The organism is Chitinophaga sp. 180180018-3 (assembly GCF_037893185.1).
Classification (GTDB): Bacteria; Bacteroidota; Bacteroidia; order Chitinophagales; family Chitinophagaceae; genus Chitinophaga.
The window spans coordinates 6750001-6865343 of record NZ_CP140772.1; the positions used below are offsets into that span (position 1 = coordinate 6750001).

The 115343-nt window shown below is 46.3% G+C and carries 97 protein-coding genes and 4 tRNA genes (2 of these 101 only partly in view); 49 read left to right on the forward strand and 52 right to left on the reverse strand.

What is annotated here, in order from left to right; translation table 11 throughout:
- The 3 genes from truA to UNH61_RS26460 form a co-directional block, all read right to left on the reverse strand.
- Positions 1-586, reverse strand: partial view of a tRNA pseudouridine(38-40) synthase TruA gene (gene truA / locus UNH61_RS26450; protein WP_326995008.1) — the 5' portion only. The gene continues 179 nt to the left of window position 1, outside the view; only the first 586 of its 765 coding nucleotides appear in the window; the start codon lies at positions 584-586; its stop codon lies beyond the left edge, outside the window.
- 65 nt (positions 587-651) lie between these two features.
- Positions 652-2181 carry a DUF4476 domain-containing protein gene (locus UNH61_RS26455; protein WP_326995009.1) on the reverse strand — a complete coding sequence of 510 codons (1530 nt, stop codon included), beginning with the start codon at positions 2179-2181 and terminating at the stop codon, positions 652-654.
- 37 nt (positions 2182-2218) lie between these two features.
- Positions 2219-2716 carry an acetyl-CoA carboxylase biotin carboxyl carrier protein subunit gene (locus UNH61_RS26460; protein WP_326995010.1) on the reverse strand — a complete coding sequence of 166 codons (498 nt, stop codon included), beginning with the start codon at positions 2714-2716 and terminating at the stop codon, positions 2219-2221.
- A gap of 133 nt (positions 2717-2849) precedes the next feature.
- Here UNH61_RS26460 and UNH61_RS26465 point away from each other — a divergent pair, with 133 nt between their 5' ends.
- On the forward strand, positions 2850-5399 hold the full coding sequence (locus tag UNH61_RS26465; RefSeq protein WP_326995011.1) for a M1 family metallopeptidase: 2550 nt from the start codon (positions 2850-2852) through the stop codon (positions 5397-5399).
- A gap of 196 nt (positions 5400-5595) precedes the next feature.
- Here UNH61_RS26465 and UNH61_RS26470 read toward each other — a convergent pair whose 3' ends face one another.
- The 5 genes from UNH61_RS26470 to UNH61_RS26490 form a co-directional block, all read right to left on the reverse strand.
- Positions 5596-6813 (reverse strand): IS4 family transposase, encoded by a 1218-nt coding sequence (locus UNH61_RS26470; protein WP_326992991.1) that lies wholly within the window; start codon positions 6811-6813, stop codon positions 5596-5598.
- Positions 6814-6916: 103 nt separating this feature from the next.
- The gene (locus UNH61_RS26475) at positions 6917-7843 is read right to left on the reverse strand and encodes a hypothetical protein (protein ID WP_326995012.1); all 927 of its coding nucleotides are present in this window, start codon (positions 7841-7843) and stop codon (positions 6917-6919) included.
- A gap of 22 nt (positions 7844-7865) precedes the next feature.
- On the reverse strand, positions 7866-8645 hold the full coding sequence (locus UNH61_RS26480) for a TPM domain-containing protein (protein WP_326995013.1): 780 nt from the start codon (positions 8643-8645) through the stop codon (positions 7866-7868).
- Between the two features lie 35 nt (positions 8646-8680).
- Entirely contained in the window at positions 8681-9136 is a 456-nt protein-coding gene (locus UNH61_RS26485) for a TPM domain-containing protein (RefSeq protein WP_326995014.1), read from the reverse strand.
- Positions 9137-9214: 78 nt separating this feature from the next.
- A complete protein-coding gene (locus UNH61_RS26490; protein WP_326995015.1) occupies positions 9215-9793 on the reverse strand; it encodes a LemA family protein in 579 nt (192 codons plus the stop codon).
- A gap of 389 nt (positions 9794-10182) precedes the next feature.
- Between UNH61_RS26490 and UNH61_RS26495 the strand changes: the two genes are divergently transcribed.
- From UNH61_RS26495 to UNH61_RS26515, 5 genes are all read left to right on the forward strand, one after another.
- Positions 10183-10647, forward strand: coding sequence for a response regulator (locus UNH61_RS26495; protein WP_326995016.1), 465 nt, complete (start codon positions 10183-10185; stop codon positions 10645-10647).
- A gap of 168 nt (positions 10648-10815) precedes the next feature.
- A complete protein-coding gene (locus UNH61_RS26500; protein ID WP_326995017.1) occupies positions 10816-12186 on the forward strand; it encodes a dipeptidase in 1371 nt (456 codons plus the stop codon).
- Positions 12187-12269: 83 nt separating this feature from the next.
- The gene (locus tag UNH61_RS26505; protein ID WP_326995018.1) at positions 12270-12668 is read left to right on the forward strand and encodes an RNA-binding S4 domain-containing protein; all 399 of its coding nucleotides are present in this window, start codon (positions 12270-12272) and stop codon (positions 12666-12668) included.
- A gap of 99 nt (positions 12669-12767) precedes the next feature.
- Entirely contained in the window at positions 12768-13994 is a 1227-nt protein-coding gene (lysA, locus tag UNH61_RS26510) for a diaminopimelate decarboxylase (RefSeq protein ID WP_326995019.1), read from the forward strand.
- 233 nt (positions 13995-14227) lie between these two features.
- Entirely contained in the window at positions 14228-16552 is a 2325-nt protein-coding gene (locus tag UNH61_RS26515) for a hypothetical protein (RefSeq protein ID WP_326995020.1), read from the forward strand.
- Between the two features lie 83 nt (positions 16553-16635).
- On the opposite strand, the gene UNH61_RS26520 is transcribed toward UNH61_RS26515, so the two are convergent.
- Positions 16636-20289, reverse strand: a complete 3654-nt coding sequence (locus UNH61_RS26520; RefSeq protein ID WP_326995021.1) for a BamA/TamA family outer membrane protein — start codon at positions 20287-20289, stop codon at positions 16636-16638.
- Complete coding sequence (locus UNH61_RS26525; RefSeq protein ID WP_326995022.1) at positions 20286-21137, reverse strand: hypothetical protein; 852 nt, start codon at positions 21135-21137, stop codon at positions 20286-20288. Before UNH61_RS26525 ends, UNH61_RS26520 begins: the two co-directional genes overlap by 4 nt.
- A 168-nt stretch (positions 21138-21305) precedes the next feature.
- Here UNH61_RS26525 and UNH61_RS26530 point away from each other — a divergent pair, with 168 nt between their 5' ends.
- From UNH61_RS26530 to UNH61_RS26550, 5 genes are read left to right on the forward strand one after another with little or no spacing between them, the layout of a single operon-like run.
- A complete protein-coding gene (locus tag UNH61_RS26530; RefSeq protein ID WP_326995023.1) occupies positions 21306-22544 on the forward strand; it encodes a Pycsar system effector family protein in 1239 nt (412 codons plus the stop codon).
- A 6-nt stretch (positions 22545-22550) separates the two neighbouring features.
- Positions 22551-24542, forward strand: coding sequence for a polyphosphate kinase 1 (gene ppk1, locus UNH61_RS26535; protein ID WP_326995024.1), 1992 nt, complete (start codon positions 22551-22553; stop codon positions 24540-24542).
- A gap of 29 nt (positions 24543-24571) precedes the next feature.
- The gene (locus tag UNH61_RS26540) at positions 24572-25075 is read left to right on the forward strand and encodes a thioredoxin family protein (protein WP_326995025.1); all 504 of its coding nucleotides are present in this window, start codon (positions 24572-24574) and stop codon (positions 25073-25075) included.
- A gap of 7 nt (positions 25076-25082) precedes the next feature.
- Complete coding sequence (locus UNH61_RS26545; RefSeq protein WP_326995026.1) at positions 25083-25592, forward strand: DUF4442 domain-containing protein; 510 nt, start codon at positions 25083-25085, stop codon at positions 25590-25592.
- A gap of 33 nt (positions 25593-25625) precedes the next feature.
- A complete protein-coding gene (locus tag UNH61_RS26550; protein ID WP_326995027.1) occupies positions 25626-27029 on the forward strand; it encodes an MBL fold metallo-hydrolase in 1404 nt (467 codons plus the stop codon).
- A 6-nt stretch (positions 27030-27035) separates the two neighbouring features.
- Here the strand turns inward: UNH61_RS26550 and UNH61_RS26555 are convergent, their stop codons facing one another.
- Together UNH61_RS26555 and UNH61_RS26560 are read right to left on the reverse strand one after the other, a co-directional pair.
- The gene (locus tag UNH61_RS26555) at positions 27036-30242 is read right to left on the reverse strand and encodes a two-component regulator propeller domain-containing protein (protein ID WP_326995028.1); all 3207 of its coding nucleotides are present in this window, start codon (positions 30240-30242) and stop codon (positions 27036-27038) included.
- 143 nt (positions 30243-30385) lie between these two features.
- A complete protein-coding gene (locus UNH61_RS26560) occupies positions 30386-30745 on the reverse strand; it encodes a MerR family transcriptional regulator (protein ID WP_326995029.1) in 360 nt (119 codons plus the stop codon).
- A 102-nt stretch (positions 30746-30847) separates the two neighbouring features.
- Here UNH61_RS26560 and UNH61_RS26565 point away from each other — a divergent pair, with 102 nt between their 5' ends.
- On the forward strand, positions 30848-31723 hold the full coding sequence (locus UNH61_RS26565) for an alpha/beta hydrolase (protein WP_326995030.1): 876 nt from the start codon (positions 30848-30850) through the stop codon (positions 31721-31723).
- A gap of 88 nt (positions 31724-31811) precedes the next feature.
- Here UNH61_RS26565 and UNH61_RS26570 read toward each other — a convergent pair.
- Positions 31812-31883: transfer RNA gene (locus UNH61_RS26570), tRNA-Glu, on the reverse strand.
- An 85-nt stretch (positions 31884-31968) separates the two neighbouring features.
- On the reverse strand, positions 31969-32652 hold the full coding sequence (locus UNH61_RS26575; protein ID WP_326995031.1) for a DUF1345 domain-containing protein: 684 nt from the start codon (positions 32650-32652) through the stop codon (positions 31969-31971).
- A 291-nt stretch (positions 32653-32943) separates the two neighbouring features.
- Here UNH61_RS26575 and UNH61_RS26580 point away from each other — a divergent pair, with 291 nt between their 5' ends.
- Positions 32944-35721 (forward strand): TonB-dependent receptor, encoded by a 2778-nt coding sequence (locus UNH61_RS26580; protein ID WP_326995032.1) that lies wholly within the window; start codon positions 32944-32946, stop codon positions 35719-35721.
- A 72-nt stretch (positions 35722-35793) separates the two neighbouring features.
- On the opposite strand, the gene UNH61_RS26585 is transcribed toward UNH61_RS26580, so the two are convergent.
- Genes UNH61_RS26585 through UNH61_RS26600 form a run of 4 tightly spaced genes read right to left on the reverse strand, consistent with a single transcriptional unit; the run spans position 35794 to position 40018 of the window.
- A complete protein-coding gene (locus tag UNH61_RS26585) occupies positions 35794-36777 on the reverse strand; it encodes a type IX secretion system membrane protein PorP/SprF (RefSeq protein ID WP_326995033.1) in 984 nt (327 codons plus the stop codon).
- Positions 36778-36795: 18 nt separating this feature from the next.
- The gene (locus tag UNH61_RS26590) at positions 36796-37731 is read right to left on the reverse strand and encodes a gliding motility-associated C-terminal domain-containing protein (protein ID WP_326995034.1); all 936 of its coding nucleotides are present in this window, start codon (positions 37729-37731) and stop codon (positions 36796-36798) included.
- A gap of 7 nt (positions 37732-37738) precedes the next feature.
- Positions 37739-38653: a hypothetical protein gene (locus UNH61_RS26595; RefSeq protein ID WP_326995035.1), complete on the reverse strand. Its 915-nt coding sequence runs from the start codon at positions 38651-38653 to the stop codon at positions 37739-37741.
- Between the two features lie 3 nt (positions 38654-38656).
- Complete coding sequence (locus tag UNH61_RS26600; RefSeq protein WP_326995036.1) at positions 38657-40018, reverse strand: hypothetical protein; 1362 nt, start codon at positions 40016-40018, stop codon at positions 38657-38659.
- A 469-nt stretch (positions 40019-40487) separates the two neighbouring features.
- Here UNH61_RS26600 and UNH61_RS26605 point away from each other — a divergent pair, with 469 nt between their 5' ends.
- Complete coding sequence (locus UNH61_RS26605) at positions 40488-41315, forward strand: class I SAM-dependent methyltransferase (RefSeq protein WP_326995037.1); 828 nt, start codon at positions 40488-40490, stop codon at positions 41313-41315.
- A gap of 125 nt (positions 41316-41440) precedes the next feature.
- Here UNH61_RS26605 and UNH61_RS26610 read toward each other — a convergent pair whose 3' ends face one another.
- Entirely contained in the window at positions 41441-42010 is a 570-nt protein-coding gene (locus UNH61_RS26610) for a dihydrofolate reductase family protein (protein WP_326995038.1), read from the reverse strand.
- A gap of 164 nt (positions 42011-42174) precedes the next feature.
- Between UNH61_RS26610 and UNH61_RS26615 the strand changes: the two genes are divergently transcribed.
- Positions 42175-42321, forward strand: a complete 147-nt coding sequence (locus tag UNH61_RS26615; RefSeq protein ID WP_326995039.1) for a YdeI/OmpD-associated family protein — start codon at positions 42175-42177, stop codon at positions 42319-42321.
- A 186-nt stretch (positions 42322-42507) separates the two neighbouring features.
- Here the strand turns inward: UNH61_RS26615 and UNH61_RS26620 are convergent.
- Positions 42508-42579 (reverse strand) — tRNA-Glu (locus tag UNH61_RS26620).
- A gap of 141 nt (positions 42580-42720) precedes the next feature.
- Here UNH61_RS26620 and gap point away from each other — a divergent pair.
- The 3 genes from gap (at position 42721) to UNH61_RS26635 (ending at position 46643) form a co-directional block, all read left to right on the forward strand.
- Positions 42721-43737, forward strand: coding sequence for a type I glyceraldehyde-3-phosphate dehydrogenase (gene gap, locus UNH61_RS26625; protein WP_326995040.1), 1017 nt, complete (start codon positions 42721-42723; stop codon positions 43735-43737).
- A gap of 167 nt (positions 43738-43904) precedes the next feature.
- A complete protein-coding gene (locus UNH61_RS26630) occupies positions 43905-45098 on the forward strand; it encodes a phosphoglycerate kinase (RefSeq protein ID WP_326995041.1) in 1194 nt (397 codons plus the stop codon).
- A 132-nt stretch (positions 45099-45230) separates the two neighbouring features.
- Complete coding sequence (locus tag UNH61_RS26635) at positions 45231-46643, forward strand: cation:proton antiporter (protein WP_326995042.1); 1413 nt, start codon at positions 45231-45233, stop codon at positions 46641-46643.
- Positions 46644-46735: 92 nt separating this feature from the next.
- Here the strand turns inward: UNH61_RS26635 and UNH61_RS26640 are convergent, their stop codons facing one another.
- From UNH61_RS26640 to UNH61_RS26680, 9 genes are all read right to left on the reverse strand, one after another.
- Complete coding sequence (locus UNH61_RS26640; RefSeq protein ID WP_326995043.1) at positions 46736-48022, reverse strand: transglycosylase SLT domain-containing protein; 1287 nt, start codon at positions 48020-48022, stop codon at positions 46736-46738.
- Between the two features lie 10 nt (positions 48023-48032).
- Positions 48033-49478 carry an Asp-tRNA(Asn)/Glu-tRNA(Gln) amidotransferase subunit GatA gene (gatA, locus tag UNH61_RS26645; RefSeq protein WP_326995044.1) on the reverse strand — a complete coding sequence of 482 codons (1446 nt, stop codon included), beginning with the start codon at positions 49476-49478 and terminating at the stop codon, positions 48033-48035.
- A gap of 62 nt (positions 49479-49540) precedes the next feature.
- The gene (tatA, locus tag UNH61_RS26650; protein ID WP_326995045.1) at positions 49541-49813 is read right to left on the reverse strand and encodes a twin-arginine translocase TatA/TatE family subunit; all 273 of its coding nucleotides are present in this window, start codon (positions 49811-49813) and stop codon (positions 49541-49543) included.
- 162 nt (positions 49814-49975) lie between these two features.
- Positions 49976-50323, reverse strand: a complete 348-nt coding sequence (gene rplS, locus UNH61_RS26655) for a 50S ribosomal protein L19 (protein ID WP_326995046.1) — start codon at positions 50321-50323, stop codon at positions 49976-49978.
- Between the two features lie 120 nt (positions 50324-50443).
- On the reverse strand, positions 50444-51115 hold the full coding sequence (gene trmD / locus UNH61_RS26660) for a tRNA (guanosine(37)-N1)-methyltransferase TrmD (protein ID WP_326995047.1): 672 nt from the start codon (positions 51113-51115) through the stop codon (positions 50444-50446).
- A 17-nt stretch (positions 51116-51132) separates the two neighbouring features.
- Positions 51133-51651: a ribosome maturation factor RimM gene (gene rimM / locus UNH61_RS26665; protein ID WP_326995048.1), complete on the reverse strand. Its 519-nt coding sequence runs from the start codon at positions 51649-51651 to the stop codon at positions 51133-51135.
- A gap of 109 nt (positions 51652-51760) precedes the next feature.
- The gene (rpsP, locus tag UNH61_RS26670; protein ID WP_326995049.1) at positions 51761-52222 is read right to left on the reverse strand and encodes a 30S ribosomal protein S16; all 462 of its coding nucleotides are present in this window, start codon (positions 52220-52222) and stop codon (positions 51761-51763) included.
- 110 nt (positions 52223-52332) lie between these two features.
- Positions 52333-53658, reverse strand: a complete 1326-nt coding sequence (gene ffh, locus UNH61_RS26675; protein WP_326995050.1) for a signal recognition particle protein — start codon at positions 53656-53658, stop codon at positions 52333-52335.
- Positions 53659-53848: 190 nt separating this feature from the next.
- On the reverse strand, positions 53849-54715 hold the full coding sequence (locus UNH61_RS26680) for an RNA polymerase sigma factor RpoD/SigA (protein WP_079473598.1): 867 nt from the start codon (positions 54713-54715) through the stop codon (positions 53849-53851).
- 364 nt (positions 54716-55079) lie between these two features.
- On the opposite strand from UNH61_RS26680, the gene UNH61_RS26685 reads away from it, so the two are divergent.
- Entirely contained in the window at positions 55080-55460 is a 381-nt protein-coding gene (locus UNH61_RS26685) for an START-like domain-containing protein (RefSeq protein ID WP_326995051.1), read from the forward strand.
- On the opposite strand, the gene UNH61_RS26690 is transcribed toward UNH61_RS26685, so the two are convergent.
- Complete coding sequence (locus UNH61_RS26690) at positions 55457-56074, reverse strand: hypothetical protein (RefSeq protein ID WP_326995052.1); 618 nt, start codon at positions 56072-56074, stop codon at positions 55457-55459. The genes UNH61_RS26685 and UNH61_RS26690 overlap by 4 nt on opposite strands.
- Positions 56075-56202: 128 nt before the next feature.
- Between UNH61_RS26690 and UNH61_RS26695 the strand changes: the two genes are divergently transcribed.
- Both UNH61_RS26695 and UNH61_RS26700 read left to right on the forward strand, forming a co-directional pair.
- Positions 56203-57672 carry an LptF/LptG family permease gene (locus UNH61_RS26695; RefSeq protein WP_326995053.1) on the forward strand — a complete coding sequence of 490 codons (1470 nt, stop codon included), beginning with the start codon at positions 56203-56205 and terminating at the stop codon, positions 57670-57672.
- 12 nt (positions 57673-57684) lie between these two features.
- On the forward strand, positions 57685-58359 hold the full coding sequence (locus UNH61_RS26700) for a phosphatase PAP2 family protein (RefSeq protein ID WP_326995054.1): 675 nt from the start codon (positions 57685-57687) through the stop codon (positions 58357-58359).
- A gap of 85 nt (positions 58360-58444) precedes the next feature.
- Here the strand turns inward: UNH61_RS26700 and UNH61_RS26705 are convergent, their stop codons facing one another.
- A complete protein-coding gene (locus UNH61_RS26705; RefSeq protein ID WP_326995055.1) occupies positions 58445-59167 on the reverse strand; it encodes a superoxide dismutase in 723 nt (240 codons plus the stop codon).
- A gap of 422 nt (positions 59168-59589) precedes the next feature.
- Between UNH61_RS26705 and UNH61_RS26710 the strand changes: the two genes are divergently transcribed.
- The 6 genes from UNH61_RS26710 to UNH61_RS26735 all read left to right on the forward strand — a co-directional run bounded on the left by UNH61_RS26710 (position 59590) and on the right by UNH61_RS26735 (position 65333).
- Positions 59590-60687 carry a ThiF family adenylyltransferase gene (locus UNH61_RS26710; protein ID WP_326995056.1) on the forward strand — a complete coding sequence of 366 codons (1098 nt, stop codon included), beginning with the start codon at positions 59590-59592 and terminating at the stop codon, positions 60685-60687.
- Between the two features lie 38 nt (positions 60688-60725).
- Positions 60726-61427: a hypothetical protein gene (locus UNH61_RS26715; protein ID WP_326995057.1), complete on the forward strand. Its 702-nt coding sequence runs from the start codon at positions 60726-60728 to the stop codon at positions 61425-61427.
- An 85-nt stretch (positions 61428-61512) separates the two neighbouring features.
- Positions 61513-63672: a 7TM diverse intracellular signaling domain-containing protein gene (locus UNH61_RS26720; RefSeq protein ID WP_339071581.1), complete on the forward strand. Its 2160-nt coding sequence runs from the start codon at positions 61513-61515 to the stop codon at positions 63670-63672.
- A gap of 19 nt (positions 63673-63691) precedes the next feature.
- Positions 63692-64789: a hybrid sensor histidine kinase/response regulator gene (locus UNH61_RS26725; protein ID WP_326995059.1), complete on the forward strand. Its 1098-nt coding sequence runs from the start codon at positions 63692-63694 to the stop codon at positions 64787-64789.
- Positions 64773-65192 (forward strand): response regulator, encoded by a 420-nt coding sequence (locus UNH61_RS26730; RefSeq protein ID WP_326995060.1) that lies wholly within the window; start codon positions 64773-64775, stop codon positions 65190-65192. Before UNH61_RS26725 ends, UNH61_RS26730 begins: the two co-directional genes overlap by 17 nt.
- Positions 65193-65260: 68 nt before the next feature.
- Positions 65261-65333: transfer RNA gene (locus tag UNH61_RS26735), tRNA-Ala, on the forward strand.
- 68 nt (positions 65334-65401) lie between these two features.
- Here UNH61_RS26735 and UNH61_RS26740 read toward each other — a convergent pair.
- The 5 genes from UNH61_RS26740 to UNH61_RS26760 are packed head-to-tail and all read right to left on the reverse strand — an operon-like array spanning position 65402 to position 72523.
- The gene (locus tag UNH61_RS26740; protein ID WP_326995061.1) at positions 65402-66667 is read right to left on the reverse strand and encodes a response regulator; all 1266 of its coding nucleotides are present in this window, start codon (positions 66665-66667) and stop codon (positions 65402-65404) included.
- Positions 66668-66691: 24 nt separating this feature from the next.
- Complete coding sequence (locus UNH61_RS26745; protein ID WP_326995062.1) at positions 66692-67282, reverse strand: chemotaxis protein CheB; 591 nt, start codon at positions 67280-67282, stop codon at positions 66692-66694.
- Positions 67283-67300: 18 nt separating this feature from the next.
- Complete coding sequence (locus UNH61_RS26750; RefSeq protein ID WP_326995063.1) at positions 67301-68128, reverse strand: protein-glutamate O-methyltransferase CheR; 828 nt, start codon at positions 68126-68128, stop codon at positions 67301-67303.
- The gene (locus tag UNH61_RS26755; protein WP_326995064.1) at positions 68125-68505 is read right to left on the reverse strand and encodes a response regulator; all 381 of its coding nucleotides are present in this window, start codon (positions 68503-68505) and stop codon (positions 68125-68127) included. Before UNH61_RS26755 ends, UNH61_RS26750 begins: the two co-directional genes overlap by 4 nt.
- A 4-nt stretch (positions 68506-68509) precedes the next feature.
- Complete coding sequence (locus UNH61_RS26760; RefSeq protein WP_326995065.1) at positions 68510-72523, reverse strand: response regulator; 4014 nt, start codon at positions 72521-72523, stop codon at positions 68510-68512.
- A gap of 85 nt (positions 72524-72608) precedes the next feature.
- On the opposite strand from UNH61_RS26760, the gene UNH61_RS26765 reads away from it, so the two are divergent.
- Positions 72609-73031 (forward strand): response regulator, encoded by a 423-nt coding sequence (locus tag UNH61_RS26765; protein ID WP_326995066.1) that lies wholly within the window; start codon positions 72609-72611, stop codon positions 73029-73031.
- A 151-nt stretch (positions 73032-73182) separates the two neighbouring features.
- Here the strand turns inward: UNH61_RS26765 and UNH61_RS26770 are convergent, their stop codons facing one another.
- The gene (locus UNH61_RS26770; protein ID WP_326995067.1) at positions 73183-74559 is read right to left on the reverse strand and encodes a S41 family peptidase; all 1377 of its coding nucleotides are present in this window, start codon (positions 74557-74559) and stop codon (positions 73183-73185) included.
- Positions 74560-74685: 126 nt separating this feature from the next.
- Here UNH61_RS26770 and UNH61_RS26775 point away from each other — a divergent pair, with 126 nt between their 5' ends.
- Entirely contained in the window at positions 74686-76977 is a 2292-nt protein-coding gene (locus UNH61_RS26775; protein ID WP_326995068.1) for a hypothetical protein, read from the forward strand.
- 102 nt (positions 76978-77079) lie between these two features.
- On the opposite strand, the gene UNH61_RS26780 is transcribed toward UNH61_RS26775, so the two are convergent.
- Together UNH61_RS26780 and UNH61_RS26785 are read right to left on the reverse strand one after the other, a co-directional pair.
- The gene (locus UNH61_RS26780; protein ID WP_326995069.1) at positions 77080-77502 is read right to left on the reverse strand and encodes a VOC family protein; all 423 of its coding nucleotides are present in this window, start codon (positions 77500-77502) and stop codon (positions 77080-77082) included.
- 58 nt (positions 77503-77560) lie between these two features.
- Positions 77561-78784 (reverse strand): ROK family transcriptional regulator, encoded by a 1224-nt coding sequence (locus UNH61_RS26785; protein ID WP_326995070.1) that lies wholly within the window; start codon positions 78782-78784, stop codon positions 77561-77563.
- A 240-nt stretch (positions 78785-79024) separates the two neighbouring features.
- Between UNH61_RS26785 and UNH61_RS26790 the strand changes: the two genes are divergently transcribed.
- The 5 genes from UNH61_RS26790 (at position 79025) to UNH61_RS26810 (ending at position 83148) form a co-directional block, all read left to right on the forward strand.
- Positions 79025-79106, forward strand: a tRNA-Leu gene (locus UNH61_RS26790).
- Positions 79107-79325: 219 nt separating this feature from the next.
- A complete protein-coding gene (locus UNH61_RS26795) occupies positions 79326-80705 on the forward strand; it encodes a trigger factor (RefSeq protein ID WP_326995071.1) in 1380 nt (459 codons plus the stop codon).
- Positions 80695-81399, forward strand: coding sequence for an ATP-dependent Clp endopeptidase proteolytic subunit ClpP (clpP, locus tag UNH61_RS26800; protein ID WP_326995072.1), 705 nt, complete (start codon positions 80695-80697; stop codon positions 81397-81399). The genes UNH61_RS26795 and clpP overlap by 11 nt, the downstream gene beginning before the upstream one ends.
- A 172-nt stretch (positions 81400-81571) precedes the next feature.
- Positions 81572-82813: an ATP-dependent Clp protease ATP-binding subunit ClpX gene (clpX, locus tag UNH61_RS26805; RefSeq protein ID WP_326995073.1), complete on the forward strand. Its 1242-nt coding sequence runs from the start codon at positions 81572-81574 to the stop codon at positions 82811-82813.
- Positions 82814-82854: 41 nt separating this feature from the next.
- The gene (locus UNH61_RS26810) at positions 82855-83148 is read left to right on the forward strand and encodes a hypothetical protein (protein WP_326995074.1); all 294 of its coding nucleotides are present in this window, start codon (positions 82855-82857) and stop codon (positions 83146-83148) included.
- A 955-nt stretch (positions 83149-84103) separates the two neighbouring features.
- Here UNH61_RS26810 and UNH61_RS26815 read toward each other — a convergent pair.
- From UNH61_RS26815 to UNH61_RS26835, 5 genes are all read right to left on the reverse strand, one after another.
- Positions 84104-85243: an acyl-CoA dehydrogenase gene (locus UNH61_RS26815; RefSeq protein ID WP_326995075.1), complete on the reverse strand. Its 1140-nt coding sequence runs from the start codon at positions 85241-85243 to the stop codon at positions 84104-84106.
- A gap of 12 nt (positions 85244-85255) precedes the next feature.
- On the reverse strand, positions 85256-86353 hold the full coding sequence (locus tag UNH61_RS26820) for a helix-hairpin-helix domain-containing protein (RefSeq protein WP_326995076.1): 1098 nt from the start codon (positions 86351-86353) through the stop codon (positions 85256-85258).
- A 69-nt stretch (positions 86354-86422) separates the two neighbouring features.
- On the reverse strand, positions 86423-87184 hold the full coding sequence (locus UNH61_RS26825) for an MBL fold metallo-hydrolase (RefSeq protein WP_326995077.1): 762 nt from the start codon (positions 87182-87184) through the stop codon (positions 86423-86425).
- Positions 87185-87228: 44 nt separating this feature from the next.
- The gene (locus tag UNH61_RS26830) at positions 87229-87546 is read right to left on the reverse strand and encodes a hypothetical protein (RefSeq protein ID WP_326995078.1); all 318 of its coding nucleotides are present in this window, start codon (positions 87544-87546) and stop codon (positions 87229-87231) included.
- Between the two features lie 90 nt (positions 87547-87636).
- Positions 87637-89199 (reverse strand): response regulator, encoded by a 1563-nt coding sequence (locus UNH61_RS26835; RefSeq protein ID WP_326995079.1) that lies wholly within the window; start codon positions 89197-89199, stop codon positions 87637-87639.
- 388 nt (positions 89200-89587) lie between these two features.
- On the opposite strand from UNH61_RS26835, the gene UNH61_RS26840 reads away from it, so the two are divergent.
- The 10 genes from UNH61_RS26840 to UNH61_RS26885 all read left to right on the forward strand — a co-directional run bounded on the left by UNH61_RS26840 (position 89588) and on the right by UNH61_RS26885 (position 100403).
- Entirely contained in the window at positions 89588-90832 is a 1245-nt protein-coding gene (locus UNH61_RS26840) for an HD domain-containing protein (protein WP_326995080.1), read from the forward strand.
- Positions 90833-90900: 68 nt separating this feature from the next.
- Positions 90901-91950, forward strand: coding sequence for a UDP-3-O-(3-hydroxymyristoyl)glucosamine N-acyltransferase (gene lpxD / locus UNH61_RS26845; protein WP_326995081.1), 1050 nt, complete (start codon positions 90901-90903; stop codon positions 91948-91950).
- A gap of 40 nt (positions 91951-91990) precedes the next feature.
- Positions 91991-93406 (forward strand): bifunctional UDP-3-O-[3-hydroxymyristoyl] N-acetylglucosamine deacetylase/3-hydroxyacyl-ACP dehydratase, encoded by a 1416-nt coding sequence (locus tag UNH61_RS26850; RefSeq protein ID WP_326995082.1) that lies wholly within the window; start codon positions 91991-91993, stop codon positions 93404-93406.
- Between the two features lie 5 nt (positions 93407-93411).
- Positions 93412-94212: an acyl-ACP--UDP-N-acetylglucosamine O-acyltransferase gene (lpxA, locus tag UNH61_RS26855; protein ID WP_326995083.1), complete on the forward strand. Its 801-nt coding sequence runs from the start codon at positions 93412-93414 to the stop codon at positions 94210-94212.
- Positions 94196-94816 carry an ATP-binding cassette domain-containing protein gene (locus UNH61_RS26860; protein ID WP_326995084.1) on the forward strand — a complete coding sequence of 207 codons (621 nt, stop codon included), beginning with the start codon at positions 94196-94198 and terminating at the stop codon, positions 94814-94816. The genes lpxA and UNH61_RS26860 overlap by 17 nt, the downstream gene beginning before the upstream one ends.
- Before the next feature lie 51 nt (positions 94817-94867).
- Complete coding sequence (locus UNH61_RS26865; protein WP_326995085.1) at positions 94868-96154, forward strand: MFS transporter; 1287 nt, start codon at positions 94868-94870, stop codon at positions 96152-96154.
- 57 nt (positions 96155-96211) lie between these two features.
- Positions 96212-97051, forward strand: coding sequence for an MBL fold metallo-hydrolase (locus tag UNH61_RS26870; protein ID WP_326995086.1), 840 nt, complete (start codon positions 96212-96214; stop codon positions 97049-97051).
- Positions 97052-97108: 57 nt separating this feature from the next.
- Positions 97109-97489: a co-chaperone GroES family protein gene (locus UNH61_RS26875; protein ID WP_339070416.1), complete on the forward strand. Its 381-nt coding sequence runs from the start codon at positions 97109-97111 to the stop codon at positions 97487-97489.
- Between the two features lie 219 nt (positions 97490-97708).
- Complete coding sequence (locus tag UNH61_RS26880; RefSeq protein ID WP_326995088.1) at positions 97709-99265, forward strand: helicase HerA-like domain-containing protein; 1557 nt, start codon at positions 97709-97711, stop codon at positions 99263-99265.
- A gap of 88 nt (positions 99266-99353) precedes the next feature.
- Positions 99354-100403, forward strand: coding sequence for a Gfo/Idh/MocA family oxidoreductase (locus tag UNH61_RS26885; protein WP_326995089.1), 1050 nt, complete (start codon positions 99354-99356; stop codon positions 100401-100403).
- A gap of 102 nt (positions 100404-100505) precedes the next feature.
- Here UNH61_RS26885 and UNH61_RS26890 read toward each other — a convergent pair whose 3' ends face one another.
- Together UNH61_RS26890 and UNH61_RS26895 are read right to left on the reverse strand one after the other, a co-directional pair.
- Positions 100506-102419 (reverse strand): ATP-dependent DNA helicase RecQ, encoded by a 1914-nt coding sequence (locus UNH61_RS26890; protein WP_326995090.1) that lies wholly within the window; start codon positions 102417-102419, stop codon positions 100506-100508.
- A 45-nt stretch (positions 102420-102464) separates the two neighbouring features.
- Positions 102465-104567, reverse strand: a complete 2103-nt coding sequence (locus UNH61_RS26895) for a cation-translocating P-type ATPase (RefSeq protein WP_326995091.1) — start codon at positions 104565-104567, stop codon at positions 102465-102467.
- 119 nt (positions 104568-104686) lie between these two features.
- Between UNH61_RS26895 and tsaE the strand changes: the two genes are divergently transcribed.
- Positions 104687-105124 (forward strand): tRNA (adenosine(37)-N6)-threonylcarbamoyltransferase complex ATPase subunit type 1 TsaE, encoded by a 438-nt coding sequence (tsaE, locus tag UNH61_RS26900; protein ID WP_326995092.1) that lies wholly within the window; start codon positions 104687-104689, stop codon positions 105122-105124.
- A 42-nt stretch (positions 105125-105166) separates the two neighbouring features.
- On the forward strand, positions 105167-106384 hold the full coding sequence (locus tag UNH61_RS26905) for an alanine dehydrogenase (protein WP_326995093.1): 1218 nt from the start codon (positions 105167-105169) through the stop codon (positions 106382-106384).
- A 2-nt stretch (positions 106385-106386) separates the two neighbouring features.
- Here the strand turns inward: UNH61_RS26905 and UNH61_RS26910 are convergent, their stop codons facing one another.
- From UNH61_RS26910 to UNH61_RS26920, 3 genes are all read right to left on the reverse strand, one after another.
- Positions 106387-107181, reverse strand: a complete 795-nt coding sequence (locus UNH61_RS26910) for an undecaprenyl-diphosphate phosphatase (RefSeq protein ID WP_326995094.1) — start codon at positions 107179-107181, stop codon at positions 106387-106389.
- 76 nt (positions 107182-107257) lie between these two features.
- A complete protein-coding gene (locus UNH61_RS26915; protein WP_326995095.1) occupies positions 107258-107554 on the reverse strand; it encodes a DUF3098 domain-containing protein in 297 nt (98 codons plus the stop codon).
- Between the two features lie 41 nt (positions 107555-107595).
- A complete protein-coding gene (locus tag UNH61_RS26920) occupies positions 107596-108468 on the reverse strand; it encodes a permease-like cell division protein FtsX (protein WP_326995096.1) in 873 nt (290 codons plus the stop codon).
- A gap of 260 nt (positions 108469-108728) precedes the next feature.
- Between UNH61_RS26920 and leuS the strand changes: the two genes are divergently transcribed.
- The gene (gene leuS / locus UNH61_RS26925; protein WP_326995097.1) at positions 108729-111494 is read left to right on the forward strand and encodes a leucine--tRNA ligase; all 2766 of its coding nucleotides are present in this window, start codon (positions 108729-108731) and stop codon (positions 111492-111494) included.
- A gap of 61 nt (positions 111495-111555) precedes the next feature.
- Here leuS and UNH61_RS26930 read toward each other — a convergent pair whose 3' ends face one another.
- From UNH61_RS26930 to UNH61_RS26940, 3 genes are read right to left on the reverse strand one after another with little or no spacing between them, the layout of a single operon-like run.
- Positions 111556-111819: a hypothetical protein gene (locus UNH61_RS26930; RefSeq protein WP_326995098.1), complete on the reverse strand. Its 264-nt coding sequence runs from the start codon at positions 111817-111819 to the stop codon at positions 111556-111558.
- Entirely contained in the window at positions 111816-113225 is a 1410-nt protein-coding gene (locus UNH61_RS26935) for a radical SAM protein (protein WP_326995099.1), read from the reverse strand. Before UNH61_RS26935 ends, UNH61_RS26930 begins: the two co-directional genes overlap by 4 nt.
- A complete protein-coding gene (locus UNH61_RS26940) occupies positions 113218-113976 on the reverse strand; it encodes a prolipoprotein diacylglyceryl transferase family protein (protein ID WP_326995100.1) in 759 nt (252 codons plus the stop codon). Before UNH61_RS26940 ends, UNH61_RS26935 begins: the two co-directional genes overlap by 8 nt.
- A gap of 66 nt (positions 113977-114042) precedes the next feature.
- Between UNH61_RS26940 and UNH61_RS26945 the strand changes: the two genes are divergently transcribed.
- Positions 114043-114729: a peptidoglycan DD-metalloendopeptidase family protein gene (locus UNH61_RS26945; RefSeq protein WP_326995101.1), complete on the forward strand. Its 687-nt coding sequence runs from the start codon at positions 114043-114045 to the stop codon at positions 114727-114729.
- A 106-nt stretch (positions 114730-114835) separates the two neighbouring features.
- Positions 114836-115343, forward strand: the 5' portion of a protein-coding gene (locus UNH61_RS26950; RefSeq protein ID WP_326995102.1) for an endonuclease/exonuclease/phosphatase family protein. 347 nt of this gene lie beyond the right edge of the window; the window shows 508 of its 855 coding nt (coding positions 1-508); its start codon is at positions 114836-114838; its stop codon lies beyond the right edge, outside the window.

Genomic DNA, 115343 nt, shown 5'->3' on the forward strand with positions numbered 1-115343 from the left:
GGCCCCTCACCATCCCCCGCAAAAAACGATTGGCGGTAACGTTATAGGATATACGCTCTTCCCCGATTGTCCAGTAAGAAGTAGTTATATTACAGATATAGGTCTTTACCTGTGTATTTCTCTTCGAAAAGGTAGTAAAATCACGATACTCCATAATGACAGCAGCAGCCTCCTGCAGCGCATCATGGTCCAGTTTATAAGGAAAGAAATATCCGCGGTCTTTCATAAACGGATCCTTATGCCGGTATAACGTATATTCATAAGAACGGCCCAGCGCGGCAAAGCGGCTGTTGGCATCCGGCGGCACCAGGTAGACACCTTTCAGCACCACATCTTCCGGTAAAATTGCATTGATCTTATATAAAAACTGAGGGTGTAAGGGCAATTCCGTGTCAAAGTGCAGGAAGTTCTGTAATGCATTCACCCCCGCATCGGTACGGCTGGAACCAGTGCTCACAATAGTTTCCCTGAGTAATAAACTCAACGCACGATCTATCTCTGCCTGCACGGTATGTGCATTTTCCTGTATCTGGAAACCACTGTACTGCGCTCCTTTGTATGCTACTTCTATAAAGTACCTGTTCATATCGGGAGCGAAAATAAAGAATTGCAGCTATTAAAAAGAAAAGGGGGCTAAAGCCCCCTTTCAAATTACTTATGCAGCATCGCCTTAAAGCGTCCCTTGTAGTAGTCATCTATCAACAGCGACTCCAGCGAACTATATTTCTCCGAATCGTAGGTCTTGGAGTAAGCCGCATCCAGCAGGCGATACCGGGTATCATCGCCGGTCAGCAACTGCACCAGTGTTTTTACCTGCGATGTTTCCAGACAATAATTACGGGTCTGTTTCTGGAATACATCTATCATACTGTTATCTGTACGGGCAGCTACAAACTTGCGCAATACCTTACGGAAAGTACCTTCATCCATGATATTGCTGCAATCGGAGTTAACCAGGCGAGTGTCTGTTTTCTTCCGGGAAACGGCGGGCGCCTCTGCTGCTACTTCTGCGCCTACCGGTGCTCCTGCTGCATCCAGCGTAGTTTCATCACCGCCGTGTTTCTTTTTCTTCTTTGATGTTTTCACCGGTTCATCTGCTCCATATGCAGCAATACCATAACCGCTGGAATCGGTGATCACATTGGCAAAGCCCTTCTCTTCGCTATTTCTGTGTTTCTTCTTACGCGAACGGCCGGATGTTTCCTCTGTTGCAGGCAGATCAGGTATTACAGGTGCTGTAGCCGTCACCTGCGGAGCAGTGGCAGCAGCAGCCGGCGTTTTATCGTCCTGGAATTCTATAAAATCAGGCTCTCCTTCACGGGCCTTATGTTTTTTATGCTTTTTCACCGGTTGTTCTTCTGCCAGCGCTGGCGGAGTCACCTCTGTAGCAGCTGCTTCGCTGGCTGCAGTCTTACTTTCATCTGCCATCACCTGTGTCAACAAGGCCTGCTCTTCTTCCGTCAGTGGCTCTCTTTCGTTCCTACGCTTCTTGCGGGCGGGCTTACTGGGCTCTTCCACTCCGGCTCCTGCATCCACAGCCGCTACTGGTGTTTTCACAACCGGAGCAGGTGCAGGCACGGGTTCCGGCTCATTCCTGTCGTCGGCCGATACTACCACTTTATCAAGGGCAGATGAAAACGAATTTCCCTGTTTATTAGCCGAATTGGTTTTAGCGGGGCCGGTTACAATTGCCTTATCAGCAAATGTTGTTTCCAGTTCTTTCTGGAGATTGGTCATCATCTCTTTCTTGGCAGTATCCAGTTCTGCCTGCGGAGGCACATCTGCCGCGGGTGTTGCCGGAGCGGCGTCTGCTACGGCAGGGGCATCTGAATTCGCCTTCAGCTCCCGGAAGGTCTGCAGATTATAAAGCGAATATCCGTCGCCCGCTTTTTTCAGCAGGAAACCCTGATCATTCTTTGCTATTCTAACGCTGAATTGTGCTTCCGGGGAAGCATTTTTAGGGAATCCTACAGTGATGGGAGCGGTTCCGGTCTCCAGCTGCGGGATGATAATATATCCCCGCTCTGTGGAGCTTAGTACCTTACCGTTGTACTTTACATAGAATGGTTGCCCCTTCTCACTCTGGATATAAACATAATGACGTTGTCCCTGCGCCATCCCACGGCTGAAAAGGAACATACACGCCAATACAGATATGGCTGTCCTGATTTTGCGATGCATACTATAAACTTGGTATAAAACTGTCCTTATGCAAATATTATTCCAGCACTACCAGCACTTCACCTTTTTCTACGGCGGTGCGTTCGGCAATCCTGATTTCCTTCACTACGGCATCCGATGCCGCCTTGAACACATTTTCCATTTTCATGGCTTCCAGTATCAACACCGGATCACCTTTGCGGATGGCCTGCCCCGGACTTACCAATACTTTCAGTACCAGTCCTGGCATAGGCGCTTTTATGTCGTTCACTTTCCGGGCCATGGCATCTTTAATACCCATAGAGGCCAATAGCTGATCAATAGGCTCTTCCAACGCCACTTCAAAGTGCTGCAGCCCGATTTGCAAGGTTACTGTTTTAGTGTCTCTGTCGATCCGTAAAACCTGGGCCTGGTAGCTATGACCATTCATGATAATACTGTAATCTCCTGTCGGTAACTGTACTGCCGACCAGTTTACTTCCTGATCGTTGCAGGTTAGTTTTTTATCATTATTAACGGCAAATACAGATTTACCGTTTACTGTTGCTTTGATCATATGCTATTTTATTGGCCTGTAACTGTAACAAAAATAGCATTTTTAACCACTTAGCTCGTTTTTAGCCCATTTGTTTAAATTTGATGCGTTTAAGTCGGCCAAGCCGATACATTTGTTTTAAATCGTTTTTTCCATGAATCAACATCTGAAGCAATCCCTGAAAGGAATGCTGGTCGGAGGAATGGCTATAATGGGGTTGAGTGCTTCGTTGCTTGCCCAATCAGACAAGTCTAACCTGGAAGACCCCGCATTAAACATCTACAGAGCAGCTGCCACCAAAGTAAATGACCTGGTACATACGAAACTGGATGTACGTTTCGATTACGCCAAAAGATACCTTTATGGTAAGGCCTGGATCACCCTCAAACCCCATTTCTATGCTACCGACTCCCTGACCCTCGATGCCAAAGGTATGGATATTAAGGAAGTAGCGCTGGTAAAAGGCAACAGGAATATTCCGTTGAAATACAGCTACGATAATATGCAGCTGCACATTGCACTCGACAAATCCTACAACGCTACCGAATCATACATTATACATATTAATTATACCTCCAAGCCCGATGAGCTGAAAGTCAAGGGCAGTGCGGCGATCACGGAGGCCAAAGGATTATACTTCATCAACCCCGACGGTAAAGATCCTAAAAAGCCTATCCAGATATGGACGCAGGGTGAAACAGAAAGTGCCTCAGCATGGTTTCCGACTATCGATAAAACCAACCAGAAATGTACTGAAGAGATCAGTATGACGGTAGAAAAGAAATACGTTACACTGTCGAACGGTAAACTGGTTAGCCAGAAGAATAACGCAGATGGTACCCGTACTGATACCTGGAAGATGGATCTGCCCCATTCCCCTTATCTCTTCATGATGGCGGTGGGTGAATATGCTATTGTAAAAGACAGCTGGCGTGGTAAGGAGGTAAATTATTATGTGGAAAAACCTTTCGAGAAATATGCGCGCAATATTTTCGGCAATACTCCGGAAATGCTCACCTTTTATTCTAAACTGCTGGGCTATGATTATCCCTGGGTAAAATACTCCCAGATCACCGGCCGCGACTATGTTTCAGGCGCAATGGAAAATACTACGGCCACATTGCACGGAGAGTTTCTTCAGAAAACAGACAGGGAACTGCTCGACAACAATAACTACAACGAATCTGTGATTGCGCACGAATTGTTTCACCACTGGTTCGGAGACCTGGCCACTGCTGAATCCTGGAGTAATCTCACGATGAACGAATCTTTCGCAGACTACAGTGAATACCTCTGGCTGGAGTACAAATATGGAAGGGATGCCGCTGATGAGCATAGCCTGGAAGCCACCCAATCGTATATGTCGATGGTACAATATTCTGGTGATAAAGACCTGGTACGCTTTCACTATCGTGACCGGGAAGACATGTTTGACCAGGTGACTTATCAGAAAGGCGGCCGTATTCTGAATATGCTGCGTTATGCAGTAGGTGATTCTGCTTTCTTCAAATCACTGAACCTCTATCTGAAAACCTATGCATTTAAAGCCACAGAAGCGCATCAGCTCCGCCTTGCTTTTGAAGAAGTGACTGGCCGTGATATGAACTGGTTCTTCAACGAATGGTACTTTGGTAAAGGCTTCCCACAACTGGATATCAGCTACAAATATGATGAAGCGGCGAAAAAAGTGACGGTTGTTATCCAGCAGATCCAGAAGGAGGATAAAATATGGCAGATCCCGATGGCAATAGATGTATATGAGGGTAGTAAGGCAACCCGGCATAATATATTTATGACCAACCGGGTAGATTCCTTTACGTTCTCCTATCATAACAAACCCGACCTGGTGAACGTGGATGCCGACAAGGTAGTATTGGCTAAAGTCGACGATCATCGTCCGTTCAGCACCTATGCTTTCCAATACCAGCATGCGCCTACGTACATGGATCGTCGTATAGCCATCGACGAGGCTGCTGAAGCGCAGGGCAGTAACCCGGAGGCAGCCCGGATACTCCAGCTTGCACTGAAAGACAAATACCACGGTTTGAGAACATATGCTCTTGGCAAACTGAATATGAGTAACAGCACCATCAAGGCGGCGGCATTGCCGGTGATACTGGAGCTGGCTCAGAAAGATCCCAGTTCGCTGGTACGGGCGGCAGCGCTGCAACAGCTGGTTGAGCTGAAAGATCCGCAATATGCTGCGATGTTTGAAACAGCTACAAAAGATCCGTCGTACGGAGTAGAAGCTGCCGGCCTCGAAGGCCTCTCAGCACTGGACCAGGAAAAAGCTTATGCAGTGGCGCAGAAAATGTCGGCCGATGCGAAAGGTAAACTGGTAACGGCTATTGCCGGCATTTTTGCCAAGCAGGGCAATGCTGCTGATGTAGATTACGTAGCTGCTAAATTCGATGAAACCAGCGGCCAGGACAAGCTAAATGCTGCATTCGACTACCTGGGTTTCCTGGCGAAGATTAACAATACCACCGCTGTACTGAAAGGCATCGACCAGGTAAAAGCCATGACAGCGCAGTTTAACAACTCACAGGTAAGCACTTACATCAGCAATTGGATGCAGGAAATCGCCGAGAAGAAAAGCCGGGATACTACTACTGTAAGCGGCACCAATCGCGATGAATTGCAGAAACAATCGGATTATTTCCGCAAGACAGCAGCGGAGATAAAGAAGACGATTAAGGATTAATTACGAATTACGAAATAAAGCGAAGACCTAAGCAGATAATAATCTAAATGAAAATATTATCTGCTTAGGTCTTCGCTTTATTTCGTAATTCGTAATTCCTAATTACTGGTGTCCGGTAAAACTTAGGCTTGATCAAAAAGCCTAGGTTTTACGGGCATAAAAGGTTCAAAAAAGGGATATTTAAAGTTCCAGGCCCCTATGTGGCAAATAGCAAAAGCGGAGAATCTTTAGCTTTATACTGATTGAACCTGTCTAAAAGGCTTTTTTCGGCCGCCGTGATAAAGGCTTTAAGGTTCATATAAGTCATCATATGTAGCCTGACCATACTAACCAGATTAGAAAAGGACCATTTGCATTTGTAGTTAGAGCTGATTACTTTAAGAATAAGATCAGCAATCATTACACACCAGATTTGTATTTTAATAGCATTGGGGCTATCTCCCAGAAAGTATCTAAGGGGATAATTTTGCTTTAGCCGCTTAAATAATAATTCAATCTGCCACCTTTTATGATAACAATCAGCTATAGTAGCAGGTTTGAGATGAAAATCATTAGTTATAAATTCAAAGATATGGCCGCTTTTTTTGTCCTTATAAGTAATAAGTCGGGCCTTTACCTTAGCATTTTTTTTATTATGATTATGTCCTAACTCAATTTCCCGGTCAGCTAAAACCCCCTTGTTTACCTGCGACTCACTGATGGGACGATCTTCGATAATTGTATGAATGGAACTATCGATGTTACGGGTTATCCATGTAATGGCTCCTTCATCCAAAGTGTTATAAGCACTATAGTCTCTGTATCCTTTATCAAATACCAGGATTGACCCGGCAGGTAACACCACTTTTTTAAGAAAGGAAACATCAGCTTTGGCAGCAGCGCTGAATCTAACCATACAGGGTACATCCTGATCGCTTCTCATTAAAGTGTGTACTTTAATACCGCCTTTGCGTCTTCCATCCATATCAGATTTACCTGCCCCTTTTAATATCTGCTGAAACAGGCTGATAGTGGTAGAATCAAACAGATAAAGTTTTGATGCCAGTTTTGCCGGCCGGCTGTCCGGTAAAAATTGTCCATACCGCTTTAATAGTTCCAGGTAGATGGCTTCAAAAACTTTTGTACCTCTACGTATACTGGCATCAGAAATAGTACTCCTTCTGGGCGGATGGGTGATGCCCAGATGGGCTAGTCGGTGCTCCCAGGCCAGCATGCCTGTAGTAACCTCCCGCAAGGAGCTACACTGATTAATTATACTGTAAAGTAGCGTCACCAGATGATCATAGGTCTTGAATCGCTTACAGCAACGATCTGCCTGATAGTGAATGGCTAATTTGTTCACCAGCGGTCTGGGAATAAAAGAAAGTAACTGACTAAATATCGGCTGTCCGGTAAAATATATACCTTTACTCATGGTACTTTTTTTAAGTGTGGTAACTTGAAAATACCAAAAAACGGGGACGATTGTCCCCGTTTTTATTCATTGACTTCTTTTTTTCCCCGGACACCAATGATTCCTAATTCCTAATTTCCACCAGCCCTTTCTCTTCCTCATCCCATCTCCACGGGGTATTAGAAAGGCGTACCCCGCCCAGCCAGCGGTGTTCCTGTGATATATAATCGAGGTAGTTTTCTTCTTCCTCAAGGATTTCCCGTCCAAGGCTGGTTATTTTCAGCATCTGATCTTCTTCGGTAACGACACCTGCATGCACCATCTTGCGCACCAGCAGATCGAGTTGAAAATCACCGAAGCCATAAATTTCCAATTCGTTCCAGAAGAGCCGGTACAACTCGTACCAGCGGTAGCTGCCTAATACCAGGTGTAACAGGAAGTAATTTTCTATGATACTCAACCCGGTATTAACATCGGGGAATCTTTTCAGATGGGCGTTAATGGCAGCGGGCATGTATTTTAGTCTGCCCGTGCCGGATGGCAGCTTACTGATAACTTCCAGTGGTTGTGGCGTTTTCATACACCAGGCTTCCCATATCTCCGCGGCCCAACCCAGGTCTTTCTCATCCAGCCGGACGCGCTCTTCAAAAGCTGTTACCAGGTCGGCCGGAAGTGGCTTGTGTGTCAGATCTGCTATACTTATGGGAGGCAGATCTGATAATCTGTTGCTGAGGTAATAAAGCACAAATAACAGGTTCACCTGGCAGAAAAGGTCGTATTCAAACCAAAGGATGATCTCATCCGCAACAGCGCCGGAGGTATATAATTTCTCCAGTTCCTGCACAACGTTTGTATAGTAAGATTGCTTATCGATCCCGTAGTGAAACTCCAGGTGCTTTGCCCTGCTTTCAAAAAATTCTGGCAGGTGTGTCGTATATTTTGCTTTGCCTTCGCACATCATTTCCCGGCATATGACAACTTCTCCCGGTATGCCGCTTTCGCGGAATACGGTCAGTACTGCATCTCCGTTCAACACATTCAGATACGACATAAAATAACTTTATGCGAGAAAATTACCAGCTGCCACTGGCTCCACCACCGCCACCGGATCCACCGCCAAAACCACCGAAGCCGCCGCCTCCACCGCCGCCGGACCAGCCACCACCGCTACTTCCACTGCCCCAGCCGCTCATGCCTCCGATCACCGGCCATATCCAGCCACCACGTCTGTTATAAGTGGTACCGCCACCACCACCGCCGCCGCCACCGCGACTAATAATGGAAACAATAATCACAATGACCATAATCACCAGGAAGATAACTCCCGGGCTTATTCCAGGCTCACTCTGTTTGGGGTCTGCTTTGTATTCACCGGCAGCTGCTTTTTCAATAGCGTCCACCGCCCCGTTCAGGCCTTCATAATAACGGCCTTCGCGGAAAGCAGGCTTAATAATCTGGTTAATGATATCGTTGGCAATGGCATCAGGCACCGCCCCTTCCATACCATATCCCGTCTCGATCCTGATCTTCCTGTCTTCAACTGAAACAAGAATTAGTATCCCATTGTTCTTGCCTTTGCTACCTATCCCCCAATCCCGCAGTATTTTTAATGATACCTGGGAAATGTCGTAATCGCCGACCGACTTCAGGGTAACAATGGCAATCTGGGTGGACGTGCTGTCGTTGTATGCCACCACCTTCTGTTCCAATGCCTCATCTTCATTCTTCAGCAAAATACCTGCGAAATCATTTACCAGGGAAGGAGGATTAGGACGGGGCGGAATATTCTGGGCCTTAACCAGTAATCCGGCCATCAATAACAATCCCGGTAAAAACCAGCGTAATATTCTCATTGTATCAACCTATAATCGTTTAAAAAGAGTGGCGGTCATCTGCCGAAAACGATATCGTCTGGCAGCTCATTTTCATCGCCGGCTTCATGCGGGAAGTAAGTACGGAGGGAGGTGCCGATTTCTTCAATACAGGCCTCTATGCCTCCGATAATGTCGTTACCCTGAAAATGACGGATCAGCAACTCCGCTTCCTTTGCCCAGAAATCGTCACCCACTTTATCGTGGATGCCCTGGTCGCCCAAAATGGCAAATTGCCGGTCTTTGATCGCCACGTATACCAGCACGCCATTGCGCAACCTGGTTTTTCCCATGTCCAGTGATACGAATGCTTCCTTCGCCCTGTCCATGGGATTCACATAACTGCAATGACTTTCCACAAACAACCTGATCTCTCCGGATGTGAGCCGCTCAGCCACCCGGATAGCCTGCACTATTCTGTTCTTTTCCGATTCTGAAAAAATCTCTTTTCGCTTAAAGGGGAAAATGCGCATGCTCTAATTTTTATAAAAGTCGCTCATGCCTGAATCCATTGCTGATATCCAGGCATGAGTACCTAAGTAGGGGTTGTTTTAGAACTTCACTTCCGGAGCTTTGTCTGATCCGGCAGCAGCTTCGAAATAACCTTTCTGTTTGAACCCTGTAATACCAGCCACGATGTTAGTCGGGAAAGTACGCATGGAGCTGTTATATTCGTTCACCGCATTGTTGAAATCGTTGCGGGATACATTGATCCTGTTTTCTGTTCCTTCCAGCTGCGCCTGCAGATTCTGGAAGTTGGCATTCGCTTTCAGGTCCGGATAATTCTCGGTTACCATCAGCAGCCGGCCTAAAGCGGAACTTAATTGTCCCTGAGCAGCCTGGTATTGCTGAATTTTTTCAGGACTGAGATCATTGGCGTCCACCTTGATCTGGGTAGCGCTGGCACGTGCCTGTACAACTTTTTCCAGGGTTCCTTGTTCAAAATTAGCGGCACCTTTTACAGTAGCCACGAGGTTAGGGATCAAATCAGCGCGGCGTTGATAGGCACTTTGTACCTGGCCCCACTTATTTTTTACATTCTCTTCCTTGCTCACAAGGCCGTTGTATTTGCCACAACCAAACATCACAAGCAGTGCAAGTACTACAATAACAATAATTCCTGTTCTCATCAGATTAAATATTTAAGAGTTAATGCCGGCCAATACGCAAAACCTGTTCCTGTTTTGGGGCGCTGCCGGCGTAAGCAGTTTTTTTGTAGGTAAAAGTTATGAAAAAAACGGTGAATCTATATTTTTCACAGCAACACGAAAATAGATAAACTCAGCCACTAAAATTGCTATCGGATAAGGAAACCGCAAATTTTCAAAAAAGTTCAGCCTCCCTTGAAATATTCGTCTTAAAACAGTATGTTTATATGTACCTTTGCAATATGTAAAACGTTGAATGTTTTACCAAACAATCTGAGGGAATGCGGGGCAGGATGGACAGAAAACAGAATCAAAAATCTCATTGTTTTATAACTCATTTATTATCAATAACTTGGAATAAGTCTGCTTAAATGAGTGCACCACACATCCATATACTCTATATTGATGATGAGATACATAATCTGAATGCCTTCAAGGCTTCGTTCAGGAGAATGTATACTGTAGTAACAGCCTCGTCTGCAGAAGAAGCAGAAAAACTGCTGGCAGAACAGGAGTTTCACATCATTATCTCTGATCAGCGGATGCCCAAAACAACAGGGATAGAGTTTTTTGAGTCAATACTCGAAAAGTATCCGGATCCGATTCGTATGCTGCTGACAGGCTATGCCGATATTAACGCAGTAGTAGATGCCATTAATAAAGGGCAGGTCTACAAATACTTCTCTAAACCGTGGAATGAAGAGGAGTTGAAACACAACATTGATAAGGCTTACGAGGTATATGCCCTTCGTAAGGAAAACAAAGAACTTACTGCCAAACTGCTGGATGTAAACCAGAAGCTGGAGTTTCTGGTACGGCAAAAGCTGATTTCCTGATCATTTAGTTCCGGTGCCGACAGTGAGTATAGCCCTGCCAAACGGGGCCGATATTTCTTTTGCCTGATATTTCCGCCAAGGCCATTTATCAAAAAGCCGTTCCCTTCAACTGCTGAATATTGATTTTCCGTTAACTTGCACGACATTGTGAACCTAATTTCATGAATCATGCAAGTTTGGAAAGATTACCAGGCAAAGAATAAAGATCGTTTCCTGGATGAATTACTGGCATTGTTGCGCATTCCTTCTGTGAGTGCGGATTCCCGGTTTAATGAAGATACCCGGAAATGTGCTGAAGCAGTAAAAAAACACCTGGAAGAAGCTGGTGCTGAAAAGGTAGAAGTTTGTCAGACAGCGGGGCACCCGATCGTTTATGGAGAAAAAATCATAGATCCATCCTTACCTACTGTACTCGTATACGGCCACTACGATGTGCAACCCGCAGATCCGCTGGAACTGTGGCACAGCGGGCCATTTGAACCAGTAATCAAAGATGGCAATATATATGCGCGCGGTAGTGCCGACGATAAAGGGCAGTTTTACATGCATGTAAAAGCCTTTGAAACCATGCACCAAACGAACACCCTTCCCTGCAATATCAAGTTTATGATAGAAGGAGAAGAAGAAGTGGGTTCTGCCAACCTCGGCATTTTCCTGAAAGAAAACAAAGAGCGGCTGAAAGCTGATGTAGTGCTGATTTCAGATACTTCTATGATCAGCCTGGAAAATCCTTCTATTGATACGGGCTTACGTGGACTGGCCTATATGGAAGTAGAGGTAACCGGCCCTAACCGCGACCTTCACAGTGGCGTTTATGGCGGTGCGGTTGCAAACCCGGCCACCATCCTTGCAAAGATGATTGCATCACTCCATGATGAAAACAATCATATCACCATCCCTGGTTTCTATGATAAAGTACAGGAGCTGAATGCAGAAGAAAGAGCTGCACTTAACGCCGCTCCTTTCGATGAAGAGGAATACAAGAAAGACTTAGGTATAAGTGATGTATGGGGAGAGAAAGGATATACTACCATTGAAAGAACCGGCATCCGCCCAACACTGGAGGTAAACGGTATCTGGGGTGGTTATACCGGCGAAGGTTCCAAGACCGTGTTACCATCGAAAGCATTTGCCAAGATATCTATGCGGCTGGTGCCTAACCAGGACTGGCATGAGATCTCCGACCTCTTCACCAAACACTTTGAGGCGATTGCCCCTAAGAGCGTGAAAGTAAAGGTAACCAAACACCATGGTGGTAGTCCGTACGTAACGCCTACCGATTCGGTAGCATTCCAGGCAGCTCATAAAGCTATCCATACTACCTTTGGAAAGGCGCCTATTCCGGTTCGTGGAGGTGGAAGCATTCCCATTGTAGCGTTATTCGAAAAAGAACTGGGATTGAAAACAGTGTTGATGGGCTTCGGGCTGGACAGCGATAACCTCCATTCACCGAATGAGAAATACGGTTTGGATAACTATTACAAAGGCATAGAGACCATACCTTATTTCCATAAATTCTTTGCAGAGTTAAGCCGGTAGGAGTTTTTAGTCTTTAGCGGTTAGTTAGCTGGTCAGCAGCAAACTAACCGCTAAAGGCTAAACGCCGGCTAAAAGCTATTTTTATGTCTAACGAAAAAGTACGTGTCGATAAATATCTCTGGGCCATCAGAGTGTTCAAAACCCGTAGCCAGGCAGCCACAGCCTGCGACAGTGGCAAGGTGAAAATGAACGGTTCTTCCGTAAAAGCCGCCAAACCTGTATCTGTAGGCGATAAATTTGATATCCGTGGCGAAGCCCGCAAATGGGTGATCGAGGTAGTAAGTGTGATTTCCAACCGGGTGGCCTACAGCGAGGCCATCAAGCATTATATTGACAGCACCCCTGATGAAGATAAACTGGCGGCAGCCTATGTTGCGTCTGTATTCCAGACCGGTAAACGCCAAAGTAAGATAGGCCGACCCACTAAGAAAGACAGAAGGCAAATCGATGGATTCATGGATGGGGACGCCGGCGAAGAGTAACGCCTGCCTGTCTGTCTTCCTCAGCTCTACCTTTTTTCTACATTTTCTCACTTTTGCGTAGTAATTTTGCCAACTCATTCTTTAAACTAAGGAGTTTCAATGCCTACTAAACAAAGTGACGTACTACCTGCCGATTTCCTTGTAAAAGTGGCAGAAGAATTTGGTACCCCGGTATACATATACCACGCGGAAAAGATCAAAACCCAGTATGAAAAGCTACAGAAGGCGTTTCATAAGGCCGACACCCGCTTCTTTTACGCCTGTAAGGCATTGACCAACATCAATATCCTGAAGTACATCAATTCGCTGGGATGCGGACTGGATACCGTTTCCATACAGGAAGTACAACTGGGGCTGAAAGCCGGCTTTGATCCTAAGAACATTATCTTCACCCCTAACTGTGTAGATCTGCAGGAAATTATCGCAGCCAAGGATCTGGGTGTGATTATTAACATCGATAATCTCTCTATCCTGGAGCAGTTTGGTAATAAGTTCGGTGGCAGCTACCCGATCTGTATCCGGCTGAATCCACATATTATGGCCGGCGGTAATTTCAAGATATCTACCGGGCATATCGACAGCAAATTTGGCATTTCCATTCACCAGATGCGCCACATAGAACGCATCATCAATTCTACTAAATTGAAAGTAACTGGTTTGCATATGCATACTGGCTCTGAAATTAAGGATGTAGATGTATTCCTGCGTGGTGTGGAAGTAATGCTGGAGATGGTACAACATTTCCCCGACCTGGAATCTATTGACCTGGGAAGCGGCTTCAAAGTGGCTTATCAACAAGGAGATCCGGAAACTGATATCGAATTACTTGGCCGAAAGCTGAGCGATGCGTTCAATAAATTTGCGAAGACTTATGTGCGTCCGCTGCAGCTTTGGTTTGAGCCGGGCAAGTTTCTCGTAAGCCAGAGCGGATATTTTGTGGTGAAAGCCAATGTAATCAAACAAACTACTGCCAACGTATTTGTAGGCGTGAATTCAGGCTTCAACCATCTGATCAGGCCCATGTTCTACGATGCCTTCCATCTGATCCGTAACATCTCCAATCCTAAGGGTACAGAACGGATATATACGGTTGTAGGAAATATCTGTGAAACTGATACCTTCGGCTGGGACAGGAAGATCAATGAAGTAAGGGAAGGCGACTACCTGGTATTTTATAATGCCGGTGCCTATGGGTTTGAAATGTCGTCTAACTTCAATTCCCGTCTGAAACCGGCAGAAGTGCTTATCAAAGATGGTAAGCCGCAGCTGATCCGCAGGCGCGATACATTGGAAGACCTGCTAAAAAACCAGATCGAATTGCAATAAATTTCCGTTTTTCACCCGGATTCAGGTATTTGATTTACAATCTCTTAGTTAAGAGGCAAATCCCTGGATCCGGGAAATCCGGATTTCATACAATATTTCCCCTACCTTTGCGTCTACATTAATATCCTTCCCTGCTACTCCTGCACTGTTTATTGCTGTAAATTGAAAGATGTTTTATTTCCTGACATACTTAAAGGAAACGCTTTTGATTATAATTATACTTATAAGGTTTTATGAAAGTATTAACTGCACACCCCGGTATTTTTAACGACGACGAAGTAATTGATACATATATCTCATTCGTTCCATTTCTGAACTACCTGAAAGAGAAAGTAGCCTCAGATGGCGATTCACGCGCAGCGCTTTACCAGCTGATCATTGATAAATTTGAAAGTAATCCGGATATACTTAGGCCGATCAGAACAGATGCAGATCTTAGCATTTACAAAGAGTATCTGGACATGGTGACGGCGGCCATTTTCCCGGTTACAGCAGACACCGATAAGGATATCTATGGCATCGGTGTTCCCTTCAGATTCGCGTTGTTTTACTACTCCAACCTCTTTAAGCAGCTTTTCACTGCGGGCGGAGAAGAGCTGGCAGCCGTTCCCCAGGGGATCTCCATTTCCCAGGTGAAGAAAGATAAAATGACCTGGCTCTATAAGCTTATCCTGGAGAAGGTATACCACTTCCCCATGGATTATAAGAATGAGCTGATTCACACCCTGGACACTCCTGACGGAGGCAAACGCTTTGTGAAAGTGAATATAGATCCCAGGTTTGTGGAGGTAAAGGTAAATGGGGTGCTGCCCGACTTCAACTACGATCAGTTCTGCAGCCGGCAAATGACTCCGGAATCGCTGATAACAACCCTTCCGCCAAAGATGTTTTCTTTGGAAGGCTTCGTGATATGGACCGTTAAAGACGTTACCCAATCTGAAACCCTCAACAACATCAAGAACCTGGTGATGAACATGCAGCCCAGCAATGAGCAGGATAGCTACCGGGCACTCGAAAAAATGATACCGGTTATCATGGGTATCCCCGATATAACTGCACACCTGGTACCATTTCCGAAAGTGAATGGTAAAAACGTGCTGGAAGAACAATTCTCCAATAATGATCCAATTCTCGGTATTGGCAATAAAAAGCAACAGCAGCATTTCTTCCAGCTATTGCTGGATCATCTGAAGTTGCATCCAACTCCGTTGGTAATCCCGGATGTAAACGACAATACCATTGCTGGGCACCCGTTCCTTAAGTACCTCCCTGTCAAAAATATCCGGAGTTTCCTTGTGTTTCCGATCACGCATAAAAAAGAGATCCTGGGTGTATTGCAGCTGGCTTCCTCTGTTCCCGACCGGCTTTCCGCCGATCCTCTCTGGAAATTCCAGAACACTTACCCTCTGCTGGGATTGATGCTGAGTCGCAGCAGGAACATCCTGGAAAACCGGCTCAATGAAGTCATCAAAGATCAGTTCACCGCTCTGCAACCAGCCGTTGAATGGAAATTTGTGGATGCTGCCTGGAATTACCTGCTTACACCGGAAGAAGAAAGGAAAGATATCGAGAATATCAGCTTCGATGAGGTGTTCCCGTTATATGGCGCTGTTGATATCCGCAATTCATCTGTACAACAGGGCAACGCGATACGGGAAGATCTGCAGGAGCAGCTGGAATTGATCCGTGATACACTCACCACAATAAGCAATACCATTCACCTGCCCCTGCTGGAAGAGATGCAGTTCAAAACCAACGACCTCCTGGAAAACCTCAGCCACACGCTGCAGGCAGGGGAAGACCTGAAGGTGAACGAATTCATGGAGCAGGAAATACATCCCATACTCACTCACCTGAGTGAAGAGCATGAGGCGCTGCAACCCGTGCTGGCCGATTATTTCACAGAAATGGATAAACAAAGCGGACACGTATACCACCACCGCAGGGAATACGAAGAAAGCCTTTCAGCCATCAACACGGTGATCAGCCAGTACCTGGAAAAAGAGCGGCAATATATACAGCAATCGTTCCCGTGCTACTTCGAAAAGTACCGCACAGACGGGGTGGAATACACCATCTACATTGGGCAGTCGATTGCTGAGGGCAAGAAATTCGACCATTTATATCTGCGAAACCTTCGCCTGTGGCAGCTTTCGTCGATGGCACAGATTGCGCGGGTTACTCACCGCCTTTCTCCCAAACTGAAAGTGCCCCTGCAAACGACGCAGATGATACTGATGCACAGCTCCCCCATTACCATCAGTTTCCGTAGCGACGAACGCCGCTTCGATGTGGAAGGCGCCTATAATGTACGGTACGAGATCATTAAAAAACGTATCGACAAAGTGCATATTAAAGATACCGGTGAACGCCTTACCCAGCCTGGTACTATCGCCATGGTATATTCCTATATGAGGGAGATGGAAGAGCTAAAAAAATACATCTCCTTCCTCCAGAGCAAAAACATCCTGCTACCTGGCATCGAAATGCTGGATCTGGAAGAGTTGCAGGGAGTAAGTGGGTTGAAAGCGTTGAGGGTGAAGGTAAACCTGGAATAGTCTTTAGTCTTTAGTAAAAATGCAGCGGAGATAATCTCCGCTGCATTTTTACTAAAGACTAATAGCTAAAGACTAAAGACTGTTTAAAACTTGAATCCCAGCGTCACATACGGTACTGTTTCCTCCTTCGAATGTCCTATCACCGCTGTAATGATCATGGCGTTGATAGGGGCTACGAAAATACCGCCGCCAAAACCATCGTGCCAGACGTGAGATGTTTCGTTTTCCCTCCAGACACGGCCTACGTCGTTAAATCCGATAAGGCCAACGCCGGCAGGGAGTATATATGTTTTAAGGTCGAATAATTTGACACGGATCTCTGTATTGTTGTAGACATTGGCATCGCCGGCAAAGCGGTAGTTCCGGTAACCCCGAAGATTTTGCACACCACCTATTGTCAGTGCCTGGAAATATTCATAATTGCCCCACAGCTTGCCACCGCCGAAGCGGCTTACAATAACAAAGTTTGCAGGAATGCGGAAGCTCATGTATAAACTCAGGTCCGTCTGTAACTGGGTAGTATTATAGCTGTTGCCATTCAGGCCTAAATTACCGGAATACGTGGTAGTCCAGAATATGCCGCGGGTGGGAATTATTTTGTTATTGCGGGTATCGATAGTTGCTACTATCTTACCACCAGCGTACATCTTATTGGCATAAATATTCGCTGAATCGAGGCCATTGTTTTTGAAATCGGTGATAAAGCGATTGTTGTTTTCATCCCTGTCGAAATGATAATTATTCAACGTGGGGCCATAAGCGATAGTAATATGATCGCTCAGGCTGGTTCTGAGAAGTACTTCCGCCGTATAGAAGTTATAACGGGCACGATAGTACGGAATTTTCTTTCCACCGGATTTATCGAATACGGATTCGTTGCCGAAACCGAAGAAGTTAATGGTATTGTTTGGCGCTTTGGCCCTGGCCATTACCAGGAGATCAGATTTGCCAATCACATCTGTGTATTCTCCCTCATACCGGAAGTTCCACGCTCTTGTCGCGAGCGAGTGGGTAGCGGTGAACAGGTGTTTAGCAGAGAAAGGCTCCTTGCGGAAAGAATGCCGGGTAATGGATAAACCAAGCCCCAGCAGTACACCATCATCACGGTTGTATGCGCCCGCAAGCATAGGTACTGTTTTCCCGTACTGGAATGCACTCCGGTTATAGCTTATATTTTCAGGATTGTCAGATAAGCGACGTTGTTCATTAGCCGACAGGGCGAAGCTGTCTTTCCCGGAACGCTGATCGTATATGCGTATACGTTTGCCTGCTTTCACGGTAGTACTGTCGATATAGGTATCTGCATCCTTGCCGCCGATAAGCCGTATACGTATAGGCGTTGCATGATCACCTTTTATTTCGAAGCGGTCGTTTCCTCCCATTCCGTATACATTCAGTTCCTTGGTCACAGCAGGATCAAACGTCCGTGAATAGATGTTCTGTTGTACTGCGCCTTTTTTGCTGATCTTGAAAATATTCAATGCTACTGCTCCTCCGGCCTGCTTCTCCACGGTGATCAGTTCATTTTTTTCTGTAGCCGGCACATCCACTCCTTTGGCAAGGAAACGATAATACTTCATGGTGTTTTTCTCCAGGATGTCTCTGCGTGCTTTCAGTCGTTCCAGCATCATGGGGCCTACCTGCGCTTTGATGGTGTCGGGGAAAGTGTTTACAGCAGCTTCAATCACACTGTCGGTCATTTTCCTTAAAAACTTATCCGTTTGTTTCTTCCAATCGCTTTCATCCAGTTCATTCAAAAAAGAGCGATCGAAGTAACGGGAGGCAAAGTTAAAGCCGTTAATATCGGGGATATGATTCCTGAATCCCTGTATACCCGGCAGCAGCCAGGGTCGCGATGCCAGGCCGGGGAAAAGTCCTTCGTTGATGAAAAATGCCTGATCCCGATCGCGCGGCACCGGCAGGTAATAATCCTGGCCCTTATGTTTCTCTTTATACCAGCGCCACTGATCATCGTGCCGGTCGAAGTCCATAATGTACATATCCAGAATACGTGCGCGCAGCACCGGTTTCTGATCTACATGTACATCATTGTCGCCCTGGATCTTTGCCAATACTTTAGGAGTATTATACGTTTTATCATTCTTACCTGTTACAGGTTCTCTTTCTTCAAACAGGTATATTTCATTGCCGAAGTCGTTGGCATAAATGCCGAGCGACGTATCCCGCGGCAGGTATACGAAAGTCGGGTGTGTATGTGGTACTCCGGCCGCTTCAGCCAGCACACTTACTGCCAGCGGAGCGTACGGATTGGAAGCCGAAATCTGGTCCTGTACAATGTCTCTCGCTACTGTTTCCCGGAGCATTTCCGGAATGGCTGCCAACGGGAATTTCTTCAGGGAACGCAGGTTATATTCCGTTCCCGTGCTATCTTCCAGACGCAGGGAATGGGTTTGCTTTCCTCCGCCTCTTTGCAGGATATTAAGGCCGCCCTTTGCCGTTTTAAGGTTCAGTACCGGGAATTTCAGCGGGGTAGCCCATACTTTCCGGTAGTTTTCTCCCAACAGAAACCGGTGTAGTTTGTTTACATGATTGTATCGGGTATCTGCCGCCATTGTTACGAAAGATGGAAGTTCGGCAGGGACTTCATAGGTAATCGCCTTACGGGGGATGTCCTGCAAACGGAACAGGGTATTAGTGAAAACAGCCTGCTGACCTTTGTCAGCTACATAATACTGTACCCGTACTGTACTGTCGGCCAGGAGCTCCAGCACGCTGAACCCGTTTTCTGTAGATGCAAACAGTGATTTGGCGCCCTGTTTCACGCGATTGTTCTTGGCGCCACTGCCACTTACCACATAGGCGTTCCCGTTATCTTTTATCAATTGCAACGTATGATCATGACCGGATACAAATACCACCGGCCCATGAGGTTTCAGGGCCTCTTCCACGCTCTTAACCATCTGCCGGTACCGGGGATTTGGCAGGTCTTCCGCGGTGCCAAACACTCCCCTCGCCAATGGGTAAACAGACCCAATAACCAGTAAGGGGATGTACAATGATGGCTTCAGATCGGTAAGCGGAAATATATGCTGCTTAATCGTATAATATCCTCCATGTATCCCATAGCTTCTGAAAGGATGATGGGTAGCGAAAATGATCAGCTTATTCCGGTTGAGTGCTACGATCTCAGACAGCCGCGTCAGGATCTCTTCGTTATCTTTACAATCGCACGACGACTCTGCGCCAGGTTTCTGGTATGGGAACACCCACCATTCGCTGTCCATGATAATCAGCGTTACCTTATCGGAGATCTTTACTTCTACCGGGCCGGGGCATCCTTCCTTAGGTTCAAACTGTACATTGTCCAGGTTCAGGGAGTCTACATAACGTTGCTGGTTGCGGATTACCTGCCAGCCATCGGGCTTGCTTTTGTCCCAGTCGTGGTTACCCGGAATAATAAATCCCTTTGCCCTTGTTCCTTTCACCAGGTTAATCTGATAGTCCAGGATCTCTTTAGCTGCCGGGAAACGGGCACTGGCAGAGTCTGGCAACCCTTTCGGATACACGTTATCTCCGAGGAACAACACGGTGTTCCGGCTGTCTTGCAGGTCGAACGTTTGTCTGACAGCATCGATGACGGGATTCTTTCCATTGCTGTGAAGCTCACCGGCATCCCCGATGAGAATGATGCGTTGCAGCACCTGTGGGGATTGTGCGCAGACAGTGCTGCAGAAAAAAACAGCAAGTATGATATTGATAATGACAGATCTGATCATTTGGGCTTGTAAGTAAATTTAAGAATATTAGCCATCCCATCGCGCCCCCCTTCATTGGAAATATACATATCCCCGTTAGGAGCAAAAGTTATCCCTTCTGGTTGCTGGAAGAGTCTTCGTTTCAGGTTATATGCCTCCTGCACATTCCCTTTGAGATCAGCAATCACCAGCAGGCCGTTGACTGACGCCACTATATACAGCCGTTTTTCGATGGGATGTATAGCAGCAGCTGAAGGCTTGAAGTTACGCACATCTGTTCCGGCAAGATTGGCAATTTCATTTGCATTAAAATGGTAAATAGCAGCAGTATCAAAGGTTTTAGTGGCCAGGTGGAAGCGGTAGGCACTGGTGATACCCTGGCGTTTATCATCGGCACAATTCTTACAGATCATAACGATACTGTTCAGCGCAGTATCGTTATAAACTGTTTCAAACTCCTGCTTCACATCCCTCTCCAGCTTATAGTGGTCGCTATATACACTATCCGTAAAAAGCCCATGTACATGGTACAGAGATCCGCTGCTTTTCAGCACAAACCACCCGCTATCTGTGTGGCAAATATCCTCATAGTCCCCATCCCTGGCGAATTTATAATAACGGTAAGGCCTGGTGGCTGCCACATCTACCTCATAGATGCGCCCTTGTTCATCATTAATGGCCATAATACGATGCTCATCGGGGTATAATACAATACCGGATATTTCCTGCATAGACTCTCTCATCCGGTAGCGTACAGGGGATTTAAGGTCGTACCCGGCAGGAGAAGCGTAGATTTTTTGTTCCCGGTCACTGAAAGCGTTGCACGACAACAGGAAGAAGAGTGAGAATAGCCAGATACGGACAGTCATGGTGTAACATTATAACCTAAAATTAAGTTAAATTATGAATTACGAATTATGAATTACGAAATCGCGCGAAGATCTTTGCGAATAACACATATCTTGTCCGTTAAGATCTTCGCGCGATTTCGTAATTCGTAATTTTTAATTCGTAATTTCAATCAATAAATTTCGATCATGCAAAACAGCTCCTTAATCGATGCAGCGCGCGATTTTGTACTAGCCCAATATGAGCAGCATCCCAAGCCTAATCTGGTATATCATAACCTGGTACATACACAGCAGGTAGTTCAGGCAGCTGCCCAGATTGCCGCCCATTACCGTTTACAGGACGACGAACTGGTGGCGGTATATGTAGCCGCCTGGTTCCATGACGCCGGGTATTTGCTGGGCGATGCGAAGGTCCATGAGGAAAACGGCGCACAGGAAGCTATCGAATTCCTCCGGCAACAACAGGCCCCGGAAAACATACAGACGATGGTACAGGGGGCTATTCTTGCTACCAAAATGCCCCAGTCGCCACATACACTTGTAGAACAAATCGTTTGTGATGCAGATCTTTCTCACCTGGGCTCCAAAATCTTTAACGACAGGAACAAACTATTACGGCAGGAAGTAGAGATGACGCTGCAAAAAGAAGTGCCCGCCGTGCAATGGCTTTCTTCTTCCATTCATTTTCTCACGGAGCATCATTATTGGACAGACTACGCACAAACACTGTACAAGCAACAGAAGGAAGAGAACATTGCCAAACTAACGAAGAAGCTGGAAAAGAAAGCAGGAGATACCGCAGAAACTGACGAAACCATTGCAACTCCCAGCGATACTACCGCTACTGCAACAGCAGCAGCAATAAAGATTAAAAAAAATAAAAGAAAGAAACCGGAACGCGGCGTGGAAACCATGTTCCGCACCACCTCCACCAATCACATCAGGCTTAGCTCCATGGCCGATAGCAAGGCGCACATCATGATATCGGTCAACTCTATCATCATCTCTGTAATACTGAGCGTATTGATAAGACGACTGGAAGACTATCCGAATATGATCATACCGTCTGTTATCTTTCTTACTACATCGGTGCTGACTGTTATCTTTTCTGTGCTGGCGACCCGCCCCAATGTCACCAGCGGCGTGTTCACCAAAGCTGATATTGAAAAGAAAAATGCCAATCTGCTTTTCTTCGGGAATTTTTATAAAATGCACCTGGAAGAGTATGAATGGGGTATGAAACAGATGATGAACGATGCAGATTTCCTATATAGCAGTATGACTAAAGATATTTACTTCCTGGGGGCCGTACTGGGACATAAATACAAGCTGCTCCGTATCTCTTACAACATCTTTATGTTCGGCCTGATTATATCAGTGTTGTCATTTCTAGTAGCTGCTATTTTTTTCCCGGTTAAAGTGTAGTGATTCATGAGTGTTCCTTTATATAACCGCGATCTCAGCTGGTTATCTTTCAACTACCGGGTATTGCAGATGGCCACAGACCCGCAGGTACCTTTGTACGAACGTATCAAATTCCTGTCCATCTTCTCCTCTAACCTGGACGAGTTCTTCCGGGTGAGGATGCCGGCCATACTTACCATCAACAAGGTTCTGGAGCAGGATCCTGCCGCCGGAGAAAATGAATCCATCAGCCCGGAAACGCTGCAACAGGTGCTACAGGAAATCAACCGGCAGCAACAGGAATACGGGCAGATATTCCGCAACGATGTGCTTCCTGCATTATCTGCACACGGCGTGCAGTTGTACTACAACGCACCATTCCTGCCAGCGCATGTGGCGTTCACTAAACATTATTTTCTGACCACTGTGCTCGCATACCTTCAGCCAGTGTGGCTGAGCGGCCATCAGCGGAAATTTTTTCCGGAAAATAATGCGCTATATCTGGTTGTAACGCTCACGCCTATACGCAATGAACAAGTCAGGGAATACGTGATAGTGAACATACCGTCCGGACTTCCCCGCTTCCTGCCATTACCTGATCAGGAAGGGCGTCATTACTTTGCGATTCTCGATGATATCATCCGTACACATATCGGTTACCTGTTCCCTGCGTATACGGTGGAAAACTGCCATAGTATCAAGCTCACCCGGAATGCGGAGATGGACATGGATGAAATGAAAACAGACATCCTGGAAGAAGTAGAAACGTTGATCCGTAAACGTGAGTTGGGAGTGCCTACAAGATTTCTCTATGATGCTACCATGCCGCTGCCGTTACTACATTTCCTGGCGCAGCAGTTTGATGCACACGACGATGAACTGGTAGCTGGCGGGCGTTATCACAATCTGAAAGATCTTGCCTCACTGCCGGTACCAGTGGGCCTTCAGCAGGTAGAATATCCTAAGGCGACGCCGGCAGATAACAAGATTATATCAGACACTGATCATCTGCTCGATCTTGTACTGCAACAAGACCTGCTGGTGCATTTGCCTTATCAGCGATACGACTGCATCCTTCGTTTTTTTAATGAAGCTGCAGCTGACCCCGACGTAGCGGAGATATACGTAACCCTCTACCGCATTGCCTCCGGTTCTCAAATAGCACAGGCCTTAATCAGCGCCGCGCAAAACGGAAAGAAAGTAACTGTTTTTGTGGAGTTGAAAGCCCGCTTCGATGAAGCCAACAATGTACGCTGGGCCAGGAAAATGAAAGAAGCCGGCGTAAAGCTGATATATAGTATCCCCGGCATGAAGGTACACGCCAAAACCGCATTGGTAAAGCGTAACAGGGGTTATCAATGGGATTACTGCGGGTTGATAGCTACGGGAAATTTCAATGAAAGTACTGCCAGATTTTATACAGATCATGTGCTGTTCACGGGCCATACCGGCATCACCCGGGAAATGGAACTTTTATTTCTCTACCTTCAAAGCAGGGAACAACCGGGGCAATATCAGTTTCTCCACTTTGAGCACCTGCTGGTAGCGCAGTTCAATATGACGGAAAGGTTCTCCCAACTGATAAACCGGGAGATCGGGCACGCCCGGGAAGGGAAACCAGCGCATATTATCATCAAGATAAATAACCTGCAGGAAAAAGGAATGGTCAACAAACTGTACGAGGCCAGTGAAGCCGGGGTGCAGGTAGATCTGATCGTGCGGAGTATCAACTGCCTGGTACCGGATATCCCGGAAAGCAGTAACATCAGGATCATCCGTATAGTAGACCGTTACCTGGAACATGCACGCGTATTCATCTTCCATAATAATAACCAGGAAGAAGTATACATGGGCTCGGCCGACTGGATGAACAGGAACCTTCACCGCCGCATTGAAGTATGTATACCCGTATACGCGCCCGCCCTCCAGCAACAGCTGAAAGACATCGTACAGCTCCAGCTGGAAAATACCGGTACTGCCCAACAGGCTATACAGGCGTATGTGCAAAATATAATGTAAATTAGATATCCTGATATAAGTGCATTTTTATGAAGAAGTATATTTGGACGTTGTTACTGAGTATCGTCTTTGCCATTCCCACTTCGCAGGCACAGACTTTCGACCTTGAGCACATTTATAATCCTGTTGCCAATGCAAAGGCGGATATTGCGGCAGCTCAGCAGCAGGCTGCCCGGGAAAAGAAACATGTATTGTTACAGATTGGCGGCAACTGGTGTATCTGGTGCAAGAGACTGTATAAATTCATCGAGGATGATCCTGAGCTAAAAGCTGATATGAACAACAGCTATGTGGTGTATCATCTCAATTACAGCAAGGAAAACAAGAACCTGCCCATCCTGAAGGAGCTGGGCTATCCGCAGCGATTTGGTTTCCCGGTGCTGATAGTATTGGATGCGCAGGGTAACCGGCTCAATACCCAGAATACCGGTTTACTGGAATCCGCAGATACCTATGACAAGAAAAAAGTACAGGAATTCCTGAAACAATGGTCGCCGGCGGCATTGCTGCCCTCCCATTATATCAACGAATAGCAACGTTATGAATAACAGCGTTACCATTTTTAACACGGATGCTGTGCAATCTTTTCAAAAGTTTGCACGGCATCCGTTTAAATTTTCTGCCTACCTTTTCTGGAAGATACCAGCCGCCTGGCTGGCCGGTGTAAGGATACAGTCGCTCGATGCAGATACCTGCACCACCTCTGTTCCCTTCCGCTGGCTGTCTCAGAATCCTTTCCATTCTACTTATTTCGCCTGCCTGTCGATGGCCGCTGAAATGAGTACCGGTCTTCCTGCAATGATGTATGTGCGTAGCGCCCCAAAACGTGTATCCATGCTCGTTGTAAACATGGAATCTGTTTTTGTGAAGAAAGCTACCGGCATTACTTTTTTCACCTGTTCCGAGCTCCCTCTGTTAAGATCAGCCATTGAAAGAGCACTCAGCAACGGTACACCGGAAACTGTTGTATTACATAGTGAAGGCAGAGATAAAGACGGCATACTAATTGCCTCTTTCGCCATCACGTGGTCTTTTAAAAGTAAATCGTAAAATTGGTGACCCAATTCACCCTAAAACAATGATATGAAAATTGCATTTCATGGCGCCGCGCGCACCGTTACAGGATCAAAGCATCTGATCACACTTAAGAATGGTAAAAAGATTTTAATGGACTGCGGCATGTTCCAGGGTATGGGACACGACACGGATTCCCTTAACAGGGATTTCGGGTTTAATCCGGAGGAGATCACCTATATGGTGCTTTCTCACGCCCACATCGACCATTCCGGCCTCATTCCACGACTGGTAAAAATGGGCTACAACGGACCAATCTATTGTACCCCTGCCACCAGGGATATGACGGAGATCCTGCTCCTTGATTCTGCAGAGATCCAGCAGGATGATGTGAAATTCACCAATAAAAAAATGGCGCAACAGGGCCTCCCTTATGTACAGCCACTGTACAGTGTGGAGGACGCCAAAAATGCGATCCATTCACTTAAACCAATTGGATATAATACCTGGACGAATATAGATCCGGATGTTCAGCTGATGTTTACAGATGCCGGACATATTGTAGGAGCTGCTTCTATGCATTTACGCATCACAGAAAACGGCAAAACAGAACAAATCACCTTCAGCGGGGATATAGGCCGGTATAACGATGCGATCCTGAAATCGCCGGCTACCTTTTCGCAGGCGGATTATATCCTGATTGAATCTACCTATGGCAGTACATTACACGCGGATGCCAAACCATCCGATGATGAATTGCTGCGGTACATACAGGAAACCTGTGTTGAAAAGAAAGGTAAACTAATCATCCCTGCCTTCAGCGTGGGCAGAACACAAGAGCTCCTTTACACCCTGAATAATGCACAGTTGAAAGGTACCTTACCTAAGGTGGATATTTTTGTAGACAGTCCTCTTTCTACAGAAGCTACAGAGGTTACCAAAGCGCACCCTGAAGTGTTTAATAAAGAAGTTTCCAACCTGCTGAAAACAGACGATGATCCTTTCGATTTTCCGGGCCTGCACTACATTAAATCAGTGGATGAATCCAAATCACTGAACTTCCGCAAAGAGCCCTGTGTGATCATATCTGCTTCAGGAATGGCGGAAGCCGGGCGTGTAAAACATCATATCGCCAACAATATCGATGAGCCGCAAAATACCATCCTGATAGTAGGATACTGCGAGCCTGAATCATTAGGTGGGCGCCTGATGCGCGGGGCTAAAGAAGTTTCCATTTACGGTACAAAATATGAAGTGAAGGCAGAAGTAGGCGTTATCCGCTCTATGAGTGCGCATGGCGACTATGAAGATCTGAGCCAGTGGCTGGCCTGCCAGGATCCACGGGAAGTAAAAAAATTGTTCCTCGTACATGGAGAATACGAAGTACAACAAATTTTCCGCAACTGGTTACTCAAGAAAGGATTCCTGGATATTGAAATTCCGGAACGCCATTATGAGATCGGGTTGGCCTGATAACTATCAACCTTCCACCAGTGGGAACCAGAGGTTAGCCCTGGTTCCCCTGGCTTTTCCTTCTTCATCCACTAAATCTTCTATATCAAAACTGGCATCTACATTAAACCGGTTGTTGTAAATGGAAAGCCGGTCGCGGGTAATCTGGAGGCCGCGCGACTGATGTCCCGGTTTATTCGCTTTCTTTATAGCAGTGGCCTTTTCGCGGCCTACCCCATTATCTTCGATCGTGCAAAGTATACGATCGCCTACTATTCTGAAAGTAATGGTTACCTTCCCTTTGCTTTTATCATGTACTAACCCATGCCAGATGGCATTTTCCACGAAAGGCTGAACAACCATCGTGGGCACTTCCACCATATTGGCATCCAGCTCAGGATCTACAATGATCTCATATTCGAACTCATCTGTAAACCTTAATTTTTCCAGTTCCAGGTAGTTCTCCAGTACGCTTACTTCCTGTGCTACGGTAGTATGATTCAGCTGCGAATTATCCAGCACATTACGGATCAGTTTTGCAAAGCGACTCAGGTAGGATAATGCCTGCTCAGTTTCACTTTTCATCATGAATGTTTGAATGGAGTTCAGCGCATTGAAAATGAAATGCGGATTCATCTGTGCACGCAGCGCTTTCATCTCCAGCTGTGCTATCTGTTGCTGAATGGCTTCCCGCTGTTTTACTTCTTTCCTGACACTGGCAATACGCATCTTATAATACATATATGCCAGCGTCAGTACAATCAACAAACATAATACCCTGAACCAGCCTGTTTGCCAGAAAGCCGGCTGTATGAAAATATTCAGGGTGGTAACGTGATCCGAAAAAGTACCCACGCTGTTTACTGCCTTCACTTTAAACTTATAGTGCCCTGGCGGCAGATTGGTATACTTAGCCATCAGCAGGTTATCAGCAGGCACCCAGCTTTCATCTACACCTTCCATCTGGTAGTAATACAACGTTCGCTCGTGGTGGTATTGCAGGCTCTTAAACTCAATGGTGACGAAGTTTTGCTTATAGCTGAGTACCACCGGTACACTGTCCTGCAGCGCTGCCTGTATCAGCACTACGCTATCCATTGCCTTCAGATTCAGAATAGCCACATCAGGCGGAGGCGGTGCTACCAGCAGGCTTTGCGGGTCAAGTACCACAATATGCTCCGATGCACCAATAAGTAATTTCCCGTTTTTGAGCTTCAGGATGCGGCGCCTCACCTTGCGGGCATTATCAATAATATCGTCTGTTTGTACAAAAGTTTCCAATTTATCTGCTACAACGTCGTACCTGTAAAATCCATACTGTGCTGTAAACCAGATCTTCCCTGGTTCATCTTCTTCCATGCTCAGTACCCATTGATCAAACAGCATATCGTTAATCACTACGGGCCTGCTGGTATGACGAAGGGTGTTACAAATCCAGAGCCCGTGGTCTGTTCCGGCCAACAGGATGCTGTCATTGTAACGTTGCAAACAGGTGATATTACTATAGCCATGATCTTTCCACTCAAATATCTGCCGCGACGTTATCCTGCGTTGCCGGATGTCGAAGCGCATCAGCCCGGCGCTGCTGGAGCCTAGCCACAATATGGAATCCCCCTCAGGGATGATGTCCATCAAAGAAACCTGGTGTTTTATTGAATCGGTGATCTCATGATACAAACGGAAAGTGTTTGCCTGAGGATTCCAGCTTGCGAGCCCTCGTTTATACAAACCAATCCATACCAGCGTGTCGCTCTGTGGCTCCAGGTGCAGGATCGTTTGCTCAAACAATAAGGGAGAAGTGAGATGTTTGTCGAATTTACCAGTATGCGGATTGAAAACAGACAGATTACCATTCTCCTGCCCCACCAGTATTGCTCCATTCGTTAATTCAGCGAAGGTCCATACCTGGCTTCTTTCTTCGGGAAGACTTTCCGCCGGCTGCCCGTTGCTCGTATGCATGTAGCTCCTGAGCAGGTTCTGAGCTGAGTCCAGCCGGCTGAATCCTTTTCCCCAGTACCCCACATATATGTCGCCGTTAGTTGCCTGATAGATACCGGTTACTTCGGCTGCAGGCAGGTGTTCACGAGTATTATTAAAGACAGTATAGCTATTGAGCACCCGGAAGGAGTTGTTGTGCAGACTGAGGATATTCACACCATGGTCTGTTCCTATCCACAGATGCCCTTCCCGGTCGCTCATAAAGCAGTTGGTTTCATAGTCATAATGCAAGCCTTTCTCCGCAGTATTATCAGCTATGATATTAATATCAATAAGACCAGTACGCCTATTCATCCTGAAAATGCCGCTCCTTTCGGTAGCTACCCACAAATTTTTCTCATGGTCTGTTACCAGGTCGAAAATAGCATCCATCGCCGGCACATTCTTTCCGGCTATGGCAGGCGGTGTTTGAAAGGGATAACTCTTCATTTCCCGCGAAACGGGGTTGTAGCAGTACAGGCACCCATTGCGGGCAGCCAGCCAGATCTGATGTTGCGGGTCGGTAAATATTTTCTTAAACGTATCATCAATACCGAATACCGGTAGCTGCTGCGGATTATTCCCCGCACTGAAGAGTTGTTTCCGTTCCCTGTCGAGTATATAGAGGCCGTGCTTTCCACTCAGCCAAAGATTACCGGCTTCGTCTTCCATAATGGCATCCATCATTTGAATCCGCTCTGCTTCCGGGATCACAGTGGCGGGGTGGAAGGATTGAGTTTTCTCGTCCAGCTTCAGCAGTCCGTTGTGTGTGGTAGCCCAAATTACTCCTTTGTGGTCCTCTACAATCTGACTGCATTGCAATCCCTCCGGGCGTACATCACGGTCTATTACTGCGAGTATGCGTACCCGCTCTGTAACCGGATCGTATACACGAATATTATCAGGGGTGCCCATCCAGATGCGTCCTTTCCTGTCTTCACACAGGCAGATATCATCATAATAAATAGACCCCGGTACTTTATCGAAACTGGCTACCGTTACCAGGTTGGCACCATCATAGCGTTGCAGGGCTGTACTGGCAATCCAGACAAAGCCTTTACTGTCCTGCATGATAGCAGATACATGATTGCTGGCGAGTCCGTTGCTGATATCAAGATGAACAAAATTATAAGCGATTCTTCCGGGATGTTGTGCGGTGGCAACAGACAGGCATACAGTTCCCTGCAACAGGATCAAGAAAAACCTGATTGCAAGCCATTGTGCTGCGATATATGCCTTTGCGGAATGCCGGATCATTGGTAATCATAATAAATTTACTAAATGTTGCTGTTAAGTCGTTACATGGGGGAAAGAATGATAGTACAGGACAGTTCCCCCCGTTAATTTTTATTATGTTTAGGCAAAGTCGATATGAACATTACTGCGAGTTGGCGTACAAACTAGCGTTTACTGATATTCTGCATACATATAGCTATTTGTCGTTTCATGGCATTTAGCTCCTGAATCTTTTCGTCAATCTGCAACAGCTTCCTGCTCAAAACCTCTATCTGGGCTTTCTTACTAATAGTTTTCAGATACCATGCATCAATGACCTCCTTAATCTCATTTAAAGTAAATCCCACGGCTTTTGCCATCTGAATAAATCTCAATTTATCTATAACATCATCTCCATAATACAAATAGTTGTTCGTTTTTACTTCTGGCTTTTTCTCCCCTTTTATAAGACCGGATTTTTCATAGAAACGGATGGTACCTATTGGAATGCCTGTTTCTTTGGAAAGTTGATTAATCAGTTTCATTCTTAAAAATAATTAAACTATATAGTATACTGCATACTTTTTGGTATCAAAAGTATTATCTAAGTTTGGTAAAACAAATTGCGCGATATAAAAATCACTAAGATGTATTCAGATCAGGAATTGTTAAAAATGCTCCCCGGTTATACTAACCAGTATGCAGAGGCAAACGGCATCAGATTGCACTACGTGGAAGGCGGCGTGGGCGAGGCATTAGTTTTGATTCCGGGCTGGCCGGAAAACTGGTGGGCGTACCATAAGATAATGCCTTTACTCTCTTTAAAATATAGCGTACTTGTCGTGGAACCAAGGGGTATGGGCAGCTCCGAAAAGCCATTAGCCGGTTATGATAAGAAAAACATGGCAAAGGATATATATGAATTGGCTCAAAAATCGGGTCATCGTAAAATTCATATCTGTGGGCACGATATTGGTGCTCATGTAGCATTCAGTTTTGCTGCCAATTACCAGGAAGCAACCGGTAAGTTAATAATGTTGGATACACCACATCCCGATGAAACAATGTATCAGCTGCCAATGTTACCCATTACCGGAATGAACTATACTTATCCGTGGTGGCTTGCTTTTAACCAGGTAAAAGAGCTTCCGGAAGTACTTTTAGCAGGAAGAATGAGAGTTGTAATCGACTGGATTTTTAAGTCGTTACTAAATAATCAAAACAGTTTAAGTGATTTCGATAAAGGCGTCTATAGCCATGCTTACGACAGCACTGAAGATATCCGCGCTTCTAACGCATGGTATCAGGCATTCGCACAGGATATTCAGGACAGTAAAGCTTACCCAAAGATTAAAACTCCGGTACTCGGTATAGCCTGTAGTAACAGTTATGAAATGTTAAGCGCTTCGCTCACTAAATTCGCTACGGATATAAGTATGAAAAAAATTGAAGATAGCGGGCATTTTTTGCTTGCTGAAAAGCCGGAAGAAGTAGCAGCGCAGATAATGGAATTTTTAGGATAAGGGTAAGCACATTCCTGAAACATAAATATAAGAATGCTCAAAAAAAAGAACGCATCGAAAGTAAATTCGATGCGTTCAACATTTCTTGTACCACGTACGGGAATCGAACCCGTGATTCCTCCGTGAAAGGGAGGCGTCTTAACCCCTTGACCAACGCGGCGTTTTCGTTTGGGATTGCAAAGATAGGAAAACATTTTACAATCCAAAATTTTTTTTCACTTCTTCAGCCAAAGAAAACCATCCTGCTATTTAAGTCCTGCTATGAGGTTAACGGTCAGTGCCACCACAAAGGTATTCAGGATAAAAGACAATAACCCGTGCGCCAGTGCTGTACGCCTGATCACTCTCCCGCTGATTTCCACATCAGATACCTGGAAAGTCATCCCGATCACGAAAGCGAAATAGGCAAAGTCGAGGTAATCCGGCTTCTTTTCTCTCGGGAATTCCAGTCCGCCCGCATGTCTTGTTTGATCCTCTTTATCGTTATCATAATAAAGGTTCGCATAATGAAAAGTCAACGTGGTATGCACCATCGTCCACGATGCCAGTATCCCGGTGATCGCTACCGGCAGGTACAGGATTTTCGACAAACCTGTTACCTCATTTGTGAGCACCAGCAATAGCACAATTACAAGACTGGCTACTGCGGCACCGATCACCGAAAAGGAAACGAAGATCCTGCTTCCATCGTCGATCGTTGCCCAGGTCCGGATATGCTCGGCTGAACGATTGTAAAAAATAATCCAGCCGGTAGTGATATGTGCCAATGCAAATACATCCCATAGTAATGCATACAGTACCAGCGGATGCAGATTCAGCTGCAACAACCAGCATAGCAGCCATACTCCCAGGGTAACCCCCAGACTTATCATTACCCGGTTCATTGGACGCATGTCCAGCAATACCTTAACAGCTTTTTTTTTCCCCATTGTTTTATTCTGACTTGTAACCTTAAAGATAAATATATCAGCGTTCTGAATTATATTCCTACAAATTTAGTGGACTATTGTTCAGATCATACTATTTAAGTACCTTAGCAAGATAATAATCATCAACCAAATGAATACTACGATCCGGCCTGTTTTCCGGTATTGTGCCGGATATTATCAGCAATGCCTTCGGGCTATGAAATAATTTTAAATCAACCAAACAAACGTCTTTATCCCCTGTTTACTATTTGATCCTCTGTAGAAGATCATCTCACCATTAAAAACTATAGTATGAAAGCAAAACTGTACATTCTGGCATGGCTATTCTTATTGCCTGTTTCACTATACGCACAAACACTGGAGGGAACGATATCAGACAGCAAACAACCTTTGGTAGGCGCTTCTGTAAGGATCGTAGGCCGGAATACGGGTATGATCACCGACGCGGCCGGCCATTACAAATTATCCCTGCAACCCGGCAGCTATAAGGTAAACGTCAGCTACATCGGATATCAGCCCCTGGAAAAGGAAGTGACGTTAACAGCAGGGCAGCGTCTCATACTCGACTTCCAGCTCAAAACTACCGACGACCTGAGTGAAGTAGTGGTACTCGGCTCCAGAAGCGCACCGCGAAGCCAGCTTAGTACAGCTGTTCCGGTAGATGTTGTAGACGTGAAACAAATCGCCCAGTTTTCACCACAGGTAAGCATTAACCAGATACTCAACTATGTGGCACCTTCTTTTTCTTCCAACACACAAGCACTGGCCGATGGAACAGACCATATTGATCCGGCCTCTCTGCGTGGCCTGGGGCCCGACCAGGTATTGGTGCTGATTAACGGCAAAAGACGACATACCACCTCATTGGTGAACATCAACGGCAGCTTCGGTAAAGGTTCCGTTGGTACCGATATGAACGCTATTCCCACCGCCGCTATCAAACGCATTGAAATACTGCGCGACGGGGCTTCTGCGCAATACGGCTCCGATGCCATTGCTGGTGTAATCAACATCGTACTGAATGATGAAGTCAATAAGGTGAACGTTAATGTGACTACCGGCGCCTATGTTTCCAAACATTCTGAAAATAACTTCGACGGACAAAACGTTCAGGCTAATATCAGTTACGGCCTGCCACTTGGAAACAAAGGCGGGTTTATCAATCTCGCCGGTTCTTATGATTACCGGAACTATACCAACCGCTCCGGTACGTTTACCGGCACTATTTTCACAGATTACAATGATCCTTCTTTTGCTACCGTACCCGGCACCCCTACCGGCAAGGATGTTACGGATCAGGTGCTGGCCAAACGCGGACTTAGCCGCAGCGATTTCAATTCTCGGGTCGGCCAGTCGGCCAACCGCGGCGGTAGCCTCTTTTTCAACGCCTCTCTGCCAGTAAGCGATAAAGCAGAAGTGTATGCTTTCGGAGGCCTGAATTACCGCCACGGCGAAGCGGCAGCTTTCTACAGAACACCTGCCCAGCTCACCCAAACCAACGACACGATCTATCCCAACGGATTCCTGCCGCTGATCGTAACAGATAACCGCGATAAATCACTCGCCGCCGGCATCAGAGGTACGCTCGGGGAATGGAAGGTCGACTTCAGCAATACGTTCGGTGAAAACGGCGTCGATTTCACTGTTAGCAATACCCTCAACGCCTCCATGCTGAAGGCTTCGCCTACCAGCTTCGAAGCAGGCGGGTACCGCTTTCAGCAGAATACCACCAACCTCGATTTCAGCCGCCTGTTCAAGGATGCCCTGAGTGGCATCAACGTGGCATTCGGCGCTGAGCATCGTTACGAGAACTACCGCATTCTGCCCGGCGAAGCTTCCTCTTATACCAACTTCGGCAACGCCCTTAAAATTGGTACGGACGCACAGGGAAACCCCATCCTCGTTCCTGATCCAAGAGGCAATGTATCTACCCGCTTTGCACGGAATGGTAGTCCGTTTGCCGGTGGGGCGCAAAGCTTTCCCGGCTTTAGCCCCGATAATGCCACCAATGCATCCCGTACTTCTATTGCTGCATATGGCGATGTAGAAGTAAATTTTACGGAGAAACTGCTTGTAGATGGTGCCTTGCGTTTTGAGAACTATTCCGACTTCGGCTCCACACTCAACTGGAAACTCGCCGGCCGGTATCAGTTCAGCCCCAAGTTTCTTTTGAGAGCCGCTGCCAGTACAGGGTTCAGGGCCCCCTCCCTTCACCAGCGCTATTTCAATGCTACTTCCAGCATATATACAGATGGTATCTTTGTTGAATCCGGTACTTTCACTAACGACAGTCGTGTGGCCGCATTGCTGGGAATTCCGAAACTGAAACAGGAAACTTCCTATAGCTACAGTGCAGGCGCCACCAGCAATCTGGGTGCTGTGAAAATAACCGTCGATGGTTACTTCATCCGTATCAACGATCGCGTCGTTTATACCGGGCAATTCTCCGGTAATAAAAACGGTACGCCACAAGAACAGGAGATATACAATATCCTTCGTTCCGCCAACGCGCAAACAGCCCGCTTCTTCGCCAATGCCATCAATACCGAAACAAAAGGTATAGATGCGGTGATCACCTATTCCGCACATCCCGGCAAAGGCCATTTCCGGGCCGATCTGTCCGGTACAATAGCTGTTACTTCCCTCGTTGGTCCCGTACATGCGTCACCGTTACTCGTGGGTAAAGAAAGCACCTATTTTGATGACGCCAGCCGCATCTACCTGGAAAATTCCGTACCCCAAACCAAAGCCAATCTCTCGCTGAATTATACCATTCAAAAGTGGGGATTCTTCTTACGTAACGTATACTTCGGAAAAGTAAAAGAAGCTACCAACACTGTAGCTAACCAGGATACCTACCGCGGTAAAGTGGTCACCGATCTCAGTGTAGGCTACCGCTTCTTCCCTGGCCTGCAACTCACCATCGGTGCCAACAACCTCCTGGATATATATCCGGATCAATTATCAGTAGCCAATTCCAGCTCCGGTCGATTCGTTTATTCCCGCGCCTCCCAACAGTTCGGGTATAACGGAAGATTCCTGTTTGCAAGAGCAACACTGAGCTTTTAATAAAATGCAGCGGAGATTATAAAGTATTAAATACAATATAATCTCCGCTGCATTTTTACTAAAGGCTAACAGCTAGAAATAGCTACACCTCACCTGGCGTAATGAATTCCGTTTTGCATTATCCATTCTCCTGAAATAATACCCCACAGAAATTTCGTGCGTACCATTGTTATAGTTGCGATACTTATTCAATGAATAATCAAAAGCATATCCTATTCTCAACTCAGGCAATACAAACACTTCGGCCATAGCCACCACTGCACTGGATTTGGCAAGCCCCGGCTGCAGGGCAGGTTTGTTGTAAATATTCACAGCAGTACGGTAACCTGCTCCCAGCCATACAGTTTCTTTTAGCAGCACAAACATATTCAGATCCAGGCTGGTAGGCCCGGCCCGATCATCTTTCAGTAAGAATGAAGGCTTCAGGTATACATCGTCATTCATACGTAACATAGCACCAGCAGTCAGGTAATAGTGAGGCTTGGGAGAAGGAATAAAATGCCCCAGCGGCTTGTTCCTGGCCTGATACTGGGCAGTCAGGTTATCTGCCGAAAAGCCGGCAAACCAGGTGGGTGTGGTGTAATAAACCCCCGCTCTCGTATCAAACAACATCATACGTTGCGTAACACCTCCCAGGTTTGGTTCGTTCGGATTATTAAAATCCAGTTCATTCGGATTCAAACCCTGCTGTACAATGCCTGCACCTATCCCAAATGCAAGACGGCCTTCCTCTCCTACCGGTATACGGTACGCATAATTACCATATGCTGTCAGCTGGCTCTGGGCACCGATTTTATCATGCGACACCAGTAAGGCAAGTCCCACCCGGTCGTTATTAACACTTCCATCGATGGCCAGCGACATCGTCACCGGCGCACCTGGTACTCCTATCCACTGGTTCCTGTAAAAAGCATGCGCATTCAATTCCTGCCGGTAACCGGCATAGGCGGGATTAATATAGATCCCATTGAAGATATATTGGCTGAACTGCGCATCCTGCTGGGCATTTGCGCTGTACCAGCAATTGCAGCATAACAGGAACGCTAAATATCTCATGACACGCATAGTAAATGGTTATGGCTTCAGCAATGTGATATATCCTTTGAAATCCTGCCAGCGCCCACTTCCATCTTTTACCCGTAACAGGTAGAAATAGGTACCCGCATTCAATCCTTTTCCACTCCAGTTTTGTGTATATCCTTTTTGCTCAAATACATGGTTGCCCCAGCGATTCAGGATGGTCAGTTCATTCTCAGGATACTGTTCCAGACCTGTTATCACAAATACATCATTCACACCGTCGCCATTGGGTGTGATGGCATTAGGAATATGTAATGCCAGCACCTGCAGCTGATGTGAGCTGGTATTATTCTGTGGCACATTATCCTGTTCCGTTGCAGTAACAGTAGCGGTATTACTAATCAGCCCGGGCTCAACTACCTTCACCCTGATGGCAAGTGAAGCAGCAGCTCCTGCATCAAGATTTCCAATCTTCCATAACACCGTATGATCAGCTACCTGGTAAACAGCTGTACCCACAGCGGGTACCTGCAACAGATCCATGGTTACTTGTCGGGGTAGTTTATCCGTTACCGTTATATTGCTTGCATTTCCCGGCCCGTTATTAGTTACTGAAAGATGGTAATTGAAAGTACCTGCCAGTTTGAAACTACCGTTGTCAGCTGTTTTGACAATCTGCATGTCTGCATCCGGCCCCCGCGCCGGCAACAATGCGATGATCACCGGCCGCGACAGATCGGAAACACATCCTTCGCCGTTATAGGCCTCTACGGTGTATTTCCCCGGAGCGGTAGTAGTGAATTCCTCCTGCGTGGCGCCGGTAATAGCTACCCCGTCGCGGAACCACTGATACTGCGTAGCCTGTGTTTCCGTGGCTGTGAGCTTTACCTGTTGTCCGGGTATGATGTACCTGATGGGCACAGTCTGCGCAAATGCGCCGGCTATGCCCCATGCAAGAAAAAATAATATAGCGGTCAGCTTCTTCAGCATACAAAGCTTACTGAACAGTAATGCTGATTTTCGGAGCGCTTGGTTTCGGCGTAACGTTAACCTGAGCTGCGGTACCTTTATACTGGGTTGTAGCGGTATAATCAGCACACGCTTTCATGGTATAAGCCACCTTTACTGAGTAATTATATTTCTTCTCGGTGGTTGCAGAATTGTCCGCGGCATCTGCAATCGTGTAGGAACTGGTTGTTACCGAAGGTATCTGAACAGGAGCACCAGTGGAACCCACTTCCTGCTTATACCAGGTATAGGTCAGGTCGAAATCTGTTACTGCATAGTCTTTCAGACCCTGGATCTTATTGGGTGTTGTCGCAAAACTCACGGAAGTGTTAAGTATAATCTTCTTACCTGCATCAGTAGGCGCTCCACTGGCCGCGCAATAAGAAAGAGATGGTGTGTTGTCGTCTATGCTGGAAGTAATGCTAAGATCTGGTAAAACATACACTGTATACAGCACCGGATCAGCCGGACAGCCTGCTGTACCTGCAGATGCTATTACCCGGTAAGTATGCCATCCCGGAACAGCATTGATGACACTAAGTTTCTCGTTATTGGGAGTTGCATTGGAAGACAGCGTAGTGGGGTTCCCGTTAGCATCCACCTCATCCCAGGTCCAGGAAGTATAAGATACTGTTCCATCATCTGTTTTCGTAGATGCATTCAGGGTAAAGCTGGATTTTTCCTTACAGAGTACAGCACTTCCATCGCTGGATGAAATTCCTTTCGAAGGATCTGCATTGTACAGATCAGTAGTGTTTTTTAGTGGCAGCGTCTGGGCCTGCGCACTGGCGGCAAATACCAGCATCATCACTGCCAGCAGCCATTTGCAAACATGCATACGTACAGTAGAGATCTGCGAAACAGGTTGGAAAGGCCAGCTCATTTCAGGAGTAGCAATCTTCATATGTTAAGGGTTTAGTTGAATTGTTAAAGATGGTTTACCAGGTTTAGGTTCCGCAGTAACGGTAACGGGCACACGATTTTTTATATTTCCGTTGCATCCGTTCCTCACTGCTTCCACATAAAAGGTATAAGAACCTGCTACAGTGATACTGGGTTTAAACACCTGGCCGGTAGTCAGCAGTGTGCCGTTATCAGCCGCATACCAATTGTAATTGGCACAAGGATCTGTATTGCTGATATTGAAACTCAGTTTATCTGCATCGGTGATACATACCGGACCAGGGGTAAGTTGCCCGTTTATTTTCAGGTCATATGTCGGTACCGGGCGCACCGTTTTTACATCATAAATCCGCAATGCCGACAACAAATCCGCCACTCCGCCTTTCTGGATATCTATCCGGTCGAACGAACCGGGAATGGCAGCAGATAATACATACTTTGGATCTGCACCTGCCAGCAACCGAAGGGCCAGTAAAGAACTATTGCTGGTGATCGGGCTGCCCACCGGCGTATTGCCAAGATATGGCTGCACGGTAAAACCATTCAGCAGCCCAAGATTGAGCAATCCTCCATTGGGATTCTGTAAAACGATATAAACTGAATCGTTTGGCGCGGAGGGTGTATTGAACACCACCGTTTCATATACCTGGCTCAATACCTGCGCTCCGCTGTTCATCAGGGCGTAGGTTTGCAGGTTAGGATCATTGTCAATCGCATTCCACGGATTGTCTACACCACCGGTTGCATTAAGCAGCTGAAGCGTTCCTGCACGCGCTCCTTCCAGCACATCAATTGCCTGATTACAATTAGCGCCGGGTGGGGCGTTCTGCGTAATCCAGGCGTCATATATATTCATGCTCACTCCCACGGCCAATACGCCGGCAATATTCACCCATACCCCATCATATGCCACCGGTGTTCCTGCATTATCCTTCGGCACCATCATCACCTCCACGTCGCCGGCGCCGCCAAGTGCCGCCAGCAAATCGCCTGTAACAGTAGACGCACCCACTGCCTGCTCTATTCCGTTCTTGTAAACAAATGGCTGCATAGTTACCACTACCCCCACTCCTACAGCACTTTTCGGATATCTTACTTTGATGCTTACCTGAGTACCTGCCGGTATTGTATTATCAAATCCCAGATACTGGGTAGTAGCGCCCAACAATAAGCCCAAATTCAATGTGGAGGAGGTTTTCGGATCACCATCCACGGCATTTCCCGGGTTATCAACACCATTAGTAGATCGCTGACGCGACGCATACTTCCGCACCTTGCTGACCGGACATCCCGTTTGTGCAATTGTAATTACCGGTAAGATGAATAAAACCAACAGTAGCCCCCCTCCTCCGATACTACGCAGCATTCCCCCGACCGTATTACGGCATGTTCCGCTTTTCATTTCTGGTACAAGGAAATGGGTCAATATTTTCAAGGCACACCAAGGGCTTCGCATAAGGATACTTACTCGTGATATCTACCGGGATTTTAATTAGGTACGTCGCTAATGTAGGCGAATAATCAACCCTATAGCCCCTTCCAGCGCCCAATGAACAAAATGGATAAAGGTGAAAGATGGATAAAAATGAACAACCGGTCGGGTGTACATTAAATATTTTAAATAAAATAAAATATATATTAATTAAATTAATTATTTAACAATAATTATAATTAATAAAGTAGATGGATTAATTCTGGCATACTTATCTAACTGCCATCTTGCTAAAAAAATTCCCGTGTCGCGGTAATTACTCTTTCAGGCATCCTGCTGATCGGTATATTTGTTTATCATTATCATATTAATGGCAATATGATAGTCTATAAAATAAACTAACATGGATAAAGAGGCTATCATCGATTATTATCGCCGCTTCAACGAAGATGAAAGATTGAAAACCGCCTATGGCATACTGGAAGAAGCTCATACACGCAAACTGATCCTGAAAAATATTGCCGGACCGGCAGCTTCCATTTTTGATATCGGTGGTGGAACAGGCCCCTATTCCCTGTGGCTCGGCAGCCTGGGGTATTCCGTTCACTATTCGGATATTGTTCCCGGCCATGTGCAGCTATTCAGGGAACGACTTGGTACATCCGAAAAAAATGTAAGCTGTTCTGTTCAGGATGCCCGGCAACTATCGTACAATGATAACTGCGCAGATCTCATTATTCTTAATGGTCCTCTTTATCATTTATACGAAAGAACAGAAAGACTGCAGGTATTACAGGAATGCAAACGCATACTGAAACCCAGTGGCAAACTGCTGGCTTTTACAATAGGACGGCTTGCAGGCCTGCTATATGCACTGAGCTCAGGTAAAGTATTTGATGAAGAATACTATGAAATGACGGTAAGAGAAGTGACGACCGGCGTCAGAAGAAACCAGTCGTCCAGCCATCTGACATTCGATATCGCATATTTTCATACCCAGCAGGAAATAGAAGCCGAAATGCTTGATGCCGGTTTTGATGCGGTATCAACAGCCGGAGTATTAGGCCCCGCCTGGAATACGCCCGATCTGGAATCTGTGATAACAGATGAAAAGAAACGAGAACGGCTGCTGGATGTTGCTGAAATGATGGAAATGTATCCTTTGTTAGGCCCCAAAATGATGAGTACGGGAGTGAAATCCATTTATCCTGTCACTGAAAATCCGGCATAAAATATCAGATGAAAGGGATCAGGATGCTGTGAAGGTTTGCAGGCCGAACCAATTTGCAGAAAGAAGTATTTCCTGACTATTATCAGAAACACTCATCCCCCTAATTAATCGGCCCACAGTGTGCGTCAACTGATTGGCTCAAACTCAAGGATAAGAACACCGTTATCCGTCGCACGCGAGTGTTTAAGCCCGAACTTCTTTAACTCCCTGTTGTCGTCGAATAGCCTTAACCCACCACCAATCGAGACGGGATATACCATCAGCCGCAACTCATCAATAAGATCGTGGTGAAGCAGTGCCCTGGCGAGTGTGGCGCTCCCATAAACAAGGATGTCGCCACCATCGGTCTTCTTCAATGCAGCAACATCTTTGGCCACGTCGCGAAGGATGTGACTATTGTTCCACTGCGCCTTTTGCAGACTCCGGGATACGACATATTTCGGCAACTGGTTCATACGATCCGCAAACCCGCTGCCGGTCTGGCCAGGCCAGTACCCTGCAAACAATTCATATGTATTTTTGCCCAACAACAAGGCATCCACACTGGCAAGCTCATCAACCTTATACTTCCCGGTTTCCGGAGTACCGCCATGTTTAAACTGCCAGCCGCCATGAGGATGAGGCGTTTCATTGCCGCCAGGCGCCTCAATAACACCATCGAGGGTGATGAATTCGGTAACGATAATTTTTCGCATCATTCTTTTTTTATAAAGCTACCGGATGTTGTTTGCTCAGGCAGGGGGAGAAAGTGACTTTTTGTGGGTCAAATGCGTCGCGAATTGGAATAAAATGAACATTGTTTGGATAGCTTGGAAGGACTGAAGAATTTGGCTATTTTCAATGAACAAAATGCTATCAGATGCTACCAAAGGGAGTACATATTGAAGGGGTACCAGCAGAACTCGAAACGCTGCTGGCTACCGACGCGAAAGCCAGGGCCTTTTTCGAGTCATTGTCGAAGTCTTATAAGCAGGGATATTGTGACTGGGTGGGTGGGATCAGCTAGGCAGGAAGCCACCCGGAAAACACGGGCGGAGAAAGCGCTGGTCATGTTGCAAAAGGAACAAAAAACCCTGAAAACATGATGTAAACAAAAAGGAGATATACACTCGCCTGCAGTAATATATTGGGGAATTATAAAATATAACAAAAAGGGTCATCATATAAAATGATGACCCTTTAAACTTGCCTGTACCACGTACGGGAATCGAACCCGTGATTCCTCCGTGAAAGGGAGGCGTCTTAACCCCTTGACCAACGCGGCATGTCCGTTTTGGGATTGCAAATGTAGAACCTTATTCTAAAATTCCAAAAAAAAATTTCGTAACCTAAAATTATATTGAAAAATAAGGGTATAGATTGTAAATTCGCCTTCGATTTTTTCATACTCAAATCACGACGAAAAATGGGAACTACTCTCAAAATTGGTATTAATGGTTTCGGTCGTATCGGCCGTTTGGTATACCGCCAGATTTACAAAATGCCCGGCATTGATGTGGTAGCCATCAATGACCTCACCAGCCCTAAGGTGCTGGCGCATTTGCTGAAATATGATTCAGCTCAGGGTAGATTCGATGCAGAAGTAAAGCATTCCGACAACGCAATCAATGTGAACGGTGAAGATGTGAACATATACGCACAAAGAGATCCGTCTCAAATTCCCTGGAAAGACCACAACATCGATGTAGTAATCGAATGTACCGGCTTCTTTACCGACAAGGATAAGGCCGAAGCTCACCTGACTGCCGGTGCTAAACGCGTTGTAATTTCTGCACCTGCTACCGGTGATCTGAAAACAATCGTATTCAACGTTAACCACGACATCCTCGATGGTAGCGAAACAGTTATCTCCTGCGCTTCCTGCACCACTAACTGTCTTGCTCCAATGGCTAAAGTACTGAATGATAAATTTGGTATCGCTACCGGTTTAATGACTACCATCCATGCGTACACCAACGACCAGAACACCCTCGATGCACCGCATCCGAAAGGTGACCTGCGCCGCGCCCGTGCTGCTGCAGCTAACATCGTACCTAACAGCACCGGTGCTGCAAAAGCTATCGGCCTGGTACTGCCTGAATTGAAAGGTAAACTGGACGGTAGTGCTCAGCGTGTTCCAACCATCACTGGTTCTCTGACTGAATTGACTGCTATCCTCAATAAGAAAGTAACCGTTGATGAAATCAATGCTGCTATGAAAGCCGCTGCCAGCGAATCTTTCGGTTATACTGAAGATGAAATCGTAAGCACCGACATCGTTGGAATCCACTTCGGTTCCCTGTTCGATGCTACGCAGACTAAAGTATTAACTGTTGGCGATCAGCAAATGGTGAAAACCGTTTCCTGGTACGATAACGAAATGAGCTATGTATCACAGCTGGTACGTACTGTGAAGTACTTTGCCGGCCTGATCAGCAAATAATATTACAGAAAATGCTCCCGGTCCGTCCGGGGGCATTTTTTAAATTCCGCGGAACTACACCACAGCAGCTATAGACCAGAGGATTTTTTTGGTTGTATACTTGCTTTGCGTTGTTGGTACCGCGGTTTTCATTTCACCCCTTCTTCCGTTACTTTAAATTGATCGCTATGAGTAAATTTTCTGACTATAACTTCAACGGCCGCAAAGCCCTTGTTCGTGTGGATTTCAACGTACCGTTGAACGATAAATTTGAAATTACTGACGACACCCGTATGCGCGCTGCTGTACCTACCATCAAAAAGATCCTGAGTGATGGTGGCGCAGTGATCCTTATGTCTCACCTGGGCCGCCCAAAAGATGGTCCTACTGATAAATATTCTTTAAGACATCTTGTTTTTCACCTGATTTCACTGCTCGGCGGCACTACGGTAAAATTTGCGGACGACTGTGTAGGTCCTGTTGCTGAAAAAGCAGCGGCCGACCTGCAAATGGGCGAAGTACTACTGCTGGAAAACCTCCGTTTCCACAAAGCGGAAGAAAAGGGTGATCCCGCTTTTGCTGAACAGCTTTCCAAATTGGGTAACGTATACGTAAATGATGCTTTTGGTACTGCTCACCGCGCACACGCGTCTACTGCAGTGATTGCACAATTTTTTGCTCCCGAAAACCGTATGTTCGGACTACTGATGGAAGCTGAAGTAATCAGCGCCCGTAAAGTAATGGACAGCGCTGCAGCTCCTTTCACCGCTATTCTCGGCGGCGCGAAAGTAAGCGACAAAATCCTCATCATAGAAACACTCATGGAACGGGCTAATAACCTGATCATCGGTGGTGGTATGGCTTATACCTTCCTGAAAGCACAGGGCAAGGAAATAGGCAGCTCTCTCTGTGAAGATGATAAACTCGACCTCGCTAATGAACTCGTTGCCAAGGCTAAAGCCAAAGGCGTGCAACTGCTGCTCCCCGTTGATTCCGTGGCGGCCGACAAATTCGCTGCTGATGCCAATACACAGGTAGTTTCTAACGATAATATTCCTTCCGGCTGGATGGGTCTCGACATAGGACCGAAGTCTGTAGCGCTTTTCGGCGAAACAATCTCCGCTTCTAAAACCATTTTATGGAATGGTCCGATGGGTGTTTTTGAAATGACTCCATTTCAGGGTGGTACTAAAGGCGTGGCAGAAGCTATCGTAAAGGCTACTGCAAACGGCGCCTTCTCCCTCGTGGGCGGCGGCGACTCAGTAGCTGCTGTAAACCAGTTTGGTATCGCTGATAAAGTGAGTTATGTTTCCACCGGCGGTGGCGCATTACTGGAGTTCTTTGAAGGTAAAGAACTGCCAGGTATTGCCGCAATCGGATAAACCAGTAACTGAAGAAAAAAGCCGTTGAAGTGAATGAACGGGAATTGCTCCTGTCGTAATAAATCATTTACTTCAATGGCTTTTTATTTTCTGCCTTTTACAATGAATGATCACTAACTAAATTTCCGGTATATGAATAAACGCCTGCTCTGGTATCCCGCTATTATCGGCATTTTTGCAACACTGATCTGGATTATTCTTCATAAAGGACAGTCCCTCCCCATTAATGTACATCCCGTACTGCCCGCTGTACCAGCCGCTGCAACTACGCATCCGGATAGCTGGTGGCGTTATCTCGATAATCTGAAACACCCGCTGGGCCTGCTGTTGCTGCAGATCATCATCATCATGCTGGCTGCACGTGCCTTCGGCATACTGGCTAATAAAGTAAAACAACCCGCAGTAGTAGGTGAAATCATTGCCGGCGTTTTGCTGGGGCCCTCTTTACTGGGTTGGCTTAGCCCCGGTTTTTCCGCCTTCCTTTTCCCGGTAGATTCACTAAAGAACCTCCAGTTCCTCAGCCAGATTGGATTGGCGTTCTTCATGTTTATTGTGGGAATGGAGCTGGATATCCAGAAGATCCGGCACAAAGCTCACGACGCTGTAATGATCAGTCATGCCAGTATCATCGTGCCCTTCTTTCTGGGGGTGTGGCTTGCCTATTTTCTTTTCACCCGCTTTGCCCCGGCTGGCGTAAGCTTCCTGTCTTTTGCACTGTTTATGGGCATCGCAATGAGCATCACCGCTTTCCCGGTGCTGGCCCGCATCGTTCAGGAAAGAAAACTCACACAAACGCCGCTCGGGGTTATGGCAATCACCTGCGCTGCTGCCGATGATATTACAGCCTGGTGTATACTGGCTGTGGTAGTAGCTATCGTCAATGCTGGCGGCCTGTTGAGTGCGGCATTTACCATCCTGCTGGCAGTGCTGTTTGTTGCTGCCATGTTGCTGGTGATACGACCCTGGCTGAACAAAACAATTAAAGCCCAAATGGCGAAGGGCCGGCAGAAAGCTGCTGTATCGCTGGTTTTCTTTGTACTGCTGATATCTGCCTGGCTGGCGGAAGTGATAGGAATACATGCGCTCTTCGGTGCCTTCCTCGCTGGCGTAATTATGCCTGTTGATACCAATATCAAACAGGTGTTAACAGATAAACTGGAAGATGTAAGTGTGATACTGCTGCTGCCGATCTTCTTTGTATTTACCGGTTTGAGGACACATATCGGGCTGCTGAACCAGGGCGACTTATGGGTAGTCTGCGCTATGATCATGTTGGTAGCGGTATCAGGTAAATTTGGAGGAAGCACTGTTACTGCACGCTTAATGGGTCAAAGCTGGAGGCAATCTGTTGCCATCGGCGCCCTGATGAACACCCGCGGCCTTATGGAACTGGTGGTACTGAATATTGGTTTCGACCTGGGTATCCTTTCTCCGGAGATCTTTGCAATGATGGTACTCATGGCATTGGCCACCACCTTTATGACCGGCCCCTTGCTCGATCTGGTGGCCCTCAGTGATAAACGCAAAGGCCTCGCGATTAATTAAGAACCGGGAACATAACATTAAGAAACAGAGCGAGGCCCTAAGCGGATAATGTTGATATTATCTGCTTAGGGCCTCGCTCTATCTCTTAATACTTATTTTCTTTTCTTTCCTCCTTTCCTCTTAGCTCCTGTATGCTTTTTAGCACCATGGTGTTTTTTTACACTGTGATGTTTACGGGAAGAAGAAGTAGTAGTAGTTTTTTTCTCTGCCGTATGCTTGTCAGCCATTTTCACCGGAGCGGGGAATTTAGATCTGTCGAAACCAACAGCTTTATCATCCAGGGTCATCTGTACAGACTCTTTCAGCATCTCATCTTTCTCTGCCATGAACTGCTTCATCTTCTCTTTAGGAACGCGCAGATCATAGTTATTCTCAACACTGGACATTGCTTTGGTAAAACCCGGATTTAAACGGTCCAGTTCAGCCAGCGGCATTTCCAGTTTCTTTGCAATAGCTTCCAGACGATATTTCCCGGTGATATTGAATTCTACAGTATTATAGATTTCCTCTTCAGTCAGTGGCCCTCTGGCTACTGCTGCCGAAAGATGTTCTTCAGCAGGCATATTCACAGTGATTGTGTTGGCGGTATTGTCGTCACTCACACCGAAGAAGTTGTTGAACCTGTCGAGGATATAACCGGTTGCCACGAATTTATAAACATGATTCCGTGTTTCTGCCGGCAGGAAATACTGCATGCCCCAGAAATCAGTACGGCCGCTGGCATTGATCGCACGCTGTACACCACCGGGACCGCAGTTATAAGCTGCTACCACCAGGATCCAGTCGTTAAACTGTGAATACAGCTGATTCAGATACTGAGCTGCTGCAAGGGTAGATTTATAGAAATCTTTCCTTTCATCCACTCTCTTACCTACGCTCAGACCAAAGATCCTTGCAGTACCTGCCATAAACTGCCAGGCGCCTACTGCTCCTACACGTGAACGGGCATTGGTATTAAAGCTGGATTCTATTACCGCCAGGTATTTCATTTCCTCAGGAATACCATTATCGCGGAATACTTTTTCGATCATGTTGAAATAAGGTTGTCCCTTATCAATCATGATCTGCAGGTGTTGACTGTACCGGGAAGCATAGTTATTCACATAACCAGCTACCAGATTGTTGTTGATCTGTTCATACACCTTGGCACTGCGGATAGCATTAGGAAGACTTTGAGCAGCCTTCTTAACCGCCACAGTTGTCGGAGATGCCGGTACTGAATCCTTAGGTAAATGCACCCTGTGATTCAATTTAACTACCGAAGTATCTGGCCCTTTCACCGGATACACCATCTCTTTAGGATTGCTATTGCCTCCCATTGCACTCGCACTCAATAAACTTGCCGCTGGCAAAAGCATTAGTAAAAAGACTTTTCTCATACAATTTATTTTAAACAACAGTAACCTGTTCCTTAGCCATCAATTGATGGGCTATCTGCAACAAGTTTGCTTCGCTAAACTTCTTTGTGATGATCTGTACACCGTATGGCATTCCATTTGAATGCCTGCGCAGAGGGACGGATATCGCCGGAACCCCTGCCAGATTTGCCAGTACCGTATAAATATCTGCCAGGTACATGGCTATAGGATCATTTATTTTTTCCCCCAGTTTAAAAGCCGTTGATGGCACAGTTGGCATTAAAATGGCGTCGTATTCGTCCAGTATATCGTTGAGTTTTTCTGTCACAAGACGCCTTACTTGTTGTGCCTTAGTATAATATGCGTCATAGTAGCCAGCACTCAGCACAAAAGTTCCCAGTAAGATACGACGTTTTACTTCTTTACCAAAACCTTCAGATCTACTTTTTTTGTAAAATTCTGTCAGATCCAGGTTCTTCTCAGCAGTTCTGTGCCCGAATTTCACCCCATCGTAACGGGATAAATTAGAAGAAGCCTCTGCCGTAGTAAGTACATAATAAGCAGGAACTACATGATCAAGGTATTCAAAACTCTTTCCTGAAACCGAATGACCCTGCGATTGCAGGGCTTCAAAGAAATCAATATAGCTATCCTTCATTTCCGCATCCAGCCCGTCGTGGTACTGAGCGTCCCTTAAATACGCAAATCTGAAGGATTTATTGCCCTCCAGGTGTACTTTATAATCAGGAACTTCTCTTTGAGAAGCCGTACTATCGAACTCATCCGGCCCGGCGATCACCTGCAAAACAGCGGCCACATCAGCAATATTCCTGCCAAAAATGCCAATCTGATCGAAGGAAGAAGCATATGCAATAAGACCGAAACGGGAAATACGGCCATAAGTAGGTTTCAACCCTACTATACCGCAAAAATCCGCCGGTTGCCGTACGGAGCCTCCAGTATCACTGCCGAGGCTTACCTGGCACAGGTCTGCCTGCACTGCTACAGCCGAACCTCCTGATGATCCGCCCGGAACACGGGAATGATCCAGGGCATTCAGAGTGGGCCCAAAAACCGAATTTTCATTGGTAGATCCCATGGCGAATTCATCGCAGTTCAGATTACCAATGATAATGGCATCTTCCGCCAACAGACGTTCAACAGCCGTTGCGGAAAATAATGAAGTAAACCCTTCCAGTATACGGGAAGCGGCATGTACATTATGGCCTTTATAGCAGATTACATCCTTAATACCTATCACCACACCTGCCAGTGCACCCAGCTTTTCGCCGTTTTTAATCCGGCTGTCCAGCAAACGGGCTCTTTCCAGCGCCTCTTCCTCAAACACCTCCACAAAGGCATTCAGATGTTTTAACTGTGCTATACGGTCGAGATAATAGCGTACCCTTTCCGTACAGCTTGTACTGCCGGCGTATAATGCTTTATGAAAAGTAGTTATACAGCTGAATTCAGACAAGGCTAAATCAGTTAAAAAGAATTAAGTTAATCAGAAATTACTCCTGTTGGAGTTGGCTACAGTTACGCCTTAGTTGCGTCAGACGCATGCGGAGTATCTGTTGTTGCCGGAGCAGAAGGCTGTGCCGGCTTTTCTCTCATGCCTTCTTCAATTTCCTGGCGCACATTGTTTTTGGCGTCGTTAAATTCGCGGATACCTTTACCGAGACCGCGCATCAGTTCAGGAATCTTCTTCCCCCCGAAAAGCAGCAAAACTACAACTGCTATCAACAGCAGCTCGGACATGCCTATATCCTGCAGAATTAAAAACGGTGATTTAACAAAAACAGCAGTCATCTTCTCAAATATTTATAGTGTTCAGCCCACAAAGATAGATCATAAAATCCGCTTTTTCACCCCTCCTTCCTGCCCTGCCACAGATTTAATTCCATTTTAAGACACGAAAAAAGCGGCACCTGAACGGTCCCGCTTTTAACAAATTTCCCTGTATTTTTTATACTAAACCCTTTTTTCCTTAATACGGGCTTTCTTACCAGCACGTTCGCGCAGGTAGTAAAGTCTTGCTCTTCTAACTTTACCCACTTTGTTCAACACGATACCATCGATGTTAGGAGAGTAAAGCGGAAACAGCCTTTCAACACCAATACCGTCAGATATTTTTCTAACAGTGAAAGAAGTCGTGAATCCTGTACCCTGGATTTTTACAACATCACCTTTAAAGGACTGAATCCTTTCTTTATTACCTTCCACGATTTTATAATTGACAGTGACGTTGTCGCCTGCTTTAAACTTCGGGTACTGTTTGTTAGCTGTCAGTTGTTCGTGAACAAACGAAATTGCGTTCATCTTTCAAATATTTATGGGAGTGCAAAAGTAAGTCAAGAAATAGCATTTACCAAATTAAAAAACAAGAAATTCTGTCGATCAAATGATAATACTACTATATATGACCTATAAATCATTATGTTATAGCAGATCTGGTCTGCGTTGTTTTGTTCTTTCAACCGACTCATGGTGTCGCCACTCATCGATTTTCTTGTGATCACCGCTTAACAACACCTCGGGCACCTTCCAGCCCCTGAACTCTTCAGGGCGGGTATATACCGGCGGCGCCAGCAGATTGTCCTGGAATGAGTCTGTAAGTGCACTGGTTTCGTTATTCAGTACGCCTGGCAATAGTCTTCCTATCGCATCCACGAGTACTGCTGCCCCCAGCTCGCCACCACTCAGTACATAGTCACCAATAGATATCTCCTTTGTCACGAAATGATCCCGTATGCGCTGATCAATGCCTTTATAGTGACCGCAAAGCAGCAGCAAATTCCCTTTGAGCGACAGCTGATTAGCCATTTTCTGGTTCAGCGTCTCCCCATCGGGAGTCAGGTAAATAACCTCATCATACGTCACCTTTGCCTGCAGGGTTTCGATCGCATTCACAATCGGCTCCAGCATCATCACCATACCGGCCCCGCCACCAAACTGGTAATCATCGACCTGTTGGTGCTTCAGATTGGAGTATTGCCTGAGTGGATGCACATGCACTTCCAGCAAGCCTTTAGCCTGTGCTCTCTTCATGATGGAATGCGACAACGGGCTTTCCAGCAACTCCGGTAATACAGTGATTATATCTATTCGCATAATTATCTGTCGGGCTTTCAGCTTGTATATAATTCAATCAGGCCATCAGGCAGGTTCAGGTGCACCACCTGGCGTTTTTTATCCACTTTCACCAACGATTGCTCATTGACGGGTAAAAGCGCCTCTTTTCCGTTAATTAACACCTTTACCAGCACCTGCATGGGCATTTCTATGACTTCCTCGATGGTGCCCAGCACGCCGTGCTGCTCGTCTTCCACAACAAATCCCAATAACGCCAGCGGAGCTGAAGAGGCCGTCTGCTGCTTAAAGTCTTCCTCCTGCAGGTATACCTGGCCAGGCATCAGCTTATGAGCAGCTTCTTTCGTATCAATCCCCTCCAGTTTTATGTACAGGCTTTCCACATCCCTTACTTTTACCTGCTGTACAAAGTAAGGAATGAAGCTGTTTTTACGCTCTTCCAGGAATACAACGGTCACTCCTTTCAGAGCCGACCGCTTACCCAGGCTATGCCTTAAAAGCAATTCCCCCTGCAAACCGTGCGCAGAAACCAGTTTTCCTATGCTAAAGTAGTTCATCGAAAGATTTTGACCAGCCACTCGTTGTTAGCTGCTGATAGCTAAAAAAAAGGAAATATTTGCGGCTGCAAATATTTCCTTTTTCAGGTATTGTTAAAACGTTGCCGTTTTATGCTTCTGTACCTTCACCTTCTGCCTGAGCGTCGGCGGACGGAGCAGGAGTGTCTTCAACCTTTCTTACGATCGGAGCAGCCATTCTTGCTTTTTTGTGACCATCGCGGCGGGCAGAAACTTTCTGTTCGTGCTCAGCCTGCCACTGTGCAAACTTTTGGTAAGCAGTAGGCTCGTCGAACAGGTTTAAACTTACACCTCTTAACAGGTGCTTCAAATACAATACACCTTTGAAAGACAAGATTCTTCTCACAGTATCGGTAGGCTGTGCACCTTTCTGTAACCAGCGTAATGCTTTTTCAGTATCAATATTGATAGAAGCTGGAACAGTTAAAGGATTGTAAGTACCGATTTTCTGGATGAATTTACCATCTCTTGGTGCGCGCGCATCGGCTACTACGATAAAATAGAAAGGCCTTTTTTTCGCGCCATGTCTCTGCAGTCTGATTTTTACTGGCATAAATAAGTCGAGTTATTTTTTGCGAGTTAGGAAATATTGTTTAGAATAAGGGATGCAAATGTAAACAGATAGTTTTTAATTGCAAAATAATTTTATACGGATCAGCCTGATTATCTCACCAGCCCTTTAAACCCTTTGCCTCCGCCGCCAAATTTATTCATCATTTTCATCATCTGGCGCATCTGTTCAAATTGTTTCATGAACTGATTCACTTCCTGGATATCCTTACCTGCCCCTTTGGCGATACGTTTACGGCGGCTGCCGTCTATCATATCAGGATCGGCACGTTCGGCCTGAGTCATGGAATTAATCATCGCCTCAATGCCTTTGAAGGCATCATCGCTGATATCGATATCCTTGATGGCTTTACCCACTCCCGGGATCATTCCCATCAGATCTTTCAGGTTACCCATTTTCTTGATCTGCTGCAGCTGTTCGCGGAAATCTTCGAAATCGAATTTATTCTGACGGATCTTCTTCTCCAGTTTTTTTGCCTGTTCTTCGTCGAACTGGGCCTGTGCACGCTCTACCAGGGTGGTGATATCTCCCATGCCCAGGATACGCTGCGCCATACGCTCAGGGTAGAAAACATCGAGTGTATCGAGCTTTTCGCCCATGCTCACGAACTTGATCGGCTTTTCTACCGTGTACCTGATCGTCAGCGCCGCACCACCGCGGGTATCACCATCCAGCTTGGTAAGTACCACCCCGCTGAAATCGAGTCGCTCATTGAACGCTTTTGCAGTGTTTACCGCATCCTGACCTGTCATGGAATCCACGACAAACAGGATTTCCTGCGGTTTTACTGCGGCCTTCACTGCAGCCACCTCGTTCATCATCACCTCATCAACGGCCAAACGACCGGCGGTATCGATGATGATCACATTGAAGTTATTGGCTTTGGCATGTTTGATGGCGTTTTCCGCAATCTGTACTGCATTCTTGTTCTCCGGCTCACTATATACTTCCACGCCGATCTGCTCTCCCAGTACTTTCAACTGGTCGATCGCCGCCGGACGATAAATATCTGCTGCTACCAGCAAAGGTTTTTTATTCTTCTTTGTTTTAAGGAAATTACCCAGTTTGCCGGTAAATGTGGTTTTACCGGAACCTTGCAATCCCGCAATCAATATCACGGAGGGATTGGGTTTCAGATCGATCTCCGATTCGGTACCGCCCATCAGCTCTGCCAGCTCATCTTTCACGATCTTCACCATCAGCTGGCCCGGGGAAATGGAAGTCAATACCTTCTCCCCCAGTGCTTTATCCTTTACTTTATCTGTAAATTCCTTGGCTATTTTATAGTTTACATCCGCATCCACCAATGCACGACGGATCTCTTTAACGGTGGCGGCAATATTTATTTCGGAAATCCGGCCTTCACCCTTAAGCTGTTTAAACGCGGAGTCTAGTCTCTCTGATAATGATTCAAACATTGTTGGTATTTTAAACGGACTGCAAAAGTATATTTTTTTTGGAATAACCGCTGGTTGTTCTCATCTTCCATTAACGCAAAAAAAGTAGCGAAGGCTGTTGCGGCTTTAAGCGCATCAGCCTTCGCTAAACTTAAAATCTTTTACAACAACAACTAAAAATGATCAGGATCTCTGTCCTGTAGCTAAATTATTAACCCAGGTAGTTGCGCAGCAACTTACTTCTGGAAGTAGTTCTCAGTTTGGTAATGGCCTTGTCTTTGATCTGACGTACCCTTTCGCGGGTCAGGCCAAATTTTTCGCCGATGTCTTCGAGCGACATGGGATGTTCCACAGCAATACCGAAATACAGCATGATCACATCTTTCTGGCGGTCGGTCAGTGTAGACAGTGAACGCTCAATTTCACGGCGAAGTGAATCATGATGATCCAGTTCTTCATCTGCACTTACGGCATTTGGATTTTCCAGCACGTCCAGCAGGGAGTTGTCTTCACCATCGATGAAAGGCGCGTCCATGGAAACGTGACGGGCAGCAACACCGAGTGTAGCTTCTACTTCTTCCGTATTAATTTCCAGAATAGTAGCCAGTTCGTCGGGAGAAGGCTCTCTTTCATATTCCTGCTCGAGCTGAGAATACGCCTTGCTTATCTTGTTACTCAGGCCCACTTTGTTAAGTGGTAAGCGAACAATCCTAGATTGTTCAGCCAGTGCCTGCAGGATAGACTGACGAATCCACCATACGGCATAAGAAATGAATTTAAAACCGCGCGTTTCATCAAAACGTTGAGCAGCTTTAATTAACCCGAGGTTCCCCTCGTTGATCAGGTCACTGAGCGACAGCCCCTGGTTCTGATACTGTTTCGCAACGGATACCACAAAGCGAAGGTTGGCTTTAGTAAGCTTCTCCAACGCTCTCTGATCGCCCTGCTTGATCCGGATAGCGAGGTTTACCTCTTCTTCCGGCGTAATTAAATCCACTTTCCCAATCTCCTGCAGATACTTCTCCAGGGACTGAGATTCCCTGTTGGTAATGGATTTAGTGATTTTGAGTTGGCGCATTGACATAAGAGTCGGAACAGTTACAGGTTAATAAAAAGTTAAGATTTGATGAATGCCTGACAAAAATAACTTTTTTTAGATAGCCGCCAAAAAATTTCTGTTGTTTTTAAATCATTTCCAAATAAAATCGATTGATCATTAAGTGCTTGCAATTGTCGCGGAAAATCGCCACTATAGGGGCAATGCAGGTGGTCGCTCCATATATAACAATTTAATATTTATATAATATATAATATATATAGTTTTACTAAGCTGAATAAAGCTATTGGGGTCTTCTTAAAAAAAAATTGCAAATTATTTTGACAGAGTAAAATATTTTCTATAATTGCAACTGGATGATATTGATTTACTAATTATTTGAGAGATGTCTAAGAAAGTGCTTTATGAGTTAGAATTCCCGGTACGGTGCTCCCCTGGTATCCTGTACGAATTCCTGTCTACACCAGCTGGTCTTCAGGAATGGTTTGCCGACAGGGTGGATTTCAGGGACAATGTTTTTTCATTCTCGTGGAATGGTACCTCCGAGGAAGCTGAAGTACTTGAACAGGAAGAAGACGAGTTTATCCGCCTGCACTGGACGCATGCACCCAAAGACGAATATTTTGAGTTCCGCATACAAATTTCGGAAGTAACGAATGAAACTATCCTGGTAGTAAAAGATTTCGCTGAAAAGAAAGAAGTAAAGGATCAAAGTCAGCTCTGGGAATACCAGGTGAAAGACCTTTTCCATCGCATAGGCAGTTAAGCCCCTTTTTTGTTGTCAAGTATATTGAGTAGCGTTGCATACGACTTCACTACACCGGTAACTATTTCGCCCCAATCACCGATTACGAAAGGTTTTGCCAGCTTAATAAAGTCGTGACGGCTCACCAGCGCCCTCCATTCATCCAGACTCAGTTTATCCACATTGCAATAGTTTCCCTCTTCAAAATCATGCTCCCATGGATCTTCGCGGGTATAGACCCGGAATCCGGCAGCAGCCAGTTGCGGGTAACTATTTTCCAGGACTGTCCTGAAATGTTTTTTTACGTCCCCCGCCAAATGCAGGGTACCACTGAAGTAATGCCCCCACCAGAACATGGTTCTGAAGGCAAATACGTCTGTCCGGCTGAAGTAACGCGGATAGTCCAGCATTACCCATGGCAGCCCCTTGTATTGTTCTCCTTTGGAAATCTTCCCTCCCTGTAATAGCCATTCGGGCCGGAACGGGAATCCGGATAACCTGTCGTGCTCCGCCAGGGCCTCCTGTACCTTCCCCATCAGTCCCATTACTTTACCAATAACACTATTTTTCAACATTATAAAGTGCGGACTTTCAGCGATAGCTGCTTCTTCAGGTGTTAATTCAAAATTTTCCATATAATTTTAACGGGATTTTCAGGTTTGCCTTAGGGCACCTTGCCGATTTCGTGCTAACTTTACCGTTTGGGAGTACCCCGGCCAGTCACGAAGATCGGGATTCCAATTTTTTTAATACCGCATAATCAGTGAAAAAACTCGATAAACTAATTATAAAAACCTTTCTGGGTCCCTTTGTAGCCACTTTTTTTGTTACTTTATTTGTACTGGTCATGCAGTTCCTTTGGAAGTATGTGGATGACCTGGTGGGAAAGGGATTAGATACTATCGTAATTGTTCAGCTGATTGCTTATACCAGTGCTACCCTCGTAACGCTGGCACTCCCACTGGCAGTATTGTTGTCGTCGATCATGACCTTTGGTAACCTGGGTGAAAGCTTCGAGCTGGTGGCCCTGAAATCATCCGGTATTTCACTGCTGCGCTTCATCCGCCCGTTACTGGTGGTTTGTACTTTCATAGGAATACTGGCTTTCCTGTTTGCCAACTATGTTATTCCGGTGGCTAACCTTCAGGCCAAATCCCTGTTGTACGACATCACCAATTCCAAACCGGCATTCAATATCAAAGCAGGCGTATTCTACAAAGATATTCCCGGGTATACAATTAAGGTAGCCCTGAAAGATAAAGACAATCAGACCATTCACCAGGTAATGATCTTCGACCACCAGAGTGGCGGCGGAGATAAAATGATCCTGGCCGAAAAAGGCCAGATGGTACTGACTGCCAACAAACGTTTCCTGTATTTTATACTGGAAAATGGCTGGAGATATGAAGAGCGGGGCAACCGCGGCTACACCGTTCCCGGCGATATGATCAGGCTGGGCTTTAAAACCTACAGCAAGGCTTTTGACCTCAGCACCTTTGCCTTCAGCCGTCTGAATATGGACCTGTTTGCATCTAACCAGCAAATGCTCAATATCCGGCAGCTCGACATGGCGATCGATTCCATGCAAAAAGCAGAAAATCAATACGGCAAAACAATTAATGCGTATGTAACTGTACGGTATCCATTCTTCAAATGGAAGGATACCGGCTGGGTGGCCAGCGCTCCGCCGCTGAAAGTAAAGGACTTCGAAGACGTGGTTCCTGAGAAAAGTCGCCGCAGTGCACTCGACAGGGCCGAACAATATGTACGGGAGCTCAGCAGTTCTATTGATCAGCCCGCACAGGAGTATGAAGATAAACATGGGCTTATCCTGATGCACAAAGTGGAGTGGCAGCGCAAATTCACGCTTGCGGCCGCCTGTATCGTGATGTTTCTGATCGGCGCCCCCCTCGGATCCATTATACGAAAAGGCGGATTAGGCACGCCATTGGTATTCGCTGTGATTTTCTTTGTGATATTTAACGTATTTTTCATGATAGGTGAAAAGATGGCCCGAAGTGGGGTCATGTTTACCTGGTCCGGAATGTGGCTTTCAAATTTCGTGTTGTTGCCGATCGCGGGTTTCCTTATTGTTAAAGCGATGAACGATTCTCAGCTTTTTAATAAAGAATACTATTTTCGCGTTATTCAGAAAGTCAAAAAGTTTCTGGCAAGATTCCAGCGGAAAAAAGTTCCTGTTGGAAGTGATATTTATACAAAACCTACAATTTAAAACCTACAGAAATTGAAAACGCTGTTGACACTGTTCAGAAAGAACATTTATTTCTTTCTCCCCTTCCTGCTATGGGTGGTAGTTGGGGGAATAATGCTGGCAACGTATAGCCAACGGGAGCTGTTTCTCAGTATAAACGGAGAACATTCCGCGTGGGGGGATGTTGTTGTGACCGGGCTAACCTATCTTGGCGATGGGATCATGTTCGGACTGGTGCTGTTCCTGATGCTGATTACGCAAAGGTTCAGACTATTTTTCATCGGACTTGCTGTATTACTGTTGGTAACGGTGGTAGTGCAGGTGGCTAAGCATTATTTCAACGCTCCGCGCCCGATCAGCTACTTTGGTGATGAAACCGCCACGCTGGTACATACCGTTAAATGGGTGAATGTACATAGCAGCTGTAGTTTCCCTTCCGGGCACTCGGCCGCTGCTTTTGGTTTATTCAGTTTCCTGGCGGTTATTTCCCGCAATAAAAAGTTAGGGCTGTTGTTAATAGGAATGGGACTGTGTGCCGCCTATTCACGTATCTACCTGGCTCAACACTTCTTTGCCGATGTATATGTAGGCAGCATTGTAGGCACACTCTGTACCATCATTGTATATGGCTTCTTTAAATTCAGGGATACCTCAGCTTCCCCCGAAGTATGTGCGGAAACGTTACTCCAGGCAAAAACAACGACCTGAAACAGCTAATAGCTTTAAATAAAAATGCAACGGAGATCACAATGTGATCTCCGTTGCATTTTTATTTAAAGCTATTAGCGAAAGGCTATACAGCTGCGTTGTAGCGCTTTTCCACTTCATCCCAATTCACTACATTCCAGAAAGCATCAATGTATTCAGGCCGCTTGTTCTGATGTTTCAGATAGTAAGCGTGTTCCCATACATCCAATGCCAGGATAGGCGCTCCCTTATCTTTCACAATATTATGCATAAGCGGATTGTCCTGGTTGGGCGTATTTATGATAGCCAGCTTTTTCTCCGGAGTTACAATCAGCCATGCCCATCCGGAACCGAATACAGTTTTTGCGGCATCATTGAACTTTGTCTGAAAAGCTTCCCAGCTTCCAAAATTCTTATTGATCGCCGCTTTCAGTTTGTCGGAAGGCGTTTTTTTGGCAGGCGACAACAATGTCCAGAACAATGAGTGGTTGTAGTGGCCACCTCCATTATTGCGAACGGCCTTGTCTTTATCAGTAACCTTACGCATGATCTCCTCCAGGGTAAGTCCGGCGAAGCTGCCGATATTATCATTCAGATTTTTGACATAAGCTGCGTGGTGCTTATCGTGGTGGATTTCCATTGTGAGTTTGTCGATATGAGGTTCCAGCGCCTCATATCCATAGGGCAGTGGGGGTAATACAAAGGGAGCCTTAGGATCTGCAAATAAAGGCTCTCCGGATACGGAAGATGCAGCAAGGCCGCTTAATGGTCCGCTCAAAATGGCGGCACCGGCCAAACTGGTAAGCTTGAGAAATTCTCTCTTATCCATATTGATATTTTTTAAATGTATTATAGCGTAATAAAGATCGCAGTTAGGAAGAAAAGGGCCTCAAATATTAAACCAATCTCACTGGTGGGAAGAGACGAAAAGTAATATTAAAAGTAAGATAAAAGTATAAAATCGGGAATTTAATATCAAAATAAAGGAAAACTTTTAGGATGTTTTCATATTAAATTACTATTTTACCTTACATTCATATCATGATTACAATTTCATTGTAATTAACAATGTGATTACCATACATATTTATCCCGGGCCGGCAGGCTTAGCCTGTTCCTTAACCTGCCAAGTTCGCCAACATTAACTGAGTACATTTAAATTTTTATATAAGCAAAGAGTTTAGGAGCAACGGGGATTGCTTTACATAACGAGCATACATTCCCTGTAACAATTCTGATAAAGCAGGACACATGATACAAGAGTACCTCAGGAAACAACAGGATGGGAGCAATGACTACAGACCTGTTTTCTATGATTTGAAAAAAGAGAATGAACACCAGGCTTTTGAAGCCCTTCTGAAGACCCATCCGCACATTCGCATTAATGATCATTTGTTTTCCCAGTTGAGAGAGCTGATGAAAATCAGGAATCCTTCTAAGCGCCTGACTCCGGAAGAATATGAGGAGCAGGTAAAGGCTTATCTGGGCAACACTCCTATGGAGCAATTCGGTGTATGGGTATATTATCCCTGGAACCAGCAGGTTGTTCACCTGGTGGATGAAGCTGAATTTATCGAACTGCGCACCAGCCGGAACCAGCTAAAACTCACAGCAGATGAAATAGCGGTGCTATCGAAGAAAAAAATAGGTATCGTTGGCTTATCTGTTGGCCAGGCCATCGCATTAACGATCGTTATGGAGCGGCTGTGCGGAGAAATCAGACTGGCTGATTTCGACAAACTGGAGCTTACCAATATGAACCGCATCCGGGCCGGTCTGCATTACATACAGGTCCCCAAAGTTGTTATTGCTGCCCGTGAAATAGCGGAACTCGATCCTTTCATTAAAGTGAAGATCTTCCTCGATGGCATGACTGAAGCCAACATGGATGAATTTTTTATTGATGGAGGCAACCTCGACATTTTCATTGAAGAATGTGATGGAGTGGACATTAAGATATTAAGCCGTATCAAGGCCAAAGAATTGAAAATACCAGTCATTATGGAAATGAACGACCGGGGCATGCTGGATATTGAGCGGTTCGATCTCGAACCAAACCGGCCTTTGCTGCACGGATTAATACCGGAGGTTGATATCTCTACCCTGAAAGGACTGACAGATGCAGAGAAGCTCCCTATCTTCGGTCCGATGCTTTCATTGGAGAATGCATCTCCCAGATTTAAGCTATCAATGGGGCAAATCGGCAAAACCATTACTACCTGGCCTCAGCTGGCATCATCTGTGGCGCTGGGAGGTGCTATGGTTGCCGATACTTGTCGCCGTATCGCCCTGGGACAGCTAAAAAGCTCCGGCAGGTATTATGTTGATTTTGAGCAGTTGATTGTTTAACGTACTTATGCCTAATATAAGCGCTATTCCGCAATGTCATGATTAATGTAAGGGTATTTAGGGCTCCGGATGACCCTGAGGCTTGTTTGAGATTCTATAACGGACATCTCAGGTTGCTGGAAATTTATTTCGGTATAGCACAGGTTACGTCAGGTAACGCAGACTGGATGCAACATGAAAACACGGTGGTGATCATTGTGGAGGACGATACCCGTACCAAAACATATGGAGGCGCACGTGTACAATTGGCAGACGGCAAATTGCCCCTGCCAATTGAGACGGCTATTGGTAAATACGATCCAAAAATATATGACGTAGTGAAGCCGGGCAGCAGTGCAGAGCTGTGTGCAATGTGGAACTCAAAAGAAGTAGCCGGAATGGGAATAGGCAGCCAGGTACTCGCCCGCGTAGGTGTTGTACTGGCCAGTCAGCTCCCGATACAGAATTATCACGTGCTGTGCGCACCAATAACTACCCGGGTAGGAAAACGCGTTGGCTATGTTATCGATGAATCACTGGGCAACAAAGGAACCTTCTTTTATCCTAAAGACGACTTCCTGGCTACTGCCATGATTATCACTGACTGCAATAACCTGGAACATGCCGATCCCGCGGAAAAGCTGCTGATAGCTGACCTGCGCGCCAATCCCGAGCAGACCAAAATCGAAGTAGGTCCGAAAGGAAGTTATGAAGTAACATACAGCCTGAAGATCCCCACACGCACACCAACTATCCTGTAGCCCGGAAACCACCTTCGATGATTATAAAAAATAATCATAAATTCAGGCCTTATAACTAATCTTGTCCAGAACTAATCTAGTCCAAATGTTGTCGAAGACTATTGTTTTATGGTCGATCCTTACCTGCCTATTCTTGCTGCCTTTAACAGCCATAACAGCCCAACCTGTTATTTATAAGAACAGCGGGAACCTGATGCAGATTGGCAGCCATCTTGAACTTTATACCGACAAAGACAATAAACTGAGTATTGACTCCGTGATGCACAAGCCTTTTGTGCATTCCACCCAGGATGTTCCGAACCTGCAGATCACTCCTTACACCCAGTGGGCCAGGTTTCAGATCAATAATCAATCGGCCACCCACCTCTTACGGCTGGAAGTAGAATACCCTATCATCGACGATATTACGCTATACGAAATCTTGCCCGATGGAAAAATAAAGAGTACCCGTCTGGGTGAATTCACCGCTTACCGCAACCGGGGTTATGATCATCAGAACTATCAGTTTGCCCTGGATATCCCTATAGGGGAAACGAGGCTGTTCTATCTGCGGGTTAAAGCCGGCGAACAGCTACAGCTGCCGGTTTATCTTGGTACACCGGAAACTATCTACGAAAAAAATAATAAGCGGGAACTAATGTTTGGGATATACGTTGGCGTTATCCTGGCCATGGCCTGTTATAATCTGTTTATTTCTATCTCTACCCGTGATAACAGTTACCTGATATACGTTAGTTACATCATTTGCGTAGGTATGACTCAGATAACGCTGCAGGGATACTCGTTCCGTTTTCTCTATCCCAACAGTCCCTGGCTCGCCATGCATGCCACCGTACTGGTACCGATATTAAATGGGCTGACGGCCGTCACCTTTATTCAGTATTTCCTTTCCACCAAAGTGAATTTTCCACTGGGTCATAAACTGCTGAATATAGTACTGGCGCTTTATATATTATGCTTTATTCCTACGTTCCTCGATAAATATGATTATGCACAGATCCTGGTGCAGATAGATGCCTTCCTCGCTTCTGTCATGGCCTTTGTGGTAGCCTGGCGTATCAGTATGAAGGGCATAAGTGCCGCCCGCTTTTTCCTGCTGGCCTGGTCTATCTTTCTGATCAGCATCTTCATATTTGTGTTGCGCAACTTCAACGTACTGCCGTACAATAACTTTACCTACTATGCTCTCCAGATAGGCTCGGGAATAGAAGTACTGCTCCTGTCGTTTGCGCTGGCTCATAAGATCAACGTATTCAAGGCGGAGAAAGAGGAATCCCAGCGCATGGCACTGGCAGCGTCGCAGGAAAATGAACGGTTGGTACGCGAACAGAATATCATATTGGAAGCCAAGGTAAAAGACCGCACGGAAGACCTCCAGGCAACAAACCTCGAACTGAATAATGCGCTCCACAATTTGAAAGAAGCACAGTCGCAGCTGGTGGAAAAAGAGAAAATGGCGTCACTCGGTCAGCTCACGGCCGGTATCGCGCATGAAATCAACAACCCGATCAACTTCGTTACATCTAATATCAAACCACTTAAGCTGGATATTGCCGATCTGCAGGAGCTGCTGAACCGGTACGATGGCCTGCAAACCAGCCAGGATATCCCGAAAGCGCTGACAGAAATCCAGCAGTTCAAACGAGAGATCGATATCCACTATATTCATGAAGAAATCAGCTCCCTGATCAAAGGGATCGAGGATGGAGCTACCCGTACCGCCGAGATTGTAAAAGGTTTACGCACCTTCAGCCGCCTCGACGAAAGTGAAGCCAAGTCGATAGATATCCACGAAGGCCTGGACTCCACGCTGGTGCTGCTCCGGAACAGCATCCCATCCTATGTAAATATCTCCAAAGAGTATGGCAGTTTGCCGAAGATAGAATGCTACGCCGGAAAGATCAACCAGGTATTCATGAATATCTTCTCCAACGCCCTCAATGCGATCAAATCAAAGAAGGAACATCACAACGAATTCATCTCCATAAAAACTGAATTACAATCCCAATTCGCAGTGATTACTATCAAAGACAGCGGGATCGGGATGTCGGAGTCCGTGAAAGAAAAGATCTTTGATCCGTTCTTTACTACCAAGGATGTAGGCGAAGGAACCGGGTTGGGGTTATCTATCGTATTCAGTATCATAGAGAAGCATAAAGGTAAAATTATAGTGAATTCAGCCCCGGGAGAAGGAGCAGAATTTATTATATATTTACCGCTCGATATATCTAATCATTTATCGTAAATACCTATCAGGCCTTTCAATGAAAGAAAACCGTATCAGAATATTATACATAGATGATGAAGTTCATAACCTGAACGCGTTCCGGGCCGGGTTCCGCAGAAGTTATGAAATCTACACCGCCAATTCAGCACAGGAAGGAAAACAGCTGCTGAAAGAGATATCGGTGCATATCATTATTGCAGACCAAAAAATGCCGGTATCGACCGGCGTGGAGTTCTTTAACGAAATTAAAGACGTACTCCCGGATCCTGTCAGAATCCTCCTCACCGGCTATACAGATGTAGAAGATATCATAGATGCCATCAACAAAGGGCATATCTACTCCTATATCAAAAAACCGTGGGATGAAACAGAACTTCATAAAACGATCAACAACGCCTACGAAATATACAGCACCCGAAAACAGCTGAGAGAAAAGATCACCGAACTGGAGAAAACCAATGATGAATTAAATCGCTTCATCTACTCCACCTCCCATGACCTGCGCTCTCCCCTGATGTCGGTGTTGGGTATTATCAACCTGTCGAGGCTCGACAATTCAGTTGCTGACCCCAACGGGTATATGAATATGGTGGAGACCTGCGTACTGAAGCTGGACGATTTCATACAGAAGATCATAGAATACTACCGTAATTCCCGCCTTGAAGTAGAGTATGAGAAAATAGATTTCAAATCGCTGCTGAGTGATTGTATCACTGCATTTAAACCGCAGAATACACAAATTCAGTTTGAGACACAGGTAGATCAGGCGATCGATTTCCGGGGCGACACATTCCGGATCAGTGTTATTTTAAACAATCTGATCTCAAATGCTGTTAAGTACCAAAAACCTGAGGAAGCGCATCCAATGGTCAACCTGAGTGTAAAAGTAGAGCCACATAAAGCCACCATTTGTATTAAAGATAATGGGATCGGTATTTTGAGCGAACATCTGAACAATATTTTCAAAATGTTCTTCCGGTCCAAAAACAACAATAAACCTGGCAGCGGTATTGGTTTGTACATTGTCAAAGAAGCATTGAACAAAATTGGTGGAACAATTAATGTAGAGTCTAAATACGGAGAAGGCACCCAATTTGAAATTACCATCCCTAACAGAAATGAATTCGATACCTGACCTGCGAGTCATATTGATTGATGATAATGAGATAGATTTACTCCTGCATGAAAAACTGATCGGGTTTCAGCAAATCAGCAGAACTGTTATTTCATTTATCAGTGCCAACAAGGCATTAGAATTCCTGTCGTCCAATATCTCTCTTCCCAGGATTCCTCCTACCATTATCCTGCTGGACATACAAATGCCGGAAATGGATGGATTTGAATTCCTGCAGGCTTTTGATGCCTATCCGCAGAAAATAAAGTCGCAATGCCATATCATCATGGTATCATCATCACTGGATTATGGTGATATCACCCGCACCAACGCCAATCCGATGGTAGTAAAGCTGCTGAAGAAGCCGCTGCTCCTGAAGGATCTGAAAGAAACGGTGGAAGGAATTTTCAAAGATTTTGTATAAAATGTTGGTGATTTCAGGAAAAAATATATTTTTGCACTCCCGAAAGGGGAAAAACAAAATCACCACAAGGGGGATTAGCTCATCTGGTAGAGCGCAAGCATGGCATGTTTGAGGTGATCGGTTCGAGTCCGATATCCTCCACTTAAAACTAAAACCCGCCACCATGGCGGGTTTTCTTATTTCTATACAACTCTATAGCGCAAATTCTTTTAAGGCTGCTGAACGGCCAGCGTTTGTTTAAGGGGTAGTACAATAACGAAAGCCGCTCCCGCCCCTTCCCTGCTCCTCGCAGTTATAAGCCCACCGTGTTTATCAATCACCTTCTTCGCAATCGCCAGCCCGATACCTGTACCTTCATACAATTCATGGGCATGCAGACGTTGGAATATGGTAAATATTTTAGAGAGATATTTTTCATTAAACCCAATTCCATTGTCGCGGATCACGATGCGGCAATACTGGCCGCCGGCAAATGCTGCACTGTCGGGGTTCAGGTCTGTTACTACCTCAGCAGAAATGTTGATATGCGGTGGCGTGTCTTTCCGGGAGAATTTCAATGCATTGCTGATAATATTCTGAAACACCTGTCTCATCTGCCCCGGAACTGCTTCTACCAGCGGCATTTTCTCTATCTCTACCTTTGCCGCCCGCTCTGAAATCATCAGCTCCAGATCCGCCAGTATATCCTGTATGATCAGGTTGAAGTCTGTTTCTTCATATGTGCTCGCTACAGACAGGCGGGAATAATTCAACAAATCATTGATCAGCCTGGCCATCCGTTCAGAAGAACCAACGATACGGTCCATATACGCAAGGGCGCTGGGATCCATCTGCAAAAAGCGATCTCTCAATATAGCGCCAAACAACTGTATTTTCCTCAGGGGCTCTTTCAGATCATGCGATGCAACAGACGCAAACTGCTGCAGATCGTGGTTGCTGGTCTCCAGCGATTTATTGATCTGACGCAACTCTTCCGTTCTCTCTCTCACCTTTTGTTCCAGCGTCTCATTTACCTGCTGCTGATGTGCAATCAGCGCTTCCTGCGCCAGCTTCCTGAATTCAACTTCTTCCCGCAATGACTGGTGCATCTGCTTCAGCTCCTGTGATTGCTGATACAGGCGGGAAAAGGTTTTTACTTTCATTAGAAGGATCTCAGGGTCTACCGGTTTCGTGATATAATCGATCCCACCAGAATCATATCCACGAACAATGAAATGTTTGTCTTTATTAACTGCTGAAAGAAAGATGATAGGGATATCCTTTGCTTTGCTGTAACCCGACAGTGCTTCAGCCACTTCAAAGCCATCCATACTGGGCATCTGTACATCCAGAATGATGAGGGTATAACTGTGTTTGAGAATCTTTTTCAGCGCCTCTTCACCCGATAATGCAGTGTCGACCTCGAACTTGTACAGCTCCAGCGTTTTTCGTATCGACAGGATATTCTCTGGTTTATCATCTACAATTAATATCATAGCTGTTGGGTGGTGTTTAATCGGTTAAACAGGGGATTGGGATCCCGGCCCTGCCAATCCGTTAATAAATGTAGCCATTTCCTGTGGTTGCAGGACGATATCTACCGGTGCCAGCCGGATTGCTTCCCGGGGCATAAAATCCACATCAGCAGTAGCCGGATCCTGCACGGCGGTGGTACCACCCGCTTCATGCACATCCACGAGGCCTTCGGCTCCGTCGGCGTTGGCGCCCGATAAAAGCATCGCTGTCATATTACCACCATAAGCCAAAGCCGCCGATGAAAAAGTTACATCTATGCTCGGCCTGCTGAAGTTCACCTTCTCCGAATCATCCAGCGAAAGTGTGTGGTCTGTTTCTATCAGCAGATGATAATCGGCAGGAGCCACGTAGATCATGCCACTGAGCAACGGCTCTTTTTCTGCCGCTTCTCTCACTGGCAGGGCCGACTTCGCGGCCAACAGCTCCGTCAGCACCGATTCATAATGGCTTTGCCGGTGCAAAACAATGATAATAGCTGCTTTGAGGGAAGCACGGATGCCTGGCAGTAGCGTCAGTATCGGCTGTAATCCGCCAGCCGAGCCTCCTATCACTATCAGGTATGGTGCTGTAGACATATACTGCTTTATTTCTTTTTATAACTGTATTTTTCTCCAGATCTTCTCTTTATTCTCCAGTTGTCTGAACTTATTTGTTACGCTCGTGAAATGCAGGGTTTCCTTACTCCCCAGCGCCAGAAATCCCAATTGCTCGAGGCTGTCGCTGAATAACGTGAGTACCCTGTCCTGCAGTTTCTTATTAAAATAGATCAGCACATTCCGGCAAATGATCAGCTGGAATTCATTGAACGAGCCATCGGTGACCAGGTTATGTGGCGAAAAGATGATCTTCTCTCCCAGGTATCCGCGGAATTTAGCGTATTCGTAATTGGCCGTATAGTAAGAAGAAAAATCTTCCCTGCCCCCCGCATCAATGTAATTCCTGGAATACTGCTGCATCTGCGAAAGCGGGAATATTCCTTTTCTTCCTTTCTCCAATACGCCGGTATTGATATCCGTTGCATATATCACCGCCTTTTGCAACAACCCCGCCTCCTGCAATAAAATTGCGAAAGAATATACCTCTTCCCCGGAAGAGCAGCCTGCATGCCAGATACGTATCACCGGGTAAGTAGCCAGCACCGGTAATACCTCCTTCCGCAATGCCCTGTAAAAGGATGGATCCCGGAACATCTCCGTAACGTTTACAGTAATTTCCTCCACGAAGCGAAGTGCATAGGCGGGATCAGAAATAATGCGGTAACGGTACTCCGCAAAACTCGGGAACCTGTCGGTATGGAAAAGATGATTCACCCGCCGGTTGATAGATGCCGGCGCATACGACGTAAAATCGTATCCATATTTTTCCAATACATCATTTAACAACAGGGTTACTTCCTGTTCGCTTATCAGGTTTCTGCTCACGCTCCATTCGATAAATATTGCTGTAGCTGCTCCAGTAGCTCGTCTACATCAATCGGTTTTGAAATATAATTACTGGCTCCGGCTTCCAGGCATTTCTCCCGGTCGCCTACCATAGCCCTTGCCGTTACAGCGATTACCGGCAGGTGATCATTCCAGGACATTGCCCGCAATGCTGCTATGGTTTCATATCCGTCCATGTCGGGCATCATGATATCCATCAGTACCACTCCAATCCCGTGTGAGGCCGACAGCAGCTGCAATGCTTCTGCTCCGGTGCCGACCGACAAACAAGGGATATTCCGGGAATGCAATAATGCTTTCAATGCAAATATGTTGCGCGTATCATCATCAACAATCAATACCTGTTTCTGTTCCATAGTATTATTTCATGGATTTATCGTATAGCCATACCCGTAATAAAGACATCAACTGATCCACATCTACCGGTTTTGAGATATAATCGGAAGCCCCCGCCTGCAGACACTTCTCCCGGTCGCCCATCATTGCTTTCGCTGTCACCGCAATCACCGGCAGGTTTCTCAGCTCCGGCTGTTTTCGAATAGCTGCAATAGCATCGTATCCATCCATTTCCGGCATCATCATATCCATCAGTACAATATCTACCCTGTGCCCGCTTAGCTGCTCCAGTGCTTCTTTTCCATCAATAGCCGACAGTACTTTCATCTGATGTTTTTCCAGGGCTTTGGTCAGGGAAAATATATTCCGCACATCGTCGTCGGCCACCAACACAGTTTTATCTTTCAGCACTTCATTCAGCATGCCCATTTTACCATTGGCCCCCTGTACCGCCGGCGCCCTTTCAGATACCAGGTGCAGGAACAAGGATACCTCATCGAGCATACGCTGATAGGAATGCGCTGTTTTTACCACAATAGAATCCGCATACTGCCGGATGCGCTGCTCTTCAGCATTTGAAAGACTTTTTCCCGTGAAGATGATGATGGGCAGATTTTCCAGCCCCTTCACTTCCTTCACGGTTTCCAGCGCTTCATATGCCTGCTGATCAGGGATGCCCATATCGAGGATGACACAGTCGACATCTTTTTGTTGTAATAGAGAGACCCCATCCGTCACGTTACTGCTGATCTCGGAATTTACACCGTAGTTGCCGAGGAAATAGGACAGTGCTTTTGCATGGCGGGCATTTTCCTCGAGTATCAGCACCTTCTTTGTTGAACGTTGCAGCACAAACTCCATTTTCTCAAAGATCAGCTGCATACTTTCCGGATCCACCGGCTTACTGATAAAATCGATCGCCCCCTTCATGAGGCTCTCTTTTTTTACTTCCATGGAAGACATGATATGCACAGGAATAGGCCGTGTGAGCGGATCATTTTTCAGCTCCTCCATTACCTGCCAGCCGTCTTTCACAGGCAGTTCTATGTCCAGCAGTATGCCTATGGGTTTGTATATCCTCGCCAGTTCCGCCGCTTCATCTCCACGTACGGCTACTATTCCTTTATAGCCCCGGGTATGGGTAAACTCGAGCAATGCACGGGCAAAATAAGTATCATCTTCCACGATCAGCACCACAGGATCCCCTTTGCGGATCAGTCCACGATCGTCGACCACACCATCGGGTATCACCGACGACAGGAACACCCGCTTCTCTGCTGCTTTCGGCACTTCCGTGGTCTGAGGCGATACCGGCTCCTGTACAGCAGCTTCCGGCGTATCCTGTTTTCGTATAACCGGTACCGTTACAGTAAATTCACTTCCTTCATTGCCTTTGCTGCTAACCGTGATCCGGCCTCCCAGTAGCTTCGCCAGTTCCCGGCTGATGGAAAGCCCCAGACCTGTACCGCCGTATTTTCTGCGGGTAGAGCCATCGGCCTGCTGGAATGCTTCAAATATTACCTGCAGCTTATCTTCCGGAATACCGATACCGGTATCTTTAACAGCAAAGCTGATTGTACCGGGTGTATCACCAGCAGCCACTTCCATCCGCACTACTCCACGCGCCGTAAACTTGAGGGCGTTAGACAGGAGGTTCTTCAATATCTGTTCGAGCCGTGTCTGATCGGTTTCAATAATCTCGGGCACGCCGGCGGCAACCTGCAATCCCAGCTGCAGGCCTTTCTCTTTCGCAATAGGCTCGAACAGGGCCTGCATATTTGAGCAGATCGCCGCAACCGCCACGTTATCATACTCCAGCTCCATCTTGCCGGATTCTATCTTCGAAAGGTCCAGAATTTCATCGATCAGGGTCAGCAATCCTTTTCCTGAGCTGTTGATCACCTGTGCATATTCAATCTGGTCGTTGCTGAGGTTATGGTCATGATTTTCAGACAGCAGCCTGGACAGGAGCAGGATAGAGTTCAGCGGGGTGCGCAGTTCGTGCGACATGTTAGCCAGGAACTCCGACTTATAGCGGGTGGTAATGGTGAGTTCTTCTGCCTTCTTCTGGATATCGAGGTTCCGTTCCACAATGATCTGATTCTTCTCTTCCAGCAACCTGCTTCTTTCTTCCAGTTCGGCATTCGACTGCATCAGTTCTTCCTGCTGTACCTTCAGCTCTTCTTCAGAAACCTGCAGCTTCTGTGTTTGTGCCTCCAGCTCCACGTTCAGGCTTTCGAGCTCACTATGCTGTGTTTGCAGCTCTTCTGCCTGGGCCTGGGTTTCTTCCAGTAATTCCTGTAAACGTCCGCGGCTCCTGGTACTTTGCAGGGCCACCGCAATATTAACGCCCGCCTGACGGGCAAAATCGATGACGCTTTCAGAAAAGGGAAACAATGATCCTATCTCCAGCACACCTTCCGCAACGCCTGCATGGGCCAATGGAATAATCAATATATGACCTGGTTGTGCAGCGCCTGTTCCTCCGGCAATATGTAAAAAATGATCAGGTGTTTCTTTCAGATATAAGGGATCCTTACGGAATATACTTTGTCCGAGCAGCATACTGCCAATTTCTACAACAACCGGCGCGGCATGTTCCGGTGAAAGCGCATGCGACGCATACAGATGCAGCTCCGTAGCCTGTTTTATGTACAGTACACCGGTTTGCGCGTTCGTATATTGCACCATATCGGATAAGGCATCTTTGCAGAGCGTATACATATCCTTTTCACCCAGCAATGTTTCACTGATACGATTGATGCCTGCCTGCACCCAGAGCTTCTGCTCATTACTATGGCGGAACGTTTTCAGATCAGCAGCCATCTGTACAACGGCATTCCCCAGCAGATCTTCACTGCTGCGGGGTTTCACATCAATATTAAAATTTCCTTTCCCGATATTGTCGGCCGCTTCGGCCAACTCCTGATTAGTATGATCAATTGCTTCAAAAGAGCTGGCAAGGCTGCCTATAGCATCTTTACTCCGGATGGCAGGGGCGGAACCCGGTACGCCTCTCGCAATGTTAATGGCAGCTGTACGCAGCAATTCCAGGCTATCTGAAATACCTCTGGTGGTATAGGCTACAATCAGCACCACCAATGCTACAATCAGCACCAATGCCACCAGATAGCGGGTCTTGATATCATTTTGCTGCTGAGAAATCGCCCGGGCATCCTTCGATACACGGTCAACGATAGCACGCTGCAACTGTTTTATGTGATCTACTGCGAGCGCAGAGTTATCCCACCAGGAATCTGCATTGAACAGCGTATCGATGCGTCGTGAGCCAACGGTACTTTTAATAAAATCGTTGGTGATGGTAAATTCGTTCGTTGCTTCCACCTGCCTGAAAGCATTGACAACTGAGGGAGAAGCCACATCCAGCAACTCTGTGCGCAGGGAAGCATACATATCGGCATTATTCTCTATACGGGAAAAATCTTCCGGCCATACTTCCTTCTTCAGCATAAAATAGTAGATATCCATCCGGATCATGCCCTGATAGGCAGACATCTCCGAAAGCAGGTATTGCGCATTCATATCCTGCTTCAGCCCCTTCAACACACTCATGTCCGGAGGGTTCACACGAGCCAGATCATTCAACCGCAGAATGAGGCCGGAATAATAATCCAGCACTTCCTGCGGCGGCACATTCTTATTATCGATTTCCTTTCTTTTCCTGGCAAGACTATTCAGCATAGAATACTGAAAAAAACGGCTATTATCGGCCAGCAGGCTGCCTTTCACCGCATCAATAGCAAGATCCGTTTTTGCCCGCTGGGTCAACAGATCGTTCAGATTCCCTGTCTGCAATACATAATTCACACTACTCCGGCGTTCCATGTGGATCTCATCTGCTACTTTCATAATCGTCGTAGCCATTGCCACTTTTTGTGCTAAGCCGTCAATGGTCCGTATGTCCTCACTCTGCTTATCGAATACCGCAATGCCGAAGAACACCAGGCATACCAACGGTATCACCGCTATTAACATCAACTTCCGAGGCAGCGGAAGCTCCAAAAAGAATTTCTTCATTTGCCTGAGCTTGTTTAATTCATGCCGATTCCGCCAGCATTAAACTGAATTATAATTTCAATAAAATAACAACAAAATCATAGATTTGTCTCTATTCAAAATCGATATGCCCAATAGTTGTAAATATACCTCAGTACTTTTAATTGACGATGACATTGACGACAGAATGATATTTGGAGAAGTCTTAAAAGAGCTGGCTCCCGAAATTACTTATCATGAAGCCATCAATGGGGAAGATGCACTGCATAAGCTGACTGGAGAACTGGCTCCTGACATCATTTTCCTTGATCTGAATATGCCCAGGGTAGATGGCAAGCAGTTTCTTGCCGAAATACGCCAGCAGGAACATCTGCGGCATATTCCTGTCATCATCTACACTACCTCTTCCCATGATTCAGATAAGCGGGAAACCAATGCGCTGGGCGCCTCTTACTTTCTGACGAAACCCAATAACCTGCACGAACTTACTCATATACTAACATCTATTCTTCAGCGTAAGCTATTTTAAATAAAAAGCCTCACAATGATTTGTGAGGCAGTTTTTCTTACCATTGTTACTATTTTAAACCCTCATATATGCGCGAACATATAGCTTAATGGTAGTAAAGATGGCTTATAAAATTTCCTGAACTGTTAATCGGATCTTAACGACTTTTGAATTATAATTTTTTCAGTACCTCATCTAACCATCCCGGCGACTGGAAATCCAGCTTCACTACAGGTTGTATCCCTTTATTATCGATCCCCTGCCCTGCCGGCACTCTCCTCGAGCGTGTTACCGGATAGTCTATCATAAAGTCGGGCCCATAAAACCGGGCTGTATTAACATTTAAATAATCGAGCGCACCGGCGGTAGCCGTTCCCATCAGTTTTACTTTCTGGCTCTGCATGGCTTCCAGCAGAAATTGTTCTGCGGTATTACTGCACTTCCGGTTCATAATCACCGCCACTTTTACCGGAGCTGCCATTGGAGAAGGCAGGATCATGTTTTCATCGGGGCCCATGCTTACCAGCCTTCCCTGGCTGGATTCTCCCTGATGTATCAGATTACGGACCTGCTCCAGGTATTCGTCGGGAAGTTTGCCTGCCTGTTCGTCCAGTATATGTCCCCAGGCGGAAATATTATCAGGAGTAGCCAGGAAATCAGCGCCTATGATCCGAACCGGCTGGGTATAAAGCAATGGGCGCAGCCGTTCCGTCAATTTATCGGATCCTGCGCCGTTATCACGTACATCCAGTACCAGGCGGGGATTACGACGCAGGTATTCATCGCAGGTATTCAACACCGAATCTGCCAGCGGATAATCGGCAGCCGCAAAGCTGCCTATCCGGAGATATCCTGTACTATCGTCCAGTTGCCGGAAGAAATAAGGCGCAACAGGCACTCCGGCCCAGGCAGGCGCCTCAGCTGCCGCCGGCCCATGAGCAGCACCTGTTTTCCGCCACCCCAGGGCTACCAGGCTGTTTCCCATAATGGTATCAAAGCTTAACCGGTGCCCTGTGTAATTGATCACATCAAATTTATCCGGACCGGTAGCCGCCAGCTCAAATAACACATCCCCCGGCTTCCAGTCCTGGTCAGGCCACTGCTGTATTACCGCAGCATAGCTGCGTATCCCTTTGGGATGCTTCACCAGTGCCAATTTACGCTGATCATCCAACTGATAGATCCCCGCAATACTGCTAAGCGGCTGCTTTTCCAGCTGTTCCAACTGAGCGGGATTGAGGGCAATGGTTTCGGTAACCGGTGTAAAGTGGCCACGAAGCGACAGATGCTGGTCTTTGAAAAACCGGAGATAACGATTGATCAGCAACAGGCAATGCGACGCATTTTTAGTGGCAGCGGCCTGCAAACGTAATTTAGTCAACATGGCGGTATAAGCCTGTTGTGTGAGGGGCGTGACTTTGTCAATAAATCCTACATAATTTTTCCTTAGATAAACCTGAACGCCGTCAAGTTTTTTCCTGCAATCACATTCCTGTGCATAAACGACTGTATTACAGAGAAGTAATAACAATACTGCTATTGCTTTCATGGCAAAGGATTTGGAAGTTTCTGGCTGATAATAAATGGTCTTTAAATATATATATTCGGCGGCAAACTCAGAAATTATTTATCATCCTATCCAATATTAAATAAATTACAGGTTTAATGACCGCATATGAATTTAGACGAAATAGAAAGGCTGTACATCGAGGGGGCATATACTGAAGCAATTACCAAATTAGAAACATTCCTGCAGGATTACCCGGAAAATGTGCGCGGGTGGGATTTGCTGGGATTGTCCCAGCTGGAGAACGCCAGAGGTACCAACAACAGGGATTTGGCTGTAGCCATGTACGAGGCCGCTTATGAAGCTTTTTCACAGGTACTGGCACTAGACCCCGTTCATCAGGACGCCAGGTTACACCGGGCGCTGATGGGCGCCAATGTGTTGACAGACCGGGAGGATGAAACCATTAATGATTGCAATGTACTGATGGAAATCGGCGATGCTGAGCTTACTACCCGGGCATTGTTATATCGCTTTCAGGTTTGGGTGATGAAGAATGAAACAGATAAAGCGGTGGCAGATATGCAACGAAGCCTGGAGATCTATCGGGAATTGTATGCGAACGACCTGCCGCAACGGAATCTGGCCGAATTTCAATGCTATACGCGGATAGGTGATGTTTACTACCATATGGAAAACAAACCGGCCGCACTGGAGAATTATAAAAAGGCTTTCAACAGTGCAGTATTCAACAACCGCCTGTACTCCACTATATCCTTTGCATTGGATATGGCGGATTATGATTTTGTGGCAGATATGTTACAGGTGGCACTTTCCGCCGGCGACAGCCCTGAAGACATGCTGCGCCTGCTGAAACAGGTACAGCAGCTGTTGAATGAGGGGGTACGCAACGCCAATCTGGCCCGCGAGTTCTGTAAAGGCACTACAGAATTCTGGCATCATTTCTACGGCGACGACCACAGTGAAGGAACCCTGGAACAAATATCTGCCGGTAAAAAATTTATTGCACAATATCCGGAAGAAGCCTACTTCTACCACTATACCGCTACTGCGTTCTTCAACATAGATAGTTATACAGAAGCACTGCCCTGGTATGAAAAATCGCTGGCGCTACGCCCATACCCTTACAGCATTGTACGCTGGTATTATACAAGTTTCAAAGTAACAGGTCATTTCCCCGAAAGCTGGCCGGATATAGATCACGCGGTACCATACGACTGGTACGCCGCAGGTGTTATTCTCAGCGAGGCCCTTCAACACGAAAACGACCCTGCTGTAAAGCAGGCCGCAACGCGATTGAAGCGTGCCGTTTATAAGAAAGCATTCGACCTGTACCACGCCTACTGGTACGAAAACCGCGGCAGTTCTGCGGCCGGACAATCGCACCATTTCGCTATGTGTTGCAATAACTACGGTATTTCCCTGTACGAACTGGGTATCTATGCGGAAGCAGCGCATGTACATACGATCGGATATAACCTTTCCCCATTCTGGGAACAGCTGGAATCCAGAGCAGATGCCTGGCACAGCATGGGGCGGCTGGCAGAAGCCATTGCCGACCGACGCACCATCCTCGATCATTACCGCGACCTGCTGCCACTCATGTACTACGTATCTATTCACGAACGCATGATAGATGACCTCTGCACGCTGGAACGTTACGATGAAGCACTGGAACTATACGAAAAAATCCTAAACGAATACGATAGCTGGATTGCGGGGGATATGGAAGAACTGGATGAATACGACCGGAACACAATCACGTATAATATCGATCGTATCAAAACCGGGCGTGCTTTTATCCGGACCGATAGCGCCAACGACCTGAACGAACGGATCCTGGCATTGGAAACCCACCTGACAGAAAAACCGGATGACAGTGATGCCTATTTCAATCTCATGTACCTGTACTTCGACAATGCACAATATGAGCATTGCATTGGAGCTATCAACAACCGGATTTCCATAGGCAGCATCGAAAAACTGCCAGTGATCTCGCAGATGAAGATCTACTATTTCAGGGGGAAAGCAAACCTGAAACTGGAGCGATACAAAGCAGCCATCGCCGACATGGAACAGACGCTCCGGATCATGGCCGGTGGCAATGAAAATGACAACTCGCCGAACTACCGGTTTGGAGTATACGCTTTTCTGGCAGAAGCATGGCTGGGAGAAAAAGATTATGAGCAATGTCTGCTATATGGGCGGCAATGTTTAGATATTTATGTAGCCAACAATTGGGCCTGGGACCGGGAGTGCTCTGCTATACGTTATACGATGGCACTGGCCTATGAAGCACAGGATAATATTACTTCCTGTAAAAAAATGATTGACCTGATCCTGGAAAATGATCCCGGCTTTCAACCAGCTGCAGAAAAGAAAAATCAGCTAAGAGGAGGAGGATTGTTTTCTTTTTTCCGGCGTAAAAAGGACGGGTAAGCTGCCCGTCTTTGGCCATTAGCCTTTAGTAAAAATGCAGCGAAGATTAACAGTATTTGTTTGCTTGTTAATCTTCGCTGCATTTTTACTAAAGGCTAAAGACTACATCGTCATCGGCTTGTTGTGGCTCACCATCCAGTTGATACCAAACTTGTCTGTCAGCTGTCCGTAGCGATGTGCCCAGAAGGTTTCCTGCAAAGGCATTGTTACTTTTCCGCCAGCAGAAAGCTTTTCAAATAAACGTTCTGCTTCCGGTGTTGATTCTACTCCCAGCGCCAATTGTACGGAATCGCCATTTACCGGAGCTGGTCCCTGCATTCCGTCAGACGCCATCAGTGCAAAGCCCGGCGCCTGTAAAAAAGCATGCATCACCAGGTTCTCTGCACCAGGCGGCATGTGATCTTTCATCGGCGAATCTCCCATTGTCATCACTTGCAGATCTCCACCGAATGCTTCATGATAATAGTTCATTGCTTCGCGACAGTTATTGGCGAAAACGAGGTAACTGGTTAAGTTTGTAGACATGACAGATTTTTTTGGGTAAAGAAATGGAATTCAGGTAGCATTTAAAGTTAAATAATTCCTAACTAATCAATACTTTATTTCTTACCAGCAAACAGGCTCCGATAATGCCTGCACTTTCGCCCAGACGTGACATTTTCAGTTTAGAATCGTTACTTACCAGACTCAGCGAATACTTCTTCATAGCACTCTTAATGGGAAGGCGGATATGATCCTGTGTAGCCGCCAATGCGCCACCCAGTATCACCAGTTCAGGATTGAATATATTCATCAGCAGCGCAACTCCCCGACCGAGGTTTTCCCCTACCCTGGCAATCAGTTCAATGGCCAGCATGTCGTCGTTATTAGCCGCCTCTATAATATCATGCAGGTGGATATCGTCGGGTGACTGATGGGTGCGAGACAACATGGAAGAAGAGCCGGTAGCCAGTTTCTGCCGGAACATATTAACAAGTGCCCAGCCGGAAGCTTCCGTTTCCAGACATCCTTTCTTTCCGCAATGACAAATGATCTCGTTGTCAAACATTGGAATATGTCCGACCTCACCACTGTAGCCCGATTTGCCGTAATACAGCTCTCCATTGATCAATACTCCCATACCGATGCCGTAATCCAGGTTCAGAAAAAGTACATTTTTCTCTCCGTTCACCAGGTCGGAGCAGAATTCACCATAAGCCATAGCCCGGGAGTCGTTTTCCAGGAACACCCGGATCCCGACCTTATCCCCGATCACCTTGCTCAGTGGCTCATCTCCAAAATGAAATAAACTGTAGTTATAACCAGAAGTAAAATTGATGCGGCCGGCGATATTGATACCTATTCCCAGAATCTTTTCACGTGGCACGGTTAGCCCGTCGATGAAACCGTTAATCAGCTGGCAAAGCTGATCCAGGGAGTTCTGTGTGTTATCCAGCTGGTAAGGCAATCCTTCAACAGTATTGACCAGGTTTTTGTGCAGGTCGGACAGGCCGAGGTTGAGATGATCCTGTTTTACATCCACCCCGATAAAGAAGGCGGAATCCGGCACCAACCCATAGAGATTAGGTTTACGACCGCCGGTGGATTCAATTTTTCCGTAATCCATGACCAGCCCGTCGCCGATCAGGTCATTCACGAGGTTAGTTACTTTAGGTGTACTGAGATTAAGCTCCTTACACAGATCTGCAATAGTGGCATTCCCCGAATTAGCAAAATAAGCCAGAGCGGCTTTTTTAAGGTTGATATTCTTGTAGGCTACGCCGGTAGCGTTAGGACTGTTGAGCTCTTCAAAAAAGGTTTTAGCCATGGCATCAGATAAACTTTTACAAAAAATGTTCTACAAGTTAACTGCTTAATTCTGATTTTTTAAAAAATAGGGGGGCGGAGCCGCGGGGAAGTTGCCGGGATATCCTATAAATGATTTTGTTAATTCGCAAAAAATGATACCTTTGCAATCCTTTTTGCCCTAAAAAGGCAGCTCTTGTTATGTATAGGCCCTGGGCCGGAGGTTGACAGGGATGCAAAGCAAGAAAGTTCTTTTTTTTATGCGGGTGTGGTGAAATTGGTAGACACGCCAGACTTAGGATCTGGTGCTTCACGGCATGTAGGTTCGAGTCCTATCACCCGCACATATAATTTTATGTGGCAATGTGTCAATATGGCAATGTGATAATGCTATGCTCCCCCTCACTTTCATTGTCACCTTTGTCTTATTCAGACAACATTTCACTTAATTTTATCCAGAAAGGGTTTCCTGCCATTCCTGCTTGCCGTTGTGACTTCATGGCAGAAAATACAAACAAGGAATCATTATTGCTTCTTAAAGAACACTTTATACAAATTCAATTATGGCAACCGTTACGAGAGAAAACATTGGTTTATTGAACGATAAGATCACTGTGAAAGTGAGTCAGGATGATTATCTTCCAAATTTTGACAAGGCAGTAAAACAATTCAGCAAAAGTGCCAACATTCCCGGTTTCCGTAAAGGAATGGTACCCGCAGGCATGGTTAAGAAGATGCACGGCGCTGCTATCTTTGGTGACGAAGTTCTGAAAACTGTAGAGCGTGAACTGATGGGTTATGTACAGAACGAAAAACTGGAGATTTTCGGGCAGCCTTTGTCTCTGGAAAAACAAGCAAAAGATCTTGATTTCAATCAACCAACTGATTACTCCTTCGAATTTGAGATCGGCCTGAAACCGGCCTTCGAAGTTACTCCCCTCGAAAAGAACAAGACTACCCTTACCCGTTATAAAGTAACTGTTACCGACGACATGGTAAACGACGAGGTAAACCGCTTGCAACTGAAAGGTGGTAAAACTACCGAACCTGAAACTATTACATCAGAAGACAACGTTATTAACGTTAAATTCGAAGAATCAGATAAGAAAGGTAACATCACAGAAGGAGGTATCGAAAAAGAAAACGCATTACTGATTAAATACTTTTCACCTGCTGTACAGGCTGAACTGCAAGGCAAAAAAGCGGAAGACAGCATTGTATTACAGTTGTCTACTTCATTTGACGAGCAGCGCCTGGGCTGGATCATGAAGGATCTGGGCCTCGATGCGGCTGATAAAGATATTGCCAAGAAATATTTCAAGCTGACCATCACTAAGGTTAGTCTGATTGAAAAAAGGGAGCTCAATGAAGAATTCTTCAAAGAAGTATATCCCGGACAAGACATTACTACGGAAGAAGCTTTCCGCGCCAAACTGAAAGAAGAAATTGGCACTTACTGGAATTCCGAAAGCCGTAACCATCTTCACAACGATCTGTTTGAAGTACTGGTACACGAAACAGCGATGGAATTACCAAAGGACTTCCTCATCCGCTGGCTGCAGGTAGGTGGTGAAAAACCAAAAACCGAAGAAGAAGCGACAAAAGAATTCCCTGGTTTCGACCATCAATTACGTTGGACACTGATCAGCGACAAACTGGTTAAAGAAAATAAACTGGATGTTTCTTTCGATGAACTGAAAGAAAACGCCAAACAGAAAGTATTGGGTTATTACGGTGGTGCAGCTGCAGATGGAGCAGAATGGTTAGACAGCTACCTGGAACGCCTGTTACAGGACGAAAAATTCGTAGACCAGACTTATCGTGAAATGATCACTACCAAGTTGTTTGACTGGGCTGAAACAAAGGTGAACGTGAAAGAAGAGGAAATCAAAGCAGAAGATTTTGTTAATTTACCTCATAAACATCACCATCATGAACATTAATGACGAATTCAGAAAATATGCCATCAAGCACCGCGGGATAAGCAGCCTGGTTGTAGACAGCTACGCTAAAAGCCACCAGGTTAACAGTCTGACTCCCTACATCCTCGAAGAACGCCAGATGAATATGACACAGATGGACGTTTTCTCCAGGTTGATGGCTGATCGTATTATTTTTCTCGGAGATCCGGTTAACGACTACGTAGCAAACGTTATTACTGCGCAGTTGCTGTTCCTTGAATCTTCCGACCGCAACCGTGATATCCAGATGTACATCAATAGCCCCGGTGGAAGCGTTTACGCAGGCCTGGGTATTTATGATACCATGCAGATCATCTCTCCTGATGTAGCTACTATCTGTACCGGTATGGCCGCCTCTTTCGGCGCTGTACTGCTGGTAGCGGGTACCAAAGGAAAGCGTACTGCATTGAAACATGCCCGTGTAATGATCCACCAGCCTCATGGCGGTGCTGAGGGCCAGACTTCAGATATCGAAATCACTGCCCGTGAGTTCGTGAAACTGAAGAAAGAACTCAACGAAATCATTGCCGGACACTGCGGACAACCGGTGAAAAAAGTTGAAAAAGACTCTGACCGCGACTACTGGATGACTGCTGATGAAGCTAAGGAATATGGCATCATCGACGACGTACTGCAGAAAAATCCAAAAAAGAACCTGGAAGAGCCTAAAGCTTAATATATTCTGGTAAAAAAGCTATCGTAGCGAAGATTATGGCGAAATATATATGGAAAATCGCTATAGTCTTCGCTACGGTGGCTTTAAGCCGGACTTTATCCTTTCGCCTATTTAGTGTAGATTTGTAACCCTGAACAGATATTAGTTTCGTAGAAAAATAATCTATTCCGAAATGAAAGAATCAAAAATTCGTTGCTCTTTTTGTAGTCGCTCCAAGGAAGAAGTGCAGATACTGATAGCCGGCGCAGAAGGGCATATTTGTGAAAACTGTGTAGCCAACGCGCAGGAAATAATTGACCAGGAGTTGTTCACTCCCAGCAAGAGAGCTGCAGCTGTTGCTACCCACTTCGCACCTAAAGTGTCTAAACCGGTAGACATAAAGAAGTTCCTGGATGACTACGTAATTGGCCAGGATGATGCAAAGAAAATACTGGCAGTTGCCGTATATAACCATTACAAAAGACTTAACCAACAAGTGGGTGAAGATGAAGTAGAGATTGAAAAATCTAACATCATCATGGTAGGAGAAACCGGTACCGGTAAGACCCTGCTGGCAAAATCAATCGCCAAACAGCTGAATGTTCCGTTCGCTATTGTGGATGCTACCGTATTCACAGAAGCCGGATACGTGGGTGAAGACGTGGAAAGTATCCTCAGCCGTCTGCTGCAGGTTTGTAACTACGATGTGGAAGCCGCCGAACGTGGTATCGTATATATCGATGAGATAGATAAAATTGCCCGTAAAAGCGATAATCCTTCCATCACCCGTGATGTGAGCGGCGAAGGCGTACAACAGGGTCTGCTGAAACTGCTGGAAGGTACAGAAGTGCTGGTACCTCCTCAGGGCGGACGGAAACACCCCGAACAGAAACTAATCAAACTGAACACACAGAATATCCTCTTTATATGTGGCGGAGCATTCGATGGCGTGGAAAGGATCATCAGCAGAAGAGTCCAAACCCATTCTATCGGCTTTACTGTCAATAAAGAGAAAGAAGAAGAAAACAGAAAGCAGATCCTGCGCTATGTAAACTCACAGGATCTTAAATCATTCGGCCTGATCCCGGAATTACTGGGACGTCTGCCGGTGGTTACTTACCTGAATTCACTGGACAGGGATACGCTGAAAGCTATTTTAACCCAGCCTAAGAATGCGCTGGTGAAACAATACAAGAAACTGTTCAAAGTAGAAAACATCGACCTGCAGGTAGATGAAGAAGCAGTAGACTACATCGTGGATAAAGCCATGGAATATAAACTTGGCGCCCGCGGATTACGTTCTATCTGCGAAGTGGTACTGAGCGATGCTATGTACGAGCTGCCATCTTCCAATGAATCCGTATTCCACCTTACCAGGGAATATGCACAGGCGAAACTGGAACAGTCTACACTTGTTAAGCTGAAAGTAGCCTAAACATCCCTTTGTCACTGTTTCTAACGATAAAACCTCTATTTATGCAGGAACTCATTCAGCAATTACAGGAAAAAGCAGGACTTACTGCCGAACAGGCCGCACAGTCTATTGATGTGATCAAAGAATATGTGAAAGGTAAACTACCTCCTTTTATCGCCGGTACTGTGGATAACTGGTTTGCCGGTATGTCCGGAAAAGAGGGTGAAAAGAAAGCCGGTCTGATGGATCAGGCAGGTGATTTTCTTGATAATGTGAAAGAGAAGGCAGAGGATTGGGCAGAAGATGCGAAAGAAAAAATTTCGGACTTCCTGCACAATAAAGGCGAAAAAAAATAGGTCAAAGAAATTGAGCAGTGGGCTTTCCGGAAACGGGAAGCCCGTTGTTTTTTTGGCAGTTTCAGATTCAGGCTGGTTTACCCCTACCCGTGCAGGATGGTCAGCTGTGACCGTTCCATACCCTTTTCAGATCCAGGCTGGTTTACCTCTACCTGCATCGCGTAAAGCAGATTTATTCTGGTCATTGATGTTTCAGATCCAGGCTGGTTCACCTCTACCCCTCGATTAAGAACAACTATTTTCCTTCAACAATAGTAATAGCAGCGTTATCAGGTTTGTAATCCAACCCATCAACTAACAATCAATGCCCGACATATCTTTGAAAGCTATTATGGAGACTATGACTCTTAAAAGCTGCCCAATACGTAATACACAAAAGAGGCTTTAAAAGCTATTATGGCGTCTATAAATCAGATTCAGCCACTTATACCCCGACAAGGAAAAAACGATTATTTCGGCCATCTAATGAGTCTTAAATGGCAATTACCAGGTTCCACCGGCCCAATGCGATGCAGACCTAATATCAGTAAAATAAAAAGGGGTCCAGGAAGGAAAGTAAAGGGATAAACATTACAGACTCCGGTAAAAAAGAAATTTGAGGGAATTCACAACGTGGTATTACAGGTTATTCTTATTCCTGTCTGTTTTCATTCTACATCAACATTCGCAAAACAACCAGCTTTCCTGGTATAGAAAAGCACCCGTATTACAGGGTGCTTCTCATTGCGTAAATGTGTTTCAAATCGTACTAGATTTTTGTGTTAAGGTTGATAAACGGTAAAGAGTGATGAATTAACCCAAATTTAACGTTCCTTTTGCAATATTCAATAACACTAAAGGGTTAATATTAAAAAAATTTGAAAAAAAAGAGAATAGCTTATCAATTAGAAAATAACATATTAAACAAATTCTAACTATTTTATAAAATTACCTATCAACTGCAAAATCGTTATTTCTACCTTAACGCTTCTCTGGCAATCACTATTTTCTGGATTTCAGAAGTACCTTCTCCGATTGTACATAATTTTGCATCACGATAAAACTTCTCCACCGGAAAATCTTTCGTATAGCCGTACCCTCCGAAAATCTGCACAGCTTCTGTAGCTACTCTCACCGCAACTTCGGACGCATAATATTTGGCCATTGCCGCCTGCTGGGTCATTTTAACCTTGCGGTTTTTCATATCTGCTGCCTGCATAGTCAGGAGCTCAGCCGCCTCAATTTCTGTGGCCATATCTGCCAGCTTAAATGAAATTCCCTGGAAAGCTGCAATAGGCTGATCGAACTGGTGACGTTCTTTGGAATACTTCAGCGCGGCGTCCAATGCTCCTTTAGCAATACCGAGTGAAAGGGCGGCGATAGAGATCCTGCCTCCATCCAGCACCTTCATAGCCTGGATAAATCCGTCGCCTTCTTCACCAAGCATGTTGCCAGCCGGTATGCGGCAGTTGTCAAATATCATTTCGGCCGTTTCGGAAGCCCGCATGCCTAGTTTATTTTCTTTCTTGCCACCACTGAATCCAGGTGTGCCTTTCTCCACCACAAATGTGGTCATCCCATGACTGTCACGTACGTTGCCGGTACGGGCTATCACTACTGCTACATCACAGCTCTTACCATGCGTGATCCAGCATTTGGTACCATTGATCACCCAGTCGTTTCCATCCCTGTGCGCTACGCATTTCATATTCATGGCATCTGAACCGGTATTGGGCTCGGTTAAGCCCCAGGCTCCTATCCATTCTGCTGTAGCCAGTTTTGGAAGATAACGGTGTTTCTGCTCATCGTTACCGAACTGCAATATATGCCCTGTGCATAAGGAGTTATGCGCCGCTACACTCAATCCAACGGCACCGCATATACGAGCAATTTCACTGATCACGGTAACGTACTCCAGATATCCCAATCCGCTTCCGCCGTATTCCTGAGGTACCAGTACTCCCATAAGGCCCAGTTCTCCCAGTTTCTTAAACAGCTGTACGGGAAACTCCTGATGCTCATCCCATTCCATCACGTGAGGCTGAATGTTGTTTTTTCCGAAATCCCGGATCATTTGTGCAATCTGTTGTTGCATTTCCGTAGGCGCGAAATTCATAAACGTGTGGATTTAATGTTTGATCTCCATGTAATGTTCAATTTTACGATAAATAATCTCATCCACCAACGGCAGCATGCGAAGCTCTTTTATCTCTCTGAAACCCGCATGGCTACTACGATACTGTACTATAAGACGCGCCAGTTTATAGCGTATATATGGGTGAGCCGCCAAAGATTTTTCATCTGTAAGATTTAGGTCCATTTTTTTTAGAGAACTGTCACCGATCTTCAGAAAAGGTTGAATTTTTTGAAATACGGAATCAGGCAATCCATAACATTCCCCTATCTGTTCGGCTGAATAGAAGCCCCCTAAACGGTCCCGGAATGTGATAATCCGCCGGGCCAACCCCGGTCCTATTCCCGGCAACTGCTGCCACAGCATGCTATCTGCTGCATTGATATCGATTACCACGCCTGTTTTCTTCCGGTAAGCTACTCCCGGAACATAGCTCCTTACACTATCCCGGTGGTAGGGTAACCTTCCTGTACCTTCGTTTCCTTTCTCCGGATTCGCTTTCCAAAGGCCATATACCCGCCTCTCCCGCTCCCGCCTGTCCTTGACTCCGCGGGATTCCCATCTACCACCGCTACCCAACTGTTTTTCACCGGTATAACCCCGGCGCTTATACGAAAAAACCCTGCCATTCTCCGTATTATTAGATCCAACGTCGCGTTCCCATCTTCCGTAACCATTACTACCTACGGGATCATTAATACGCACCCAGGGCTGCAGGGTCTTACACAGTTCAGGCGTAAGGCCGTAGATCTTCTCCAGATCAGCCGCACGGCGAAAGCGGCCTCCTTTGGCAATGTATTTCCTTATACTTTCTGACGTTCGCGCACTCACTCCCAGCTGTTGCCATTCCTGCGCTGTAATAGTATTCGGATTAAAATAGAAAAAAGCATGCTTCACGGGGGCAACTGCCGTTGCTTCAAAAGCACGTACAGCCGCCGCCAGATCGTTGGCTGGTACATCCGGCTCCCGGCGGAAATAAAAGAGCATCTCCGGAATATAGATCGTTATGATCATCAGCACCACCAGTATCACTATCCCTGTTTGTTCTTTATGGGAAAAGCGCAACCATTCGCGCAGGAAAGGCTTCCACATGGGTTAACAACATTTATCACAAATGTAGGGAGGTATAAATGCAAGCGTGTTAATGAAAATAAAACGGGGCTAAATTTCCAATGTAAGCCCATCGTAGGCCAGCGCCGTTCCTGCCGGTAGCTCCACCGACACTTCCGCATGCAAGCCCAACTGGTGGCTGATATGCGTCAGGTATACCTGGGGCACTTGCAGTTCTTTTCCTAATGCCACGGCTTCATCCAGCGTAAAATGGGAAATATGTTTTTCCCTCCGCAGGGCGTTCAGCACCAGGATCTTCGAACCACGGATCTTGTCTTTTTCCTCCGGGGCGATATAATTTGCGTCGGTAATATAGGTAAAGTCATGTATACGGAATCCCAGCACCGGCATCTCATGATGCATAACATGCACGGGGGTAATGGTCAGCCCGTTTACCTCAAACGGTTTATCAGCAATGGTTTGGAGATTTATTTCCGGTATCCCGGGGTACTTGTAATCAGCAAATGCATACGCGAATTCCCTTTTTATCACTCCCTGAGAAAACTCGGTGGCGTAGATATTGATAGCACTCTGCTGAAAATAATTGAAAGCACGGATATCGTCCATACCCGCAATATGATCTTTATGGGAATGGGTGATGAGCACGGCCTCCAGATGTCCGACTTTCTCCCGCAGCATCTGGTAGCGGAAGTCCGGCGTGGTATCCACTACAATATTGCCCGCAGGCGAGGAAATTAATATACTACTTCTGAGCCGCTTGTCTTTGTGATCTGCTGACGTGCAAACCTGGCAACCACACGCTATGACCGGAACTCCCTGCGATGTACCTGTTCCAAGGAATGTAACTTTCATCCCGACTTTTCTTTTGACAGTTAATATCTATTCTGCTATTTCATCTATTCTGCTATTTCTCCGGTTCCCGCCGCTTCTTCCCCGGTTTCCGGAACGGGTTTATCCTGCTGTATTTGTTTATACAGCTTATGTGATTCCGCTGTGAGCATTTCTTCTTCCAGCGGCAGGGTGGTTAATATATCAATAAGGGTATTTATACGTCCCTCCAGGTTCAGGAATTTATTGATCACTACCACCTTCTTATGTTCCAGAATACAGTAACCTGAGTTGAAACTACCTTTCTCGAAGCGCAGCTGATACTTCGCATCTTCAAAGATTTTTTCCAGCTTGGCCAGGTTGTTTGGAGTGATTTTGATATTCATGTCACAAAAATAAGAAAAAGCGGCCAGCCTTTAGCTGCCAGCAGCGAAGAACAGGGTATGCTGATGCTGCCGGCAGCTAAAAGCCGGTAACTAAAGACTGTTCCGGCTTTCCATGCGGGCGAAGGGAACAATCATCTCTTCGAGTGATATACCTCCATGCTGGAAAGTATTGCGATAGTAGTTGACGAAATAATTGTAGTTATTTGGATAACAGAGATACCCGTCGCCTTTGGCAAAGATATAGGAAGAATTTACGTTGGGCTTGGGCAGTCCGGCATCACGCGGATCGCGGAATGCCAGCACTTCTTTTGGATCGTAGTTCAGATTACGGCCATGTTTGTAGCGCAGGTTGGTGGTGGTTTGTTTGTCGCCGATCACCTTTACCGGCGTTTTCACCCTTACACTGCCATGATCGGTAGCGATAATCAGGTTGAACTTTTTATCGCTGATACGTTTCAGCGCCTGGTACAGCGGGCTGTGTTCAAACCAGCTGGCAGTAATGGAACGATAGGATGCTTCATCACCGGCCAGTTCTTTCAGCACTTCCATTTCCGTGCGGGCATGACTGAGCATGTCCACAAAATTATATACAATCACGCTCAGGGAATAATCCAGCATATTGTGGATATTATTAAGCATCGTTTGTGCATCGGCGTGATTAGTTACTTTGGTATAAGAAAACCGGGTATCCATTTTCAGCTGCCTTAATTGTGCGGCAAAAAAATGCTCTTCGAACAGGTTTTTTCCTCCTTCCTCATCATCGTTTTTCCATTCCTGTGGAAACTTGTGTTCTATATCCACCGGGAGCATACCGGCGAAGATGGCATTACGGCTATACTGGGTGCTGGTAGGCAGTATAGAGAAAAAAGAGCCTTCTTCCACCAGCCGGAATGATTCCTGCAGGATCGGAAGAATTGCCTTCCACTGATCGTATCGCAGGTTATCGATGAGCAGAAATACATTGGGCACATTCGGATCCAGGTTGGGAACCACCTTGTCGCGGAAAAGGGTGTGCGACATTACCGGCGCATCCTGTGTCTTCGGATGTAGCCAGTCGCTGTAATTACGGGTAATGAACTTGGAGAACTCGCTATTGGCCTCTGTTTTCTGTGCATTCAATACTTCCAGCATTTCCGGGCTGTTGGTTTTGGCCATTTCCATTTCCCAGTATACCAGCTTCTTGTAAATATCCATCCACTCATTGTAATCAGGGTTGGAGCTCAGGGCCATAAAAAGACTGCGGAACTCCTGCTGGTATGCGATGGTGGTTTTTTCGGCCACCAGTCTTTTGTTATCGATGATCTTTTTAAGGGATAACAGCACCTGATTGGGATTCACGGGTTTGATCAGGTAATCGGTGATCTGCGACCCGATAGCGTCATCCATCACATTTTCTGCTTCATTCTTGGTGATCATTACTACCGGTATCTGCTGATCTATTTCTTTTATCTTCCCCAGGGTTTCCAGGCCGGTAATACCAGGCATGGATTCATCCAGCAATACCACATCTACCACCTGTTCTTTCAAAAACTCCAGGGCATCATACCCATTGGTCAGTGCCGATACCTTATAGCCTTTATTTTCCAGGAAAATGATCTGAGACTTGAGGGAATCTATTTCATCGTCTACCCAAAGTATATTTATCTGGTTCATAGTTCGGTTTAAGCATCCATAAAAAAGGAAATTACCCCATTTTTCCGGCAAATATCATTCCCCGGGAGGCGGATAGCGGTAATTAAATGTTAAAAATCTCTTTCGAAGAGCTTTGTAAAGGCCAGTAATTATATGTTAAAAACGACGAAATCGGGGAAAATGAGGACGAAAAAAAACGCACAGCCTGATAAAGTTATTTAACTTCGCATCAATTCATTTAATTACCTGTAACCTACCAATTGTTTTTTACTGTAATAGGGGTTTAGTGGACGTGGGGCGTCATTATTAGTAAAAAAATTACATATAATCAATTCAAGGTGTAGTTTTGCATAATGGCACCAGGGATTCTGACGTGGCTATCCCGTCCGGAATCGAATAATTAAATGCAATGACCGAACGCAAGCGAAAAATTGTTAATGATCCGGTGTATGGCTTTATTACCATAGATCACCCGTTGATTTTTAACCTCATTTCACATCCATATTACCAGCGGCTTCGCCGCATACATCAGATGGCAATGGCTCACCTGGTGTATCCTGGTGCTATGCATACGCGGTTTCATCATAGCATGGGAGCCTATCACCTGATGAGCATGGCTTTACAGGAGCTGCGCAGTAAAGGCACCGATATTACCCCTGAAGAAGAGGTAGCCGCCAAACTGGCTATCCTCCTGCACGACATTGGCCATGGCCCTTATTCCCACGCATTGGAGAATGGTATCATTGAGGGAGTGTCTCACGAAGAGATTTCCCAATGGCTGATGGAACGCCTGAATAAGGAGATGAATGGGGCATTGACGCTGACACTCGATATTTTTAACGGACGCTATCATAAAAAATTCCTTCATCAACTGGTTTCCAGCCAGTTAGATGTAGACCGGATGGATTACCTGAACCGCGACAGCTTCTATACAGGTGTAGCCGAAGGTACCATCGGATACGACCGCATCATTAAGATGCTGATCGTACACAATGGAGAATTGATGGTGGAGGAGAAAGGCATTTATTCCATTGAGAAATTTGTCATAGCCCGACGCCTGATGTACTGGCAGGTGTATCTTCATAAAACGGTACTGAGTGCAGAAAATATGCTTGTGAAAGTGCTTGCCAGGGCTAAATTCCTGGCGCAGGAGGGAAAAGAATTATTCTGTTCTCCAGCACTGGCATATTTCCTGTATAATACTGTTAACCGGAATACCTTCGAATGTGGACCGGATTGTTTAGAATTATTCTGCCAACTGGACGATTATGATATACTGGGTGCTATAAAAGTATGGACTACGCATGAAGACAAAGTACTCTCGCTTTTATGTAAATGGTTAATAAACAGAAACTTATTTAAAGTCGTATTAAGTAATCAGCCGTTTGATGAGAGCGCATCGGATTTATTAAAAGAGCAGGTAAAACAACATTTTGGTATCAGCGAGGCAGATCTGGATTATTTCGTATTTACCGGGGCCGCTACTTTGAGGGCTTATAATGTTAATGACGAGAAGATCAATATTCTTTTTAAAGACGGAACTGTAAAAGACATTTCCTCAATAGACAACGCACTGATTAGCCATACGCTGGCGATACCGGTAAAAAAATTCTACATTTGTCATCCAAAAATTCAGGCTAACAACGTTTTGTAAGGAATAAAATGTCACAGAAAAAGTTTATACTATCCGGTGTTGCCTGGGAAACATTACAATTTTAAACTATGCAGTTTAGCGCATTACAATTAGCTACCATGTTAGATGGGAAGCTGGAGGGAAATCCGGATGTAAAGGTGAGCAACATCGCCAAGATTGAAGAGGCCGGTGAGGGCATGCTCAGTTTCATAGCCAATCCTAAATATGAAGAATTCATATATACTACAAATGCATCCATTCTGATTGTGAATGAGAGCCTTGTAATCGAACGTCCCATTAAATCCACCCTGATCAGGGTAAAAGATGCTTACAGCAGCTTTGCACTGTTGCTGGAACAATACCGGTACCTGACTGGTAATAAGTCTGGCATTCAGCAGCCGTCTTATGTTCCCAAATCGGTGAAAATGGGTGAAAATGTTTTCGTGGGGGCATTTGCTTATCTCGGTGAAAATGTAGTGCTGGGAAATAATGTGAAGATCCATCCGGGCGTATACCTGGGGGACAACGTGATCGTTAACAATGATTCTGTATTATATCCTGGCGTAAAAGTTTACGACAACTGTATTGTAGGTTCACGCGTAGTGCTTCACGCCGGCTGTGTGATCGGCGGCGATGGCTTTGGCTTCGCGCCTCAGCCGGATGGCTCTTATAAAAAGGTTCCCCAGATCGGTAATGTGGTTATCCACGATGATGTGGAAATAGGCGCCAATACTACTATCGACCGCGCTACCATGGGCAGCACGGTAATACAGCAGGGGGTTAAGCTGGATAATCTTATCCAGGTAGCACACAACGTAGACATAGGTATTAATACTGTAATTGCAGCCCAGACCGGCGTTTCCGGTAGTACCAAGATCGGTCAGAACTGCGTGATCGGAGGCCAGGTGGGTATGGTAGGTCATATCCATATTGCTGACGGTACTAAGATTAACGCCCAGAGCGGTTTATCCAAATCTATTACCACGCCCAATACATCATTAACCGGCTCTCCGGCTTATGATTATAAAAGTTCGCTGAAAAGTCAGGCAATTTTTAGAAATTTGCCGGACCTTGAAAAACGTGTGAAGGAACTGGAAGAGATGGTAAAACAGCTGCTCCAGGAAAGAGCAGGCGTATAAAATTAATTACTAGTCAAATAGTTACATATAGGAAGTTATTATGGAAAATCAAGAGTTGCAATACCAGCATACCCTGAAAGGAGAAATTACTTTGTCGGGTATTGGCTTGCATACAGGCGCTCATGTTAATATGACCCTTAAACCAGCCAATCCGGGTCATGGAATTAAATTTCAGCGTATTGACCTACCAGGCCAACCCATTGTGAAGGCAGATGTGGACTATGTAGTGGAAACCACCCGTAGTACTACCCTGGAACACAACGGAGCAAGAGTAAGTACTGTAGAGCACATCATGGCCGCCCTGGCCGGAACCGGTGTGGATAACGTACTGGTGGAACTCGACGGTGGAGAAATTCCCATCATGGATGGCAGTGCCTATGCATTCATTGATGCCATTGAGAAAACAGGGCTTCAGAACCAGGATGCCAAGAAGGTATATTATACGATTGATACCAATGTCAGCTATTACGACGAGAAGAAGAAGGTAGAAATGGTGGCGATGCCATCTGTGAATTACCGTATCACCTGCCTGATCGATTTCAACTCCCCAGTACTGGGTACCCAGCATGCGAAGATGAAGGGAATTGAAGAATTCAAGACTGAAATTGCACCTTGCCGTACTTTCTGCTTCCTGCATGAACTGGAATACCAGCTGTCGCTCAACCTCATCAAAGGAGGCGACATCAACAATGCGATTGTGGTAGTAGATAAGCCGGTAACAGAAGAAGAACTGGCCCGCCTGGCGAAGGTGTTCAACCGCGATAACATATCTGTACAGAAAGAAGGAATTCTGAATAATATTGAGCTGCGCTTCCCGAACGAACCGGCACGTCACAAGCTGCTGGACGTAGTAGGCGACCTCGCACTGATCGGCTACCCTATCAATGCCCATATCATCGCGAACCGTCCGGGACATGCTTCCAACGTGGAATTTGCCCGTAAGATCAAAGCATATATCAAAAAGAACAAACATAATAAGGATGTTCCCGTATATGATCCGAATCAGCCACCGATCTTTGATACACCGCGTATAGAAAGAACGCTGCCACATCGTTATCCGATGCTGCTGGTAGACAAGATCATTGAGCTGGGTGAGGAAAAAGTAGTAGGTATCAAGAATGTCACCTTCAATGAAGGCTTCTTCCAGGGGCACTTCCCTGGTAATCCGGTGATGCCGGGCGTGTTGCAGCTGGAAGCACTGGCACAGGTAGGCGGTATCCTGGCACTGAACCGCGTACCAGACCCTGAAAACTATGATACCTATTTCCTGAAAATAGATAACTGTAAATTCAAGCAAAAGGTAGTTCCGGGCGACACTATGATCCTGAAAATGGAACTGCTGAGTCCTATCAGAAGAGGACTTGTAGAAATGCGGGGGACAGTATTTATCGGCAATAAGGTTGCTACTGAGGCCGACATGATAGCACAAATTATAAAAACCAGAGAAGGCAAATAATCGCAATGATCCACCCGCTAACATATATACATCCGGACGCCAAAGTTGCGCCTAATGTAAAGATTGATCCATTCACCGTTATACATAAAAATGTGGAAATCGGTGATGGCACCTGGATAGGCTCCAATGTCACCATTATGGAAGGAGCCCGCATCGGAAAAAACTGCCGTATTTTTCCGGGCGCCGTTATTTCTGCTATCCCCCAGGATTTAAAATTTGTGGGTGAAGACACTACCGCCGAGATTGGCGACAATACTACGATCCGTGAGTATGTAACCATCAACCGCGGTACCAAAGACAAATGGAAAACCAAAATCGGTAACAATTGCCTGATCATGGCTTACAGCCACATCGCACACGATTGTGAAGTAGGTGATTTCTGCGTATTCTCCAACAACACCACCCTGGCTGGTCACATCTCCGTAGGTAACCACGTAGTGCTGGCGGGTATGGTGGCTGTACAACAGTTCTGCAAAATCGGTGATCATGCCTTCGTAACAGGTGGATCCCTGGTGCGTAAAGATGTACCTCCTTACGTAAAAGCTGCCCGTGAGCCGCTGTCGTATGTAGGTGTTAACTCCGTAGGTTTGAAACGGAGAGGTTTCGCGCTGGAAAAAATCAATCACATCCTGGATATATACCGGATAATTTTTGTGAAAGGATATAAATTGTCCAAAGCTATCAGCATCATAGAAGCAGAATTTCCTGCTACCGATGAAAGAGATGAAATCCTGTCGTTCATCCGTGAATCAGGACGTGGTATTATGAGAGGCTATACTTCCAGGACCAATGACGATATCTCTTAACCAGACAGGCAAGCGTTTTAACTACGACTGGATTTTCCGTCGTGTAACCCTTACGTTTAGTGAAGGTCAGCGTTATGCTATTCTGGGGCCCAATGGTTCGGGCAAATCCACCTTATTACAGGTTATCAGCGGTGCCCTTCATCACAATGAAGGCACCGTTACTTATAGTACACCGGAAAAGCCCATTGCTCCTGATGCGTTTTTCCGGTATTGCACTATTGCTGCTCCTTACCTCGAACTGATTGAAGAATTTACGCTCACCGAGATGATCAACTTCCATCTGCAGTTCAAATCCTTTCTTCCTGGTATCACTCCTGCCATAGCGATGGAATTGGTAGGCCTTGAGAAAGCCGCCAATAAACAGATCCGCAACTTCTCCTCCGGTATGAAGCAACGTATCAAACTGGCACTTGCTATCCTGTCTGATGTGCCGGTGCTGTTGCTCGATGAGCCCTGCACCAACCTCGATGCTGCCGGGATCGCCGTATATCAGCAACTGATCAGGGAATACGGAGGCGACCGCCTTATCATCGTCAGCTCCAATGATGAACAGGAGTACTTCATGTGCAAAGAGTACATACACATTTCCGATTATAAGAAATAGCCCTCAGCTACTAGTAGCAGGTAAAAAAACTATCTTCGTGAAAATCTATTTATGAAGACTGCCAGTAACAAAGTAATCAACGGCTGGGCGATGTACGATTGGGCCAACTCTGTGTACAATCTTGTTATCACTACTACTTTCTTTCCTATCTACTTTCTTGCTGTAACGAACGGCGAAAACGGACATGTTTCCTTTATGGGGATGCGCTTCGTTAATTCTGCGCTGTATAACTATACCATGGCTGTTGCTTTTTTACTGGTAGCATTGGCCTCCCCTATCCTGTCGTCTATTGCAGATACAAGGGGAAATAAAAAGAATTTCCTCCGCTTCTTCACCATTCTGGGCGCTTTATCCTGCAGTGCCTTATACCTGTTCGATGGGGATCATCTCACAATTGGTGTGCTGGGATTCATGTTAGCCACGATGGGATATTGTGGCGGACTGGTGTTCTACAATTCCTATCTGCCTGAAATTGCCACGCCGGAAGATCGTGATAGCGTGAGTGCAAAAGGATACGGCATGGGCTATATAGGCAGTGTAATTCTGCAGCTGATAGGATTCGCAATTGTACTATATGGCAAGAAACAGGGCTGGGATGAAAGCCTGCCGGTAAAGATCACTTTCCTGCTGGTAGGTATCTGGTGGCTGGGATTTGCCCAGATTACATTTGCCAGTCTTCCCAAGAGCACGGCCACAGTGACCAAACACAACAGCAGTGTATTAACAGAAGGCTTTACCGAGCTGCGCAAAGTATACGCACAGGTTCGCGTACTCCCTGTACTGAAGCGCTTCCTCCGGGGCTTCTTTTTCTACAGCATGGGCGTACAAACCGTAATGATGGCAGCCACCATATTCGGCAGCAAAGTGCTTCACCTGGAGGCAACCCAATTGATTGTGACGGTGGTCGTGATCCAGATAGTAGCTATTGCCGGCGCCTGGATCATGGCAAAGCTCTCCGGTAAATATGGTAATCTTCGTGTATTGATTGGCGTTGTATTTTTGTGGATTGGTGTCTGTATTGCAGGGTATAAAATGCAAACTGCTTTTCACTTCTATATGCTGGCAACGGCCGTGGGTCTGGTAATGGGAGGTATACAATCGCTCAGCCGGTCGACCTACGCGAAGCTCATGCCCGAAACCACTGATACCACCTCCTTCTTCAGTTACTATGATGTTACCGAAAAACTTTCCATTGTGATCGGTATGTTCTCTTTTGCGTATATCGATGACCTTACAAATGATATGCGTAATTCGGTGCTGGCGCTGATAGTGTTTTTTGTGATTGGCCTGATATGGATTATTTCAGCGCTGCTTAAGCAAAAACAGCTGGCCAAATAATCTTATCCGCATATAATTGGGTAACTTTCTGCTGCTAAACGTCGAAAAACAAGTGCTATGAAATTATACACCATCGATACCGGATTCTTCAAACTCGACGGGGGCGCCATGTTTGGCGTGGTACCCAAAACAATATGGAATAAGCTGAATCCTTCAGATGAAAATAACCTCTGCTCCTGGGCTATGCGCTGCCTGTTGATAGAAGATGGGAAACGCCTGATATTGGTCGACAATGGAATTGGTGACAAACAGGATGCAAAATTCTTCAGCCACTATTTTCTCCACGGAGATGCCACCCTGGATAAATCGCTTGCTGCACACGGATTCCATCGCGATGATATTACAGATGTGTTTCTGACACATCTGCATTTCGATCATTGCGGAGGCAGTATCATCCGCCAGCAGGATAAACTGGTACCGGCCTTCAGCAATGCTACCTACTGGAGCAATGAAGATCACTGGAAATGGGCTACACAGCCCAACGACCGGGAAAAAGCTTCTTTCCTGAAAGAAAACATCCTGCCTATACAGGAAAGCGGGCAGTTGAAATTTGTAGCACATCAGGAGGGTATCCGGTTTACGGATAATATCAGCGTCCGCTTTGCCAATGGGCATACAGATGCAATGATGCTTCCCCAGATCACCTATAAAGACAGGACCATCGTTTACATGGCAGATCTGCTGCCTTCCATCGGACATATCCCGCTACCTTATGTAATGGCATATGATATGTTCCCACTGAAAACATTGCAGGAGAAAAAGGCTTTCCTGCAGGAAGCGCTGGACAAACAATATATCCTGTTCCTGGAGCATGATCCGGTAAACGAGTGCTGCATATTGCAACAAACCGATAAAGGTATCCGGGCAGGTGAAACTTTTGCACTGACAAACATCTAAAGCGCTGTCAGTCTGTCATTGTTACGGCTGCTGCATTATATTTGATAGTATAGCTGCATGGCTATACACATAACAACAGATAATAAATTGAAAAAACTGATCGTTGTGGGCGACCGTGTGCTGATAAAGCCAGCTACTCCCCACGAGCGCACCAGCAGTGGATTATACCTGCCTCCAGGGGTTCAGGAAAAGGAAAAAGTACAAAGGGGCTATGTTATCAAAACCGGACCTGGTTATGCTATTCCGCTACCTGCCGACAGTGATGAAGCCTGGAAACCAGAAGAGGAAAAGGTCAAATACATTCCTTTACAGGTAAAAGAGGGAGATCTGGCTATTTTTCTGCTGAGTGGCTCCACCGAAGTGGTATATGAAGATGAAACCTATTACATAGTTCCGCAGGGAGCAATTCTGATGCTGGAAAGAGAGGAAGATCTCTGATAGCATTCATCCACAAAGGCTAAAGACAAACAAAAAAATCTGCTATCGCATAGCGGATTTTTTTATTTTGTGAGATGTATAACGAAGCAGTATTTACTTCCCCGAAGCGGGTTGGGCCCAGTGAGTGCTTGTTCTGCCGGGCTTGTTAACTGTAAATTAGCTTCGTGGAACTCGGAACAAACGCTTCCTTTTATTATCTTCATAAAAAAAGTATACATCATGGCCAATCAGGAAGCATTTCTGGACTATATCAAAAGCGGTTATACATTTCAGGGCGAACATTTTAAGTTAGGCTGTGCTATGTTGAATGGAGAAGTAGTAACCGGTGCGGATGTTTACCTGCCGCTGAAAACACTGAACCGGCACGGACTGATTGCCGGCGCCACCGGCACGGGTAAAACCAAAACCCTGCAGGTAATTGCCGAAGGGCTTAGCGACGCCAGTGTACCTGTATTGCTGATGGACATCAAAGGGGATCTCAGCGGTATTGCAGCTGCTGGTACCAGCAATGCAAAGATTACAGAACGCTATCAGAAAATCGGAGGCACCTGGAGCCCGGCTGCATATCCATCTGAATTATTGTCGCTCAGCCAGGAAAAAGGCGTGCGGCTGCGGGCTACTACCAGCGAATTTGGTCCTATTCTGTTGTCGAAGATCCTCGAACTCAATGATATCCAGGCAGGGCTCGTTGCCATGCTGTTCAAGTATTGCGACGACAACAAATTACCATTGCTGGATCTGAAAGACTTCAAAAAAGTATTGCAATACGCCGGCGACGAAGGAAAGGCGGAAATGGAAAAGGAATATGGTAAAATCTCCACCACCTCCACCGGTACCGTTCTTCGTAAAGTAATTGAACTGGAGCAACAGGGCGCTGCGCAGTTTTTCGGTGAACGGTCGTTTGAAGTAGATGACCTCATGCGTATCAGCAACGATGGCAGAGGCATGGTATCCATCCTGCGTGTAAGTGATATACAGGACCGGCCGAAACTCTTTTCTACCTTTATGCTTAGCCTGCTGGCAGAACTATATGCCACCCTTCCGGAAGAAGGTGACCTCGATAAACCGAAGCTGGTGATGTTCATTGATGAGGCACATCTCATCTTCAATGAAGCCAGCGATGCACTGCTGAAACAGATAGATACCATCATAAAACTGATCCGTTCCAAAGGCGTGGGTATTTTCTTCTGTACACAAAATCCTACAGATGTACCACCGTCTGTGCTTGGGCAGCTGGGGCTTAAAGTGCAGCATGCGCTGCGTGCATTTACTGCAAACGATCGTAAAGCGATCAAACAAACTGCAGAGAACTATCCACTCTCAGATTACTACAAAACAGACGAGCTGCTGACACAGATAGGTATCGGAGAAGCGTTGATCACCTGCCTCAATGAAAAGGGCATTCCGACTCCATTGGCCGCTACCATGCTGGTATCGCCACGGTCGCGCATGGACGTGCTGACGCAGGCAGAAATAGATGCGATCGTTGCCAATTCGAAGCTGGTAAAAAAATACGAAGAAGAGATCGACAACGAAAGTGCATACGAGATTCTTACTGCCAAGTTGCAGGAAGCAGCTGATAAAACCGCTGCTCAACAGCAGACTGGTTCAGGATCTGGTGGCGCCAGGCCCAAAGAGGAAAAGAGTTTACTGGAAGAAGTACTCGACAGCTCTGTGGCACGCCAGGTTGGTCGTACAGCCGCCAGCGTTATTACCCGCAGCCTGTTGGGGGCGCTGGGCCTTGGCGGAAGAAGCAAAGGGAAAAGCTGGTTTTAAATCAGTTGCCGTTCGCTGATCAGATCAGAGATATTACTACATTTCACAAGCAGGAGGCAATAGTCTCCTGCGCTATCCGACAATAATTATGAGTAGAGTTATTAAAACGGGCGTTTGCTCCTATGGCATGTCCGGACAAGTTTTCCACGCTCCTTTTCTGCATGTGAATCCGAATTTTGAATTCACTGCTGTTGTAGAAAGAAGCAAAGACCTGGCGCGCCAGCGCTATCCTAACGTTAAGGTATATACGAGTATTGATGATATGCTGGCAGATAAAGAACTGGAGCTGATTGTCGTAAATACGCCGAATTATACCCACTACGATTACGTAAAAGCTGCACTGGAAGCCGGCAAAAATGTAGTAGTAGAAAAACCGTTTACAGTACACGCCGCAGAGGGTGTGGCACTGGCCGCACTTGCTAAAGAAAAAGGCCTGCTGCTGAGTGTATATCACAACCGCCGCTACGACAGCGATTACAAGATTGTTAAACAGATTCTGCAATCCGGCAAGCTCGGTGATGTGTTGGAAGCGGAAATCCACTACGACCGTTTCAAAGAGGAACTCAGTTACAAGAAGCATAAAGAAGTGGGAGGCCCTGGTACAGGCGCTTTATACGATCTTGGTTCCCACCTGATAGACCAGGCGGTTACCCTCTTTGGTATGCCCCGGAAACTGTGGGCTGATATCCGCGTCATCCGTCGCGATTCTGTGGTAGATGACTACTTTGAGCTGGTACTTTACTATGAGCATCTCCGTGTTCGCCTGAAGTGCAGCTACCTGGTGCGGGAAGCACTTCCTGCATATCAGCTACATGGCCGCATAGGCTCCTTTATCAAAAGCAAGGCAGATATCCAGGAAGCTCAGTTGCAGAGAGGACTCTTCCCGAACAGCCCTGATTGGGGCGCTGAAGGTCCGCATGAATGGGGATTACTCCACACCGAAGAAAACGGCAGCATTGTAAAAAAATATGTTCCCAGCCCCAATGGCAACTACATGGATTACTACCAGGGTATCTACGAAGCTATTGCCAACAAGGCTCCAAACCCGGTTCCAGCCGAAGACGCAATTAAAGTGATCAGGATCATTGAGGCGGCGTTTGCAAGCGTGAAGGAAGATAGAATCGTGGCCGTGAATTAAGAATTGAGAATATAGAATTAAGAATGAAGAGCGAAGATCTAAGTGGATAATATTATCTGATATCCGCTTAGATCTTCGCTCTTCATTCTTAATTCCATATTCCTAATTCGTAATTTGATATATCAGCCTCCCCACCTCATCTCTCCCCACCACACCTTCTTCATTCAGGAACTGCAACACTTCCATCAGATCGGTTCGCTTTACGTCAGGAAGGCGGGTTTGCAGGGCATTGAACAAAAGTGGTTGTTCTTTCAGGATATCTATAACGGTATCGGATATACGTTTGAAACCGGAGGCATCCAGCGGTTGAGACTTTTTCTTCAGGCACACGTCGCAAACACCGCAGGGAGCACAGTTTTTTTCCCCGAAATAGGTAACCAGTTGTTGTGTACGGCAGGTATCACTGTTACGGGCATACGCAAACATGGCATTTAGCCTATCCGTGTATACTTTTTTGCGAATCTCTACCCGGGCCATATTGATACGCAGATTGCGGGCGGATACTCTTTCCTGTAAGAAATAGAGCTGGGGCTGATCCCTTCTGGGCTGGTAGCGCAGAATGCCGTATTGATGCAGCTGCTGCAGCTGAGCGGCGATGTCATCATCTTCCATCAGCATAATACGCCCGATCTGTCTTTCGTAGATGGGCACAGGATTATCAAAGATTCCCTCGTAGGTACGAAGGAGTGTTTTGATGATTTCTTCCAAAACAGGATAGGCATTTTCGAACTCATAGAGTGTATCCTTGTTAGTGATGAATTCCGCTCTGGATGGCAGGAACACACTTTCGCTGAGTTGCAGGATACCTTCCTGTTCCAGCAGGCGTAATGCGCTGTAAGCCATGGTCAGGTTCAACTGAAAAGTCCGGGCAAAATCGTTGATATCGAAATCGTAGTACAGTCCTTCCGAACTGCCTACGGGCACCTGCAAATAGTTAACGATGGCCTGGTATACCTCCCGGATCTGCTCCATATCGGGAAATTGCAGTGCGATGCGTTCCTCCATCTCTGCCAGCTCATTTTCGTTATAAAGCAATACAGCGTATGCTTTTTCTTCATCCCTTCCTGCGCGGCCAGCTTCCTGGTAATAGGCTTCGGGGCCATCGGGCAGGTCGTAATGCACTACAATCCGTACATCGGGCTTGTCGATTCCCATACCAAAAGCATTCGTACAAACCATGATCCTGGTTTCATTGTTTACCCATGCTTCCTGGCGGGCGGCACGTTCAGCCTGTGGAAGTCCGGCATGGTAGTAACTGGCCGGAATCCCCTGCAGGGAAAGCAAATCTGCTATTTCCTTCGTACGCTTACGGTTGCGGCAATACACGATCCCTGATCCGGGAACACGTTCAAGGATATGCCTGACTTTATCAATTTTAGAAGTTTCTTCGAGTACGCTGTAAGAAAGATTGGAACGGGCAAAGCTTTTTGAGAAAACGGCGGCATCTTTCATCAGCAGTTTCTCACAGATGTCTGTCTGCACCTTTGGAGTAGCCGACGCCGTGAGTGCCAGTACCGGCGCATCAGGGAAAAAACTGCGTATATCCGCGATCTGCAGGTAAGCAGGCCGGAAATCGTACCCCCATTGGGAAATACAGTGTGCTTCATCTACTGCTATCAGGTTCACCGGCAAGCCGTCGCAATAAGTCTGAAACAGCCGGCTTTGTAATCTTTCGGGAGATACATACAGAAATTTACATCCACCGCGGCGGGCCGCTTCCAGCACCCTTTCCACCTCCTGAAAAGGCATTCCTGAAAAGATGGAATAAGCTGTAATACCTCTCTTTTTGAGGTTGGCCACCTGGTCTTTCATCAGCGCTATCAGCGGCGTAATCACGAGGCATAACCCCGGTTTCATCATGGCTGGCACCTGAAAACAGATCGATTTACCACCACCGGTAGGTAACAACGCAAGTGTATCCTGCCCTGCGAGTATCGAATTCACAATATCTTCCTGCAATGGGCGGAAACCTTCATATCCCCAGTATTGCTGTAATATGGCAACAGGCGCGCTCAAATAATAATTTAATGGTTACTGCGAAGATAGGAGAATTGCCGCTTTTCAGCTCACATTCTTGTAGCGCAGTCGTACCGAATTCACCGCCAGCACAATATCCGAAAGTCCCATTACACCGGCGCCCAGGATGGGATTCAGCAACCCCAGTGCTGCTACCGGGATAGCTACTATATTATAGGCAAATGCCCAGAAGAGGTTTTGTTTGATCGTCAGATAGGTGTGCCTGCCCAGGCCGAGCGCCAGTGGCAATGCTTCCAGGTTGTTATTCAATAATACTACGTTGGCACTTTGCATGGCTACCTGTGTGGCATCGCTCAGGGAAATACCAATAGTAGCTTTGGCCAGCGCCGGCGCGTCGTTGATACCATCGCCCACCATTGCGGTAGCAGCGGTGTTCATCAGGCTGTCTATTTTCTGCAGCTTCTGCTCGGGCGACTGTTCTGCGTATACCTCCGTGATTCCCAGTTGAGCGGCCAGTTCGTTGCATTTACGTCTGGTATCGCCGCTTAGCAATATGGGTTTGATACCGGAAGATTGGAGCTGCCTGATTACCGCAGCTGCTTCTGGTCTTATTTCGTCGGTAAAATCGATCCAGCCGGCCAGCTGATCGTTCTTTATGAGATAAAGGTTATGACTGTCATCTTCCGTTAACCCTTCCGCCATACGAAAAGATCCCAGCTGCCATTGATTTCCCAGTGTATCGCTGGCCCGCATTCCCAGCCCTTTGTGCTCGCGTACCTGTTGCAGTGTAATTTCTCCGGCCGGCTTCCACAGGGCTGCAATAGAGCGTGCAATAGGATGTGAGGAATATTTTTCGAGACTATATACCACCTGTTTGAATGCTTCTTCCGGCATATCAATAGCATGAAAGGCGCCCAGCTGCAGTTTACCAGTGGTGAGGGTACCTGTTTTATCAAACACTACCTGCCTGATATTTTTGAACATTTCGAGGGTATGACCGCCTTTGATGAGTATACCATTGCGGGCTGCACGGCCCAGGCCCACCATTACGGCAGCAGGTGTTGCCAGTCCCATGGCGCAGGGGCACGCAATCACCAGTACGGCTACACTCCGCATCATCGCTGTTCCGAATGAAGTATGCCCGATAAAATACCAGCCCAGGAAGGTGATCAATGCAATGCTGAGCACCAGGGGTACAAAAACGGCGCTGATACGATCGGCCAGTTTCTGCATTGGAGGCTTATCGGCCTGCGCCTGCCGCACCAGCTCTATAATATATGATAGTACGGTGTCTTTGCCTGTAGCTGTTATATAGACTTTGATACTTCCATCTTCCAGTATGGTACCTCCTATCACCTTATCTTTTTCCTGCTTACTTACCGGCGCACTTTCTCCTGTGATCATGGATTCATTCACATGGCCGCTGCCCCAGTAAATGGTACCGTCCATCGGGATCTTATCGCCGGTGTTAACGAGTACACAATCTCCCGTGCGAAGGGTACGGTTATCCACTTCGTGGATATGCTCATGCCCATGATCGGTATTGATCAAACGCGCAGTAGTGACCTGCATGCGGGCCAGTTCGGATATAGCAGTAGTAGTTTGTTTTACGGATTTCTCTTCCAGCAGGTTGCCGAGGAATACCAGGGTGATGATGGCTGCAGCGGTTTCAAAAAACATATAATCTGCGTCGCCGTAAATAAGAGTCCCCACAACGCTGTATACAAATGCAGCAGTAGCTCCAATGGTCACCAACACATCCATATTGGCCATGCGGTTGATCAGCGAACGAACAGCACTGCGTCCGAAATGCCACATGCCCACTGCGTACACTGGTAGTGTAAGCCCAAACTGTACCCAGGGCTGATGTAACCAGGGCCAGTTCACCCACATGTGCAACAATAAGGGAAGTGTAAATATTAAACAAAAAGAAAATTTGAATAGCAGCGTGGTATAGAATTTACGCTCAGCAGGTTTATCTTCCGGTAATACTACCCGGTATCCCATCTGGGCAATACCTTCGAGTACTTCTCCGGAATCGGCACCTTCGGGGGCGATGAAGCTCACTTCTTCTGTGGCAAAACTGACATTTACATCCTGCATGCCTTTCTTTTCCAGGTATTTTGAAACGCTGGCAGCGCAGCTGGTACAGTGCATCCCTTCTACCTTGCAATTGATAGCTGTCATTTAGCTTATCCTCCTGCATACAAAGGTACCTGTTGACGAAATAGACAGGGAAAATATTAATGCAACAGAGAGGCATAAAGCCCCGGGGCTGATTTAGCGCCTTTTCGCTATTTTTGGCTATGCAATGGACATTTACGCTGGATCAATTACCGGAAACTGCCAGGCAATTCTGGGAACATTTTGCAGACAAACGGGTGTTTACCCTTACAGGGCCGATGGGGGCCGGAAAAACCACGTTGGTAAAAGCCCTTTGTGCAGCCCGGGGAGTACACGATGCCACCGCCAGTCCTACTTTTTCAATCATTAATGAATATGCCTACGAGGATGACAAAGGAGTTGCCCATAGTATTTTCCATCTTGACCTCTACCGGCTGCGCGACGAAGATGATGCCATCAGTGCAGGTGTGGAAGACACGCTTTACCAGGATGCCGTTTGTTTTGTGGAATGGCCGGAAATAATAGCGCATCTGCTTCCACCCGATACCGTTCACCTTCAGCTGGAAGTGCAGCCCGATCAAAAAAGGCGGTTACTTGAAATCGCTTCATCTCTCAAATGACGTATCTTTGAATACTTCGATCTAAAAACTTAACACCCATATATGGAGCAGAGGCAGAAACCTGTAGTAAGTGCCGGATTCACCTATTCACCACTGGAGGAGACGCTGGATATTCCCCAGAAAAATTCCCGTTTGTTCATAGGAATCCCGAAGGAGACTTCGTTCCAGGAAAACCGGATTGCCCTTACCCCCGATGCTGTAAGCATACTGGCTGCGCATGGGCACCACATTGTAGTAGAACATAAGGCCGGCGACGGTTCTCATTATTACGATACAGACTATTCGGAAGCCGGGGCAGAGATCGTATACGATAAAAAAGAGGTTTTCAAGGCGGAGATTATTGTTAAATCAGCCCCGCTGAACGACGATGAGATAGAGCTGCTTCATCCGCACCAGATCGTTATTTCGCCCATACATCTTGCCGCGCTGAAGGCTCAGCAGGTAGAACGGATGATGGACAAACGCATCACGCTGCTATCGTTCGAAAACCTGAAAGACGATGCCGGCACCTACCCTATTGTCAGAGCGATGAGTGAGATTGCAGGGGGGGCCTGTATGCTGATAGCCGGGCAATACCTGAGCAACGACAATAAAGGGAAAGGCATCCTGTTAGGAGGTGTGACGGGAATTCCGCCTACGAAAGTAGTAATCATAGGGGCAGGAATCGTCGGAGAATTTGCCGCACGCACCGCCCTTGCGTTGGGATCTTCCGTAAAAGTTTTTGATAACAACATTTATAAGTTAAAACGCTTACAAAACAATATTGGCGTACGGGTATTTACTTCCGTTATTCAGCCCAAAGTACTGGCGGAACAGTTGCGTAATGCGGATGTTGCTGTTGGTGCATTGTCGTCGCAAAGTGGGCGTACCCCTATAGTTGTAACCGAAGCAATGGTCAGCAATATGAAAGCCGGCTCGGTGATCGTAGATGTAAGCATCGACAGGGGTGGTTGTTTTGAAACATCCGAAATCACGACCCACGAAAATCCTGTATTCAAAAAATACGATGTGGTACACTATTGCGTACCGAATATTCCTTCCGGATTTGCCCGTACAGCGTCGGAAGCCATCAGCAATGTGCTGATGCCACTGCTCGTCGAAGCAGCCGATGACGGCGGATTTGAGAACCTGGTTTGGATCAAAAGGGGTGTCCGTAACGGCATCTATCTTTACAAAGGCGCCCTGACCAATTACCACCTTAGCGAGAAGTTCAAGCTGAAATATACAGACCTGGAGCTGCTGCTGGCGGTGAAGGGATAGAACTACAGTTCGTATCCCATCAAAATAGCAGCTATTATCGCCAGGCCCACTACGATACGATAGTAGCCCCACATTTTAAAGCCGTACTTTTTAACAGCGCCGATAAAGAATTTGATAGCGCCCAGGGCAACGATAAATGCGATAATATTGCCTACCAGCAAGAGCTTCATATTCTCCGGATGAGCCATCAGCAGTTCTTTCCCTTTCAGCAATTTGTAGCCGGTGGCTGCTGCCATGGTAGGTACTGCCAGGAAGAAGGAGAATTCAGCAGCTACACTGCGCGACAGTTTTTGCTGCATACCACCGATAATGGAGGCCGCGCTGCGGCTGGTACCTGGTATCAGCGCCAGGCACTGGTAGAAGCCAATGCGCAGGGCGGTGAAAAGGTTTATCTTTTCTTCTGTTTCTATAGTAGGGTTCTGGAACCATTTATCTACGAAAAGCAGGATGATCCCACCCAGGAACAAGGTTATTCCTACCGTGAGAGGGCTCTCCAGCAAAGCGTCGATCTTCTTGCTGAACAGGAATCCGAGGATCAGGGCCGGCACTACGGCTACGGCCAGCTTCAGGTAAAAGTTAAACCGGTTCTTATCAAACACCAGGAATTTTCTCCAGTAAAAAACCACCACGGCCAGGATGGCTCCCAGCTGTATCACAACTTCAAACAACTTGGTAAATTCATCTTTGCTGATGCCCAGCAATGCGCTTACAATAATCATATGCCCGGTGGAGGAAATGGGTAGAAATTCCGTTAATCCTTCCACAATGGCTATGATGATAGCCTGAAAAACGTTCATTGAATTAAATATGGTTAAAAGTGATAAAAAAAGCGATGAGGTTTCATCGCTACGGGAATATCTTTATTCACACAAATTAAGCGTTCGTTTTAGGACGGCGCATGATGGCATATACTTCCACCAGTAAGCCGGCTACTATCACAATCGGCGCCAGGGTGATTCTGCGGAAACTATATACCTGGTCGGGGCTGAAGGTATTGGGATCAGAAGAATCGCCACCCATCATCAGGAAGAAACCCAGTATAATTACCACAATACCAGCCAGCATAAATTTATAATTCTCTTTGGGAAAAATAGATCCGGTGGTGGCTGCAGTTTTATCTGCAACAGGTACCTCTTTAGTTGTAGCAGGGTTTGTGCTTGTTTTAGCCATAGTTGTTTGGTATTATAAATGTCTTCAGTGAACAGTTAAAATTAATAAAGATCGTCCAGTTTCAGGCGCAGGTATTTCATCACAGAACGATGGGTACTTACCAGCGAAATACAAATGCCGATCAGGATCATTCCTGCAAAAAGGAGCACTATCATCAGATTGTCGCGCAAACCAGCCAGTTCCGGCAATACCTTATCGGCAAATGACATGATACCTACCAATCCGGCTATGGCAATAGCCGCACTGATAGCGCCATTGACAATACTGCGGAGATCAAACGGCTTGGCAATGAACCAGCGCGTAGCACCTACCATCTGCATAGTTTTGATCAGGAACCGGTTGCTGAACATCGCCAGACGGATCGTGTTATCTATCAGGAATATTACCACCAGACACAACAAACCGCTGATCAGCAGGATTACCAGGCCGATTTTATTGACATTCTCATTTAGTTTACTCACCAGCATACGCTGATAGGAGATTTCCCTCACAATGCTTTGCTGGGAAAGGTTATTTTCAATGACTTTCAGGCTATCGCTGTTCACATAACCGGCATTCGCCTTTATGTTGATACTGCTGTATAAAGGATTATACTGCAAAAGGCTGATAAAATCCTCTCCGAAATCCTTTTTGAAACGCTGGGCCGCCATATCCTTCGACACATATTCGATAGACTTTACATATGGCTTGTGGGCAATGGAATCGCGCAGTGCTGTAGCCTGGGCTTCCTTCACATTATCCCTCAGGATCACCTGTACTTCTATACTTTCTTTAAAATACACGCTCAGTTTGTTGGCATGTATGACCACCAGCCCCAATGTACCCAGTAAAAACAATACCAGTGCCACTCCTATGATGGAGTACAGGTAGGATGGTTTCGACTTCTTTGCTGATGATTTCCCGGATTGCGCCATTAATCTGCAGTTTATCGGCGAAAATAATAAAAATTAGTAGTTATGTGTTTAATTTTGCCAACCCGGCCGGTTAATGCTCCATATCCGGGCTTTAAAGTGGCAAGATATAGAGATGCCGGGGAATGACATTGGCGTATTAATTAATTTAACATTATTTTGCTGACCAGGCATTATTAAAAATTTTTAATCTATAAATGATAACGCCTTAACAGCCGGTAGTATTGTTACATCCGGCAGATTAAGGTTTACCTGCAACCGATATGGAATACAATTTCAGGGCAATCGAAAAAAAGTGGCAAGAGGAATGGAAGCAATCAAATGCTTACCGGGTGAGTAACGACAGTCCAAAGCCCAAATGTTATGTACTGGACATGTTCCCTTATCCCTCCGGGGCCGGCCTTCACGTAGGGCACCCGCTGGGATATATTGCAACGGATATTTATGCCCGTTACAAAAGGCTGAAAGGCTATAACGTACTGCATACCATGGGCTACGATGCTTTTGGCCTGCCTGCAGAACAATATGCCATGGAAACAGGCCAGCATCCGGCAGTTACCACGGAGCAAAACATCAAAGCTTTCCGGGAACAGCTGGATAACATTGGCTTCTGCTATGATTGGGACCGTCAGGTAACTACCAGCGATCCTTCTTACTATAAATGGACCCAGTGGATATTCCTGCAGATCTTCGAAAGCTGGTACAACCGGATTTCCCAGAAGGCGGAACCTATTGCCAGCCTGGTGGCCATTTTTGAGAAAGAAGGTAACAGCGCACATATCTGCCCCGGCGACAGAACTATACAGTTCTCCTCAGCACAATGGAAAGCCTGCAGCGAAAAAGAGCAGCGCGAAATACTGATGCAGTACCGCCTGGCCTACCTGGCCTATGCAGAAGTGAACTGGTGTGAGGCACTGGGCACCGTACTGGCCAATGATGAAGTAGTGAATGGCGTGAGCGAACGCGGCGGATATCCGGTAGTGAAGAAGAAAATGCGCCAGTGGTTCCTTCGCATCACCGAATATGCCAACCGCCTGCTGGAAGGCCTGGAGAGAGTGGCATTCAGCGATGCGATGAAAGAAATGCAACGCAACTGGATCGGCAGGAGCCAGGGAGCAGAAATCAGATTCTCGCTGAAAAACACTGCTGAAACCATAGAAGTATATACCACCCGGCCCGATACTATTTTCGGCGTTGATTTCATTGTACTGGCACCGGAACACGACCTGGTAGCAGCTATCACTACGCGGGAACAGCAAGCCGACGTGGATAAATACCTGGAATATGTACAAAGTCGCTCGGAACGCGAGCGTATGGCCGACGTAAAACAAATCACCGGTTGCTTCACCGGCGCTTATGCCATCAATCCGTTCGACGGCCGCCAGATACCGGTGTGGATTGCGGAATATGTACTGGCAGGCTACGGCACCGGCGCCATTATGGCCGTGCCCTGCGGCGATCAGCGCGACTATGGCTTTGCCCGGCATTTCAATATCCCGATCACCAACATCATCGGGGATGCGTTTAACGGCGAAGAAGCCAATCCAACCAAGGATGCCAAATTGCAGAACAGCGGTTTCCTGAATGGCATGGACATGAAACCAGCCATGGATGTTGTGATCGACAAACTGGAAGAAATAGGCATCGGCCGCCGGCAAATTAACTACAAAATGCGCGACGCAGGCTTCAGCCGCCAGCGCTACTGGGGCGAGCCATTCCCGATCCTGTTTAAAGACGGTATCCCATATGGAATGGAAGAGAAAGACCTTCCACTTGAGCTGCCGCATGTAGAACATTACAAACCGGGCGCTGAAGGAGAAGGCCCGCTGGCCAATATCACCGACTGGGTAAATATTGCCCCCAATGTGAAAAGAGAAACCAACACCATGCCCGGATACGCCGGCAGCAGCTGGTATTTCCTCCGCTACATGGATCCGCATAATGCACATACTTTCGCCAATCGCAAGGCAACCGATTACTGGAATCAGGTAGATGTGTATGTAGGCGGTACCGAACATGCTGTAGGGCACCTGCTCTATTCCCGCATGTGGACGAAAGTACTGTTCGACCTGGGACATATCGGCTTCGACGAACCTTTCAAATCCCTTATCAACCAGGGTATGATCGGAGGCAGCTCACGACTGGTATATCGCATCCGCGGCACCCATCAGTTTGTATCTCAGGGCCTGAAAGATCAGTACGAAACAGACGAGCTGCATGTGGATGTGAATATTGTCGACGGCGTAGAACTGGATACAGAAGCTTTTAAAAAGTGGAAATCCGACTATGCGGATGCTACTTTCATACTGGAAGACGGCAAATATATCTGCGGCGTGTTACTGGAAAAGATGAGTAAGCGTTTATTCAACACCGTTAACCCGAACGACCTGGTAGATCGCTATGGTGCAGATACATTCCGTATGTACGAAATGTTCCTCGGACCAGTAGAACAGTCGAAGCCCTGGGATACCAAAGGCATTGAGGGGGTACACCGTTTCCTGAAGAAAATGTGGCGGCTCTTTATCGACGAGCATAAAGGCAACCTGGTAAATGACCAGGCACCTACAGCGGATGAACTGAAAGTATTGCATAAAACTATCCAGAAGATAGACCACGATACTAACGGCTTCTCCTATAACACGGCAGTGAGCCAGTTTATGATTTGTGTGAACGAGCTGGCAAGCCTGCGTTGTCACAAACGTGCCATACTGGAGCCTTTGCTGATCCTGTTAACGCCTTATGCGCCGCATTTCAGCGAAGAACTGTGGCAAGGCATTGGCAATAGCGGCAGCATACTGGATGCTTCTTACCCGCTGTTTGAAGAGAAATATACCAGGGAAACAGCGTTCAACTATCCGATCGCTATCAATGGTAAAACCCGTGCAGAGATGGGATTTCCGCTGGACGCTGCCAATACAGACATAGAGAAAGAAGTACTGGCCAGCGATGTGGTACAGAAGTGGCTGGAAGGGAAAGCGCCTAAAAAAGTGATCATCGTTAAAGGCAGAATGATCAATGTAGTAGTCTGATCAACGATACCTGATATTAACCAGGCGGCTGTTGTACGAAACGTATAACAGCCGCTTTTTTTTATAGCCTGAACCCACTCATGATCATTCCGCAGGTCGATAACCCCACCAATAAAACAATGCCCGCAGATAAGAGCATTGCCTTCCCAATACCTGCATGGTCTGTCAATAATAATATAATGCCCACCAGGAAATAAATTCCCACTACCAGCAGCGTCAGTATTCCGGCTATCAGTATCCCACTGTCGCCTGACATACAGAAAAGCAGGAATATTCCCAATGGGATCAGCGTAAAGAGAGCAACATCTCTCATGGTCTTATTCATAGCGCGGTATTTAATTCACGTTCTTGCTGCAATGCTTTCAGATAGGCTTCCTTATCATCCCGGTAAAAGAGGTTCATGGTTTCAAAGGGAATGATACGGCCGTCTTTATGTACTATATGCACACAGGATTTCTTGATAGCACGTACATCGAAATCGTAGGCATCCAGGAAGCGCATGATCACAATGCGAAACAGGTTGGTATAATCCAGCCCGGGCGCCTGTACCTGTGGCAGGCAGCATAACAGCGACTGCATATCATTCACGGCCGCGTCTGTAGAAATTCCTGTGCTGAAGATCTTCAGTACATGCTGATGCAATCTTTCGTCCTGTTCGTATACAATAGTATTCCTGGAATTATTCAGTAATACAGCCGGATCAACATAACGGGTCAGTGGAAATACCTGACCGTCTATTTTCAGCGCATATGCCATGGCCAACGCATCCGGGTTGCACGGCACCGGAATAATATCATTGGCATTCCAGACAGGCGATTGTTGCAGGATACGCTGCCTTACCTCCGTCAGGGTAATGCGGTCTGTTTCAGGATTGAAATCATCTGTACGGCCCGCCACCTGCACCGGCTGAAAGGTAACTCCCCTTACACAACGTTGCTTCAGTGCATAGTCAATGATTGCTCCCATCTCTTCATCATTCACACCCTTCTGCAAAGTCACTACCAGCGTGGTACTGAGGTTTACTTCATTCAGGTTCTCCAGCGCCTGTTGTCTTACATCCGTCAGATCCTTACCCCTCATACGTTCCAGCACGTCCGGTTTAAAGGAATCGAATTGCAGGTACACTTCAAAATCGGGCATATAGGTAGCCAGCCTCGCTGTAAATTCTTTGTCCTTCGCAATCCGTATCCCATTGGTGTTGATCATCAGATGCCGGATGGGCTTACGTTTAGCGATATCCAGTATTTCAAAGAACTGAGGATGGATCGTAGGTTCGCCCCCGCTGAGCTGTACTACATCGGGCTGCCCTTCATTGGCCACGATGATATCCAGCATTTGTTCAATTTCCTCCAGAGTACGATGCCGGCCGTAGTGCGGCGACGACATCGCGTAGCAGGTTGGGCACGTCAGGTTACAGCGGTCAGTTACCTCAATGACGCTTAAACAGGAGTGCTGTTCATGATCCTGGCAAAGGCCGCAGTCGTACGGACAACCATAATGCGTAGCAGTATTGGTTTTAAGCGGCGCTTCAGATGGCTTATTATAATTCCGGGTGTTCTTATAATAATCTATATCGGTTGCAATCAGCACCTTTTCCCGTCCGTGTTGCGGGCAATGCTTTACCATAAACACTTTCCCATCTTCAAATATCACTTTGGCATCTACCCTGCGCAGGCAGGTGCTGCAGATGCTCAGTGTAAAGTCGTAATACGTATAATTTTTCTCAGGCATATTGTTTCCGGATTAGTCGTGATGGAAAAATGATAACAGGCAGATAATAGATCAATCCTGCCAGGCAGGCCAGTTGTATAGATCCCAGACCAAACAGGTAACGGTAGCCTGGCTTGATAAAATCCAGCAGGAAGCGAAACAGCAGATATCCGATCATGAAAAGTTTAAACTTTGCGCCACTCACCAGGGTATAACGATGACTTACATACCGGATGAGTTGCCAGAGTATAACCAGCAATATAATTTCGTAGAGAGATACCGGATGCCGGGGTAAGCCGTCGCCCAGATCCATGCCCCAGGGCAGCGATGTGGGCAGGCCATAGGTTTCTTCATAGATGCCCATGGAGAAACAGCCAAGGCGGCCTATCATCATGGCAAGGATCAGCGGATATACGAACAGGTCGCCGGTAGACTGACGTTCGCCAACCGCTTTCTTGATAAGCTCCACTCCGGCAAGGCCTCCCAGCAATCCTCCCACAATTGTCTTATTCTGATAAATGTAAAACAGTGTATGCTTTGCTTCCAGCAGTCCTGGCGGGTTTTCCAGCGCCCCCAGCAGCCGGCTGCCGAAGAGTGCGCCGAAAATGGCTCCGATAATGGCCCACACCCGGTGGCTACTATCTACCTGATCGCCCTGCTTTTTGCGGAGGAACAGGAAATAGCGGAAGCCAATAAACATACCTAGCGATTCCGTAACGGCGTGCAACGGGAATTGTAAGGAAAACAAATGGATATAAACAGGAAACTGCAATAGACGGCTATTATTTAATACACAAATTAATATTTATATTTAGACGAACATCTTGCATCTCAAAATATGTTACAGGAGGTATTAAAGAAGTATCAATCCACCTTCAAACCGGTTATTCCACTTATGGGGGATCATGAACCATTGCTGGTAATGGATTTTACGGCCAACAATACTACGCTGACCAAAAACATCCTGCAGGATATCACCCGCTTCAGCAGGTACATTGAAACCATACTGCGCCAAAACGGCTGCCGGCTTGGGATTGGCGGGTATGCAGAGCATCGGACCATTTATTCGGTAAGCCCGCATTTTGATGCAGGAGAAGAACCCAGGCGGCTGCACCTGGGGATGGATATCTGGGGAGAGACAGGCACGCAGTTGTTTGCTCCAATGAATGCGCATATACACAGTTTCCGCTTCAATGACCATTTCGGCGATTACGGCGCCACTATTATCCTGCAACATCAGCTCGACGGCTATCAGTTCCATACCCTGTACGGACACCTGAGCATCTCTAACTTGCAGGGCCTATACGAAAATATGCCGATCATGGCAGGGCAGCCGCTCGGGCACTTTGGCACTCCTTCGGAAAACGGCGGCTGGCCGCCACACCTGCACTTCCAGGTGATCGAAGATATGCAGGGCTTCCGTGGCGATTATCCCGGAGTTTGCCGCTACAGCGAAAAAGAAAAGTTCCTGCAGAACTGCCCTGATCCGGATATCATTCTGCAACTGAATAAATTCACGCACTGAGGATAATTATTCCTGTTCTGCTTTACTTCTCTCCGGATGATGAAATAGTTAATAGCTGGGATTTACCAATACAGATACTATTTTTACGCCCTAAAAGAACAAGGATATGAAAAAACTATTGCTGGCCGGCATCTCCTGCATCTTTGCCGGTTTTGCCGCCGCACAGGTGCCGCTGAAGGTAATGACCTTCAACATACGTTATAACAATCCGGAAGATAGTTTAAATGCCTGGCCACTTCGTAAAGATAAAGCCGCATCAGAGGTACTTTTCCTGGAAGCCAATCTCCTCGGCGTACAGGAAGCACTGCACGATCAGATGGAAGACCTGCAGCAACGCCTGCCGCAATATAAAAGCATCGGTGTAGGAAGAGATGATGGGAAAACCAAAGGAGAATATTCTGCCATATTCTACGATACCACCCGGTTACAATTATTGAAAAGTGAAACATTCTGGCTTTCGGAAACGCCCACCGTTGCAGGCCATATCGGCTGGGACGGGGCATGCACCCGAATTGTTACATGGGGCAAATTCAGGGACAAAAAAACAAACAAACTTTTCTTCCATTTCAATACACACTTCGATCACAGAGGAAAAGTAGCCCGCAGGGAAAGCG

Coding starts and splice junctions, on each gene's coding strand:
- UNH61_RS26455 (WP_326995009.1), bottom strand. CDS start 2,181: ATGCATCGCAAAATCAGGACAGCCATATCTGTATTGGCGTGTATGTTC.
- UNH61_RS26460 (WP_326995010.1), bottom strand. CDS start 2,716: ATGATCAAAGCAACAGTAAACGGTAAATCTGTATTTGCCGTTAATAAT.
- UNH61_RS26465 (WP_326995011.1), top strand. CDS start 2,850: ATGAATCAACATCTGAAGCAATCCCTGAAAGGAATGCTGGTCGGAGGA.
- UNH61_RS26470 (WP_326992991.1), bottom strand. CDS start 6,813: ATGAGTAAAGGTATATATTTTACCGGACAGCCGATATTTAGTCAGTTA.
- UNH61_RS26475 (WP_326995012.1), bottom strand. CDS start 7,843: ATGTCGTATCTGAATGTGTTGAACGGAGATGCAGTACTGACCGTATTC.
- UNH61_RS26480 (WP_326995013.1), bottom strand. CDS start 8,645: ATGAGAATATTACGCTGGTTTTTACCGGGATTGTTATTGATGGCCGGA.
- UNH61_RS26485 (WP_326995014.1), bottom strand. CDS start 9,136: ATGCGCATTTTCCCCTTTAAGCGAAAAGAGATTTTTTCAGAATCGGAA.
- UNH61_RS26490 (WP_326995015.1), bottom strand. CDS start 9,793: ATGAGAACAGGAATTATTGTTATTGTAGTACTTGCACTGCTTGTGATG.
- UNH61_RS26495 (WP_326995016.1), top strand. CDS start 10,183: ATGAGTGCACCACACATCCATATACTCTATATTGATGATGAGATACAT.
- UNH61_RS26500 (WP_326995017.1), top strand. CDS start 10,816: ATGCAAGTTTGGAAAGATTACCAGGCAAAGAATAAAGATCGTTTCCTG.
- UNH61_RS26505 (WP_326995018.1), top strand. CDS start 12,270: ATGTCTAACGAAAAAGTACGTGTCGATAAATATCTCTGGGCCATCAGA.
- lysA (WP_326995019.1), top strand. CDS start 12,768: ATGCCTACTAAACAAAGTGACGTACTACCTGCCGATTTCCTTGTAAAA.
- UNH61_RS26515 (WP_326995020.1), top strand. CDS start 14,228: ATGAAAGTATTAACTGCACACCCCGGTATTTTTAACGACGACGAAGTA.
- UNH61_RS26520 (WP_326995021.1), bottom strand. CDS start 20,289: ATGATCAGATCTGTCATTATCAATATCATACTTGCTGTTTTTTTCTGC.
- UNH61_RS26525 (WP_326995022.1), bottom strand. CDS start 21,137: ATGACTGTCCGTATCTGGCTATTCTCACTCTTCTTCCTGTTGTCGTGC.
- UNH61_RS26530 (WP_326995023.1), top strand. CDS start 21,306: ATGCAAAACAGCTCCTTAATCGATGCAGCGCGCGATTTTGTACTAGCC.
- ppk1 (WP_326995024.1), top strand. CDS start 22,551: ATGAGTGTTCCTTTATATAACCGCGATCTCAGCTGGTTATCTTTCAAC.
- UNH61_RS26540 (WP_326995025.1), top strand. CDS start 24,572: ATGAAGAAGTATATTTGGACGTTGTTACTGAGTATCGTCTTTGCCATT.
- UNH61_RS26545 (WP_326995026.1), top strand. CDS start 25,083: ATGAATAACAGCGTTACCATTTTTAACACGGATGCTGTGCAATCTTTT.
- UNH61_RS26550 (WP_326995027.1), top strand. CDS start 25,626: ATGAAAATTGCATTTCATGGCGCCGCGCGCACCGTTACAGGATCAAAG.
- UNH61_RS26555 (WP_326995028.1), bottom strand. CDS start 30,242: ATGATCCGGCATTCCGCAAAGGCATATATCGCAGCACAATGGCTTGCA.
- UNH61_RS26560 (WP_326995029.1), bottom strand. CDS start 30,745: ATGAAACTGATTAATCAACTTTCCAAAGAAACAGGCATTCCAATAGGT.
- UNH61_RS26565 (WP_326995030.1), top strand. CDS start 30,848: ATGTATTCAGATCAGGAATTGTTAAAAATGCTCCCCGGTTATACTAAC.
- UNH61_RS26575 (WP_326995031.1), bottom strand. CDS start 32,652: ATGGGGAAAAAAAAAGCTGTTAAGGTATTGCTGGACATGCGTCCAATG.
- UNH61_RS26580 (WP_326995032.1), top strand. CDS start 32,944: ATGAAAGCAAAACTGTACATTCTGGCATGGCTATTCTTATTGCCTGTT.
- UNH61_RS26585 (WP_326995033.1), bottom strand. CDS start 36,777: ATGAGATATTTAGCGTTCCTGTTATGCTGCAATTGCTGGTACAGCGCA.
- UNH61_RS26590 (WP_326995034.1), bottom strand. CDS start 37,731: ATGCTGAAGAAGCTGACCGCTATATTATTTTTTCTTGCATGGGGCATA.
- UNH61_RS26595 (WP_326995035.1), bottom strand. CDS start 38,653: ATGAAGATTGCTACTCCTGAAATGAGCTGGCCTTTCCAACCTGTTTCG.
- UNH61_RS26600 (WP_326995036.1), bottom strand. CDS start 40,018: ATGCTGCGTAGTATCGGAGGAGGGGGGCTACTGTTGGTTTTATTCATC.
- UNH61_RS26605 (WP_326995037.1), top strand. CDS start 40,488: ATGGATAAAGAGGCTATCATCGATTATTATCGCCGCTTCAACGAAGAT.
- UNH61_RS26610 (WP_326995038.1), bottom strand. CDS start 42,010: ATGCGAAAAATTATCGTTACCGAATTCATCACCCTCGATGGTGTTATT.
- UNH61_RS26615 (WP_326995039.1), top strand. CDS start 42,175: ATGCTACCAAAGGGAGTACATATTGAAGGGGTACCAGCAGAACTCGAA.
- gap (WP_326995040.1), top strand. CDS start 42,721: ATGGGAACTACTCTCAAAATTGGTATTAATGGTTTCGGTCGTATCGGC.
- UNH61_RS26630 (WP_326995041.1), top strand. CDS start 43,905: ATGAGTAAATTTTCTGACTATAACTTCAACGGCCGCAAAGCCCTTGTT.
- UNH61_RS26635 (WP_326995042.1), top strand. CDS start 45,231: ATGAATAAACGCCTGCTCTGGTATCCCGCTATTATCGGCATTTTTGCA.
- UNH61_RS26640 (WP_326995043.1), bottom strand. CDS start 48,022: ATGAGAAAAGTCTTTTTACTAATGCTTTTGCCAGCGGCAAGTTTATTG.
- tatA (WP_326995045.1), bottom strand. CDS start 49,813: ATGACTGCTGTTTTTGTTAAATCACCGTTTTTAATTCTGCAGGATATA.
- rplS (WP_326995046.1), bottom strand. CDS start 50,323: ATGAACGCAATTTCGTTTGTTCACGAACAACTGACAGCTAACAAACAG.
- trmD (WP_326995047.1), bottom strand. CDS start 51,115: ATGCGAATAGATATAATCACTGTATTACCGGAGTTGCTGGAAAGCCCG.
- rimM (WP_326995048.1), bottom strand. CDS start 51,651: ATGAACTACTTTAGCATAGGAAAACTGGTTTCTGCGCACGGTTTGCAG.
- rpsP (WP_326995049.1), bottom strand. CDS start 52,222: ATGCCAGTAAAAATCAGACTGCAGAGACATGGCGCGAAAAAAAGGCCT.
- ffh (WP_326995050.1), bottom strand. CDS start 53,658: ATGTTTGAATCATTATCAGAGAGACTAGACTCCGCGTTTAAACAGCTT.
- UNH61_RS26680 (WP_079473598.1), bottom strand. CDS start 54,715: ATGCGCCAACTCAAAATCACTAAATCCATTACCAACAGGGAATCTCAG.
- UNH61_RS26685 (WP_326995051.1), top strand. CDS start 55,080: ATGTCTAAGAAAGTGCTTTATGAGTTAGAATTCCCGGTACGGTGCTCC.
- UNH61_RS26690 (WP_326995052.1), bottom strand. CDS start 56,074: ATGGAAAATTTTGAATTAACACCTGAAGAAGCAGCTATCGCTGAAAGT.
- UNH61_RS26705 (WP_326995055.1), bottom strand. CDS start 59,167: ATGGATAAGAGAGAATTTCTCAAGCTTACCAGTTTGGCCGGTGCCGCC.
- UNH61_RS26710 (WP_326995056.1), top strand. CDS start 59,590: ATGATACAAGAGTACCTCAGGAAACAACAGGATGGGAGCAATGACTAC.
- UNH61_RS26715 (WP_326995057.1), top strand. CDS start 60,726: ATGATTAATGTAAGGGTATTTAGGGCTCCGGATGACCCTGAGGCTTGT.
- UNH61_RS26720 (WP_339071581.1), top strand. CDS start 61,513: ATGTTGTCGAAGACTATTGTTTTATGGTCGATCCTTACCTGCCTATTC.
- UNH61_RS26725 (WP_326995059.1), top strand. CDS start 63,692: ATGAAAGAAAACCGTATCAGAATATTATACATAGATGATGAAGTTCAT.
- UNH61_RS26730 (WP_326995060.1), top strand. CDS start 64,773: ATGAATTCGATACCTGACCTGCGAGTCATATTGATTGATGATAATGAG.
- UNH61_RS26740 (WP_326995061.1), bottom strand. CDS start 66,667: ATGATATTAATTGTAGATGATAAACCAGAGAATATCCTGTCGATACGA.
- UNH61_RS26745 (WP_326995062.1), bottom strand. CDS start 67,282: ATGTCTACAGCACCATACCTGATAGTGATAGGAGGCTCGGCTGGCGGA.
- UNH61_RS26755 (WP_326995064.1), bottom strand. CDS start 68,505: ATGGAACAGAAACAGGTATTGATTGTTGATGATGATACGCGCAACATA.
- UNH61_RS26760 (WP_326995065.1), bottom strand. CDS start 72,523: ATGAAGAAATTCTTTTTGGAGCTTCCGCTGCCTCGGAAGTTGATGTTA.
- UNH61_RS26770 (WP_326995067.1), bottom strand. CDS start 74,559: ATGAAAGCAATAGCAGTATTGTTATTACTTCTCTGTAATACAGTCGTT.
- UNH61_RS26775 (WP_326995068.1), top strand. CDS start 74,686: ATGAATTTAGACGAAATAGAAAGGCTGTACATCGAGGGGGCATATACT.
- UNH61_RS26780 (WP_326995069.1), bottom strand. CDS start 77,502: ATGTCTACAAACTTAACCAGTTACCTCGTTTTCGCCAATAACTGTCGC.
- UNH61_RS26785 (WP_326995070.1), bottom strand. CDS start 78,784: ATGGCTAAAACCTTTTTTGAAGAGCTCAACAGTCCTAACGCTACCGGC.
- UNH61_RS26795 (WP_326995071.1), top strand. CDS start 79,326: ATGGCAACCGTTACGAGAGAAAACATTGGTTTATTGAACGATAAGATC.
- clpP (WP_326995072.1), top strand. CDS start 80,695: ATGAACATTAATGACGAATTCAGAAAATATGCCATCAAGCACCGCGGG.
- clpX (WP_326995073.1), top strand. CDS start 81,572: ATGAAAGAATCAAAAATTCGTTGCTCTTTTTGTAGTCGCTCCAAGGAA.
- UNH61_RS26810 (WP_326995074.1), top strand. CDS start 82,855: ATGCAGGAACTCATTCAGCAATTACAGGAAAAAGCAGGACTTACTGCC.
- UNH61_RS26815 (WP_326995075.1), bottom strand. CDS start 85,243: ATGAATTTCGCGCCTACGGAAATGCAACAACAGATTGCACAAATGATC.
- UNH61_RS26820 (WP_326995076.1), bottom strand. CDS start 86,353: ATGTGGAAGCCTTTCCTGCGCGAATGGTTGCGCTTTTCCCATAAAGAA.
- UNH61_RS26825 (WP_326995077.1), bottom strand. CDS start 87,184: ATGAAAGTTACATTCCTTGGAACAGGTACATCGCAGGGAGTTCCGGTC.
- UNH61_RS26830 (WP_326995078.1), bottom strand. CDS start 87,546: ATGAATATCAAAATCACTCCAAACAACCTGGCCAAGCTGGAAAAAATC.
- UNH61_RS26835 (WP_326995079.1), bottom strand. CDS start 89,199: ATGAACCAGATAAATATACTTTGGGTAGACGATGAAATAGATTCCCTC.
- UNH61_RS26840 (WP_326995080.1), top strand. CDS start 89,588: ATGACCGAACGCAAGCGAAAAATTGTTAATGATCCGGTGTATGGCTTT.
- lpxD (WP_326995081.1), top strand. CDS start 90,901: ATGCAGTTTAGCGCATTACAATTAGCTACCATGTTAGATGGGAAGCTG.
- UNH61_RS26850 (WP_326995082.1), top strand. CDS start 91,991: ATGGAAAATCAAGAGTTGCAATACCAGCATACCCTGAAAGGAGAAATT.
- lpxA (WP_326995083.1), top strand. CDS start 93,412: ATGATCCACCCGCTAACATATATACATCCGGACGCCAAAGTTGCGCCT.
- UNH61_RS26860 (WP_326995084.1), top strand. CDS start 94,196: ATGACGATATCTCTTAACCAGACAGGCAAGCGTTTTAACTACGACTGG.
- UNH61_RS26865 (WP_326995085.1), top strand. CDS start 94,868: ATGAAGACTGCCAGTAACAAAGTAATCAACGGCTGGGCGATGTACGAT.
- UNH61_RS26870 (WP_326995086.1), top strand. CDS start 96,212: ATGAAATTATACACCATCGATACCGGATTCTTCAAACTCGACGGGGGC.
- UNH61_RS26875 (WP_339070416.1), top strand. CDS start 97,109: ATGGCTATACACATAACAACAGATAATAAATTGAAAAAACTGATCGTT.
- UNH61_RS26880 (WP_326995088.1), top strand. CDS start 97,709: ATGGCCAATCAGGAAGCATTTCTGGACTATATCAAAAGCGGTTATACA.
- UNH61_RS26885 (WP_326995089.1), top strand. CDS start 99,354: ATGAGTAGAGTTATTAAAACGGGCGTTTGCTCCTATGGCATGTCCGGA.
- UNH61_RS26895 (WP_326995091.1), bottom strand. CDS start 104,567: ATGACAGCTATCAATTGCAAGGTAGAAGGGATGCACTGTACCAGCTGC.
- tsaE (WP_326995092.1), top strand. CDS start 104,687: ATGCAATGGACATTTACGCTGGATCAATTACCGGAAACTGCCAGGCAA.
- UNH61_RS26905 (WP_326995093.1), top strand. CDS start 105,167: ATGGAGCAGAGGCAGAAACCTGTAGTAAGTGCCGGATTCACCTATTCA.
- UNH61_RS26910 (WP_326995094.1), bottom strand. CDS start 107,181: ATGAACGTTTTTCAGGCTATCATCATAGCCATTGTGGAAGGATTAACG.
- UNH61_RS26915 (WP_326995095.1), bottom strand. CDS start 107,554: ATGGCTAAAACAAGCACAAACCCTGCTACAACTAAAGAGGTACCTGTT.
- UNH61_RS26920 (WP_326995096.1), bottom strand. CDS start 108,468: ATGGCGCAATCCGGGAAATCATCAGCAAAGAAGTCGAAACCATCCTAC.
- leuS (WP_326995097.1), top strand. CDS start 108,729: ATGGAATACAATTTCAGGGCAATCGAAAAAAAGTGGCAAGAGGAATGG.
- UNH61_RS26930 (WP_326995098.1), bottom strand. CDS start 111,819: ATGAATAAGACCATGAGAGATGTTGCTCTCTTTACGCTGATCCCATTG.
- UNH61_RS26935 (WP_326995099.1), bottom strand. CDS start 113,225: ATGCCTGAGAAAAATTATACGTATTACGACTTTACACTGAGCATCTGC.
- UNH61_RS26945 (WP_326995101.1), top strand. CDS start 114,043: ATGTTACAGGAGGTATTAAAGAAGTATCAATCCACCTTCAAACCGGTT.